Raw genomic sequence first — 114,612 nt, forward strand, 5'->3', positions numbered from 1 at the left:
TGGACCTTAGACTTTAAACGTTGAACTAGTTCACGTCTCCCACCAACACCGCCGCTTCGTGTAGCAGTTCAGTGGCGCGGATTTCGTCGGTGAAGGCTTCGATGGTGGCGTCTACTACGTCGAGGGCTACGGGTTGGGCGGGGGTTTGGCTATCGGCCATGAAGCCCGCCAACGCCCGACCCATATACAGCAAATGCAGCGCCGACAGCAGGGTGGGTAGGCGTTGGCCGTGGCGAGTTTGTGGGTCTTCAGCGGACATAGCCTCTTTTTAAACCTATAATGTTTCAGAAACCTTATAGGTTTCCTGCGTACAAACTGGCTACGGTAGCTGCGCTAGAATTAGTACATTGCCCTATGAATTTATTCGTCTACGGCACGCTACGCACCGCCATCAGCAACCCCATGGCGCAATTGCTCCGGCAGCATGGCCAACTACTGGGGCACGGCTGGGTACTGGGGCGGCTGTTTAACCTGGGCTGGTACCCCGGCGCAACCTACGAAGCCGGCAGCGCTTACCGCGTCTGGGGCGACGTGTTTCAACTCACCGACGAAACTATCCTGACCCAACTAGACGATTACGAGGGCATCAAACACCATCCCGACGACGAATACGCCCGCCGTGAAGTGCCCGTTCACATGGCCGATGAGATCATGCCCTGCCAGATGTACGTTTTCCTGAAAGCCAACGGCCAGCAGACCCTGATCGAATCGGGTAATTTTCTGGAGAAATGAGGGGAGCAGGGAGCTAAGAGCAGAGAGGCGCGAGTAGAGAGTTAAGAGGCAAGAAAGTGCCTGCGCCAGCCGCTCTCGCCTCTCTGCTCCCTGCTCTTAGCTCGTATGCATTTGCGCGCCCGGCTGCATCTACACGGAAACAAACTTCTGTGTACTCATGGCTAATTTCGACGACCTTATTTTTGAACACCGCAACAAAGCCTACGGGGCCTATGACTTGCGGAAAACATACCGCTCCACGCTGGGCCGCGCCCTGGTGCTGGGTAGCGTGCTGTTTTTGGGTGTCCTCCAAATTCCCTCCCTCTACGCCCTGGTGAAGCCCGACCAAGCGGCGTTTATGGATGAAATCACGTTGGCGGACGTCAAGATGGAAACCCCGCCCGAAGAAAAAATAGTGGTGCCGCCTAAAGAAGAAATAGCCCCCACGGTGACTATGGTAAAGAATCTGCCGCCCGAAGTGGTAACCGAAGCCCCCGACGATGTACTCCCACCCACGATAGAGGAACTGAAAGTGGCCACCTCCGGCCCCGTCACGCAGGAAGGCGACACCGACATCGAAGTCATCGCCCCACCCGAATCGGCGGCCCCCACGGCGGTCGAGAAGGCCATTGAGAAGCCTGAGGTGCGCGACGACTCGCCCTTCACGGTTGTCGAACAGCAACCCGAATTTCCGGGGGGCATTTCGGCGCTGGCGGCGTATCTGCAAAAGAACCTGCGTTATCCCAGCAGTGCCAGCAGCGCGGGGGTATCAGGCAAAGTGTACCTCAACTTCATTGTCAACTCAGACGGGAGCCTGGTCGACGTGGAGGTAGTGAAAGGCATTGGCTTTGGCTGCGACGATGAGGCCCTGCGGGTGGTGAAAGCCATGCCCCGCTGGAAAGCCGGGCGGCAGTCGGGCCGGGCGGTGCGCGTGAAATTTACCCTGCCCGTGGTTTTTCAACTGGATCAGTAGCGTTGTAAAATTTTGTTACCAGCGTGACCGATACAGTAAGGCTAGTCATCATATATGATAATGACTACCTACTGGGATTTCGATGAGAAACGTTTGTTGGCTGGTCCCATTGCTGTTGACCACATTGGGCGGCTGTGGTGGGTCGAATGGGCAAAAACCGACCGACACGGCCCCCACGGCCCCTACTGCCATTCGGTTCAACGGGCAGTCGTATGAGTTATACTGGCACGGCAAACCTTACTATATCAAAGGGGCGGGTGGGGTAAGCCACCTGGCCCAACTAAAAGCCTGCGGTGGCAATTCGGTGCGGGTTTGGGACGACATCGACGCCGGGCGAATCCTGGACGAAGCACAGCAACTGGGTCTGACGGTTATGTTGGGCCTGTGGGTGGAGCGCGAAATGGAAGGCTTTGATTATGACAATCAGCCCGCCGTGGAGCGGCAATACCAGCGCATTCGGAAAACAGTACTCAAATACCGTCACCATCCGGCTCTGCTGATGTGGTGCGTGGGCAACGAGTGGGCGCAGGAGGCTGATAATTTCAAGGTATACGACGAAGTAAACCGCCTCTCGACCATGGTTCATTCACTGGATAATAACCACCCGGTTAGCACCGCCATCTCGTCAGACAGCGAGCGGGCGGTGCGGCTGGTGAGTCAGCGGTGTCCCAACATCGACATCCTGTCGGTCAACTCCTACGCCCTTACGGCCCAGCTGACGCAGTTTTTGGACAAAGGCGGCTGGAAAAAGCCGTACCTGATCTCGGAATATGGTGCTCCCGGCTACTGGGAAACGACTCTGGCACCCTGGGGCGCGCCCGACGAGCCTACCAGCGAACAAAAGGCCAAATCGGTGCGTAATTTCTACCACGCCTACGTCGGTTCGTACCCTCCCAACTGCCTGGGCGCATACCTGTTCTATTGGGGTACCAAGCAGGAAGAAACCCATACTTGGTTCAGCGTTTTCGATGACGAAGGTCGCGAATCGCCGCTGGTAGGGGTGATGCAGGAGCTTTGGTCGCGGAAAAAACCAGCCAACCTGGCGCCGGTCGTCACGAATTTGCTCATCGACGGAAAGGCCATTGCCCACCAGTCGTTTGCCACGCTGCCGCCCCTGCACCGGGCTGAGTTCGTTGTCAGCGATCCCGAACTTGATTCGCTGTCGTATTACTGGGAAATAAAGCCGCGTGCGCAGTCCGGCACTGACTATGTGGGGGTTCCCCGCCCACCCATCGACGGCCTGCTCGACCGTACCGACTCGCCCACGGTGCAGTTTCGCCTGCCCAGCAAACCGGGTGCGTACCGCCTGTTCGCCAACGCTTACGACGGCCATCACCACGTAGCCACGGCCAATTTTTCGTTTGAAGTAAAGAAGTAAAGCGAGGGTCCGTCTACTCTGCTGCCGTCATCATGGCCGCATGATGGCGGTCAAATGCGGCTCGTTGGCCGAAGACAACACCGCGAATTTCGGGGTACCGCTCCCGCATCAGGTCAATGGCCTCGGTGGTCCAGCGTTGCGCCGTAGGGGCATCTGTTGCCGACATAAGCTGCGTAATCAGGATCGGCTTCTGGCGAATACTGTAGTCGGGATGGGTACGGACGGTGGTATGAAGTGGCTGAAACAGGGCCGCAAATGAATGGCTTTTCCAATCGGCATCAACCACCGGGTTATCTACAACGTCGAAACCCAGCCAGTCTACAACCGAGTCGCCGGGGTAGTGCGCTACCAACGTGGCGGGCCGGGTGGGGCACCAGACCCAGATGATATTGGTGGCCTGCTGCTGACGGCAAAACGACACGACATACTGCCATGTTTTGTCGAAAAGGGCCAGATCACGGCCGTCAGTTAGCCCCCAAGGTCGCGCCGGATCGTCGAAGTGGGGCATAAAACTCACCAGTAGCGGACTGGCATACTCTTTTGCCGACTGGGCAAATTCGGTGAGTGCCTCGTCGCGTTCGCCGCGCAGGATGCTCCGCAGAAAGGCCCGCGTGGCCCCGGTCGAGTCGGCACCCAGCCCGGTTGGTTCAATAAATAAAAGCGGGAATTTGGTAGCCGACGGTCCACTTTTCCGACCCGGAATGGGCGACCCGGCCTCGGCGGGCCAGGCCAGGTGGAAGGGTACCACCAGGGTGTCGGCCCGGCGGCTGGCGGGTGAACTGCCGTCAGGCAGGTAGCCAAGGTAGAACGGTTGCGTGGTGGCAAAGCGAAGGTGCCTGGGCAGGTGGTCGGTGCGCTTGTTGTAAGTAAACAGGCCCATGCCCACGGTGAGCACCAGCACTCCGGCAAAGAGCGGCAACGCCCACCGCCGCAGCCAATAGTAAATGCTGTACCGAAACCGCCACGCCACCAGCCGCATCGACCAGAAAAAATCGGGTCGCCAGGCACCAATCCGGCCTATAAACCGACCAATGGCAAGCAGCGCAACCTCCTGGCCAATGACAACGTTAATGCTCATAATCAGCACGTTAACCAAGCCAAACCCAATCATGAGCTGCGAGTAGACGTTGTTAAGCGTAAACCGGCCGTACCAGTACAAACTAAAGCCGATGGCCCCCAGCGTGAGCAAAATCATGAGCAGGTTTGGCAAAACAAGCACCAGGTTGTTGCGGGGTTTGTCGTCTTTCGGCGTCGGGATGTAAGGCACTTTCACCCGGAAAATGGTGTAGACCAGGCCCAGCAAATATACCCACCATGTGCCACTGGCCAGCACCCCACCCACCAGGTGGAAGCCCGCTTCGTGCCGTTCCACCAGCCACCGCTGCGCATATTGCCGCACCAGAAACGCCGTTAGGAAAATGGGCATGTAGGCCGTGGCAAACACTAGCAGGTCGAGTTGCAGGGGCAGCCGCATCAAGACCAGCGAGAGAATAGGAATCAGAATATCAATCAGTTGCACAGTGCCCAGCAGGTAGTAGAGCGGCAAGGTACCGTAGTGCAGTTTTTGTCGCCACGTCAGCCCACCAAACACGCGGGGGTAGGTGGTCACGAGCAATTCAAACGTGCCCCGCGCCCACTTCAGCTGCTGCTTGTAATAGGCTGATAACGTGGCCGGTACCAACCCATACGATAGCGGCAGCGGCACGTAGGCCGAGGTCCACCCCCTGGCATGGAGCCGCATGGCCGTGTGCATATCTTCCGACAACCCGTTGGCGTGGCCGCCAATGCTGTCCAGGGCTTCGCGCCGGAACGTGCAGTTGGCACCGATAGCCTGGGCGGTGCCGTATTGGCCCATGCAGGTCATCATGGGGCCGTAGAAACTGTAGGTCTGCTCGGTGGCACCAAAGGCTACTACGCTCTCTTTACGGTTGTAATAAGCCTGCGCACACTGCACAAAGCCCACTTTCGGGTTTTCAAAGTAGGGCAGTACGTGGTCCAGAAAATCGGGTACGGGTACGTGGTCGGGGTCGATGACGAGGCAGATCTCGCCAGTGGCCTGTTGCAGGGCGTTGTTGATGTTGCCCGCTTTGGCGTCGGTTTTGTCGGTGCGGGTCACGTGCCGCACACCCATGTCGGCGCACACCTGCCGCAGGTAGGGATCGTCGGCTTCGTCGCAGAGGTAGGTAGTGTGGGGGTAGGTGATGGCCTGTATGGCGCGTAACGTATTGACAACCATGTCATACGGTTCGCCGGGGCAGTAGGTCGTCAGCACGTCTACGGTCCAGTCGCGGGTAACGGCGGGCCGAACGGGGGGCTTCACCTGCCAATAGTGGTACCATTCATGAAGCAACCGGAGCGACTTAAACAGCACCGAGATGGTGAGCAGGGCAAATAGCCAGGAGTACCCCCGGTTCTGCGGCTGGAAATACACCCACAGAAACACCGACATAAACAACAACCCCATGACAATCAGTACCCTTACGGGCCACTGGTCACGGGGTTTCGATGAAAAGTTGTACGCCTCGTTAGGCGAGGATTCAGTAAACGAGGGCCATTTCATGGATAGACTAAAAAGGTGAGGCTGCCTTTTTTAGACTTTAGAAACCTCGAACGGTCAACACGATTAGGCGAAATGTTTAATAGCGATAAAACGTGTGGCCAGCTACAATAGCGGCAATAGATACAAGCAAGCTAAGTCTGCCAAACTAGACGTTAAAACTCGACAGGCTACAAACTGAGCTAAATTTTAATATCAAAGCGGCCATCGGTAATGCGGATTGTATCGCAGCCAGGCTGAACTAATGTGAATGAAAAGCGACCAGATACCACAGAATCATATCGTGTCAGGATTATTTTTCCGTCGATAACCTGTTTTCCAGGTTGACCGCTATAGTAGTAAAAATCCCAGCATTTTTTAGGTAGACTTTCATCTCGGTAATGTACGTCCGAAGTTGAATCAACGCCTATTCGATATGAACCAACAGTGGTTATACCAGATTTGAAAAACAAAATATGCTTTTCGCCCTGATTAATTTGTGCATACACAGAGAGGTTAGTGGTTTTACCATCAGGATTAAGTCCCAGTTCTACTTCCAGATTTTTGGGTTTTCCGAAGCCCACAGCTGGAACATGTCCGCCTGGTAACCATACCTTTCCATTGACCAAACAGCCAAAAGTATCTTTTCCTGTCGTTGTTTCAGAGGGAAGTTCTGGCGGAACTTCATGGTGGCAGCCCAAAAGCTGACAACCAATAGTTAGCCAGATAACGAGAAATACAGACCTGTTCATAACATGAGTTTTATTACAGGACCTTTACGGTGCTAAGAAGGTTGGAATAGCTATATCTTATTATTGGTAAAACTCGTTTACCGTCAGCTTAAATTGGTTGTTTTGAAGTGTTCAGCTATACTTTATCTGACAAGAATTTTGTTAAAACCTCATCGCATAATACTGGCAACGGAAATCCTGTCCAAATTCGTGAATTTGTTTCTGGTAAAGTGGTGTAAAGCCGTTGCGTTCATAAAAGCGCATCAGGGCGGGGCGGGTGGCATCGGTCTCCAGTTGAATCTCGTGGATGCCCCGCTCCAGGCATGTTTCTTTACAGAAATCGAGTATGGGCTGGAATAGATTCTGGCCCGCAAAAGACCGACGTATGGCCAATTTATGAATAATGCCTGCGGTATTGGCTGGTAAGTCGGGGTAATAGATCGGGGATTCCCATTGCAAAATAAACGCCCCCGCCGGTTCGGGGCTTCGGGATGTCGAACCGGCATCGTCCTGGTGGGCGTACATGACGTAGCAGTTGTGGCGGGTGTAGCGGTCAAAGAGGTTGTCGGCCGTCAGTGTGCCTGGTTCCCACAGCACTTGCCCGCCATCGACAAGCCATTGCGCCACTTCCCGTACGATGTGCAGGAACACCTCAGGCTGGTCATTTCGGAAGGTATAAGTCATTGTTGCTCATCAACGGCCCTTGGTCAGTGGGCCGAACTTGGTACCGAAGAAATCATTGGCGTTCCAGACGGGGCGGGTGTCGGCCTGGGCGGTGAGGTAGCCAATCAGGAATTGAAGTTGTACGTGTCGGGCTGCCGCGTTCCAGTCGAAGGGCTGATTCATATCGTCCTGCGGGGTGTGGTAGGTGGTGGCCCGCCAGTCGAGGTTGAGTTTGGTGCCGTCGCGGTCGTCGCCGGTGGTCGAGCCGCTTTTGATATAAATGGCCGGAATGCCCTGCCGCACGAAACTGAAATGGTCGGACCGCATAAACACGGACTGTTCAGGAATGGGGTCTTTAGCTATTTGTACGCCCACAAACTGCGCCGCCGCTTCCACGGCCCCCTTCATGCTCGAATGCTCGGAGCCGTAAGGCACAATATCGAGCAGGGGGTGGAAGAAAAACGGCATGTCGAGACACAAATTCGCCACGATGCTGGCCCTGGGCACGGTGGGGTTGGAGGCGAAATAGTCCGAGCCAAGCAGACCCATTTCTTCGCCCGTGACGGCCACAAACAAAATAGACCGGCGCGGGGCTTTGGGCAGCGACGCCAGCAGCCGGGCCGTTTCCAGGTTGATGGCCACCCCCGATGCGTTGTCGTGCGCCCCGTTGTTGATCGAATCGGGTTTGGCGGCGTCGGGGCGTCGGTCGGGCGTAATGCCGAGGTGGTCAAGGTGCGAGACGTAGACCACGTATTCGTCTTTCAGTTTCGGGTCCGAGCCGGGCAGCAGGCCCACAATGTTTTCGCCAATAAGTCCGTCTGTCAGCTCTGTTTGTGTTTTGGCGCGAAACGACACCATCAGCGGGAAAGCCTGCGCCTGCCCTAGATTGGCCGCTTTTCGGGCTTCATCAAACGATTTCGGAGCGCTATCGAACAGCAGCCGGGCGGTTGAATCACCGAGCGAGGCCAGTACCGCCAGTTGCGGAAACGTGCGTTGCACCTGCCCCCTGGCGTCAGTCCAGCGGTAGGTAGCCTGTCGGTTGCGCGGCGCGTTCGATTCGATCCTGGCGCGAACGTCGGTTGGCAGGCTGAACGTGATCATACCCACTGCCCCGCGTGCCGCCGCTACTTCGGCCTTCGCCGACCCTGAGTAGGCGCGTTGGTTAGACGGAAACGTAGCTGGTGCGCCGTTGAAACACGCCACGATCTTGCCCTGCACGTCAATTTTGGCGTAATCGTCGTAGCCCAGTTCGGGAGCCGACACGCCGAAGCCCACAAACACCACCGGGGCCGTTACCTCGCTAATGGGCCTGCCGAAGTTGGGACTAAGAAAGAAGTTTTTGCCATACGTCAACGCCTTTGCCTGTCCGTTGCGGATCATCACCAGCGAGCTAACTTCTTCGCGCACCTGTGCTTTCCGCAACGGCACCGCCTGCCGGAAGGTGCCGGTGGGGCTACCGGGCGTGGCTACACCGGGCTTAAACCCCAGCGTCTGAAACTGTTTTTCCACGTACTGCGCGGCCAGTTCGTAGCCCGGAGTGCCGGGTTTCCGGCCCGCCAGTTTATCGTCGGCCAGGTAGCGCATGTGGGCTTCGATAGCCTTGGGCCGCACGTTTTTGGCCACTTTCTGCGCCTCGGTCGGAATGGGTGACCTGGCTTGACCGGGTTGGGCAACAACAACTTGTTGAGCTAATTGTAAAATGCTGATTATCAGAAATGTAGTCGTAGATCTGGCGCACATGTGAGGCTATAATTACGCGGTTTGACTAGACGGTTGGATGACGAAGTAAGTTAGCGAAAACGCGTGATACTGCCTTTACTTAATTCGTAGCCAGCGCTCCTTCTTTCAGCGCGTAAGTGGACACCCGCAGGCTGGTGAGGCCGTAGCTTTTCAGCACGAAGTCGATAAGGCAAACAGCTACCACAATCATGTCGACGCGCAGTTCGATCATGCCGGGCAGGGCCAGGCGCTGAGCGCGGTTGCGGGTGGTGAGCAGTTCGTAGTAATGGTAAAACGAGGCCAGGGGCAGGTCAAACGCGGCCTGACCGGCAGGGGGCCACGCGCCGGTTTCTTCGTGGAAATACATATCGATCAGCGTGTCGAACGTGCCCGATGAACCTACCAGCACCGAGGGTGGGTATTGGTGTACGGCGTTGGTGAGGGGCAGGAGCTGCTCCTGCAAATAGCCGTGCAGCCGGGCCACGGCGGGCGGGGTGATGATCTCGGTTTCGGCCATGAACCGCTCCATAAGTCGCTGACCACCAATCTCGAAACTCTGTTTCCAGAACACTCGGTCGCGGTTGCCAAGAATGAATTCCACGCTACCCCCGCCAATGTCCATGACCAATGCCGTAGGGGCAGTCGCGTTTATAGCCGTCACCGAAACGGGGTCGAGCACACCCGATGCCCGCACCCCGGCGTAGATCAGCGCGGCTTCTTCGTCGCCGGAGATAACGCGGATAACGAGGCCCGTTTCCTGCCTGACGCGCTCCACGAATTCGGCCTGATTCTGCGCTACCCGGATGGCCGACGTGCCGTAAACGGCCACGCTGTCGGGGCTGATCTGATGCTCGTCGAGCACGGTGCGGTAGTAACGCAGCACGGTCAGGGCGCGGTCTATGGCGTCGGAGGTGATGATGCGCCGGGCAATCCCACCGCTGCCATTGGCCGAGCGACCAATTTTGGCGGGGCGACTATCGCGAAAAAGGGTTTTAACGGCCTGATTAGGTATTTTTTCGACAATAAGCAGGTGGAATGTGTTGGTGCCTAGGTCGATGACTGCTTGTTTCATGCTACTATTTCTGCTACTTTTGCAGTCCGTTTTGCAAAACACAAAAATACCGGTATTACATGATTATCATTAACGTAAAAGAAAACGAATCGATTGACAAAGCCCTGAAGCGGTTCAAGAAGAAATTCGAAAAGACAGGTGTGTTGCGTCAGCTGCGCTCACGTACTGCCTTCCAGAAGCCTTCGATCAGCCGTCGTAAGGATGTCATTCGGGCTGCCTACAAAGAACAAAAGTACGGCAACCACACCCAGCAGTAGTCGGTATTAACCGGCGCGCCCGCTTCGCAGAACCGGCGTTCATTAGCTCTGTTTACCCAGTTTGGCATCGAATTGACGTTGGCATTCGCCATCTTCACCGGTCCAACCCAGGTAGGTAAAGCCAATGAATGCCGGTTCTGATTTTTTACAGCATATCCGCTACGAGAAGCGCCTGAGCCACCACACGCTGGTAGCCTACGAAAACGATTTGCTTCAGTTTACGGAGTTCTTAGCAGAGCAGCACAGCGGCACTCCCCCCGAACAGGCCGATCATGTGCTGGTGCGTTCGTGGATCGTGCACCTGGTTGAAAGCGGCCTCGACAAGAGCACCGTGAACCGGAAAATTGCCACACTCCGGGCCTTTTTTGGTTTTCTCCTGCGCCGAAAAGTCATCACCATCGACCCGATGCAAAAGGTAGTGGCCCTGAAGATGAGTAAGAAGCTGCCCACTTTCGTGGAAGAGAAACCGATGGCTACCCTCCTCGACGACATCGACTTCCCCGATGATTTTATTGGCCTCCGCGACAAGCTCGTGCTGGAACTGCTCTATGGCACGGGCATCCGTCTGAGTGAACTGACGGGCCTGAAAACGAGCGACGTCAACCTCTACAACCGCACGATCATGGTGTTGGGCAAGCGCAACAAGCACCGCCTTGTGCCGCTTACGCCCCCGCTCGTCACGCTTATTGGCCAGTATCAGCACCAGAAAAGCCAGTTTTTCGACAATAAAGCCGATGATAGTGTGCTGATTGTCAGCGATAAAGGCATTGCGGCTTACCCGGTGCTGATTCAGCGGATCGTGAAAAAATACCTGACGCTGGTCACTACGCTCGAGAAAAAAAGCCCCCACGTGCTGCGCCACTCCTTCGCTACGCACCTGCTCAACCGTGGCGCTGACCTCAACGCCATTAAGGATCTGTTAGGCCACAGCAGCCTCGCCGCCACCCAGATCTACACCCACACGAGCCTCGCCAAACTGAAAGACGCCCACACGCAAGCGCACCCGAAGGGAGGAAAGAAAGAGTAGGGATGTAGGGATTTACGATGTACGAATTACGATTTTTGCTTACGCGCTAGTCTGCTCTACAGCAAACCCTGGCGGCAGCAAAAATCGTAAATCGTAATTCGTACATCGTAAATCCCTACTCGTTCACATTCTCAAACACCCTTCCCCCCGGTGCCGTCAATAAATGCACGTTATGATCTAGTAGAAAACGGCGGGGGCTGCGCTGGCCGGATTGGTAGAAATGGGTCAGGAGCGGTCCGGCGGTGGGTTCCCAAAGGCTCACGAGGGGTTCGGGGCCTCGGTGGTCACTGTCCCAGAAAGCGGTGGCAATGGCCGACGGGTTGCGGCCCATGAGCAATGCCGAAAGGGTAGGGGTGTCCAGGTTGGGCAGGTCGCAGGGGACCACGAGCCAGGCGGCGTTGGGGTAGGTCTGAAAGGCCGTTACTAATCCGCCCAGCGGGCCACTGTCGGGTTGATTGTCGAGCAGTAAATGGCTGTAAGTGAACTGGTTAAACTGCGATTGGTTTACCGACCAGTACACCCGTTCGCAGAGGGGGGCCAGCAGGTCGGTGAGGTGTTCGCGCTGGGGTTTTTGGTGATACACAATCCCCGATTTGTCGCGCCCCATGCGGCGGCTTTGCCCACCCATCAGCACCAGTCCATAGAGGGGTATGAGACGGCCCGACGCCAAATCAGCGTCAGGGTTCATGCCGAAAATCGCGTTTGCCGCCGGTCTTCTCCAGCAGCCGGGTTTCGCGAATGACAATGTCGTGCGACATGGCTTTGCACATGTCGTAGATGGTCAGCGCCGCCACCGATGCTCCCACCAGTGCCTCCATCTCCACGCCCGTTTTGCCCTCTGTAGATACCGTGCATTCGATGATCACTTCCTGTCCAACCGCCTGAATATTAAACGAACAGCCGTCTAGCCCCAGCGAGTGGCAGAGGGGAATAAGGTCGTCGGTGCGTTTGGCGGCCATAGTGCCGGCAATGCGGGCGGTCTGAAAAACGGGTCCTTTGCGCGTCTGAATATCGCCGCCGTCGAGGTGCTGTAGAATGGCGTCGCCAAGCACCACAATACTGCGGGCTTTGGCCGTGCGTTTCGAGACAGTCTTAGCCCCTACGTCAACCATAGCGGGGTTCCCTTCGGGTGTGAGGTGTGTAAGCATGGGGCAGTTAGCAGAAAGCAATGACTAAAATGCTGAGCAATCAATTATAGGACGCTAAGCTAATTGATAACTGCACTGATTGATAGGTTTGTTTTTTGAACAGCTTCGCGCTGGTGTGGCTGACGCGCGGCCCCGCGGCGGCGGACCGTCTCGACTGCGCTCGGGGTGACAACGAACTTGAATCAAGCTAGGATGCTCTCTTATTTGCCTGGTACGCCAGCCCGGTGTCACCCCGAGCGCAGTTGAGGGGCACGATGCGCGAAGTTATCCGAGCAACAAACCTATCAATCAGTGGAGCTAACTGCTCATTGATAACTGATAACTGTCCGCTCCGGCGTTACCTTTGCAAATAGACATTCGTCGCATAACCATGTTTAGTTTAGCTTCAATTCTTCGTCCGCATATCCTTAGCCTGACGCCCTATTCGTCGGCGCGGGATGAATACACGGGTACCGAGGGCGTCTTTCTCGACGCTAACGAAAATGCCCTGGGATCAACCACCAGCGCTGGTCGCTACAACCGCTACCCCGACCCCCACCAAACGGCCATAAAAACCCAATTAGCCCCAATAAAGGGCGTAACGAAAGAGCAGATCTTTCTTGGAAACGGCTCCGACGAACCCATCGACCTGCTCATCCGCGCCACCTGTCGGCCGGGTCAGGACAACATCGTGATTCTGCCGCCTACCTACGGAATGTATGAAGTATCGGGCAACCTGAACGACGTCGAGGTGCGCAAAGTACCGCTCACGGCTGAGTACCAGCTCAACCTGCCTGCGGTGCTGTCGGCCATTGATACCTATACGAAAGTGGTCTGGATCTGCTCACCCAACAACCCCACCGGTAACCTCATTGACCCCGCCGACATCCGGCAGGTGCTCGCCGCGGCCCAGTCGGCGCTGGTGGTGGTGGATGAAGCCTATATCGATTTCGCCGGGCCGGATTATGCCTCCTGGACCACGCAACTGGCCCAGTACCCCAACCTGGTGGTGCTGCAAACGTTCTCGAAAGCCTGGGGCCTGGCGGCGTTGCGGCTGGGTATGTGCTTTGCGTCGGTTGACATCATCCGGGTGCTGAACCTGATCAAGCCGCCTTACAACATCTCGGCACCCACGCAGGCATTAGCCCTGGACGCGCTGGATCACGTGGCCGAAAAAAAACAGATGGTGGCCGACACCCTGGCCGAGCGCTCCCGCCTGGCCGAAGGTCTACGCCGCCTGCCCACGGTGCAGCAGGTTTTCCCCAGCGATGCCAATTTCCTGCTCGTACGCTTCGACGACGCCAACGATATATTCAATCAATTAATTGATAGTCAAGTTATTGTGCGGAATCGGTCGGCGGTGACGCGTTGCGAAGGCTGCCTGCGCATATCGGTAGGTACGCCCGCCGAAAACGACCGACTGCTGGCTGTGCTGGAAAGCATTGCCGTTGGTGCCTGATAGTTACCACCCACTTTTTCCAACCGCTATATCGCTTCCATGCGTACCCATCATCTACCCATCATCGGGCTTTTGGCCATACTGCTGAGCCTGTCGCATACCGCCTCGGCGCAGTACACCAACTGGGCGTTTGGCTTCCGGCTGGGCGAACCGTCGGGGGTGAACATCCGCAAATATTTTGGCGATAATCATGCCTTCGACCTGAACATCGGTACCTACGGTGGCTTGTACGGCAACGTGCGTGATTACCGCTCGGGCAAGTACAAAACCGTGGGCCTGAGTGTGCAGGGGCACTATTTGTGGCACGACCGGCTATTTGCCAACGAGAATTTCCGGGGCTATTATGGCTTCGGTGGGCAGATCAACAGTCGCCGCTACTACCCCGACCGCTTTGCCGCCACCAACGATTACGAAAGCGGCCTGGGCCTTGGTGGCTCGGCGGTGGCAGGAGCTGAATACTTTGTGCCTGGTAAGCAATATTCCATCTTCGCCGAACTCGGCGTATACGCCGAAGTCCTCCCCGCCCCGCTGTTTCTTAACGTCAGCTCAGGCGTGGGTATTCGGTTTAACCTTTAATGATTTACGATGTACAAATTACGAGTTACGATTGTTGCTGACGCGTGGGTTTGCTGTAGATCAAACAGACGCCGCACCGGCGGACCGGTCAGCAATAAATCGTACATCGTAAGTCGTACATCGTAAATCCCTTCCTTTGTTCACCATCTACAGTGCGTCGGCGGGGTCGGGGAAAACGTATACCCTGACCAAAGAGTACCTCAAGCTGGCCCTTAGCGGGGGTAATACAGACGGTATGCCCGCGTCGGTGGGGGAGGCCAAGGGCTACACCGGCACCTATTTCCGGCATATTCTGGCCATCACGTTTACCAATGCGGCGGCGGCAGAACTGAAAAACCGGGTGCTGACCGAACTGGAAGCGATGGCCAAACCCGCCGAGCTGAAGGGCGACGGCACCGTCCGGTACAGCGACATGCTGGGGCACGTGGTGGCCGAACTGACGGGCCACCAACCCGGCACCGACGCCTTTGAGCCGGCTATGCTGCTGGTCAGAAACCGCGCCGAGACTTTGTTTCAAGCCATTTTGCATGGCTATTCTGACTTTGCCATCACCACCATCGACTCCTTCACGCAGCGGCTGGTCATGGCCTTTACGGATGAGTTGGGCCTGCCCTACGCCTTCGACGTCGAGATGGACACCGATCAGGTTTTGGAAGTAGCCGTCGATAACCTCATCGAACGGGTGGGCACGGAAGACATGGCCGAGATCACCGAGATCTTCCATCAGATCATGGCCGAGACCACCCGCGAAGGCCACAGCTGGCATCAGGTGGCCAAAACCCTGCAAGACTTCGGGCACGTGCTCACCTCCGACCAACACTATACTGCCGTGGGGCGGCTGGCCGAGCTGTCGGCTATGCAGATTCGAGCCATTCGGGGGCAGTTGCGCACCTTCCGCGAAACGGTGCATCAGCAGATGCAGGCCCACGCCCAAACGGCCCTGGGGCACATGGCGCGGGTGGGCGTGAACGTGGATGATTTTAAGCTGAAAAAAGGCGGTATCGCGGGGTATTTTGAGGCCGTAGCGGGCGGCGAAACAAGTAAAGAGGCCAACGCCACCAGCCTGAAAGCCATTGACAACGACGAGTGGTACGTGAAAACGATCCCGCTCGGTACCAAAGTGGCCATCGACGGCATCGCCGACGATTTGCGGGCGTGTTTCCGTGCCATTCAGGATGAGCAACAAGAGTCGGGGAAGTTGCTCACGCTGGTGAATGCCGTTGACCCGCAGTTGCAGAAAATGGCCCTGCTGCAACAGATTCGGGCCGAATTTGTGGAACTGCTCCGTAAGGATGGCCGCGTGCACATCTCCGAATTTAACCAGCGGATTAAGGCCATTGTGGAAAGCGAACCCGTCCCATTTTTGTACGAACGCCTCGGCAGCCGCTACAACCACATCCTCATCGACGAGTTTCAGGACACCTCGCGGCTGCAATTTGCCAACCTCATGCCGCTGATCGAAAACGCGCTGGGGGCAGGCCACACGAACCTCGTGGTGGGCGACGGCAAGCAGTCGATCTACCGCTGGCGGGGGGGCGACAAAGATCAGATCGTGGCCCTCCACCGTCGGCAACTCACGCAGCTACAACGCATTCACGGGGCCGAATCCTGGACCGCCGAACGGATCGGTACGCTCAACGGCACGATTCAGTCGCAAACGCTGGGGGTTAACTACCGGTCGGCGCGGCCGATTGTGGCGTTTAATAATAGCCTGTTTTCGTTTCTGGCCGACACATATTCCGCAGATAATGAGCACGTTGGCTTGGTCTATGACGCCCTCCGTGGCTTTGTGCAGGAACCCCGCCCCACCGCCCCCGATGATGCGCACATTCAGTTCGATTTCATCAGCAAAGACGACCTTGCCCTGCCCGCCACCGTAGATAGTGAGATGGTCCGGCTTACGCTGGCCTACATTGAGCAGGCCCGCGCCGAGGGCTACGCCTACAGCGATATGGCCGTGCTAACCCGCGAAAAAAAGGACGCCCAGGCGGTGGCCAACGAACTGAACCGGCAGCAGATTCCGCTGGTATCGGCCGATTCGCTGTCGCTGCAATTCTCCGACCCGATCCGGTTTTTGGTGGCCCTGCTGAACCTGGTTTGTCGCCCCGGTCAGCGGCCTCTGCGCTATGAGGTGCTGTATTTGTTTCATACGGTGGTGAAATTTGAAGTGCCCACCGACCACCAAACTGAAGCTATCCGGCTCGTGGCCGATTCGACCGACGAGGCGGGCGTGTTCGCTTACATGGCCACTGAAGGTTTTGCCGTTGACCCCACTGGTCTGGTGCAACTGAACGTGTATGAACTGACCGAACGGCTGGCCCACGGCTTCAAACTCTTTGGCCGCACCCATGATCAGCCGTTTTTGTTCCGGTTTCTGGACGAAATCATGACGTTTAACAACCGGCAGTCGGGCCACCTTGCCGACTTTTTAACCTACTGGGAAACCGCCCGCGTGAAGGTGGCCGTGAGCGAAAGTATCGCCACCGACGCCATCACGGTGCAGACCATCCATAAAGCCAAAGGACTACAATTTCCGGTGGTCATCGTGCCCTTCGCCGACTGGGGCGTTGACCCCAACACCCGTTCTACAATGTGGCTGAACCTCGACGATGTGCGGGCCGAACCGTTGCAAATTCCGTTGCCGGGCGGCGGGTCGCTGCGGTTGCCCACGGCGCAGGTGTCGGTGCGGCGCGACCTGGAAAACGGCCCTGATTCGGTCAGGGAGCAATATTTGTACGAAGCCGAGAATTTGTTTCTCGAAAACATGAACCTGCTCTACGTGGCTTTCACCCGCCCCGAAGACCGGCTCTACGTGCTGGCCGAACGCACCAAACCCCGCGCCAACGCCAAAGCCGACGACGACAAACCAACCACGGGCGGGCGGCGGACGGTGGCGCAGTGGCTGCAACAGTTCCTGGACCAAAGCCCCGCCGCCGCCCAAACCGGCTGTTGCTGGGAAGAGGGTCGCAATCAGTACATCTGGCAGCAGGGCATACCGAAGCAGGTGGTTTCTCAACGTGACGAGACAAAGCCTGGATCAGAACCTATTCATTTACAAGGGCTTATGAGCGGGTCGCGGGGGCAGAACATGCAGTTGCGCCGTCAGGCCGAGCGCGTGTTCGATACCCGCACGTTCGAGCGTACGCGGGAGCGCGAACGCAAACTCTGCGCCGCCCTGAGCTTGATCAAGGGCGCGGGATGCGTCGATAAATCGCTGCGGCAACTGGTGCGCGAAGGGGTGATCCGGGCCGTGGAAACCGACGAACTGCAACGGATGCTCTCGGCCATTGTGCGTCACCCCGCCCTGACCGATGTCTTTGGCTATGACCGCCGCATCGACACCGACCGGGGTATTCTGAGCAAGCGTCCTGTGCAGGGCGCGCCCCACCGAGTAGTGCATCGCCCCGACGGCCACGTGGTGCTGATCCAATATGGCAGCCCCGCCGAACAGACCGAATCGTGGCTGGTTACTTTTGTGGACCTATACCGCCAAATGGGCTACGATTCTGTTGAAGGCCGCGTAGTCTGGCTCGGCAACGAACCAACGGTCACGTTTTTATAAAAAGTGGTAAGTGATGAGTGGTTTTTTGTCATCCCGACAAAGGAGGGATCTACTTTCCTAATGCATACTGTGCTTGAAGGAAAGTAGATCCCTCCTTTGTCGGGATGACAAAAACTCTACACGCGCCAGCCACTCACCATTTACCACTCATCACTTACCACTCACTTTTATGCGCTTTATCTACAGTTTCATCTTCACAATCAACACAATACTGGCCGTTGCTCAAACGCCATCAGAGTCACCCTATACCCTGAAAACTGGACGCGAGGCGGTGCTACTGGGGGCGGGCGTGGCTTCGTACGGGGCGGCGTTTGTATTTAACAAAAAGCTCGATGCCTTCACGCCCGCCGAGGTGCAGCAGCTCAACGTGCTCAACATTACCCCCCACTTCGACCGGCGGGCCACGGCCAATTACTCTGCCAGTGCCGCCCGACTTAGCGACGTCACGCTTGTTGCCGACATAGCCCTTACGGGGGGCGTGATCCTGGCCTGTCGCCGACCAACGGTTGGTAGTGGGTTCTTTACGAGCGACTTATACACCGTCGGGGTGATGTATGTGGAGACCATGCTGCTGACCAATGGCATCAAAAGCACGGTGAAAGATGCCGTAGAGCGCACCCGTCCATTTGCCTATAATGCCGCCGCGCCGCTAGACGATAAGCTGGACAAAGATGCCCGGCGGTCGTTCTATTCGGGCCATGCCTCCAATGCCTTTGCTACGGCGGTGTTTGCGGCGGAAGTGTTCCGGCATTACTACCCCAACTCGAAGGCCAAACCCTGGATCTGGGTAGGGTCGCTGGGGTTGGCGGCGGGCACGTCATATTTGCGGTACGAGGCCGGGCAGCATTTTCCGAGTGATCTGCTGGTGGGTGCGGCTATGGGGTCACTGGCGGGCTGGGGTATTCCGAAACTGCACCAAAACCGCACGGGTAGCGCCCAATCGGTGTTGACGAACATGACGGCCATGCCCTGGAGCAACGGCCTCGCCAGCGGCGTATATTTGCGCACCCGTTTCTAAGACATGACCAAAATCTCCGATCATATCCGGCAGGCCAACGGCAAGCCCATTTTTTCTATTGAAGTAATCCCACCGCTGAAAGGTGATTCGCTCAAAAACCTGCTCGATAATATCGAGCCGCTGATGGAGTTTAAGCCGCCGTTTATCGACGTCACCTACCACCGCGAAGAGTACATCGAACAGCCCCAGCCCGACGGCACCATACGCAAGATTGTGACCCGCAAACGGCCCGGCACGGTGGGTATTTGTTCAGCCATTATGCACCGTTTCCAGGTCGATCCCGTCCCGCACGTGCTCTGTGGCGGCTTCTCGCGCGACGAGACCGAAGATTTCCTTATCGACCTCAACTACCTCGGCATCGACAATGTGCTGGTGCTGCGGGGCGATCCGGCCAAGCCGTTTAAAACATTCAAGGCTAAAGAAAATGGCTATGCCTACGCCTCAGAACTGGTAGAGCAAGTGGCTAATATGAACCAGGGCGTTTATCTGCACGAAGAAGATAAGCCCATGGCTCCCAGTGACTTCTGCGTGGGTGTGGCGGCCTATCCCGAAAAACATTTCGAGGCTGAAGACCACGACATCGACTTTGAGTACCTCCGCCAGAAGGTAGCCAAAGGGGCCGACTACATCGTGACGCAGATGTTTTTCGATAATGCCCGCTACTTCGATTTTGTGGCCCGCTGCCGTGCCCACGACATCCACATTCCTATTATTCCGGGTCTGAAACCAATCAGCACCCGCAAGCAACTGGAGATCCTGCCCCGTCTATTTCACCTCGACATGCCCGACGATCTGGTCAAAGCCGTGTCTGCCTGTGAGAACGACACCGATGCCCGGCAAGTGGGTATCGACTGGAGCATTCAGCAGTGCCGCGAACTCATTGCCGCCGGTGCGCCCGTGCTGCATTTCTACACCATGGGTAAGGCTGACAACGTCCAGAAAATAGCGCGGGAACTGTTTTAAGATCAACTTAGGTGTGCCTATTTTTGAGTTAAACTAAATCCTCAGCGACTATGCGCCCAATTTTATGTTTGATTGTTAGTCTGATTAGCTCTGTCAGTATAGCCCTCGCTCAAATTCCGGAGCCTTCGCCTGATATGGCTACGGTGGTTTTTTACCGTCCGCCTCAGTTTGCTCGGGCTGGTGTCAACTTCACCATCCGCGCTAATGGTGCGGAATTGTGCCGACTAAGCAACAAGCGTTACTTTATTCAGAAGTTAAAGCCCGGCCAAACGGAGTTCACGTCGGTAGCGGGTGGGCTAAACATACCCGACAAAGACGGGATCAGCATGAAGCTGGAAGCCAACAAAGTATATTACTTTCAAGGCGACGTGAAGGTGCGCTTTATGAGTGATAAATTGGTGCTGACCGAGGTAACAGAGTCAACAGCACAGAAAAAACTGCCTGAAATGAAGCCCGATAACTGTATGACAGCCAGCAATTAAGTTCAGGTTTAAGTAGTGTGGCCAGGTACAAATGAGCGATGCCATCACTTACAGTGATGGCATCGCTCATTTGTACCTGGCCACACTACTTAAACCTACGCCACCGTTTCTTGCTTTTTCTGCATACTCGCCAGGTGGTGAGTGGTGTGGTAATCGGAGAATAAGAGCATTTCCAGGCCGGTGACGGGGCCAATGAGGGGGTGTTTCCAAACGGTGTTGGTCGTAAGCTCCTCGTCTGATACACCCGCCAGTGTTGCCGCCACGGCGGCAACGGTTTGCTGCCAGGCGGCGCGTTGTTGGGTGAGCAACTTGGGGTCGCCGGGAGGGACGGGGTTGGCACCGGCGGGCAGCAGGGGCAGGGCCGCTTTGTATTGGGCTACCACCTCGTCATAGGTGCGCGAGGGACGGTCGGTAGTACGCCAGTTGGCGCGGGCGGGTTCACTATAGAGTTGGACAATGCCGTAGGTGGAACGCAGCAAGTGGGCAAACTCCTGCTCGATAGTCCACTTTTCGCCCTGTGGGGCCGTCCACGACGATTCAAGCGTAAGGTCGTTTAGCCATTCGGTGGCCAGATTGAGCTGATGGAGCAGGGCAGTACGGGGGTCAGACATACAGATAGAGTTGGTTTAGTGAAATGAGTGAGACGAACGTAGGTCTAAAAAGTTGTATATGCAACTTGGTGACTTATATTTGTCCTATGACCGACATTGATCGTTGCATTGCGGGCCGGATGCGGATGCTCTCACGGGTGGTGACGGGCCTCTACAACGAGACCTTTGCCGAAGAGGGTGTTACCCTGGCGCAGGCCACGTTGCTGATGTATATGTTCGTTGTGCCGGGCGTACGCCAGAGCGTATTATCGAAGCAACTGATGATTGAGAAATCGGCCATGAGCCGCGACCTGCAATTGCTGCAACGTAACGGATGGCTCACCGACTCGATCCGAAAAGGCCTGTTTTTAACCGACGAAGGACAGGCCCTGGCCAAGCGGTGCCACAAACGGTGGAAAGCCCTGAACGGTGCAGTCCGGGAACAACTTGGCACCGATGCCGTCGACGGGTTGGACCTACTGACAGAACGCATATTGGCATTAAGATAAATAGTCATTTCGTTGCGCTGTCATTCGCTACGCTGTCATTCGATAGTCATTCGTTGTAAAGGCAATATATGACTACCGAATAACAGCGTAGCGAGTGACCATTGAATGACTATCGGATGACAGCGCAGCGAATGACCAATGACCACTGAATGACCACTGTTATGAAACCTGCTTTTCTCACCACCACCCGTAAGGAATCGGGTAAGACATGGCGATTTCGGACCCTGATGAACTGGTACCCCATGTATTTCGGCACGGGGGGTAAAATCCTGTTCTGGTCCGGCGATTCGCGTGAGGTTCAGCTACGGTTGCGGCGCAATGTATGGAGCTATAATTACGTCGGTACCATCTTCGGCGGGAGCATGTTTGCGGCATCAGACCCGTTCTACATGCTCATGCTGCTTCAGATTTTAGGGCCTGCCTACGTGGTTTGGGACAAAGCCGCCACCATCCGGTTTCGCAAGCCGGGCCGTAAACCACTCTACACCAAGATACTGTTAACCAATGAGTTAATTGAGGGTGTCAGAGATGACGTAGCCGCCAATGGTCAAACAGAACGTGTATTGCCGCTGGAATGGGTCGATGCCGACGGGGTGGTTCATGCCCAACTGGAACGCACGCTCTACATTGCCGATAAAGCCCATTACGAACAAAGAAAGCAGGATCGCCAGTCGTCGCGGTTCGAGCGCAACCAATGACGCAGGAACACCACATGACCGTGCAGCGCACGGCGCGGTATTACACCATGGGCGAAGCGAAGCCGGGCCTGAAACGGGTCTGGCTGGTGCTGCATGGTTATGGCCAACTAGCCAAATATTTCATCCGCCGGTTCGACGTCGTGGCCGACGATGATACCCTGATTGTGGCTCCCGAAGCCCTTTCGCGGCTCTATACCGATGCCGAATATGGCAAGATTGGGGCCTCCTGGATCACCCGCGAAGACCGCGACAACGAGGTGGCCGATTATTTAGCTTACCTCAACAAGCTCTATGACGAGGTGTTGGCCCACCACGACCCGGCCACGTTGCACATCACGCTCATGGGCTTTTCGCAGGGTGCCGCCACCGCCTGCCGTTGGCTCAACGACGGCCACATCCGCGCCGACCGGCTTATGCTCTGGGCAGGCTTTTTCCCCCACGGCACCGCCGACGTGATTGCCCCCGACAAATTGGCCGGATTGGCGGTACAGTACGTGTATGGCGAAAAAGATGAGTTCATTGCCCAGCTACCCGACCCCGCCGCCTACCTCGCCAAGCTCCAGACCGACCTGCCCCATATGCAGATCATCCCTTTCGACGGCACCCACGTAGTAGATCGAGAGGTGTTAAAGGCCCTACTATAGACTCGGTTACTTCTTCGTTACCTCGTGCAAATCAAGCTGCTGAATGAGCGCATTCTTTTCGGGGGTGAGGGTGAAAAACACGTCGATAGTGCCGCGCTCACCTTCAATGAGGAAGTTGCCTCGCAGGTTATTTTCGGGCATCATTTCGCCTACGCGCACCACCCGCCCAATCTTGTCGAACAGCGTTTTCAGGGCTTTTTGCCGAAGGGACAGGGGTGTATCGGGAAAGAAGTTTTCGGCGAAAATGCCGCTTGTTTCGGCCCCGTTGAACGTGGGCAGCAGGCGCAGGAGTTCGGTTTGGCGTTGCTGCAAAATGGCCGAAATGGCCACGGGACGCGGTTTTAGGCCCGCCAGCGAAATCAGGGTATCCAACGCGGCGGTGTTCAGGCTGCGTGGTCCGGCGTAGGTGAGGCTGGCGCAGGCCACCACGCCAATGCCGTAGTCAGGCAGGATTTGCCACTCGCTGCCGTAGCCGGGCAGGCCCCCGCTATGCCCCACGCTCACGCGCCCTTCGCTGTCGCGGGTCCAACCCAGGCCGTAGGCGTAGCTGCCCGTTTGCGCCACCGTCCGGCCCGACGGGTATTTGAAGCTGGGGTTCAGTCCCCGAAAATTCCAGGGCTGCTGCATCTCACGCAGTGAACTACGTTTTACAGGGCCGGTGTCGGCACCAGACCGGGCGGGCCACGCGCTCAGGTGCAGGGCCATGTACTTGCCAAAATCATCAATGGTCGTAATCAACCCGCCCATTGCCCCCCACGACCCGTCGGCCAGGGGTACTTCGGGAAGCCACTGTTCTTCCTGCCAGCGGTAGCCCGTCACAAATCGGTTGGGGTCGGCCTTTCGGTAGTCCCAGATCGTGCTGTTCATGCCCAGCGGACCCAGAATGTGTTGCGTGATGTACTGCTGGTAAGGCATTTTCGACACATTGGTGATAATCCGTCCCAGCAGCGTGAAGCCCAGATTGGCATATTCGTAGGCCACGCCCGGCACGTTCGAGAGCGAGACGCCTCCTTTCAGGAATTTTGTCAGTTCGGCCTCAGAATCAGCCAGTTGGCGGTCGCCCCAGGGGTTGTCTTCGGGGAAGCCCGCCGCGTGGGTAAGCAGGTGCCGGATCGTGATGGCAGGGGCGTCGGTGGTGAGCGACGCCTGCGATTTAAGTTCGGGGACGTAGTTGGCGGCGGGGTCGTCGAGGCGGAGTTTGCCCTCGTCGCGCAGCTTCAAAATCGCCATTGCCGTTAGGCTCTTGGTCATCGACGCAATCCGAAACTGCGACTGCGCCGTAGCGGGGGCTTTGGACGTCAGGTTAATCACGCCCGCACCTGCCCCGAAAATGAGTTCTCCGTCTACGACCACGCCGAAGCCCAGCCCCGGAATGTGACGTTGCACGGCATAGTCGCGGTAGAGTTTTTCCACGACCGGCAGGGCCGCCCGTATTCGTGCCAGGCGGTCGGTTGTAGAGGTAGCAGGGGTGGGGGTAGGGGCGGGTAGCTGGGCGTGGGCGGCGATGGCTAGTCCCAGGACCAAAACGAGTAGCGAATGTTTCATGCTGCAATTAACGTATCGCGGACTTTATTCCGTAAGCAATGCGGACTAGGCGTCCCCGACTAAAGTCCGCGATACGTTAATTAATCTCGTAATAATAACCGAAGATGATACCCATCTCGTCTTCGCTGGTGAGACCGAAGCTGACGGTTTTGGCGGTGTTGTTGTTGTAGGTGATCTCGGAAATCAGCCCTTCGCCTTTGGCCAGTAAAATCGGTGTTTTGAAATTGATGATGTCGGGGTGTTCCCAGTCAGTGGCGGTGTATACCACTTCACCGTCGCGGGTGCCGCCCTTGATCTTGATCACAAACTTCTGGCCCAGCTTGTGCATGTGCGACGTGAGTGTGAGCACCTGCATGGTCTTGTCGGTCAGGAATGTCTTGGTAAACGTTTTGGTTGTGCCCGCCGGAATGGTCAGGCTGGTATTGCTCAGGTTCAGCGTCTTCACCACCTTCGTCACGGCCGCTTTGGGCGTGGTGTAAAAGTTCATATACGCCTCGCCCTTCGTCACACTCTTCGTCTTGTTCACATAGTGTACGTTCAGGTCCACCGTGGCATTGGCGGGGATAAGCAGGGCGGCACCCTCCGGAAATACATAGTCGTTCACCGCCGACTGGCTACCCGCCAGATACACGTGGTTCGACATCTGAAGCGCCGTGAGCAGGTTCAGCGTACCGTCGGGGTTGCGCAGATCGCGGATGTCGTTCATGGGTGGTGCCAGCGACTTGTTGTTGAAGTCGTAGGCCAGGAAATGGTGACTACCGGGGCGCATATTTACCGTAAACCGGTTCACGTAAATGTCTTCGGTATTGCCCACGGCCCGGCGCGTGAACAGCTCCCGCTCGAAGTTGGGGGCAATGTCGAACGTCTCTACTTTTAGCTGGAAGCCAGTGCCTTTGGCGGGGGCATTGGGGGGCGTAAACGCACCCGTAGCGGCTGTAGAGGGCGTTTTGTCGTCCAGCAACACCGGGTCAACGTAGTTGGTGGTAGGTAGGGCACCACCCTCGATCCAGCGGCGGACGAACTCGATTTGGCCCACGGTCAGCGGCGTATCACCCAGGGGCATGGTGTTGCCGTAGACCTTGCCGTTGTGGTGGCTGGCGTCGGGGTTGAGCTTGTGATAAAGCAGGCTTTCCAGCGAAGCAAAGGGCTTCACGCGCTTGTGCCCATCGGTCAATGAGAGGGCATTTTTCGGTGCCACGTTCACCAGGTTGTTAAACGCTACGCCCTTGGCCAGCACCAGGCCGTGCTGTTTGAAGGTGGCATCGGCTTCGGAGGCGTGGCACCCCGCCGTGGCGCAGGAGGGCGTCAGAATCCGGTCCTGCATTAGGGCAAATGTGTCGGTCGATGGCGAAACGGGATCAGCCGTTTGGCGCTGACAGGCGCCCATAAAGAAGGCAGCACCCAGTGCAGAGAAGAGTAGCGAACGGACGGTCATGGTAGTGTATCGACGTGATGCTCAGAAGCGAAGTGTGAAATGCTGTTTGGGCTGCTCGTGGCGGAAAAAGACCAGCCCAACGCCAAACAGATCGACGGTGACGCGGGTGGCGGGGTGGGCTTTAATCGCCGCCCAGGCCCGTTCCATGTCGTTCGACCAGTGAATATCGTCAAAAATAAACAGAGAATCGTTATGCGCTTTGGGCAGGCAAGTTTCGAAGTAGGCCAGCGTGGGTTCGTAGCGGTGGTTGGCGTCGAAAAAGACCAGGTCGAGGCGGGGAATATCCAGTAAACGGTGGGCGAGTGTTTCGTCGAGATTACCCACCACAATGTCAACCGGCTGAGTGTCAAGCTGAGCCAGGTGATGCCGGGCCAGGCTGGCAATGTTTGGGCACCCTTCAAACGAGATCAGCTCTCCCCCTGTTTCGGCCACGGCCTCAGCCAGGTAGGCAGTGGTGAGGCCCAGCGAGGTGCCCAGTTCCAGTACGGTTTGGGCGTTGGTGTGCTTGACCAGCCGGTAGAGCAGTTGTGCGTAGCGAGGTGGCTTCTGCGCCGACCGGGCCAGGCTGTCTACCGACCGCAGGTTGCCGTTGTGCCGACGCGAACCGGCCCCGTAATCAGTTACCTGGATGGTCTCTGTAGAACGAAGCAGGGTTTTTCGCAGCGCCTCGATAGCGGCCCAGTTGGGCGGTTTGGCCCGGTTACGGATGACCGTGGTGTAGAGCGAATAAACGAAAGGGGAATGCAGTCCGTGGGCGTTACCGGCCTGCCAGCAGTGGCGGAGATACGCGGCGATCAAGAATTAATTCAGCTGAAAAGGCACCACCAGCGTGAATTCGGGCACCTGAATACGAAACTGTTTGCCATCGATTAACCGCTCGACCAGGTAGGTGCCCACCATCTTGCCCATGCTGGCGTGGAGGTTGCAGCCCGACACGTATTCGTGGCGTTCGCCGGGTTCGAGCACCGGTTGCAGGCCCACTACGCCTTCGCCTTCTACCTCACGCACCAGCCCGTTGGCATCGTGGATGAACCAGTGGCGGCGCAGCACCTGAACGGTATGTTCACCGACGTTTTCGATGGCGATCCGGTAGGTAAACACATAATGCGCCTGCATGGGACTCGAATAGTCATGCTGGTATTCTGTTTTTACGCTCACCTTTACGCCTTCCGTAACTGCCGTGATCATGATTATAAATCGATTTTGACAACCTTGCAACGTAAAATAGGTTCATAAGATTGGTATTCCCATCGGAAGACTGCCAATTATTTTTACCCCATTTGCTATGAACGTCATCATCGCCGATTCCTGGAAACCTTACCTCCAACCTGAGTTCGATAAATCGTATTTTCCTAAGCTGGCCGAGTTTCTGCGGCAGGAATACACCACCCAGCGTGTCTACCCGCCGGGTAAGCTCATTTTCAATGCCTTCGACAAATGTTCGTTCGACGATGCGCGGGTGGTCATTCTGGGGCAGGACCCTTACCACGGCGAAGGGCAGGCCAACGGGCTGGCGTTTTCGGTGTCGGAAGGTATCACCAAGCCGCCCTCGCTCATCAATATTTTCAAGGAAATTCAGGACGACCTGGGCAAACCCGTACCCAAGTCGGGTAACCTGGAGCGCTGGGCCGAGCAGGGCGTGATGCTGCTGAATTCGACCCTCACGGTGCGGGCCGGGCAGGCGGGGTCGCACCAGGGCAAGGGCTGGGAAACCTTCACCGACGCGGTGATCAAACTGATGTCGGAGCAGAAAGAAAATGTGGTGTTCATGCTCTGGGGAGCCTACGCCCAGAAAAAAGGAGCCGTCATCGACGAATCGAAGCATCTGGTTCTGAAAGCCAAGCACCCCTCGCCCATGGCGGCGCAGTGGGGCGGCTGGTTCGGCAACAAACACTTCAGCCAGGCCAACGAGTACCTGGTCAGCAAAGGCTTACCACCGATTGAATGGTGAGGGGGGAATTTAACGTCTAATGTCCAAGGTCTAATGTTATGCTGCCGTAAGGCAACGTTAGACCTTGGACATTAGACGTTAAACTCGTTTTTTCGCAAGAATCGGGTTGATTGCCCCTCTGTAAACGGCGACTTTTGGGGGTATCAAATCAGACCGTTATGCAGACCGCTTCACCCTATACGTACGGGCAAATTGCCGGGGCTATCGAACACCTGTCGGCGCATTTTCAGGAGCAGCCGTCACTAGCCGAACTCGCCGACCGGGCCAACCTGAGCGAGTACCTCTTCCAGCGCCTTTTTTCGGAATGGGTGGGCGTTAGTCCGAAAAAGTTTGGCCAGTTTCTCACCCTCGACCATGCTAAAGCGCAACTCCGGGCGGGACAGTCGCTGCTGGCCACTGCCCACGATGCGGGCCTGTCGGGGACGGGGCGGCTGCACGATTTGTTTGTCACCATAGAGGGTGTCACGCCGGGACAGTACAAGCAGGCAGGAGCGGGGCTAACGCTCACCTACGGCACATTCGAGGGGCGGTTTGGCTCCTATGTGCTGGGTGCCATCGACGGTAAAGTGGCCGTACTCCAGTTCCTTGCCGACACCGATTCGCCTGAAGCCGTGGTGCGGCAGGTCTGGCCCTACGCCACCCTAAACCACGCCCCCGCCGCCCTACAACCGCTGGCCGATGCTGTCTTTGATCGATCCTCAACTGGCTCATTAACCGCAGCTTTATTGCCAATTTCGGTACTGATGCGCGGGTCGGCGTTTCAGTTGAAAGTATGGGAGGCGCTGCTGAAAATACCAGAGGGAGCACTGGTGAGTTACGACCAGATTGCCACGGCTATCGGGCAGCCGTCGGCCTCGCGGGCGGTGGGCACGGCCATTGGTCAAAACCCCATTGGCTACCTGATTCCGTGCCACCGGGTCATTAAAAAGACGGGTCTCTTCGGCGGCTACCGCTGGGGCATGGCCCGCAAACAGGCCATGTTGGGCTGGGAGGCGGCGCAATGTTTCGGGTAAAACGGTACCTTGCAGCCTGCCTATGACTACCCAACAAACCACCGTTTCGCTCGATCCCGAAAACTGGGACAACCTCCGTTCGCTCGGCCACCAGATGATCGACGATATGTTCGACTATTTGCAGACTATCGGCGAACAACCTGCCTGGAAACAGCCTTCCGACGATGTAAAAGCCCATTTCGCGCAGCCACTACCCCGCGTGGGTCAGCCTGAAGCGGCTATCTACGCTGAGTTTCTGCACTATATTCTACCCTATAATAACGGCAACGTGCATCCCCGTTTTTTCTCGTGGGTGCAGTCTACCGGTACCCCGTTTGGTATGCTGGCCGACATGCTGGCGTCGGGTATGAACCCCAACGTGACCATTGGCGATCACGCGGCCATGTATGTCGACAAGCAGGTGATTGATTGGTGCAAGGCGCTGATGAATTTCCCTGACACGGCCAGCGGTATGCTCGTGAGTGGTGGGTCGATGGCCAACCTGACGGGCCTGTTGGTGGCGCGGCATTCGGCAGATCGGGACCGGATCAGGCGGTATGGTGTACGAGGTACCGAGCGGCCATTAGTGATGTACGTGTCGACCGAAACGCACAGTTGCGTGCTGAAAGCCGTTGAAGTAATGGGCCTGGGCAGCGATGCCGTGCGAAAAGTGCCTGTCGATGCCCATTATCAGGTAGATATAAACGTGCTGAAAGCTATGATCGAGGCCGACCTGGCCGTCGGCATGCACCCGTTTTGCCTTGTGGGCAATGCTGGTACTGTCAACACCGGGGCCATTGACCCCCTCGATACCCTCGCCGATATCTGCCGGTAATACGGCATGTGGTTTCATGTCGACGGGGCGTTTGGGGCGCTGGCCAAGCTTGTGCCTGCCTACGCCGACGCCCTATTGGCCATTGAACGCGCCGACAGCGTAGCCTTCGATCTGCACAAGTGGCTGTCGATGCCCTATGAGGTGGGTTGCGTGCTAATCCGCGACGCCGACCTGCACCGGGGCACCTTTGCCATGACGCCCACCTACCTGTCGCGCCACGAGCGCGGGTTGGCCGGTGGCCCCGATTCGCTCAGCAACTACGGCATCGAGCTGTCACGGGGATTCAAGGCGCTGAAAGTATGGATGAGCTTCAAGGCGTTTGGCCTTGATCACCTCGGCGCGGTCATTGGTCAGAACATTGAGCAGGCTCAGTATCTGGTGCAACGTATTGACAATGAGGCGGAATTGGAACTGCTGGCTCCGGCACCTATGAACATTGTCTGCTACCGGTTTAACCCCCGCGATGGCCGCGATATGGACTCGCTCAATGCACTGAACAAGGAGATCCTGATGCAACTACACGAGCAGGGCATTGCCACGCCTTCCTACACGCTACTCAACGGCAACTACGCTATCCGCGTAGCCCACGTTAACCACCGCACCCGCCTGGGCGACCTGGACATGCTGGTAAACGAAACCATGCGCATTGGGCGGGAATTGGTAGGTTGAATAACCGTGAGTTATGGCTGCTGAATCAACGTACTCAGTATAACTAAAACGGCCCTCAACTTATGATGAGGGCCGTTTTTATTTAAAAAGATGTCCTGTTACTCGTACACCACACGGCTCAGAATGCTGCGGCCGAGGGTGACTTCGTCGGCGTATTCGAGGTCGCCGCCGATGGAAATACTCTCACTCATTTGTCGCTGTTGTAGCCACTGATGATGGCAATAAATTCGCTGACAATCTGAGATTTATACGGATTCCGTTCTTTCAGAATAAGCGAGACAGGGTACTTTTCTCCATCAGCATCACGAATGATATCATCATATTTGACAAAATCGTCTTTAACAAAATAATAAAACCAGTAATTGAATTTTCGTTGTCTGGTTAATTGGCGACCATCAGAAGAATCACAGATGTATATGGTGATTAACTCATCGCTTTGCTCATAAAAGTGGGTGAAGATAGCCGCTACTGTGTGTGACGTACGCTCATCAAAAACAGGATTCAAGCCTGTTGGGTTATCGGCTACTATGATAGAGAATTCATACACATAGGGGGCCAGCAAACTGTCTTCACCAAACAGATAAGGGGTGTGCGTAAATTTTATTTCGTAGACAACAAGCTTGGTTGTTTGGAACGTGTAGCTGTTCTGTGTGCCACTAACATAAGCAAACTCATAATTCATTCCTCAGGAATAATAATACCCTTCGCCGCGTTCCGTTCTCGTAATTCTTTCAATATCTTCTGGTATTCAGGTGTCTTGACCCTAGCTCTTGACTCTTCTTCCGACTGCTTTTTTTGCACCTTCCAGCGGGCAATTAATTTAGCTACATTAGCCTTACGCTCTTCCGGCGTAAGGTCTTGCTGATGAACTGGTTCCATGAGTTCTGCCATACCTAGTACAGTCAAAGTTAACGATTTCTGAATTCAACCAAAAAACGGCCCTCAACCTAAGCTGAGGGCCGTTTTTAATTGAAGCTTAGGCAATTACTCATATACCACCCGGCTGAGGATACTGCGGCCAAGGGTGACTTCGTCGGCGTATTCGAGGTCGCCGCCGATGGGGATACCGCGGGCGATGGTCGAGATGCGGAGGTTGAACGGGCGCAGTTTCTTTTGCAGGTAAAACGCCGTAGTGTCGCCCTCCATCGTGGGGCTAAGGGCCAAGATAATCTCTTTCACCGGCTCGTCGGCGTGGAGGTTATTGGCCAGCCGGTGAATAAGCGATTCGATGTGCAGATCGCTGGGGCCAATGCCTTCTACGGGCGAAATAATGCCTCCCAGCACGTGATAGAGGCCTTTATACTGGGCGGTGTTCTCCACAGCCAGCACATCGCGGGTGTCTTCTACCACGCAGATGATCGACCCGTCGCGGCGGGGGTTGGCGCAGATCGTGCAGAGGTCGTCGTCGGAGAGGTTATGGCAGCGCTGGCAGTATTTTACTTTCGTGCGCATGGCCGTCAGCGACTGGGCCAGCGTCTGGGTTTGTTCTTCATCGCGTTTCAGCAGGTGCAGCACCAGCCGCAGGGCGGTTTTCTTACCAATGCCCGGCAGCTTAGCCACCTCCGTCACCGCGTCTTCAATTAGCTTCGAGGGGAACTCCAAAGGATTTACGATTTACGAGCACTGATTTACGAATTACGAATTACGAATTACGATTTGTTGCTGACGCCAGCGTACTCATGCGCCAGCAAAAATCGTAATTCGTAATTCGTAATTCGTAAATCCATACTTCAGTTCATGACTTCCGCAGAGATGCCGCGGCGGCAGATCTCGTTGCGCAGGGGGACCAACTCCTCGAAACCGCCGTTTTTGACGGTACACTTGCCTTTGTAATGAATCAGGATCGTACACTGTTCGGCCTGTTCGGGGGTATGTTCGCAAACCTCCATCAGGGTGTCGATGACGTACTCGAAGGTGTTGACCTCGTCGTTGAAGACCACCAGGTTATACACCTCGGTCTCCACCACTTCGTCCAGTACCTCTACCTCGGGTTGAAAAAACGGCGTCATAACAGCGCGGCTAGTTGATTGATTATTGGCAAATTTATGGAAATTTGGCCAGTAAATGCCCGTTAAAATAACCCCATACAGGGCTTAAAAGTTGCCCTTTTTCAATGAATTCCACCATCGCACTGGTCATCCTGATCGCCTATTTTGCCATGCTTATCGGGGTGTCGTACTACACCTCACGCGGGGCCGACACCAACACGTTTTTCACCGCTAACCGGCAGTCGCCCTGGTACTTAGTGGCCTTCGCCATGATCGGCACGTCGCTCTCCGGCGTCACGTTTATCTCGGTGCCGGGGGCCGTGGGCGGGGTCTTCAAAGGCTTCGAGGGCTATAAGGGTTTCTTCTACTTCCAGGTGGTGCTGGGCTATATCGTGGGCTACTACGTCATTGCCACGGTGCTCATGCCGCTCTACTACCGCATGAACCTGATCTCGATCTATGGCTACCTCGAAAAACGGTTCGGCTTCTGGTCGTACAAGACGGGGGCGGGGTTCTTTTTGCTGGCCCGCACGGTGGGGTCGGCGGTGCGGCTGTATGTGGCGGCGGGGGTACTGCAACTCGCCATTTTCAACGACCTCGGTGTGCCGTTTGAAGTGTCGGTGGCCATCACGATCCTGCTCATCTGGCTCTATACGTTCAAGGGGGGCGTAAAAACGATCATCATCACCGACACCCTACAGACTACGTTTCTAGTCACGGCCGTGGCGCTCACCATTATTCTGATTGCCAGAGAGTTACATCTTGATTTTGGGCAGGTGAGTACGGCCATCAAAAACGGTCCGTACTCGCAGATCTTCTATTTCGACAATTTCAACGACCCGCGAAACTTCTTCAAGCAGTTTATTTCGGGGGCGTTTATTGCCATTGTCATGACCGGCCTGGATCAGGACCTGATGCAGAAAAACCTGACCTGTAAAAACATCGGCGAGGCCCAGAAAAACATGTTTTGGTTTACCATCACGCTCACCGTAGTCAACTTCATGTTTCTCTGCCTGGGTGCGTTGCTCTACCTCTACGCCAACACCGAAGGCATCGCCATTCCCAAGAAAACGGACGACCTCTACCCGCTGCTGGCGCTTACTCACTTTGGCCCCGTGGTAGGCATCACCTTTTTGCTGGGTATCACCGCCGCCACCTACGCCTCGTCCGATTCGGCCCTGACGGCCCTGACCACCTCGTTTTGTATTGATTTCATGAACGTGGAAAATAAGCCGGAGGTGGAACGGGCGCGGATCAAACACCGCGTACACATTGGCTTCTCAGTCTTGTTTTGGGTAGTGATCGTCATCTTCAAACGCCTTAGTAGCGGCGACGTCATCACGGCGGTGTTCGACCTGGCAGGTTATACCTACGGCCCACTGTTGGGCCTGTACGCGTTCGGGTTGTTCAACCGCCGCCCCGTCCGCGACCGGTGGGTACCGCTGGTGTGTGTGCTGTCGCCGTTATTTACCTACTGGGTCAACAGCCATTCGCAGCAGTGGTTCAACGGCTACGTATTTAGCTTTGAACGCCTGTTGCTCAACGGGTTGTTTACCTACGTGGGCCTGTGGGCGTTGTCGCGTCCGGCAGTGAAAGGAGAGGCCGCCGTGGGGCAGTATAGTAAGGTTGCTTAACTTTTTAGAGAGTGCCCCGTTAGTTACACGCTGGCAACCCCTGGTGGTTGTCAGCGACAACATGATTCATACCCGATTACTGATTATAGGCCTGGTGCTGCTCTGCACGGCTTCGGCCTGGGGGCAGCAACAGCGCAACCGCACGAAACGTACGCCCAGCCCCTACCGGCGGGCCTACCAGAAAGGAGTGTTTGTGGCACCCGACTCTACCTCGCCGCAGGTGCCGTTTGTGCATTTTCCGTATCCGCTGGGCAAGGGTATCAACCGGGCTACGCTGGGTGTGACCTTCACTACCTCCCCCCGCGACATTACCGAACAAACCCAGATCAACGTGCCGGCGGGTGATCTGATCGTTTTGCGGGGGCTGACCAAAAATCTGGCGCTAACGGGTCAGTTGAAGTTTCAGTTTGTCCAGAACAACCTTATGGTGGGTTTGCGCCGTACGTTCCCCATCAAAGGCCGTTTCTACGGGTCGGTGGGAGCGGGCCTGGGCGGTTGGGTTGGGGTGCTGAAACTGGCCGATTTCAATACCACCGGTTTTGGCACCATGGCCAATGTCGACGCCGCCGTTGGGTTCCGGTCGTCGCGTGATCTGCTGGTTACGTTTCGGCTCGAAACCGACCTGGGTTTGTTTAACCGAACGGCTGTGGGGCAGACCGTTTCCGACGACCGACGTATTCTGAACAACGGCTATGGGGCTACAGTCACGCTGGAACAAGCCTTTTTCGGTCGTCGCCATGCGGCCATCGGTTTTCGAGCGTTATATACCAACTTCAACTGGCAGTTCTGGTCGCTCTACGACACGTTCGACCGGAATATTTTTTACCCGGAAGTGTTCATGGGCTTCTTTCTATGAACCCACTACGACCAACCAGCGCTATGAGATCTGTTCCTGTTCGTTTTTTACCCCTGCTGATGCTGGTGGCTTCGGCCGCTTATATAGGTGAAGGGTGCCGTACCAAGTATGAAGAAGCCGTTGTTATTCCGCAGAACCTGAATGCCGGGCTGAATGTAGCTGGCGCCAAACTGCTCTTCAGTCAGACTCGCAAGGCCTGCGAGGGGGTGTATTCAGTCTCGGACGGGGCCGATGTATTTGGTAGTGAGATTGCTGGTAAATGGAGCTATGTGGTGAAAAATGGCACCGATACCACCTACCATTTCTCGCTGTTCTGCGAACCCAGGGCCACTTATTTCGTGCTGGAGGGCCGACAGGTGGCCGACTCGATCATTTTTATTGGCTACTGGCGGCGATTGGTCAACGCCGATGTGGGCACGGCGCGGTTTGTGGTGCAGCGCGCTAGTGGCGCAAAAGCCCTGCTGGCACCCGACTGTTGTCAGGACCTGAAACCCGGCGACGTGGTGCTGAATGGTCTGTATGGCAATGGTGAGGGCGAACGAAAGTACCCGCTCACGTTGTCGTTCAACCGCAAGTTGAACCCTACGCCGTTTCAGATCATTGCCCACCGTAGCGGCGGACGAACCTCCGATCTCCTGCCCGCCTCCGAAAATTCGGTCGAGATCATTAGGCTGGCGCCTGAACTGGGGGCCACGGGCGTAGAATTCGACATCCGGCAAACCAAAGACGGTGTACCGATTCTGTACCATGATGACCAACTCAACCTACGCCAGACCCAAAAAAGTGGCCTTATTGGGCCTGTAGAGAATTACACGTATAAACAGCTTTCCTCGTTGGTACGGCTCGTAAACGGCGAACAGATACCGACGCTGGAAGAAGGCCTGACCGCCGTGATTGATGACACCCCCCTGCAAACAGTGTGGATGGATAGTAAACTGATTCAGGATATGCCCCTGATTCGGGAGATCCAGAAGAAGTACATTGCCAAAGCGGCTGCTCAGGGGCGGAAGGTGAGTATCTACATTGGCCTACCCACCGAGACCACCTTAAACCAGTTTGAGGCCCTCGACGACCACCTGACGACACCTTCGCTGTGCGAATTAGACACGTCTATTGCCCGCCGTATCAACGCCCAGGTTTGGGCACCCCGGTTCACCCTCGGCGACCCCGTAGAATCGGCCAAGGTGATGCGGGCGGCTGGTCTAAAAGTCTTTGTCTGGACCCTCGATGTGCCCGATTTCATTCGTCAGTTTATTGACAAGGGGTCGCTGGACGGCATCCTCACCAACTATTCGCCCGTTGTTGCGTATTACCATTATGTACAGAAGCCATAATATGAGTACCTGGCGCGTTGGCTTGCTGGCATGTTATCTGGTAACGGGCCTCACTATCAACGCAGTGGCTCAGGACATTGCGCCACCAAAATCCACCACGGCGGCCACACCAAGCAGGCAGCAGGCCATAAAAAATAGGGCCAGGCTCCGGCAGCGAAGTGGATACAAGCGCCTACAGTCGCAGGCCCCGACCCCTCGCAGCCCGGGGTTTACTAAAGCCGGACAACTGCGTCGGCTTAGTCCAGACCAGCTATGGGATGTTCAGCCCGACTCGACCCGGCCAAACCGGGGGCCGTTTCGGCTGCTGGTCTACACCGGTTTGGGGGCTTCGTATTATTCTGCTCCGCTAAATAGCCCAGTGGCGCTGGAGAACAAACAGCAACTGCGTTGGTCTATACCATTCTCGCTGCGCGTGATGTGGCAAACCGACCACCGAATGCGGCTGGGTATCGAAACCGGCTACGTAAGCATGTACAGCTACAAAGGCACCCGCAACGGCGAACTGGCCAACGTGCGGGTGTCTACCACGCCCATTCTGGCCGTCTTCTCGATGTCGGTGGTGAAACGGTTTGCCCTCTATGCAGGCACCGGACCGTACCGAATCAACTCAAATCTGGAGTATGACGGCAACACGCGGGGTACTACCTACAGCCTGGGCTGGATGGTGGCTGGTACCTACACGCAGCCGCTGGGCAGAAACATTGGCCTTGCCGCTGAGTTAAAATGGTACGATGCCACTCAAACCAAAGACGCCTGCTTCATTGCCCAGGCCACGCTGGTGTGGCGGGCGTTGACGTGGTAAAAAGGATTTTGGATTGGGGATTTGGGATTTCGGATTGGTTGCTGCGGTCCGACGTCTCGGCGCGAGTGGGCTAAAGCAAGTGTACTCTGGCGTCAGCAACCAATCCGAAATCCGCAATCCCCAATCCCAAATCAAATGTTTCCTCTTCTCGCTTTCCTCGCTGATACTCAAGCTCCTATGTGGATTGAGGCGTTGTTTTTGAAACAGCGCGATAACGTGAAAGCCACGCAGTCGATCTTCCGCGAAATCCTCAAACGTCACCCCGAAACGCTCTATTGGCTCGGTGACGTGGTGGTGCTGGGCTATAAAAATGCCGCCTGGCCCATGGTCGACACGTTCCTGGCCAACTGCGAGGAAGCGGGCATCGACGTGAAGGCTATCATGGGCAACCACGACGTAATGGGCCGACCCAAAAAAGGACAGCGCAATTTCCAGAAACGCTTTCCCGACCACGTGCCTACGGGCTACGCCCACGTGACCGATGGCGTGGGGGTGATTCTGCTGAACTCGAATTTCAGCACCCTGACACTGGATGAACAGAAACAGCAGCAGGCCTTCTACGAAAAACAACTCCACGATTATGACAACGACCCGGCCATTCGGGTGGTGATCGTGACCACGCACTACGCCCCATTCTCAAACAGCCGACTGGTGGGGTCAAGCAAGCCGGTGCAGCAGCGGTTTGTGCCGCCGTACCAGGCCTCGAAAAAAGCGAAGCTCTTCATTACGGGCCACGCCCACGCCTTTGAAAAGTTTGAAGTGGGCGGGAAGGTATTTCTGGTTATTGGCGGGGGCGGTGGCCTGAAGCAGCCCTTGCACACTAATCCATATAAATTTGAAGACCGCGCCCTGGATTATAAACCCATGTTTCACTACCTCACCGTCTACCGCGAGGCCGACGACCTCCACGTCTGCTCGCACCGCCTCACCGACGACCACAAAGGCTTTGAGGACGGCTATGGGTTTGTGATCTGAGTATCCGCCGTTGACTCAGAATCCGGTTGTCTGCACTGTGTGCTGTTGTCTACAATAGTATCTTGTGTCGTAGACGCGTTTACCCCAGCACTTTATGCTACTGAAGCCGTTTTTAGCTTACGCCATGCTCACGTGTTGTGTGCTGTCGGTGGTCATTGGTGGGCTGTTGTGGTCCCGGAAACAGGCCAATCAACACGCCAACAAGCTGTTGGCTTCGCTGTTGTTTATCTATGCCTACATCTACTTCGTCACGGTCCTCATCACCGACGGGGGCATCGTATACGTACCGCATCTGTTCCGTACGGCGGCCCCGCTCAACTACCTCATTGGTCCGCTGATCTTTCTCTACGTGCGGGCATCGCTGCTGTCGGCCACCCGCCCCCATTATCGCCGCTACGCCTGGCTATTTCTTCCGGCGCTGCTCAACATCATCGAATTCATTCCTTTCTACGCCCAGTCGGCGACGTATAAACTAGACCGGTTACAGTCGTTGGCGACGGTGCATAATTCACTGTTCACGATCCGGGAGGGCCTGTTACCACCCCAGTTTCACCTGATCGGCTACAGCCTGTCTAGCCTGATTTACTCGCTGTTGGCAGCGCGGTTGTGGTGGCGGTACCGGCGGCAGGAGGGGCAGAACCCGCACAGCAACCCCGTGTTTGCCAACTGGCTGAGTACGTTTGTGCTGGTCCACGTAAGCGTCAACCTCGTTTGGGTGATCGAGATGCCGTTTGTTCGGTACATAGGCTTCGGCAACCTGACCATGAACATCACCTATACCATTGCCCAGCTAACGATCTGCCTCTACATTCTTCGTCGGCCCGCCCTGCTCTACGGGGCCTACACCCTCAGCCGCCCCGAACCGGCCCGTACTCCCATCGAGCCACCCACCATCATTCCCGCCGACCGCTCGGTGATTCAGGACCAGGACCTGATGGCCTCGGCAGACCCCGCCGAACTGGAGCGGGATATTCAGGACAAGTTGCGGCAGCTGGAGCAGTACATGGCCAGTCAGCAACCTTACCTGCAACCCCGGCTGTCGCTGGCCGATGTATCGGTGGCGACCAGGATTCCGCCCTATCTACTGTCGGCGATGCTGAACCGGGTGCTGGGCCTCGATTTTCGCGACTACGTCAACGCCCACCGGGTACGTCATTTATGCCAGTTGCTGGAAGGTAACAAGTACGCCCACCTCACGCTGGAAGGCATCAGCACGCAGGCCGGTTTCTCCTCAAAAACCACATTTTACCGCGCCTTTCAGAAGCATACGGGCGTGACCCCGGCTCAGTATTTACTCAACAGCGACCTGTCGAATAATTAATGAAAAAGGCCTCTGTAGGCTGTATTTGAGGTTTCAAGTGTCATATTCCTGATTTGGTACTTACCCGTGCCGACAGCGCTCGCCTTCCTGGCGGTGATCGTGTTGTTTTGTTGTCAGATCAACACGACGTATGAAAAAGCAATGCATGCACATTGGGAAAGCGATGCTTTCCCTGCTGATTCTCCTGGCCACGCTCTCCGCTCAGGCCCAGGTACGTTTCTACACCGACCCGCTTTTTCGGGGAAAATCGGCCAGCTTTGAGACTTCCGAGTACAATACGCTGGGGCTGGGTATGGCTGGTAATGTGTCGTCGGTGGTAATCCCGAACGGCTACGAAGTAACTATCTACGATCAGCCCAATCTGCGCGGCAACTCGCTCCGGCTCACCAACAACGTACCCTTGTTCCGCATTTGGAATGACCGCATCCAGTCGGCCCGCGTGTCGCGCATTGGTGGGCCACATCCGCCTACACCGCCCACATTACCACCCACGCTGCCCCCGGTTTCGGGTACCGACCAGGTACGTATCTTCGATGGCCGACGCTATAGCGGCACCGACAAAGACGTAACCGCTGGCAACCACGCCCGGCTCGGCCCCTGGACCAATCGTCCCTCGTCGGTGCAGGTGCCGCGTGGGTACGTCGTGGTGCTCTTCGACCAGCCCAATTTCCGGGGTACGTCGCTTCGGCTGGCGCAGAACACAGAATCCCTGGCCGATTTTGGCTGGGACAACCGGGTGCAGTCCATGCAGGTCATGCAAAGCGGGCAACCCCAACCCGTTCGTCCCCAACCCGTCCCGGTCACGAGGCCGTTACCGTCGCAACGGGTTAATTAATAACAAGCGCGCACCGCATTGGTTATCAGTACATTATCTACTTACTACTTCGTCATGAAAACTGTTTTCTCCGCCATGCAGGCCATCGGCCTGGGTGTGCTATTGGGCCTGAGCGTAACCACCGTATCGATCGCCCAATCGCTACAACCCGGCTTCGATAAGGCCGAATACATGGAATTGCTGAAAGTATCGGCTCGCTTCGGCGACTCTGCCTATGTGGCCACGTTCCCTATCCCGATGCGATACCAGTTCGCGTATCGGTCACCGGTGGTGGGCCTGGATAACGTGTGGGATCTGTGGACTTCGGCTTCAACCGGCACGGCGGTGATCAGCCTGCGCGGCACTACGGCCAACAGTGTGAGTTGGCTGGGCAATTTCTACGCCGCGATGGTGCCCGCTCAGGGCGAGTTACAACTATCGAAAACGGAGGTATTCCCCTATCACCTGGCCGATAACCCACGGGCGGCGGTGCACGTGGGGTGGCTGGTGAGCACCGCCTTTCTGGCCAAAGACATCCTGCCCAAAATTGACTCCTGCTACCGGAAGGGCATTAAAAACATGCTCATCATGGGCCACAGTCAGGGTGGGGCCATCGGCTACCTGCTCACGGCGCACTTGTATAACCTGCAAAAGCAGGGCAAACTGCCCGCCGATATTCGGTTCAAGACCTATTGCAGCGCGGGACCCAAACCGGGTAATCTGTATTTCGCCTACGAATACGAGGCCATGACGCAGGGCGGCTGGGCCTACAACGTGGTGAACGCCGCCGATTGGGTGCCGGAGGTGCCGTTCTCGATTCAGACGGTCAATGACATGAACGTGACCAACCCCTTTGCCGGGGCCGACGCGACGATCAAAAAGCAGCCTTTCTTCAAGCGGCTTGTGCTTCGATATGTCTATAATGGCCTGAGCAAACCGGCTATCAAGGCGCAGGAGAACTACCAGAAGTACCTTGGCAACGTGGCCTCGCGGACGGTAAAGAAGAACCTGAAGGGGTACGTGGCCCCGGAGTACTACAACAGCAACCACTACGTCAGAACGGGGGCCACGGTGGTCTTGCTAGCCGATTCGGCCTATTACCGCCGCTTCCCCGACAGCCGCGAGAAGATTTTCGCTCACCATTTCCACATGCCTTACCTGTATCTGGTATCGAACCTGGAATTACCCCGCAACGCCACGACTAGCTCAACAACCCCCGCCCCACCCACCGCCCCCCTGACCGGCACCTGGGAACTAGATTATTTGGCTGGTCCTGGTACAGATGTCGCCAGCCTGTACCCCGACAAAAAACCATCGCTCACCTTCGACGCCGATAATAAGCGCGTAGCCGGTACATCGGGTTGCAATTCGTTCAACGCCCCCCTGACGCTGACCGGCGGCGACTTCCGCTTCCCGGAGGCCTTCGCCATGACCCGCATGGCCTGCCCCGGCAACGGCGAACAAACGTTTCTGAACACGATGAAGCGCATCAACCGCTACAGCGTCAACGGCAATACGCTCACGCTGCTTACCGGCGATATCGCCGTGATGCGGTTCATGAGGAAGTAACCGATTCCGCTCATTATCAACGTTTTAACTGACTATGCACTTATGAAAACATCCCTGATCGCCCTTGCCACCATTTTGACTGGCTTTTACTGGATCGGTTGCCAAAACCGTCAGACCACAACTGAAACAACGACCGACTCTATCGCTACCGGTACATCGGGAATGGACAACCCAACGACTTCCTGCTACGCCTACAGCTCTGCCGCCGACACCATGCGGATGACATTGAACCGGACGGGAAACGAAGTTACCGGTGACCTGCTGTATAAGCTGTCGGGCAAGGACCGCAACACCGGCACCATTACCGGCACGATGCACGGTGATACCCTCCGGGCCGAGTACAGTTTCCACTCTGAAGGCGTCGAGTCGATGCGGGAAGTGGCGTTTTTGGTCAATGGTGATAAGCTGACGGAGGGTTATGGCCCCGTGACTGAAAAAAACGGTAAGATGATGTTCACTCCCGGTGCCAGCCAGACCTTCGACAGTAAAATGGCCCTGGTGAAAGTGGCATGTACAGAGTAGAGTAGGATACTACGCCGAAACATCCCAATCAACAACGATTATGAAACACACTACACCATTAGTTTTTCTTCTTAGTATGCTGGCTGCCAGCGCAATAGCTCAGTCATCTGCCGATATTCCGGTGGGGAGACGAATCTTTCTGAACAGCGTATTGGGTATTTCGGCACCCGGCTTTTCGGACCTGAACGCCTCGCTGAGCAAAGCCGGTTTTCTGCCCTTGTCGGGCGTGTATTTTGCGCGGGGGGCCGGGCTGATGACGGTCTTTCCGAAGGCGCGGCTCGCAACGATTGTGAATTTCTCATCCTACACCGGCACCGCCACCGACGCCACCCGGAGTAGCTGGGCGCGGGGCACCACGGCGGGGGCTTCGCTGGGGGTCCTGGCCCGCAACACCGACCGTGTGCAGATAATCCCCTACGCGGGGCTGGCCTACTCATGGTTTGGTACGCGTCTGGCGAAAACGGCCCCGGTTAGCACGGCGTTCGATGGCTACATCAACGGCCCGACCAATCAGCAGTACATTGGTAATGAGCAATTTATGGGTAACGTTGGCCTGCACGTCGGTAAGCCGGGTATCGGGCGCGGGGCACTGGCGCAGAAAATCTTGGTCGGTCTGCGGGCGGGCTATATGTTTCCGCTGGCGCAACCCACGTGGCAAACCAATGGCGTAACCCTCAGCGGTGGGCCTTCGGCCAACACGGGCGGTACGTACCTGCACCTGGTCATCGGCAGTTCGTTATGAATCGGTCCGGTATCTACCTGCTATTGGGCGGGCTGCTGTTGGCCTTCGCCGCCGAGGCGCAGACTGATTCAGTTGAGCGTCGGCCCGGTATTTACTTTCCGCAGGCCCCCAAACCGGGGCAGTGGCGGCGGTCGATGGGCGTGACGTTTACGGTGGCCCCGCCGGAGTTGACCGAAGAACTTCGCATCAGCATTCCCGCCGCCGATTTCAATATTCAGCGCGGGCTGGGTCGCCACCTATACCTGGTGGGACGGGTGCAAAGTCAGTTGGTGCAGAGCAGCGGCACCATCGGCATTCGGTACGCGCTGCCCCTGTCGAAGCGGTTTTTCGTGTCCGTCGGCGACGATATGAACGGCTGGTACGGCTTTCTGAAAATCAAGAATGTGTTCGACAGCTACGCCGTGGGGCTGCAAAATTACCCCAACGTGTCGATTGGTTTTCGGCCCGCGTCGGACCTGCAATACACGCTGAAAGCGGAGGCGATTCTGGATCTGTACTACCGGTCGGCGGCGGGCGGACTGGACGTTGAGCAGCGGGGCAGTTCGCGCAACGGCTACGCGTTTACGTTCGTGCTGGAGCAGCCGTATTACCACAAACGCCACGTTTCGGTGGGCATCCGGGCGGCCTACACCCGGTTCAACTGGCAGTTCTGGGCACTCTACAGCACGTTTGACAAGCGGCTGTTTTACCCCGAACTCCTCTTCAACTTTATCCACTAATGCGATCCTTACTCCTGATTCTGGCTGGTTTGCTGCTGCTCGCCATCGGGTGCCGCCCCGTTTATGAGGCACCCATCCCGTATGATTTCAGCAATAAACCCGGTAGCGGCCAATTCAGCCCGGCCATCCGCCGCAGCATGGAGGGCGTGTATGCCGTGTCGGGTGGCGGCGGGCCGTTTGGTCGTCAGGTAGCCCTAAAATGGTCTTACATCAACGACGGGGCCGATAGCGTTCACGCGCTAACGATCCTGACGGGGGTTGATGCCGGTTTTTTCAACCTCGAAATCAACCAGACCGCCGACAGCCTGAGCCTGACGGGTTTCTGGCGGAAGCTGGTCAATCAGGGCACGGGACAGGCCGCGTTGTCGCTGCTTCGGAAGCGGCGGGGGCAGGTGGTTCCCTACAAAGGCCCGGCCTTGGCGGGCGACACGCTGATGCTGCGGGGTACGTTCGATACGGGTACGTCCTCGCCCCGCCAACCATTGACGTTAACGTACCTGCGCCCGCTGAACCCCAAGCCGTTCGAGGTGATTGCGCACCGGGGCGGCGGACGTACCGCCGATCTGTTGGGCGTATCGGAAAACACGCTGGCGATCCTGCAGCGGGCGGCGCGGTTCGGGGCCACGGGCGTTGAAATCGACGTTCGCTATACCAAAGACAGCGTCCCGGTCCTGTACCACGATAACCGCTTGAACCAGCGGCTCATCCAGAAAAACGGCCTCAGCGGCGGCATCAGCGACTACACCTACGAGCAGGTACAGACCTCGTTCCGGCTGCTCTACGGCGAACAGATTCCCACGCTGGAACAGGCCCTGCGAACCATTGTAGACAATACTGACCTCCGCTTTGTCTGGATCGACTCTAAGTTTACTGGTTCAATGGTTCGGGTGCAGACGTTGCAACAACGCTTCGCCGAACGTGCCCGGCTGCGGGGGCGGCGGCTGCAAATCGTGATTGGTTTGCCCGGCACCGAGGCGGTCGAGGCGTACCGGGCGTTGCCCAACAAGGCCAACACGCCCATCCTTTGCGAACTGGAACCGGCCCTCGCCCGCGAACTAGGAGCCGCCGTCTGGGCACCCCGCTGGACACTGGGACCACAAACCGACGAGGTGAAAGCGATGCAGGCCGAAGGTCGCCGCGTGTTCGTCTGGACGCTGGACGACCTGCTGTTTCTGGAAAAATTCAGTAACCAGGCCAACCTCAACGGCATCCTGTCCAACTACGCCCCGGCGGTTGCTTACTATCACTACACGGCGCAATAGATCTATGAACACCAAACTCAAGATCGCCTGCCTGCTGAGCTTGCTCCTGCTGGAACTGCCGGGCTGGGCGCAGTTTTCGCCCCCGACGGATACCACGGGCGGCAAACGGGGTGCGTACCACGTCGTGCTGACGGTGGGCGGGGGCGGCTCCGTGTACCGCTCTGCTATCGGCATTCCCCCCGCCTGGCAGAATACCGAGGCCAACTACGCCGGTACGTCGTTTACGGTACGCGCCCTGTGGCATCCCGATCACCGATTCCGAACGGGGCTCGAAACGGGGCTGACGACGTTCTATTCCTACAAAGGCACCATTAATGGCGAGGCGGCTTCGGTCAGGGTATCAGCCATACCGATTTTGCTGATCTACCAGATGCCGCTGGCCTGGCACACAGGTACCGAGCGCAGTTTGTTGCGGCGCGTAGCTGTGACGGCAGGGCTGGGGGCGTACCTGATCCGGTCGCAGCTTACCTACAAAGGGACTGTCAACTCGCAGGAAATCAGTGCGGGCTGGCTGGGCGGCGTTTCCTACACGCAACCGCTCACCAACAGCCTGCGCCTCGCCGCCGAGGTACGTTGGCTGAACCCCACCGCTACCCGCGAATCTGATTTTGCCGTTCAGGCGCAGGTACTTTGGCGCGTGCTGTCGTGGTAACTGCTTCACTATCAACGTATGAAACATCAACTACTGCCCTTTCTAATCGGGTTCGCCACGTACCTGACCTGCCCGGTCGCCTGGTCGCAAACCAGCCCATTGTTCGAGAAAAAGACGGGCTTTTCCTCCCTGACCGAACGGTGGGAACTGGACTCGACCTCGCGCCGGGGTACGTTCCTGCTGACGCCCTACAAGCCCATGTACGTGACCGCCGGGCGGTGGTCGAACGACCCCAACGGGCAACCGGTAAGCGAAAACCCCGACTACAGTTACCCCATTGATATCCCGCTGGGGCGGTATGAGGCCCGTTTTCAGTTGAGTCTGAAGGTAAAAGTGCTTCAGGGCATCTTCGGCAAAAACGGCGATCTGTGGGTGGGTTACACCCAGAAATCGCATTGGCAGGTTTATAATACGACCTTCTCGCGCCCCTTCCGCGAAACAAACTACGAGCCGGAACTGATGCTCAACTTCGCCACCAACTTTTCGGTGTTAGGCTTACGTACCCGGATGTTGGGCGTTGCCCTTACGCACCAGTCTAACGGGCGGGCCATACCCCTGTCGCGAAGCTGGAACCGGGTCATTTTCCAGGCCGGTTTTGACCGGGGCAACTGGACGGTGCTGCTGCGCCCCTGGCTGCGACTACCCGACAGCGAGGATGAAAACCCGGCCATCGTCGACAATATTGGCCGAGGTGACGCCACGGTGATCTACCATACCGGACGGCATCTGTTTTCGGTGCTGGGAAGCCATTCGTTGCGGGGCGGGGCCAACAGCCGGGGACAAGTCCAGTTCGACTGGACGTTTCCTGTCACGTGTAATCTACGCGGCGACCTTCAAATCCTACACGGCTACGGAGAAACCCTCATCGACTATAACCACAGTCAAACCACCATCGGCGTGGCCGTTTCGCTTGTTAACTGGTTGTAGATGAGGCTATCTTAAGCACCCTAGGGCTATGCCCCAGGCAGATGATGCAATCCCTTCAGGGTTGAGTAATAAGTCAACCGCCCACCATAGCCCTGAAAGGGCGTTATCAGTACTACGGGGCAACGCCCTGGGCTACCTCCCGCTTCACCTTCGACTGGGTGTAGTACTCGATCAGGTCGGCTACCAGGCCTGTCCAGCCGGTTTGGTGGTTGGCGCCCAGGCCGCTACCATTGTCGCCGTTGAAGTACTCGTAGAAGAGAAGCAGGTCCTTGAAATTGGGGTCAGGCGTGAAGCGGTTGAGGGCACCCATGGCCGGAATCTGACCCGTAGCATCTACGCGGAAGAGGCTTATGAGGCGTTCGGCCACCAGCAGCGCGGCTTCTTTAATGCTCATCACCTGCCCCGAATGCGTGGGGTATTCCACCTCATAATCGTCGCCGTAGTACTGGTAAAACTTCAACAGCGAATCGACCAGCAAAAAGTTCAGCGGAAACCAGATCGGCCCGCGCCAGTTAGAATTCCCCCCAAAAATGCTCGTTTCCGACTCAGCAGGCACGTAACGCACCCGCAGCAGTTCGCCGTTCATATACAGTTCGTAGGGCTGCTTCTCGTGGAATTTCGATAGTGCCCGGATGCCGTAGTCTGAGAGAAACTCGGCCTCGTCGAACATGCGGCGCATGAGCATTTTCATCCGGTGGCCGCGCAGCAGACTCAGCAGGTGGGTAGAGCCTTTGCCCGGCTCGTGCCAGCGGCTCACCAGCGACGCCAGGTCGGGGCGGTTAGTGAGCACCCACTCCAGCCGCCGCCGGAAGTCGGGCAGTTTCGAGAGTAACTCATCGTCGATCACCTCCACCGCAAATAGGGGAATTAGCCCCACCATCGACCGGATTTTCAGCAGCCGCGCCTGTTTGTCAGGCGTGTGGAGGATGTCGTAGTAGAACTGATCTTCTTCGTCCCAGAGGCTAATATGCTGTTTGCCCAGGTTGTTCATGGCCGAAGCGATGTGCAGGAAGTGCTCGAAAAACTTGCTGGCCATGTCCTGATACGACGGACGCACCAGCGATATTTCGCAGGCAATGCGCAGCATATTGAGCGTATACATGGCCATCCAGCCCGTGCCGTCGGCCTGCTCAATGCGCCCGCCCATGGGCAGTGGCTGACTCCGGTCGAACACCCCAATGTTGTCGAGGCCCAGGAAGCCCCCGCCGAAGATGTTGTTGCCCTCTACGTCTTTGCGGTTCACCCACCAAGTGAAGTTCAGCAGCAGTTTGTGGAAGACCCGCTCCAGAAACGCCACGTCGCCCACGCCGTTGGCCTGCTTGTCGATCTCATACACTTTCCAGGTAGCCCAGGCATGCACGGGCGGGTTCACGTCCGAAAAATTCCACTCATAGGCCGGGATCTGCCCGTTGGGGTGCATGTAGTATTCGCGCAGGGTCACGGCCAGTTGCCGCTTGGCAAAGTGTGGGTCGATGCGGGCGAGCGTGAGCGTATGAAAGGCCAGGTCCCAGGCCGCAAACCAGGGGTATTCCCACTTGTCGGGCATGCTCAGGATGTTGGCCGTGTACATATGCCGCCATGTTTCGTTGCGGGCATACACGCGCCCCTGAAACGGTACGGGCATTTTTGGGTCGCCCTTGAGCCACTCGTTGACGTTGTAGTAGTAGAACTGCTTGTTCCAGAGCATGCCCGCGTAGGCCTGCCGCTGAATGTTCACCAGGTCGGCACCGGCGTTGGGGCCGTGGTGGGCGTTGTGCTGAATCTGTCCGTAAAACGCATCTGCTTCGGCCAGACGCTGGGCAAAAATGGCATCAAAATCCACAAAGGGACTGGGTGCGCTGGGCTGGGTAAGCTGCGTTTGGTCGCTAAACCGCAGCCGAATTTGGGTACTGCCCCCGGCAGGCACTGTTCGCGTATACCGCGCAGCCGCTTTAGTGCCAATGCGGTTGGGGTTTACGTATTCGGGTCGCCCCGTGATGACGTAATTGTTGATCGCGTCTTTGGGATAGGGCGTGCTATTAGGCCTGCCGTAGAGACGTTCGGTGTTGGTTTCGTTTTCGCAGAACAGCAGTTCGTCGGCACCCTCGCAGTAGAGTTTGTACTTGCCCAGTTGCCGGTGGTTTACCTCGATCTGGTTGGTCGAGATGCCCGTGAGCATTGGCCGAACGCTATATTGCTCGTAGCCCCACGACCAGGTGTTTCTGAACCAGATGGTGGGCAGCAACGTCAGCGGGGCGGCCACGTCACTGCGATTATGGGCCGTCACGGTCACCAGCCAGTCATTTTGGTCGGCTTTGGCGTATTCGATATAGATGTCGAAGTACTCGTTCTGGTCGAAAATACCCGTGTCGTGCAACTCATATTCCGGCTCCTGACGGCTCCGGCGCATGGTTTCGATTACCAACTTGTTATAGGGGAATTCCTGCTGCGGGTACTTATACAGCATCTTCATGTACGAATGCGTCGGGGTGCTGTCGAGGTAATAATACAGTTCTTTCACGTCCTCGCCGTGGTTGCCTTCGGGACCGGTAAGTCCGAAAAAACGCTCTTTCAGGATGTTGTCTTTGTGATTCCAGAAGGCCAGCGCAAAGCAGATATGCCCTTTGTTATCGGCGATGCCGCCAATGCCTTCTTCGCCCCAGCGGTAGGCGCGGGAGCGGGCCATCTCGTGGCTGACGTGGTTCCAGGCATCGCCGTAGGCACTGTAGTCTTCGCGGACGGTGCCCCAGGCGCGATCGGACAAATAGGGTCCCCATTTTTTCCAGCCTTTATTATCGGCCCGGTCATAAATCCGCAACTTCTCAGCGTCTGCCTGCATATCGTGTCAATAGGATTCGTAAACGGATGATGAAGCGCAAATCCATTTCCAAAAATACAGGCTGTAGCACGATTCATGGACATTTCCTCAAAAAGTGCAGCAAAATGGCCTGTAAATCAAGGGTTAACTTACTTTGAGGTAACGGGTGGGGGTCGGGGCTGGTTTTGGTAGCGCGAAGCCACACCACGGCGCGAAGCTACGCTTGCCTCTAGTGAACATCACTTCAACTCGTTCGATAATGAATATGGAAAATCACCCGCCTGGGTGCCGCGCTGTTTGTTGGGCATGGCGCTCATGTCAACGTCGAGGGTAGCGCCCTGCATGAGGGCGGTGTGGCTCAGCCAGTTTTTTGAATACGGTTTGCCGTTTATTTTCAGGCCGTTGACGTAGCGGTTTTGGGTGCTGTTTTTGGGTGCGTTGATCACCACTTTCCTGCCGTTTTCGAGCGTCATAATCACTTTGCCAAACAGTGGTGCGCCCAACACGTATTGGTCCGTGGCAGGGCAGACGGGGTAGAAGCCCATTGCCGAAAACACGTACCAGGCCGAGGTTTGGCCGTTGTCTTCGTCGCCGCAGTAGCCGTCGGGGGTGGGCAGGTAGAGGCGGTTCATTACTTCGCGGAGCCAATACTGCGTTTTCCAGGGTTCACCGGCATAGTTGTAGAGGTAAATCATGTGCTGAATGGGCTGGTTGCCGTGGGCGTACTGACCCATGTTGGCAATCTGCATTTCGCGGATTTCGTGGATCACGCTGCCGTAGTAGCTGTCATCGAAAACGGGGGGCAGAATAAACACCGAATCGAGCTTGTTGGTGAAGGCCTTTGGTCCGCCCATGAGGCCAATCAGCCCCTGCACGTCGTGGAACACCGACCAGGTGTAGTGCCAGCTGTTGCCCTCGGTGAAGGCGTCGCCCCATTTGAAGGGGTTGAATGGGGTCTGGAAGGAACCGTCTTTGTTCTTGCCGCGCATCAGTCCGGTCTGTTTGTCGAACAGGTTGCGGTAGTTCTGGCTGCGTTTGGCAAACAGGTCGATCTCGGCTTTAGGGCGGTTCAGCTTTTTCGCCAACTGGTAGATCGTGAAGTCGTCATAGGCGTATTCCAGCGTCCGGGCGGCGTTTTCGTTGATCTTCACGTCATACGGCACGTACCCCAGTTCGTTGTAATAGGTGGCCCCGCGCCGACCTACGGCATCGAGTGGACCCTCGTTATTACTGTTTTTGACCAGGGCTTCATACAACGCATTGATGTCGTAATTCTTGCCACCTTTCAAATACGCATCCGACACCACCGACGCCGAATTGGAGCCAACCATCACGTTGCGCAGGCCGGGACTACCCCATTCGGGCAACCAGCCGCCTTCTTTGTAGGCATTGGCCAGGCCCTCCTGCATGTGGGCACTGAGGGTGGGATACAACAGGTTCAAAAACGGAAACAGCGACCGGAACGTATCCCAGAAACCAGTGTCGGTAAACATGTAGCCGGGCCGTACCTCGCCGTTGTAAGGGCTGTAATGCATCACGTTCCCGGCGGCGTCCATCTCGTAGAATTTACGCGGAAACAGCAGCGCCCGGTACATACACGAGTAGAAGGTGCGGTACTGATCGGGGGTGCCGCCTTCTACCTGAATACGCCCCAGCACAGTGTTCCAGGCCGTTTTTGCTTTTTGCTTCACCGTCTCGAATTCATCCTTGCCGATCTCGTTCAGGTTCAGTTCGGCCTGTTCGGGACTGATGAATGAAGAAGCTACCCGTGCGTGGACTACTTCGCCTTTGCGCGTTTGGAAACCCACTACGGCCCCCGCCTGATCGGCCTGAATTTCAAGCAGGTCATTGGCCCATTTGCCGTTCTGCCACACCGCGTGCCGGGCAAAGGGTTTGTCGAACACGAGCACGAAGTAATTCTTGAAATTGGCCGGTACGCCGCCGCTGTTTTTGGTGGTGTAGCCCACAATTTTGCGTTCGCCGGGGATAATGCGGACGTACGAGCCTTTGTTCAGGGCGTCGATGACCACCTGCGCACTGTCGGTTTTGGGGAACGTGAACCGGAACGACGCCGCCCGCTCGGTGGGGGCAATTTCGGTGGTCACGTCATGGTCGGCGAGGTAGACGGAATAATAATACGGCTTGGCTACTTCGGCTTTGTGCGAAAACCAACTGGCGCGCTGCTCTTCCACAAAACGGGCCCTGCCGGTCATGGGCATGATCGAAAACTGACCGTAGTCATTCATCCAGGGCGAGGGCTGGTGGGTTTGTTTGAACCCCCTGATCTTGTCGGCGGCGTAGGTATAGGCCCATCCGTCGCCCATGCGGCCGGTTTGGGGCATCCAGAAATTCATACCCCAGGGCAGGGCCACGGCAGGGTAGGTGTTGCCGTTGGAGAGGCTGGGCTTCGAGTCGGTGCCCATCAGCGGGTTAACCCATTCCACGGGGTCGGCAGCGGGACGGGCGGGTGGGGTCTGGGCGGTGGCAGCGAGAGCAGTCAGCAACAAAAACGACGTACAGAATTGGCGCATGATGGCTTGAGTAAAAGGAACGCCAAGATACGCCACCCGTGCGTGGCTGTTCTGCCCCATTGCTCCCGGTTTGGCTCCAACACTGCGTTACTTATTCTGTGGTGACCCTAGGTCTAAAACAGTAGCCTACCCGGCTGGTTAGCTATAGACAACCAATATGACTATGATCGACTACCTGTTCGGTGACTTACTCCACGACGATAAAACCCTCACTGCTTTCCAGATTGTGGCGCGGGCCCTGCTGGTGGCTGTCGTTGCCCTGCTTTGCGTCCGCGTTACGGGGCGGCGCGCCTACGGCCTGAAAACGCCGTTAGACAACGTTATAACGTTCCTGCTGGGTGCCACTCTCAGCCGCGCCATCGTTGGCGACGGGGGATTTGTAGGCATCGTGGCGGGGTCATTGACCCTGGCCTGCCTGCATCGACTTATCGCTTACGTTAGCTGCCGGAGCGATGGCTTCCGCAATTTCATTAACGGCAAAAGTCAGATACTCTATGAACAGGGTATTTTTCAGGATACCAATTTGAAAAAGAGCCTGGTAGCCCCTAAAGAACTGGAGGGCGTCGTACGCAAAGAAACTAACCTCGACTCGCTGGACCTGATTCAGAAAGCCACCATGGAGCCAAGCGGTGAGGTGAGCATTGTGCTGAAAGACGGCTACAGCCTGCCAAACCGCGCATAGGCCTGTTGCTCAAGGCTTTCGCGGTGGTCGGGATGGGCTATATTGATGAGCAGCCGCGCCCGCTGCCGCAGGTTCTGGCCGTATAAATCGGCGATGCCGTATTCCGTCACGACGTAGTGGACGTGGGCGCGGGTAGTGGTCACGCCCGCCCCTTCTTTCAACAACGGCACGATCTTACTCAGTCCTTTGCTGGTAGTAGAGGGCAACGCAATAATGGGTTTGCCTCCTTCGGAGAGGGATGCCCCCCGCACAAAATCCATCTGCCCACCCACGCCCGAATACTGCATCGTGCCAATGGTGTCGGCGCACACCTGCCCGGTCATGTCGATCTCGATGGCGCTGTTGATAGCCGTCACTTTCGGATTTCGGCGAATGATGGCCGTGTCGTTGGTGTAGCTTGCCTGCTTCATAGCCACGGCGGGGTTGTCGTCGATGAAGTCATACACCCGCTGACTGCCCATCACAAAACTCGACACGATGCGGTAAGGAAGCACGGTCTTGTATTCGCCGGTGATCACGCCGCGCTCGACCAGGTCGATGATGCCGTCGGTAAACATTTCGGTGTGAATACCCAGCCCCTTGTGGTGAATCAGTTCGGCCAGGGTAGCGTTGGGAATGCCGCCAATACCTAGTTGCAGCGTGGCCCCATCCTCCACCAGCGAGGCTACGTATTGCCCTATTTTACGGTCGGTGGCGTCGATCTCGGCGGGTTTTACTTCATACATTGGCTCGTCGACTTCCACCGCTGCGTGCAGCATCGACACCGGAATGAGTCCGTCGCCGTGGGTGCGGGGCACGCGCGGGTTCACCTGGGCAATGACGTATTTGGCCGCCCGGATAGCCGACAGCGACACATCTACCGACGGCCCCAGCGAACAATACCCGTGCGCGTCGGGCGGCGACACCTGGATCAGCGCTACATCGACGGGCAGGATTTTTCGGCTAAACAGCAGGGGCACTTCGCTCAGAAACACGGGTACGTAGTCGCCGATGCCCTGCGCCAGCGACCGCCGCATATTGGCCCCAATAAAGAACGAGTTGGGCCGGAAGCTGTCCTGGTGTTGCGGTTCAAGATAGGGTAGGGGGCCTTCGGTGTGGATGTGGCAGATCTCCACGTCGCGGAGCCGGTCGGCCTGCGCTACCATTGCCCGGATGAGCACGTGCGGCGTCTGGGCTACGCTGTGAATAAACACCCGGTTGCCTGATTGTATGGCCGAAACCGCCAGTTCGGGTGTGGTGTAGGGGAGGGGCATGGGGGAAGGGATTATGTCTAATTGTTTAACGTTCGACGTCTAAAGTTGGCTGGCGCAGGAGTACGCTTGCGCCAGCCAACTTTAGACCCGCAGCGGCGGACCGCTTAGTCGTTAGACGTTAAACCTTAGACTGTCATTCCCTCGAAAAGCGGCGCGTAGTCGTCTGAGAGGGTAACCTGAATTTTGTGCAGCTCGCCGGGCGTGACCAGCTGACGGAAGACCTGCATAAACTGGTGGGTGAACTGTTTTCCCTGTTCAGGATCAACACCGAGTTGGTCAGCTACGCGGTCATAAAACTCGGTGAGCTTAAAGCGCTCCCCCTGATCGCGTTCCTCGGCGGGAATCTCGCGGATTATGTCGAGCAGGGGAGCAGGCAGTTGCGCACCCATATTGTCGGCGGCGTTGCCAGCAAGGTGGTGAGTAAGGGTGTGCAGAAATGCCCGCGTGATGTCGAGCACTTCCGACTCGGTAGTCACGCCAAGTTTGGCTTTGGCCTCGTGGATGAATTCTGGGTACTGCATAATGTTGATAGATCAAAAGGATTGTGCTCTATCAACCGCAGAAGCCGGTTTGTGTTTGCCAAAAAAGGTCACTGTTTCATGGGTAGCCAGACATGGAAGGTAGAACCCTGGCCGGGGGTACTGTCTACGGTTATACGGCCCTGGTGGTTTTCTACAATCTTTTTACAGATGGCCAGCCCAATGCCCGTGCCCCCAAATCGGGCACCGTGCAACCGCTGAAAAATGCCAAAAATCTTGTCCTGGTATGCCGTATCGAACCCAATGCCATTGTCACGCACGTCGATCCGCACGTAGCGGGCGGGTGGTAATCCCGCTGCCAGGGCGGCCTGTTTGTTCATGTCGTGTTGCGTGATCTGAATAACGGGGGGGCGGTCGGTGCTGAATTTCATGGCGTTGCTGATCAGGTTCTGAAACAACTGATGTAACTGCCCCGTGTTGGCCGGTAAGGTAGGCAGGGGGCTAACCTCAATGGAGGCCCCCCGCTCGCGGATGGTCACGTCGAGGTCGTCAACTAACTGTGCCAACACGGCGTTTAGGTCGGTTTCGGCAAAAATGGTATACTGGTTCGATAGCTTCGACAGGTTCAGTACGTCATCGACGAGTGCCTGCATGCGGCCCGTTGCGGTAATCATTCGCTGGAAATAGTCTCGCTCGGTTTCGTCCAGTTTCGTGTCGGCCGTTGACTGGAGAATGGTACCGAAGGCCTGAATCTTCCGCAAGGGTTCTTTTAAATCGTGCGAGGCCACGGAGGCAAACTGCATGAGGTCGAAGTTTGAGCTTTCCAGGTTTTTGTTGGCCTGTTGCAGTTCGGCGGTGCGCACGTTTACGCGTTGTTCCAGTTCTTCAGCCAGCAGGCGGTAGCGGGCTTCCGATGCCTCCAGGGCCTGCCGGGCCTGCATGGTTTGGGTTACTTCGGTAGCCACCACCATTACGCGCCGGATGGTGCCGTCGGCTTCCAGCATCGGTTTATACACAAAGTCGAAGTAGACCGTTTCGCGTTGTCCATTCCGATCCAGTTGCGCAGGCAGGCCATTGCCTACAAACGGCACGCCTGTGGTTCGTACGCCATCGAGCAGTTCTTCAAATCCCTGCCCGGCCACTTCGGGCAGAGCCTCGAACAATTTCTGGCCCAGTACCTGGTTGGGGGTGCGGCCCCAGAGTTCACAAACCGCTGGGTTAGCAAATTCAATGATATAACCGGGGCCGTCAAATACCCCCACCCCCAGCGGTGTCTGGGTAAACACAGCGTGTAATAATTGCTGATCATGGTCGGCTCGCTGTCGGGCCAACACCTGATCTGTTACCTCCTGACTAACGGAAAAAATGCCTATGATACCCCCCAAATCGTCTTTGATGGGCTGGAAGGTGAACTTGTGGAAGGTAAGTTCCTGCCGCCCGTTCCAGTTTAGGGCTATACCCCGGCCGTCGGCAATGTAGGGTTGGCCGGTGGTGAATACCCCGTCGAGGATTGAGCCAAAACCCTGGCTGGCTAATTCAGGGAAGGCACTAAGAAATGGTTTGCCAATCAATTCGTTAGCCGTTCGTCCGGCATCGTTGCAATAGCTTGGATTAGCCAGCGTAATCAGGTGAGTAGGGCCTTCGTAGATGGCTATCGACAAGGGAGCCTGATTGAATAGTGTGGTCAACTGCAAAGGAACACCATTGATGTTGATCGACGATAAATTCATAAAACCGTAAAAGACAGGGTAGACGATTCGGTGAAAATAAACAGTTTACAACTAGTAGCACAACTCAAATCTGGATAACTTCGTAAGCAATTATCCGTACTTGACAAAACCAATGCTCTCTTTATTACTCATCGAAGACGACCAGGACGACATCGACCTCCTGCGCTACGCACTTGGGCGGGAGGCCGTTCAAACTGTTTTTACCATTGTGATGCAGGGCGATGAAGCGCTACCCACGCTGAAACAAACACAAACCGGGCCTGACCTCATTGTCATGGACCTGAATATTCCCATCATTCACGGGCGCGACGTGCTGGCGCAAATTCGGCAGCAGCCAGTTTACAATGGCATCCCGATTTTGGTGCTCACCACGTCGTCGGTCGACGAACGGAACGTGTGCCTCTCGTTGGGTGCCAATGCGTTCGTGACCAAACCCACCAGTATCGAGGGTTTCCAGAACCTGGTAGGTACCATCCGCCAGTTGGCGCAGGCATAAAAAAAGGGAGTTTACCGTCAGCAGTAAACTCCCTCTTACTAGACTTTCTTTACGCCAGTCGATTGATGCAGTTGAGGTCTTCGAAGGCTACTTTTAGCCGGGCCGACATGCTTTCTTCGCCTTTGCGGAGCCACACGCGGGGATCGTAATATTTCTTGTTGGGCGAATCGGGGCCTTCGGGGTTGCCGAGTTGACTTTGCAGATAGCCTTCTTTGGCTTTGTAGTAGCCCAGAATGCCTTCCCAGGTCGACCACTGCATGTCGGTGTCGATGTTCATCTTGATGGCCCCGTACTGGATAGCCTCCCGAATCTCTTCACGGCTTGACCCCGACCCACCGTGAAACACAAAGTTTACCGGCAACGGACCCGTACCAAATTTCTCCTGGATATAGTCCTGCGAATTTTTGAGAATGATGGGTGAGAGCTTCACGTTGCCGGGCTTGTATACGCCGTGTACGTTACCAAAAGCGGCCGCGATGGTGAAGTTGGGCGAAATCTTACGCAGGTGCTCGTAGGCATAGGCTACCTCCGAGGGCTGCGTATATAGTTTAGAGTCATCGACGTCAGAATTATCAACGCCGTCTTCTTCGCCACCCGTCACGCCAAGTTCAATTTCCAGCGTCATGCCCATCTTGGCCATCCGCTCGAAGTATTTACACGAAATTTCGATGTTTTCTTCAATTGGCTCTTCCGACAGGTCGAGCATGTGCGACGAGTAGAGGGGCTTGCCGGTCTGGTCGAAATGTTTTTCCGAAGCCGTCAGCAGCCCGTCGATCCAGGGCAGGAGTTTCTTGGCGCAGTGGTCGGTGTGCAGAATAACGGGTACGCCATAGAGTTCGGCGATGTTGTGGATGTGCAACGCTCCCGACACCGACCCCGCGATGGCTGCTTTCTGCCCGTCGTTGGCCAGTGATTTGCCCGCGTAGAAAATGCCGCCGCCGTTCGAGAACTGGATGATCACCGGCGAGTTGACCGCCTTGGCCGTTTCCAGCACTGCGTTCACCGAGTTGGTACCTACCACGTTGACCGCTGGCAGGGCGTAATCATTTTCATTGGCATGACGGAAAATCTCGGAAACGCCTTCGCCCGTGACAACGCCGGGGGCAAAACGAACAGCTACATCGCTCATAAAAACTGAAGAATTGAATTTTGATTAGAAAAAGTAGAAGATGCCTTAGCTTCTTTGACCATGCAAGCCTAAAACACCGCAAAGTACAATTTTTGCCCCAAACGATGGGGGTTCGCTAAGATGCGCTTTAGCAATCAGCGAGGAGTCTTTATCTTAACGTTGCCTATATTGATGCCATCGCATCAAGCGATGGCATCAATGAATCGCTAGCCTTATACCCTTGCTAACTATGCGACATCTACTCTGGTTTCTCATTCCACTTGTTTCCATGAGCCAGCAAACTCTGGGTCAAGCTACATATCCCGTTGTGCCAGATGAGGACTACGAGGTGTATGCCATTGTTGGTAACTACTTCTCTCGCTGCGATGATCCAAAGTCGGCACACTTGCGTAACGAGACCTGGTTGGTTAACACACTCACCGAACGTTATCCAACTCATGGATTTTGGTTTAAATTCGACGAAACTCCAAAACAACTGGCTTGGCGTTTTCCAGAGAAAGATCCATTTTACAAGAAACCAGCTTGGTGGTCCTTTCTAGCATCAATAGATGGCAGTCAGTTTTCCGAAAATGAACTGACGAAACTGCCCGCTTTCATCTGTCGAAAACCAGTTCGCTGGACAAACGAACAGATGGACTATTACTTCAAGGATGAAAATTCTCGATTACGCGGGTATGAGGCAATTCGTAAAGACTTCCCCAGCTTTGGGGCTTTTATCCATTTTTCGCGGGTGGCTTTCTCTTCCGATGATACAAAAGCCGTCTGTTATTTCTCAGAGACAAGCGATAGCTTAGCTGGTGCTGGCTATTTAGTATTCCTGGAAAAGAAGAACGGTAAATGGGGAGTGATCGACTACACAATGCTTTGGATTTCATAACAACCAGCAACACCTTGAAAACGCTCTTTTACTGTCCGTTTTGGGGCATGGAATCCCTTGGGCTGGCCGAGGCAGCCAAGCGTGTGAAAGCCGCTGGCTACGATGGCATGGAAGTGGCCGTAGGTCTTGATAAACAGGCCGAAGCCGTGCAAATCATGCAGGATAATGGCCTCCGCCTGATCCTGATGGCCTTTGGCGGCGGGGCCAGTTTCCCCGAACACAAAGCCAAATTCCGCGCCGATCTGGAAGCCACGGCCAAGCACAAGCCGCAGTTCGTCAACGTGCATACCGGCCACGACTATTTCACCTACGAACAAAACTGCGAACTGATTCAGGTGGCCATGGACGTGCAGAAAGCCAGCGGCGTAACCATCCTGCACGAGACCCACCGCGGGCGGTTTTCGTACTCGGCCCCGGCCATGCAGCATTACCTGGTCACGTTCCCCAACCTGCGCCTCACCGGCGACTTTTCGCACTGGGTCAACGTGTCGGAGTCGTACCTCGCCGACCAGGCCGACAACATGAGCCGCGCCCTGCAACGCACCGACCATATCCACTGCCGGGTAGGCCACCCCGAAGGTCCGCAGGTGAACGACCCCCGCGCTCCCGAATGGAAAGGGGCACTGGAAACCCACGCCAAATGGTGGGACATTATTCGGCAACGAATGCTCACCGCAGGTGCCCCCGAACTCACCGTTACCTGCGAGTTTGGCCCCGCCCCCGGCTACCTGCCCACACTCCCCTACACCAACCAACCCGTGGTGAGTCAGTGGGATGTGAACGTGTTTATGATGCAGTTTTTAAAACAACGATGGAAGGCGTAGGGAGTTTGTGGTTGGTGGTTTGTAGTTGGCTTCGCTAGCTAGGCCCCTCGACTGCGCTCGGGGTGACACCGGGCTGGCGTACCAGGCAAGTAGAGCAATCTCAAAGAGTTGATTCAAGTTTGTTGTCACCCCGAGCGCAGTCGAGGGGCCTAGCTAGCGAAGCCAACTACAAACCACCAACCACAAACTCCCTACGCCTTCCTTCACCAATATGAACAGACGATCTTTTCTTCTCTCAACAACAGCGGCCAGCACAGCCTTTGCGCTGGCTGCTAAGGCCAATCCGGTTGCGCCGCTGCCCAACGCGCTACCGCGCTGGCGTGGGTTCAACCTGCTCGAAAAATTTATAGCAGGAGGCAGTGGTCCCGAGCCAGAGGGGCCTTTTAAAGAACGCGACTTCGATTGGATCGCCAGGTGGGGGTTCAACTTCATCCGGTTGCCGATGTCGTACCGATGCTGGGCTTCCGGCGACCCCAGCACCTGGATGAACTTGAATGAAGTCAAGCTTAAAGACGTGGACCAGGCCGTTGCGTGGGGGAAAAAACATGGCCTGCACGTCAACCTGAACCTGCATCGCATTCCGGGCTACTGCGTGAACCCACCCGCTGAACCCCTCAGCCTCTGGACCGACGACCGGGCATTGGAAGCCGCCGTGTTTCACTGGAAACACCTGGCTCAACGCTACAAGGGCCGTCCCAACACCGAAGTTAGTTTTGATTTAATCAACGAACCCGCCAACGTCGACGAGGCTAGCTACACGCGGGTGGTGAAGGCCCTTGTAGCCGGTATTCATGCCGTTGACCCTCAGCGACTCATCATCGCCGACGGCCTACAGTACGGTACGCAGCCGGTGCCGTCGCTGGCGGGGGTGGTGGGCGGCCAAAGCACGCGGGGCTACCTGCCCATGTCGGTGAGCCATTATAAGGCGTCGTGGGTAAACATTAAAGACTGGCAAGCGCCCGCCTGGCCCATGGCCTGGATGGGAGCGACATGGGATTCAGACATGCTCAAAAAGGTCAATATTGAACCCTGGCAGGCCCTGCAACGCAAGGGCGTGGGAGTGCACGTGGGCGAATGGGGCTGTTTCAACAAAACTCCGCACGACGTGGCGCTAGCCTGGATGGAATCGAACTTAAAGCTTTGGCAGGAAGCGGGCTGGGGCTGGTCGCTCTGGAATTTCAGGGGCAGCTTCGGCATCCTCAATAGCGACCGCCCCGACGTAAACTACAAAAATCACCAGGGCCAACAACTCGACGCCGACATGCTGGCTCTGCTGCGGAGGTATTAGGGGAGGGGAATGTACAATGTACAATGAATAATGTACAATGGCTTCGCGCTCTGAAGTGTAATGCGCGAAGCCATTGTACATTATTCATTGTACATTGTACATTTAAAATCTTACTTTATCTGCACATTCCCCATCTCGGTTTGGGGGCGCAACAGGTGCACGTCGAGCATGGCGAGGGGGCGGGCGAGGTACTCGCGGATGAGCGTACGGAGGGAGTAGCCGTCGGGGACGTCTTGCGCGGCGAAGGCCACGGCGCTGATGCCCTCGTAATTGCTGATGTAGAGAGCGCGGGCGTTGTGAAAATTCTGCGAGATGATGGTGATGTGGTGCTGCTTAAACACCTCTTTGCACCGCAGCACCGAGTCAAACGTACGGTAGCCGGCGTAGTCGGGAATCATCACGTCGGAGGGAACGCCAAGTTTGAGCAGGGCATTTTGCATATCGACCGGCTCGTTATAAAACTCCGAATCGTTGTTGCCGCTCAGGATCAGGTACTTTACTTTGCCTTCTTTCCAGAGGCGGGCGGTAGCCTCCATGCGGTAGCGGAAAAAGAGATTGTCTTTGCCGCCTTTCACGTATTTGCTCGTGCCCAAAACAAGCCCCACGTCGTTGGCGGGTAGTCTATGCACGTCGAAATAAATCTGGCTTTTGGTGCTTTGCACCACCCACAGGTTGCAGCAGAGCACTACCAGCACCCCGCCAAATACCACCGCCAGCACCCGCTTGACCATACGCTTGCCCTCGCGCAGCGTGAGGCGGCGCGACAATCGGCGGCGGGCAGCCACCCGGTCGGCGGGGCGAGCAGTGGTCATAACTAAAGTTTAAAGTTTAATGTCTAAAGGTCAAAGTTCAATCTGATCTACACGAGGTCTTTAAACTTTAGACATTAAACTTTAAACATTGAACCAGTTTTAAAATATGCCCAACTGCCCGCCATCGTCGCTGACGGTTTCGGCTTCGGGTTCATTTATTGGTGATGCTACCGATGGAAGAACGGTTGGTGCGGCACCTACTTTCGGGGCCAGCAATTTGGCTTCTTTCACCTTGGCATAAGGCAATTTACTGCCCAGCGCCTTCCAGCCGCGCACGTCGATGAAACCGGCTGGTTCCAGCACCATCTTTTCCACCGGCCCGCGCTCTTTCACCATATACTGCAATTCGATGCGCGGAGTTGCGTCGGCCGAGACGGCGAAGAGTTTCGAGCCTTTGGTTTCGCCAATGAAGCTAAACTTCTTGTCGACAGACGTCGTCTCGATTTTAAACCGTTTCACGTAATTCAGCTTCAGCCCGGCCTCGTAGTAGAGAGCCGAGATCACCGTTTCAGGATCGAACTTCTGAAGAATCGCCACGTCGTTGGGTTCGTAGCGGTTGGTGATGTCGAAACTTGTCAGCTCATATTCGCCCGTTTTGTAGACCACCAAGATCGTGTCTTTGGCGTCGAAATTACCCAGCAGGCGGCCCCGCTCGTCGCGGTTGAGGCGACCGAGGTGATCGTCGTACCAGATGTCTACGCCGCCCAAGGTAGAGGCCCCGGCGGTTTTCTGCGTGATTTTGCGGACGTTGTATTTGGTCAGAATGTTGCCCTGCGCCGACCGGTTTTTGATGCCGATAGTGGCAAAATCGAAGTCGAACTGCTTCAGTTTGGCCGTGCTTTGCGCCGTCAGGTTTACCGTAACAACCTCAGCCTCACCGTTATCGTTGGCCGAAAAGTACAGAATCTTCGACTTGGGGTTGCCCATCGTGAGGTCATACTCGCGGTCGCGCGTGACAGCCGTGACAGGGAACCGCTTGGCCATGGAAATACCCGATTTGGCATCCTGGTAGATGAGATTGTAGACCCTGCGTTCGTCGTTTTTCTTGAACACCGACACGTAGATGATGTCTTTGCCCACAAACGTCTTCTCCTGAATCTTGCTCACCAGGCATTTGCCATCGCGCCGGAACACGATCACGTCGTCGATGTCGGAGCAGTCCGACACAAACTCGTCTTTTTTCAGACCATAGCCAATAAACCCACCTTCGCGGTCCACATACAACTTCTGGTTGGCGGCGGCCACTACGTTGGCGGCAATGGTGTTGAACGCCCTGATTTCGGTGCGGCGTTCGCGGCCTTTGCCATGCTTCTTTTGCAGATCTTTGAAATAGGCAATGGCGTAACGCGTAAGGTTGGCCAGATTATCTTCTACCTCGGCCAGTTCCAGTTCCAGGCGCTTCACCAGTTCGTCGGCCTTGAAGCCGTCGTACTTGGAAATCCGCTTGATCCGAATCTCGGTGAGGCGGATGAGGTCGTCCTGGGTGATGGCGCGGTAGAAAAGTTTCTTGTGCGGCTTCAGGCCTTTGTCAATTGTTTCTAAAACCGCCTCAAACGTTTCGCACTCTTCAATTTTTCGGTAAATGCGGTTTTCGATGAAAATCTTCTCCAGCGAGGCGTAGAGTTGCTTTTCCATCAGTTCACCCCGCCGAATCTCGAGTTCCTGCTTCAGCAGCGCCACCGTTTGGTCGGTGTTGTAGCGCAGAATCTCCGACACGCTCACGAAGTGGGGCTTGTCTTTGATGATGACGCAGGCGTTGGGCGAAATGCTTACCTCGCAGTCCGTGAAGGCATAGAGCGCATCAATCGTCACGTCAGGCGACACGCCGGGGGTGAGGTGCACCACGATCTCGACATCTTTCGAGGTAAGGTCCTCTACCTTCTTGATCTTGATCTTCCCGTCGTCGTTGGCTTTAATGATCGACTCTTTCACCGACGTGGTGGTGGTGCCAAAGGGAATATCGCGGATCACGAGCGTTTTTTTGTCCAGCTCTTCGATCTTGGCACGTACCCGCACTTTGCCACCCCGGTGACCGTCGTTGTAATTGCTTACGTCGATGAGGCCACCCGTCTGGAAATCGGGGTAGAGGGTTACGGGCTTGTCTTTCAGCAACTGAATCGACGCATCGATCAACTCGTTGAAGTTGTGGGGCAATATCTTCGTGGAGAGGCCCACGGCAATACCTTCAACCCCCATGGCCAGCAGCAACGGGAACTTCACGGGCAGAGTTACCGGCTCACGCTTGCGCCCGTCATACGAGAGTTGCCACTCGGTGGTGTCATTGTTGAATACTACGTCGCCCCCGAACTTGGAAAGGCGTACTTCGATATAACGCGGCGCGGCGGCTCCGTCGCCGGTGAGGATGTCACCCCAGTTGCCCTGCGTGTCGAAGACCAGGTTTTTCTGGCCGATGTTGACCATAGCCTCGTTGATGGAAGCATCGCCATGAGGATGGTACTGCATCGTTTGCCCGATCACGTTGGCCACTTTGTTGAAGCGGCCGTCGTCCATTTCTTTCAGGGCATGGAGGATGCGGCGCTGCACGGGTTTTAGCCCGTCTTCAATGGCCGGTACCGCCCGCTCCAGAATGACGTAGGAGGCGTAGTCGAGGAAGTACGTTTGATAGAGGCCCGACACCACGGTCTGATCATGGAGCAGCTCATCGGTCGGTTCATTAATAGGTGTTGTTTGGTCAGCAGATTCCTGATTGTCGTCTGTCATCTTGCAAAAAATACGCGTTAACTAGTCAATAAATGGGGGTGGGAAAATAGGTCATTGCCGCCTGAGCTGCAACCCCTAAAGATACACAAAAACGGCGAAATAAACACGTGGAAGGGATTTACGATGTACGATTTACGAATTACGATTTGTTGCTGACGCACTTGGGCTAAAGCGAGCGTACTCCTGCGTCAGCCCAAATCGTAATTCGTTAATCGTACATCGTAAATCCTATAGGCCTACTATGAAATGGGCATTGTTTTTGTGTTCTTTGCTACACCGTACCGACTACCTACCGACCTATGAAAAATCCCTACGTGGCCCTGCTGCGTACGGCCTGGCACTACGCCCGACAGCAGCGCGGGCGCTACCTCGTTGTATACCTGCTCTTCATCGGTGCCAACCTGGTGGGGGCGTCGCACCCGTTGCTCTTTGGTTGGTTTATTGACCACCTCCAGCATAGTCCGGCCACGGTATTGACCACCACGGTATGGTATGGCGGCTGCTTTCTATGTCTTAAAATGCTGGAGTGGGCCTTCCACGGCCCGGCCCGGATTTTGGAGCGGCAACTGGCCTTTGACGTGAGCCGCAACTTTATGGATGAGTTGTATCACCAGACCCTGCACCTGCCGCTGGGGTGGCACAAAACGCACCACAGTGGGGCTACCATCAACCGGATTAACAAGGCCTACAATGCGCTGAAAAGTTTCTTCGAAAACGGTTTTACCTACCTGCATGTGGTGGCCAAATTTACCTTTTCGTTTGGCGCCATGCTCTATTTCGCCCCGCTCTACGGCTGCGTGGGGCTGGTGCTGGGGAGCTTTACGGTTTGGGTCATTCGGCGGTTCGACAAGCCGTTTGTGGCCGCCCTGGAAGAAACCAACGAACGGCAGCACGACCTGTCATCGGCGCTCTACGACAGCCTGTCGAACATCATTACGGTGCTCACCCTGCGGCTGGAAGGGCAGATGCAGCAACGCCTGACGGGCAAGCTGGGAGCCATTGAGCCGCCATTCCGTCGCGAAATCAGGATCAACGAATGGAAGTGGTTTGTGGCCTCTATGCTTATCGCGGTTATCTACGTCATCATCACCACGGGCTACATCCACCAGCATTACGTACCCGGCACAGTCTTCTATGTGGGTGGGTTGGTGACGCTGCTGGGCTACGTAAATCAGTTCACCAGCGTATTTAACGACGTGGCCTGGCAGTACACCCAGCTTGTTCAGTACAACACCGACGTGCAGACCGCCCGCCGCATCGGCGAGGCCTACGGCAAATACCGTCAACCCGAAGCGGCCACCCTACCCACGGCCTGGCAGACGCTTTCTGTTAATAATCTTTACTACGAACATCCCGCCATCCCTGGTCTGATGGGGAGGCAACCGGCATCGCTCAAAAACCTGTCTGTTACGCTGCAACGGGGAAAGCGCGTGGCGCTTATTGGCGAAAGTGGATCAGGCAAGAGCACGCTGCTGACCTTGCTGCGTGGCCTCAACAACCCCCTCGACGGTGTGACCTGGACCGTTGACGGCGAAACCCGCACCGACTGGGCTACCATTGGCGGCACGGTAACGCTGTTCCCGCAGGAGCCGGAGATTTTCGAGAACACCGCCCGCTATAACATCACCCTGGGTTTGCCTTTCGCCGATGCGGACGTGGCTCAGGTCTGCGACATGGCCCGCTTTGCCGATGTGGCGGCCTATTTGCCCGACGGCCTGGATACGCTCATTCAGGAAAAGGGCGTGAACCTGTCGGGTGGGCAAAAGCAGCGGCTGGCCCTGGCGCGGGGGTTGCTGGCGGCCCGGCAAAGTGAGATCATCCTGCTCGACGAACCCACCAGCAGCGTAGACCCCAAAACCGAATACCTCATCTACCACGCCCTGCTGGCCACCTTCACCAATAAAGCCGTGGTTTCCTCCCTCCACCGCCTGCACCTGCTGCCCCTCTTCGACTACATCTACATCCTCGACAACGGCCGTATCGCCGACGAAGGTACCTTCGCCGACCTCCGTCAGCGCAGCACCATCTTCCGGGAGATGTGGCGGCATCAATCCGATGCATTGAATCGGATAACTAGCGTGGAGGTGTGAGGGAAGTGGTAAGTTTGACTTATGATCAACACTGAATCCCTCGTAAATCGTTTTCTGCGCTATGTGCAGATCGACACGCAATCGGACCCGCAATCGACGGCGGGGCCGACTACTGAAAAACAAAAAGATCTGGGCCGACTGCTGGTTTCGGAACTCCACGAATTGGGCATCACCGATGCCGAACTGGACGATTTTGGCTATGTCTACGCCACCATTCCGGCCAACGTTCTGGACGAAGGCGACCCGGATCTGCCCACGCTGCAACCGCCCACTATCTGCTTCTGCGCCCATATGGACACCTCGCCCGACGTGACGGGGGCGGGCGTGAAGCCTATTATTCACCACGCCTGGGACGGCAGCGATATTCAACTGCCAGACAGGGAAAGTGCTGCCGATGCGCCCATTGTCATCCGCCGCGCCGACCACCCCGATCTGAACCAGCAGGTGGGCAACGACATCATTACGGCCAGCGGCACCACCTTGCTCGGGGCCGATAATAAATCAGGTATTGCCGCCATCATGGCCGCTGCCGAATACCTGATGACTAACCCGGAAGTGCCCCACGGGCGCATACGGCTACTGTTTACCCCCGATGAAGAGGTGGGGCGCGGCACGGCCAACCTCGACATGAAACGCCTCGATGCGCATTTCGGCTACACCATCGACGGCGAATCATTGGGTACGCTGGAAGACGAAACGTTTTCGGCCGACGGGGTGAAAATCGTGATTCAGGGCGTAAGTACGCACCCCGGTTTTGCCAAAGGCAAACTGGAAAATGCCCTGAAAATTGCGGGCGATATCCTGGCCGGATTGCCGCAAAAATGCCTCTCGCCCGAAACGACGGAAGGCAAAGAAGGCTTTGTACACCCCACCCACATAGAGGGTAATCAGGACCGCGTAACGCTGAATTTTATTGTCCGTGATTTCACCACCGAAGGGCTACACGCGCACGAGACGTTGCTGCAAAACCTGCTCAACAGCGTTCTCCGCGACTACCCCAACTCAACTGCCACGTTTTCGGTAACGGAGCAGTACCGCAATATGAAAGAAGTGCTGGACCGTCACCCCGCTGTGGTCGATAAGGCTCTGGAAGCCATACGCCGGGCGGGCCTGACACCCAACCGCCGCAGTATCCGGGGCGGCACCGATGGGTCGCGGCTGTCATTTATGGGTTTGCCCTGCCCCAACATCTTTGCTGGTGAACATGCCTTCCATTCGCGGCAGGAGTGGGTGTCGGTTCAGGATATGCAAAAAGCCGCTGAAGTGGTGGTGCATCTGGCGCAGATTTGGGCCGAATAGGCACCATAATCGAATGGTCTGTTGGGTTTAAGATTTTTTTAATGCCACATATAGCAGATTTGTGATTGAGTACAAATACTTTTGCACTGCTTCTCACGAAGCTATGTCTAACCAACTCCAATTGGTTAGATGAAATGGTGTGGATATAGTCGGAAAGCTATTCAGGAGTCCTGGGTAGCTTTTTTTGTGCCTGCGCGTTGCGTTACAAGGGGTATAACCAGCCTCCTATCCTGTATTTGACCGCTTTAAGTAAATCTATTTGGCTTATTCTGATTTCAACGCCAACTTATGCGGCATATCACCCGTAAACGTACGTCCATGAACCAAATCCATAAGCCATTGCTCTTAATTGCCGATGATGATGATGATGACCGTGTGCTGATTGAGCAGGCATTGAAGCAAACCGCGTTCAATGGTCAGATACGTTTTGTGGAAGATGGCGAACAGTTGATTCAGTACCTTAAAGATTGCCAGTCTGATTCGCCTGATGCCCCCCAACGGCCCACCTTACTGCTCGTAGACTTGAATATGCCCGTAGTGAATGGGATTGAAGCCCTGACTTATATTAAATCGGTGCCGGGTCTGAGGCAGCTGCCGGTGGTGATGCTCACTACCTCTTCGGCCGAAACCGATATTTCAACCTGCTACAATTTAGGCGCTTCCTCATTCGTTATAAAACCGATTACCTTTACAAAATTGGTAGAGTTGATGGATTCACTTCGGACCTATTGGTTGGGTACTGTACAGTTACCCCGGTAAGCCAGCAACGCCACTAAACATGACTTACGATCGGGCAGTTTACTACTGCTTTTTGTATAAAGATCCTTTACAAAGGGAAGGTTGAATAGCAGAGTGTGGTGCCGCACTGCACAGCAGCGAACGGACCCATTCTGTAATGGTGTGGATAGAAGCGGAAAGCCGACGGAGTTTCTCCGCCGGCTTTTTTGTTGGAACGCTTATATTTCCACTAAATCTATAATAAAACTAGGATTAAGATTGGTTAATCAGGAAACTAAGCTGCATTCGCCGCTGTTTCTGCCTCAACTGCAACTATTTCCGACTCTATGACGCTGCTTAGCAAGACCTTGTTCTGCCTTCTGCTCTGCCTGATTGCCATATCAACCGGCCAATCGACCGATAGCAACGCCGACCGAATTCTGGGCCGTTGGTTGTTTCCCAAGAAACAAACCTGTGTTGAAATTTACCGTGAGAATGGACTTTATTTTGGCCGTATGGCGCAGATCAGTGGCAGTTGCCAGGCGAGCTATGGCAACATCAGCAACAAAGTAGTACTGACTAACCTGTCCTACACGGACAACAGCTGGTCAGGAGGCACCATGATTCATCCGTCGTCGGGTATGAAATTCAGTGTGGAGATGCACATGAGTAACCCCAACACGCTGGTAGCTACAGTGTATAAGGGCATGAAAATGTTCAGCAAAGAACTGGTTCTGACCCGGCAGCAGCCGACCAGTTAGCCAAGAGCCAGGAGGTAAGAAACGAGAGCCAAGAAAAAAGACGGTGCCCGACAGTTGGACATCGTCTTTTTTCTTGGCTCTTGTTTCTTACCTCCTGGCTCTTACTTCTCAGAGTAGATCCGTAATGCGCCGACCGTCGCGGCCGGTGAAGGCATTTTGAAATTCGCGTCGTAGGGCAAGCACCCGGCGGCGGGGATGGGTTGAAATATATACCGCCCGCATTTTCAGCAGAAAGCCAACCAGCAGATACCCAAAAAACGAAGCAATCAAGATCAGCAGCGACAGGGTATTGGACATGTTGCCGTGCAGAAACAAAAACAGGATTGTATTCAGCAACGACACACTACACAGTACAGCGGTAGCTCCCGCGTGCGAGAGGCCATTATCGAGCAGGATGTGGTGCATGTGGTTGCGGTCGGCAGAGAACGGCGAACGGCCATTTAGGATGCGAACCATAAACACACGCAGCGTATCGAAGATGGGTACGATCAGCACAACCATAGCAATGATGGGGGCATCGAAAAAGCTGCGGGGATCAAAACGGTAGGTGGTATTGAGGTTCACGAACCGCACGGCGAAGAAGGCCAGGAAAAACCCGATCAGTAGTGAGCCTGTGTTGCCCATGAAAATCTTGCTGGTGTGCGAGAAATTGAACCGCAGAAACCCCACAAGCCCGCCCGCTAGTGCAAAGGCCATAGTAGCCATGGCGTAGTGTTCCGAGAGCAAAAACCAGCTGCCAAACGTGATGCTGGCAATGGTGGCAATACCGCCGGCCAGCCCGTCGATACCGTCGATGAGGTTAATGGCGTTGGTTAGCGCAATAAATACAAAACAGGTTAACATGATGCTGACCACGTCGGTAATGTAGTGGAAGCCCATGATGCCATAGAGGTAATCCAGTTTCAGGTGGCCCAAGAAGATTAGACTGCTGGCGCTAAGGAGCTGAAAACCAATCTTTTTGTTCGGATCGATGCCCACCAGGTCATCTTTCATACCGATGAAAAACAGGATGGCCGCCCCCACAATAGACAGGTTGGTGCAGTACAGGTCGCGGGGGTCGTTGATGGGCCAGATAAAATAGCTGATGAGCACGGCCGCAAAAATGGCCACTCCGCCAAACGTGGGTGTAGGCACCGAATGCGACCGGCGCTCGCCCGGTTTTTCCATCAATGACTTCAATTCCGTGATTTTAATGACAACCGGAATAGATACCACGGCCACAAAACAAGCTACCAGAAAGGCCATCAATACCTGATAGAGGCCCTGCTGAAAGGCTGTTTCGGTAAGCTTTTGCTGGATGTAGGCTAGTAGTAGATCAGGGTTCATGCGATAGGTGAGTAATGCTCGGAACGGGTAACGAGGCTGTAGGTTAACAACTCCGGGGGGACAAAAATTGTATTTTTCGCTTGATTACCAAGCTCCATTGGCTAATCTTCAGGATTGGTTAGTGAACGGTCGGGTTGTCCACGGAAAAAATTGGGCCAGTTTACGTAGTGGTTTAAGCCATAGCGTCAGCCAATGAGGTTTCAACCCATTTAGTTGCCATGCCAGCCGGTCTTCACGATTAGCCCGCAGGCGATTACTGAGGCTGCTGTTACTGACCCCGCCCATCCGCATGACCACCACTACCTCCGGCAGGTAGGCCACCCGAATCTGATGTTTGTGAATAAACCGGAGCATCAGTTCATAGTCGGCTGCTGAATGTAAGCTAGTGGTGAATAAACCCAACGACCTGTAAAGCGCCGCCCGGACAAAAAAGGTTGGATGGGGGGGCATCCAGCCTTTCAGAAAAGCACCCGGCCGATAACTGCCCGCCTGCCAGTAGCGGGTAATCTGGTCTGGCTGTTCACGTTGGGCGTAGACCAGGTCACCATATACCGCATCAACGCCCGGCTGTTGAAACAGGGCCATAACCCGGCTGATGGTGTCGGAGTGGCGATAGAGGTCGTCGGCGTTCAGAATCCCGATCACCTCGCCGGTGGCTGCGGCAATTCCTTTGTTCATAGCGTCATATAGCCCCTGGTCTGGCTCTGATACAAACCGACTGATGCACTCCCCATAGCTGCGCACAATACTGGTGGTGCCATCTGTCGATGCCCCATCAATGATAATGTATTCGATGGGGGCGTACGACTGCCCCAGCACAGACTCAATGGCGTCCGCAATGGTATCGGCCCCGTTGTACACAACGGTAATGATGGAAATGGTCATGGAGTAATGGTGCGTTGCCGAACAGCCACCGCCGGATTACCCTGATAGATGGTATACGCAGCCAGGTCGCGGGTGGCTACCGAGCCTGCCGCGAGCACTGCGTGCGTATGTAGCCGTACGCCCGGACAGACCGTGGCGCGGGCACCTACCCAAGCCCCCGCTTCGAGCACAATAGAGCGCACCTGTAGGTCGAAGGTGGGCCGCTGGTAGTTGTGGTTGCCGGTCAAAAGCATGGCACCCTGCGACAGGCAAACGTTATTGTCTATGGTGACTGCGGCGAGGTTATCTATCCAGACCTGCTCGCCAATCCAGACGTGGTTGCCAATGGAGAGTAACCAGGGGTACTTGATGTTGACGGCTGGTTTGATAAGCACCCCTTGCCCTACGCGGGCACCAAACAGGCGTAGCAAGCTTACTTTCAGCCGGGCGGGCAATGGCGCATAGGAGTTGAACAACCAGGCATTTGTGAAATGCCAGAGCACAATTTTCCAGCGGGGGCCAGGCGTATACCACCGGTTGTCATAGGCCGATAAATCGGTCTGACCCTGTTGAACGGGCGTGGGTGTGGTCATTGGCTGGTGGCGGTTTTCGTTGCGTCCCGAACTCCAACTGTGAGGTCGCGTCCGTGTTCCTGTTTGAAATACGCAATGATAGCTTGCTTGTTGTGGCCGGTATGGTGATACACTTCCATCAGCTTGGCATCGACCAGAAAGCGGTACCAGAGGCCTTGCAGGAAATGCCAGACAAACCCCTTTCGCCCGTCGAGAAAACCAAACTGCCCGATATAGCGGAACAGGAAATAGATAATGGGCCGGGTGAAGAGTGGGAGCGAGGCGTATTTCTCTTTCAGGTACCGTTTGCGTTCTTCCTGCGTACCAAACAACCGGGGCGTTACCCGCACGGTTTCGTCGAAATTGTAACGGATATTGAGCAGGTCGATCACCTCGCGGGTGGCATAGTTATTGTGTTTTTGGGTCCACCAGGTCAGGTTGTTGAGGTTATGGTCTACCAGGTCGTGCGTAAACTCGACCGTTTTGGGCGGGGCGTCGGTGGTGCCGCCCAGCTTGATGTGTTCGTCCATCCAGGTTTGTTCGCAGATGCCCTGCCCCTGCCGCCACAGCCGCAGCAGCCAGATGGGGTAATAGCCCCCGTGCCGAATCCAGCGGTCTAGAAACATGACGCGCCGTTTCACATATATGCCCGTAACGTCGGCATCGAGGGTGGGCAGGCGGTGGTTTATTTCCTCGGCAAGGTTGGGCAGGATGTACTCGTCGGCATCCATCCGCATCAGCCAGGTGGTCTTGAACGGCGTGTGGTTGATGCCGTAATTAAACTGCACGGCGTAGGTAGTCCAGGGGTTTTGCACCACTACGGCCCCCATAGCCTGCGCAATCTCGACGGTACGATCAGTAGAGAAGGAGTCAACGATAAAGACCTGCGAGGTAACAGAACGCAGACTGGTTAAGCAGCGGGCAATGTGCTTTTCTTCGTTGTGGGTGAGTATTATTACGGACAAGCCGCTCATACGCGAGAAATTGGCGAGTGCAATTTTATCGAAAATCCGGCACTTTATGAAGCAAAACCCCCATTTGCCTACCGTACAGTAAAGCACTGCGGCACTCAGGTAATCAAATGATACATGGTTACGGGTGCTTTGCTATCTTTAAAAATATACCACTGTAACTATTTGTATGATGACTACATTACCACGCCACCAACTGCGTTGGCTGATCCCTGGGTTGACACTTACCGGTTTCTTACTTGTCAGGTCACTAAGTCATTTCTGGCTGGGTAGCCACAGCCTTCAGCAAGTATTTCTATTGTTGACGGGGTTAACGGTGATAGGGTTGCTTTGGGCGCTCTTTTTGTTTTGGTGGCAGGCTGATCTGGCCCTGCGCCGGGGTCTGGCACTCACCTTTGGGCTAGGGCTGGCGGTGCGGCTGATCCTGGTGGCCATCACCCCCATGAGCAGTCATTTTGCCGACACCTGCCTCACGATGGAGTCGGGTAGCGTAATTAGCCACGACATTCGTACCTATGACCCGACCAACCAGCCTGCCCTGCGAGCACAGCTTCGCGACGATGACTACGCTTATCTGCCCCCCATTGCCAGTATCCCCGCCGACTGGAATTTCCATACGTCGACCCACCTGCCGTTGAGTCTGCTACTCTACGGCGTGTTTGACGTCTGGTGGCCTACTACGCTGGCGTTCAGGCTGAGCTTCTCGGTGCTTGACACCCTGCTGGGCTGCTTTGCCTACTGGTGGCTCTGGCTCATGTTGCTACCTCTGCGCCCGGGCGAGGTGCCTACGGGCTGGCTGGCCTACCTACGCCGGGGGCTGGCCGGACGCACCATTGAGTTTTATGTGCTGGGTTTAGTCATCCTCTCGCCGGTGCTACTAAAAGCCGGTACCGTAATTCTGGAAACCAAGGGTACCTGTAGTCTGCTCATGGTGGCATCGTTGTGCTTCTTCCACCAAAGAGCTGCGCGGCTCCGCCTCCTGGTGAGTCCGGCGCTGCTGGGCATGTCAATTGCTTACATGGGCGTGGGTGTTTTTTTGGTGCCTTACTTTGCCGGGTGGCTGCTACTGCGGCAAGCCCGGTTGGGACCATTAGTCAGCTGGCCATCGGCAAAGGCCCTGGGTGAGGCAGCTCAGTTTGGGGCCGTCACTGCCTTGTGTGCAGGAATCTGGTTTGTACCGTTCGTACCCGACATCCTGCTGATGATTAAAGCGAGGCTGGCGTTTAGTACTACCTACGTGTTGTTTGCATCGCCCTGGAAACCGGTAATGGCCCTACTGCCAGTGCACTGGACCTTGGTGAAACAGCTGTTTAGCGTCCTGTTTCTGGGAACGGCCGTTATTGGATTTCTGCGGGGGCGGCTATCTGTCAGCCTGTTTACGGCCAGCCTGTTTCTTTATTTCCTGACGGTGTCGGTTACCGACGGCAGCATGGATCGGGTGTATATGGGCCTGCTGCTGGTTATGCTACTGACCGTTGGCGAACACCGCCGCGCTGTTTACTCGCTCGTGATGATCTGTGGGGTTGGCGGCCTGCTCACGCTGTTAGTGGGGGTAGTCATTTACATCATGAAGCAGTATTTCCACCGGGGTTATGGCCTCGAATTCAGCCTGGTAGATGGGTATATCAACGCGGTTTTTTGTCTGGTATTCCTGTGGTTGCTCCTTCGCAATACGTTCGGCGAACGGCCCCCTGTTGCGCTGTCTACGCTGACCGAAGATCAACTGCGTGGCGTGGCCTGAACCACCGCTGCGCTTTGTATCAGCGGCTTAGCCATGAAGTTACGGGCATCGTGGTGTATTTTTGTTGGAAAACAGCTCCGATTGGCTGTTATGCTGTCCGTACCGTCCACGTCAATGAAGCTTCTATACATCGGTGTTTTTTACGTGTCCATGCTTTCTCCCGTTTTTGGACAGCCGCTGGCTTCATTTCAGACTCTACCCTACGAACGGCAACTCTACGCCCGCGACGGTACCAGCCGCGCCACGGTGCTCATTGAAGGCAGCGTGACAGACCCGGCCATTGTGCGAGTGGCCTGCTTTATGACCCGGGCAGGGAAACCGGACCAACAGCAGCGGGTTACAATCTCAGACACACGCACCTTCCGATTTGACCCGACCATTCGGGCCGAGCGGGCCGAATATGGCGTTAGCCTGTATGCCTACCGCGCCACGGGCGATTCGGTACTGCTGGCCGAACGCAAGCGCCTGCTCTGTGGCGACGTGTTTGTGATCTATGGGCAATCGAACGCCATTGGCCTCGGTGGCCTTGACCAGAGCAGCATCAATGACCAGTATATGCGGCAGTGTGGCTATGCCTATGGTGCTACCGACATCCCCAGCGCCATGCAGTGGTACCCCGCCAACCAACCCTATGGGGCGGTGGGGGCGTTTGGCCTCTACATGGCCGAGGCCATCATGGCCGTAACCAACATTCCCATTTGCCTCATCAATGGCGCTGAGGGAGGGGCTAGTGCCAATCAACTCAATGACCGTAACGCCAACAGCCCCACTGACCTCACCACGTTCTACGGCCGAATGCTCTACCGCACCCGCTGGGCGGGCTATCAGGGGCAGGTGAAAGCCATTTTCTTTAAGCAGGGTGAAGCCGAAGCAGGCTCGTCGGCACTAGGCTATCAGAGCAGTTTCGACCGGCTTTACCAGAACCTGCGGAAAGACTATGGCACCGCCCCGCGTATGTACGTGAGTCAGATTAATATCATGGCCCGGGGGCAGGACAACGCAGGCGAACTGCGTGATTTTCAACGACGTCTGAAACAGATATACCCTAGTGGGCTGGAAAACATTGCTACGGTAGGTACCCAGGGTTACGACGGCATCCATTACAGTTTAGAAGGTAATGCGCAAATTGCCCGCGAACAGGCCCGGCAGGTGCTGCGCGATCTGTACGGGCAGGCAGACACGATTCAGGTCAACTCGCCGAATGTTCGTAAGGTGATTCAAAACAGCCAACATGACACGCTGACGCTTGTTTTCGAGCCAGAAATGCAACTGGTCTGGACCGCCGACTCGGTGCAGGACCACGGCAATGGCCGCTACGCCCGGCTGCTGGCCGACGTATTTTACCCGGACAACCAAACCGGCCGCATCAGCACCGGCCGGGCCGTGGGTAACCGGGTTCAGCTTGTGCTTCGTCAGCCAGGACCTGTGCAGACGCTTACTTACCTCCCGCCTTTCTTTTCTGACGCCAAAAACGGGTTCTACGACGGCCCGGTGCTGAAAAATACACGGGGGATGCGGGCATTTAGTTTTGACAAAGTGGCCGTGGTTCGGGCGTTGCCCGCCATTACAAACCTGAGCCTGCTGTCCAACACCGCCACTCGTGAGATTAGCCTGTCCTGGACAGGATCGACAACCGCTGCCACCGAGGTGGTGCTGGAACGGGCCACCGCTGGTGTAACGCCCTTTGTGCCCATTGCCACCCTGCCCGCCAGTTCCACTACTTACCGCGAAAAGCCCCCAGCCAGTGCCCTGGGGCAATATCAGTACCGGCTGCGGTTAGTAAGCCCGGTGTCGGAGTCAGAGCTGAGCAACGTGGTAGCGGGCCAATTGCCGGTTATCTGTTCGCTGTCGGTCAGTCTGGGGAGCAGCAGTACTTTGGCCATTGGTGCTACGGCATCAATCTCGGCTACGGTGACGGGGGCTTTGCCTGCTACCGACGGCGTATTGCTGCGATGGGCCGGGGAAGGGGTTGCCGGAAATCAAACTAACCCGTTGGCTATTAGTGGCCTTTTACCATCATCGACCAACGTTTACACGGTCACGGCCATGCAGGGGGTGTGTTCGGCAACGGCCACGACCACGGTTACGGTGCAAACGCCCTGTGCGCTGTCGGTGGCCATTGCGGGTGCTCAGCTCATTCCGTTTGGGGAGACACTCTCGCTGTCGGCGGTGGTGACGGGTACTCAGCTGGGCATGGGACCACTTACAGCCCGGTGGAGTGGTCCGGCGGGGTATACGGCTACGGGCACTACGTTAACACAGACTGCCCTCACGCCAAACCTGAGCGGCCCCTATAGCCTTACCGTAGAACAGGGTCGTTGCCTGGCTACCGCCACAGCCGCCGTAGTCATTGAACAACCCCTTGCCATGGAAACCCCCGCCGACACGATTCGGGTGGGGCCAAATCCGTTGCGGGTGGGGCAACCCCTATGGCTCCTGCTGCCCCGGGGCACCGCCACAACGCCCTTGCAACTGACCATCTGGACCCTGACCGGGCAACGCGTGTTAACCAGCACGGTACTACCCACTACCCAGACCGAACTCCCCACTGCTAGTCTTCGTCCTGGCCTCTACCTGCTCAATATTGCCAGCACCACCCACCTGCTCTGGCAACGACTTTTGGTAGAATAGGCTAAAATCAGATGGCCTGGATATGGGCAACCTACTCTTTTCTTTAGTATCGCTAGATAATACCCAGCACTTCGGGATTTTCCTGTCGCCGGAGACACACAGCCATGTAGAGCGGGTGACTAATTGGTTTGCTTTCGCCGATTGAGCAGACTCACGATGATTAGGCTGAACAGACCAAGAAACAGGATTCGTAACCAGTTGACGTCAACCAAAGCTGAGCCCAAAGCCAGCTTCTGATACAAATTGTTGGCTACTTCATAGAGGTAACTGCCAAGGGCAATACCCACGCCTGCCCATATCGTATTCTTGTTCATGCCTGTAAACTAGGTTTAAAAGGTGTGAATGTTTGCTTAAAGCTGAAGGATATACTTATTCAATGTGCCGTCGACCGCAGCGGCAGACCGCCCGATTACCAGTAAGAGACAGTTTCGCCTTCTTTCACCTGTTCCGGCGGCCCGGTGTAAACGTACAATTGATCTCCTGTTCTTAGCTACGTTGGGCACTTCAACATGGTGTACACAGGTAATTCCTGTTACGCGTAATCGCCAACAAACAGAGCTAAGAGGTTTATCTTTTGCTTAAGATTACGCCTTCCGATTGGCTAGCTCCTGTTTGATCTGCCGGAGGGTATTGATATTGACCAGCAGAATAGGCAACAGGGCGAAAGGAACAGTTAGAAGAGAAGTAAAACCCTGTGTGACAGTTTGATAGAGGGTGATGGCAAGCAGTACGGATAGGACGCCAATAAATAAACCGGTTACGAATTTGATCGACTTCTGCTGTTTAAGCAGCTCTTCCCGGCTCATGTCTTGTAGTTTTTTGCTGTTCATATACTCGATAAAATAAGTAGATTAACAGGCCCCCGCCCTGCGGAGCTTTGAGCATGGGCTTCACTGATCTTTCTCAAAAAATAGATGCACATATAGGGCTGAATCAGACATTGTTGATGTTGTGGAGGCTAGGCGGTAGCCCTGCGCCGCATAGTGCTCCAGTTTGGTCTGAATCTCATCTTTCGACCTGCTGGCGAGGTTTTCAGCGTTGCGTTTAGCGTTCATAGATAATTCTGAGAAGTAGACTAACGCCTCCACTTTGTATTGTTTCATGAGTTGAACTCAGTTTTGTGATGATTCAGGTACGTCGCTGAACGACCACAAATTAGTTAATTCTAGTGATTGCTGGCACGTACATAAGTCCGCCGCCCGACACAAACACTGTCGCCGGAAAGCCAACCCACGCAGCGCGAACACAACTGATTAAGCTAACTGCAAGGAAGCAACGGGGAATGTATCTTCCTGCAAAGTCCCTGTTGCATCAAACCATTGACATTTAACTTGTTCTTTATCCTCCACCAGAGTCTTCAGTATAGAACCGGCTCCGTATTTCGTTCCGTAGCCCGTGACGGTCATTAGAGGACTGCCTGATTTAAGTTTGACTACGCTACCAATTGAGATTTGTTCCATTGTGTTATTTTTTCACCGAGCCTGAAGCCCGAAACTGACCTTTCGGAGCGGTTGGCCTATCGCCAGGACCTTGCCCCATAAACCCAACTCCCACAGGGGCTGATGGTGAGCAAGATACTTGAAACAAACGAACGTACCCACACCTTTACACCCCTGTTTCGTTGGGCATCCCAACTTAACCTCACAGGAGTTTATCCTGTCAGCGGAAACCTGCCCCACGAGTGACCCGCAAAAGCCGAGGCGGGACAAAGCGCGGAGCCACGATGCGCGAAGCCGCCGAGCGCGAAGTCAGGTACGTTCCTTATCAACTTCGGTATATCGCAGGTACGCTGTCCCGCTCAAAACCTGCCTTACCACCAAGTTTGGCTTGTCAAAAGTTGCCGTCGCTCAGGTATGTTTACCAAGTCCTTTCAAAACTATAATTCATAAAGAGGCATGCTAAACTTAATAACTATCTCATCTTTTGAATAAACTTCAGTGCTAAATTTTGTTTGCTTGCTCTGTAGATATGAGTTTGTAAAACCATTAGCATTTCTCTCTGATGATGGTTGCAGACGTATTAAGCCTTCTACAACAGATTTTAAAGTGTAACCAGTGGCGGGTACAACTACGTCGATAGGAATTATATTTGTAATTTCGAAGCTTACTCTTTTGTAATCAAAAGGAGAAATTAAATAATTGTATCCAAATGAAAAGATATTGAGCGGCATAGTTAAATCGAAGGCACTACAAAATTCCCCATTACAATAATTCTGTTGAATCAAATTAATTTTGCCAACCTTTATCGTTTCGAGTAGAAAATTAATGTTAGATTCTTTGCCACTAAACTCAAAAAAACGATATAGGGATGTTTTTTTATAATCAACATTTGTTATCCAATTGCTTATAAAACTCGATCCAGTAGTAGGCACGGAAAATGTGTAAGAGTATACATTCGCTGTTTGTAAAATATTCTGCGTGGGAGTTCCCTCCCTGATTTCGTATAAATCCGGCATATTTATAGTGACATAACCTTGTGTTGGAGCGTTCGACTTTATATTAACATTTATCATTATAACTGAAACTATATTGCCAGTTTTTATTTTGAGGGTGATAGTAAATATGCCGCCTCTTTTGAAACTATGCTTTACTTCTGCAATACCAGTAACTTTTGTTGGAGGTGTGTTATCGCCAAAGTCCCATTCAAATTGCGTATCGGAGGTGGGTTTATATGTAGACCCGCCAACTTTGAAAACATAATCAGTATCAACTTGACCTTGTTGATTAATAGGTGCTCCTGTAGAGCTAGATATACTCAATTCTTCAGAATTAATCGTAAACCATTTGAAATCTGCCCATTTAAACTCCCCATCCAATGAATATTTGGTTTTGCGATATACCCCAAGAGTGTTAGTACCGGCTGGAAGTTCATAAAAACGGATTCCATCTGCACTAAGACCATAAGGGTTTTGCTTACTTCTTTCTGGAATTTTGTTCCCTTTCGTATCAACCAGAGAAAAGTCAACATTTTGGTCATCTACTTTATTGCTAATGCCGATCACATTAAAACTAGTAGCTACAGCCATTCCATCTACTAATTTTTGCTTGCCATTTGCGGTTGATATTTCATATTCATTGACGAATGAATTGATAGGGTATAGCGTCCGGTTGTTCACAGAAGTCCAATAATTATCGAGTTCTGTTTTGTTAATGAATACTGGTGATAACCAAGCAAATTGGTCGAACTTCTTTATTTTTGTAGCCAGTAAACCTGAATCATAATTTTTAAAACCTGAACTTCTATCGAAGGATAAAGTGCGCGTAGTACCAGGAAAATTAGGGTCTGCGATTAACAAATCTGTTTTTGTTTTTCCTGTCACAACTACAGTCACAATTACATTACTTGTTTTATCGTATAAACCTAATAATTGAGGGTCTTTTTGAGCATTTAAAAGCCAATTATAGGAAATATTATAGAAAGTCAATATATCATAAGAATTCTTTTGAAAATTGTTAGGGAAATATTCTTGATAGGGAAATAGCTTATCACCTTCCCGTAGAACTTCTACTTTGGATGCAAAAGTTAAGCCTAATGCATTGTCCATCCATAATATATCTTTATCATTGCCAATTGATGCTGGTAGAAGATATTTACCTAATTGATCATTACCAAACAATTGTTTACCTGTTTTACTCTTGATGTTAGTGAAATAGTAGTAAGCTCCAATAGCCATCCCATTTGGAATACCTTTAGGGCTGTATTCTGTTCCATAGTTGGCGAACTCCCAATCATCAACAGTTGGCGTAAAAGTTGAATTGAATGTAAGCTGATCTAACTTATCTTGAGAAACTGAGGTGACAATAATATTCAAACCGGGTGTGACAGTAATTCGGCCATTTTTAAAGCTTTTAATTGTGCTGAGTTGATTGGTTTGGATAACAATTCTATTCTTTTCTAACAAAACAGTAGGTAAAAGTTCTAAAGATTCGTCGGCATTAAATGCGAAGGCCGATGCAAAATGACCTTCTGGAAGTTGTATAGGAATTGAAATAGTAATTAATTTATTAGATATATCAGTGATATTATCTTCAATGTGAATTAAAGAAGAAACAGGATTGAAGTACTCACCGAACGTATGATTTAGTATGGAGGAGACAGCTATTTTAATAGTATTGTTTTTGGAGTAACTTCCAGTGGGAATATCTATCTTTAAACCATCGGCCTTTGTTCCACTACCAGAAACATTGATAGTACCTCCAGTTGAAGGAATTTCTTTAGTAATTAGTTCTTTGAGCGGTTCGCTAATCATCGCTCCAAGTTTTATAGGAGGTTCTGGCGGAGTCGGTTGTTCTTGTTTTTTACAGGTGATAACTCCGAATAATACTACAATAAAAGAGCAAATTTTGAGTAATTTTACTTGTGAGAGTTTCATAAAGTCAATTGTTTAGGGTTGCTCCAATCCTATATGTCGTTACAAACTTCGCCAAGGTTGATTTCGCTTGAAATACCCCGAAAGGGGTATATTTACGCTTATCCGTTGCTTGATCCGTGCGAAGCCCCGAACGCGGAGCCTGTAACGCGAAGCTAGGTACGTTCCTGTCGCTCAAGTTAGGCTTGTCGAACGACGCTGCCACACCAAAACGGCCCATGTCGACGAGTTTGGCTTGTCAAACGCTGCCGCCGACGCACTCAGGTACGTTGCCTCGACTCGTGTTTGGCTTGTCGCAGGAAACTGTGAAATGAAAGCAAAGAACGCTGGTAATGAACTACTTAGCCTGTCAACCGAAGCCGCCTTGAAAGCAAATACATGGCCGAGGCCCAACGACCGCAGGGGTTGATGGCGACGTAGGAGCCTTTACATCCCTGCCCGGTTGGGCTGTCCGCGTTGACTTTGCGGCCTGCTGCCTGTCCCCCGACAGCTACCCCACGCAGAGCGCACACAACGCAATGACAAATCGTATTTTACGCTTTACTTACTCGTTCCTTAAACGAGTTTTTCCAAAATTCCCCTCTAAAGCTCTCTGCTATTTCTCTGAAAGACATATAGGAAAACTGTTGTTGAAGGCAAATAATTAACGTGGCAACTAACCATTCCGTTAGAATGAGATTTGTAGTTTTAAAAAAATTAACAACCTCAGGCAGAGTAAATTCTACAAATTCTACTTTGGATATTTCGTAGCTACCATCTTTAGCAATATTCCGTATGGATGCTTCTATTTGATTGCTATCAAGACTTACATATGCCATCCCAATAATTTCATAATGGCATAATGAAGGCATGAATCCAACAGCAAAAAATTTTACATCACCTATAATTTCATTTTCCGTAATTCCTAATTCTTGAAGAATTCCGTGCTTAGCAACTTTCTTTGCCTGAATAGTTCTGTTAATGTCAAAATCGACTATTTCTTCGTTTAAGTGTTCGCATACAGATATACTGTACATCCCACTTGATGAAGCAACATTTTGAGCATTTCGTTTACTAATAATGGCTTGATTATCCTTGGTAATAATTAAGATATTAACACCTAAAGCATGAATGAGATTGAAATTGTTAGGTGACAATTCATAAGGATTGTCGATGATTTGATCATAATATTTTGCTTTAACTGTTTGGCCGTCCGGCAAAATTGTGTTTAAATTTTTTGTTATCAATGAATTATAAAAACTTGACCGTAATGTACGAACAATACACACGTTATGTTCTCCAGTTGCTTCGTCCCTTTTAAAGTGTAAAGATTTTATACCAAAAGGTTTTAAGTCTTGGAAAATAGGTCGCTCACCCTTTCTTTCTCGCTCTTCATTTTGATGCTTTATATCTTGAGAAAGTTTCTGTAGGTCGTCTGGTAGATGTACATACTCATCAGAATGTTGAATATTAACTCTGTAATCTGAGTCTATTCCATCTAATAATCTACAATCTTCTAAAACAATATCACCAATAGAAAATTTCTTGTCCGGTTGCTCAACTTTAGATGGAAGTAGTTTTCTAATTTTCCCTCTGGTGAAGCGTCCAGCCCATTCAACTTTATTATCGACGTATTTTTGAAAGAGGGATGTAAAAAGAACTCCTATTAATGCTCCGAATATTGCTCCTCCTACAAATTCCATTTTAAAAGAACGTTAAAATTTACAACAAGATATGATACATTTTTTGACTCATTCAATCGGAATGTCTCCTATGTCGCACACGATATGCAAATCCAAAGCCTACAATCAGGGACATTTAGCCTGTCAGCCCGCAATCCGCCGAACAAGCAAAAACCTAATTTCTGAGACGTGCAATCTGTCGCCAAGAACCCAGAAATGAAAGCAAAAGACTCAACCTCTGCGGCCTGCAACCTGTCGACCGCAACCCGGAAATGCAGACACTTGATGGACGGGCCACCCAACAACTCCAAGGGCTGATGTGCCCCCAAGATCAGTCAGGAAACGCGACACCACCACGGGCTTTTTCACCCTTGGATCGTTGGGTGCAGTCACGCAGCACTTCGAGTGGCACCTGTCGCAGGTAACACGACCCCGCAGAGCGAACGCTTACTCACTCAACCAGTAGTGAGTCGCCGACTTTGGGCTGCTGCTCATGAGAAATGCCCTGCACAAGATACTGAAACATGTGCGCTTGTTCCTGTTTGAGCACCTCTATATCTGCTTCACTACGCTTAGCTAAACTGGCCCTTGATAGCGTCATATAGTTGATTAGTTCATTATCAAAAAACCGGTGCTTGTCCACCAAATGGGTGAACATCACCCGGCTTTTAACTGTCCAGCATTGCCCGATTAGTTCTGATTTTAGCACCGTCCCTTCGGCAAGTCCTTGGTGGACATGTTGGAGTGTAATTATACTCCCTCTGCCGGTTATGGTAAAACTTTGGTCAACGACGACAACCCGATTCATCAGCTTTATGATCTTAATGACAGAGACATTCTCCTGTCGCCCGCTACACTGAGCACCAGACAAACCACTCACTGTCAACTATTTGCACACAGGTACGTTACTCACATGGTGGACCACCCAACACTCGCGGGGGTGATGGGGAGCGAAGCGAGCCTTTACACCCCCGCCTGAGTTGGGATGACCCCGCTTGGCTCCGCAGGCGCGCCCCTTGTCGACCGAAAAGGCAGCAGCGCGGAGCGAAGCACAAAGCACTTACGAAATCTGCTCTATCTGGTTGAAAGATTCACTGCTGAGATCATTGTTTTGTATAGAAGGAGTTCCCTGAATATAATCTTCCATCATCAGATAATTTCAATCTAAATTCTTTTGGAGGTTCTGGCGGGGTAGGTGGTAACGGAATACCGTTCTTATCAAATCCTCCATCTTTAGATGGGACCAAAGGTGAAATGTGAACAATTGAATTGTCTTTTGTGTCAAGTTCGTATTCTCCCGAAGCTTTAGATTCAATTGTACCGGATTTAGGTTCAAAATACTTCAAATTATAAACTTTCTCGTTGACTTTGGTAATCTCAAATCTATATGGGTCGTCTGAGGAAACCCAAATACCTGAATAATCAGGGGCTTTTTGACAGCTACTAACCAAAGTAGCTAACAGAATAATAATGAAAAAAATTCTCATAATATTTATATTTAAGGTTTCACTTACGCAGCTAAACTCTCTAATAATAGACTCTCCTGTCAACTATACTTACGGGGGCGTGCGCACTGTCAACAGAGCAACGAATTTTGAAGCCCTCAAATTTTCTCACTCAGGCGTACAAAATGTCAGCCGAACCCGCCTAACGCACCAAAGCCGCCCAATCAGGCGTTTGCATTGTCAACGGAAAGCCGGACCTGGAAACCTCAAAACTTGCCCCACTCAGGCGTGCAAAGTGTCGACCAAAAGCCGGACTACGCACCGCCGAACAGCCCCTGAGCCGTGCAACCTGTCGCACGCCCGATGGAACACGCACAAGCCCATGCTTGGACGGGTCACCCAACAAGTTAAAGTACGCAAGGTTGCGGAACTACATTGGATTAACTATCAATGCGCTATAGTTCTGTGATCTGATTTTAGCGTCACAATTGAGCGAACGTGTTGACAAGATCAGAAATGCTATTTTTACTTCCAACTATCTTTATTAAACGTAGTGTGAAACAGAAACAGGTACTTGCTGCCGCCGACCGGGTTTGGGATATTGAGGGCTATCCCAACTATTTCCTTGACGCGCAGGGTCGGCTCTACCGGTTCAATGCACGGGGCGAGATAATCGCTCTAAAACGGGCGGTCAAGCGATACACAGTCGGGTACGTGCTGAAAAGCCGTTTTTTTAGTCTGTCGCAACTGCGCCCAATGCTTCGGAAACACGTAGCGATCAACCCGTTATATGTCATCTAACGGGCTTTTGACGGTGCTGATTCACTCGTATAGTTAATTTCCCGATGGTTTTTGTACGGCGTTGAGGATGGCCGTCAGCGTATGCCCAAACCCATCGAGCCGTTCGTTTATCGCGGCCTGACCAGCCTCCAACTTAGCTTGCCCGGCTTCTAGAGCGGCCTGTCCGGCAACAAGTTTAGCGATCTGTTCTCGCTGGTCAGCCTGACCGCGCAGGAGGAAATTGATATCGTCGCTTTGGTGACTGGTGGTCTCGATGAGGGTGGCGATACCGGTATTGACGCGGCGAAGTTGCGCGGTGTGGAGATCTAATTGGGCGGCGAACTCACCGATTACAGGTTCAAGTTGGTCAAGGCGTTTATCAGGTGTCATTCCGTAGGTGTTTGTCCAAAGATATTGACGCTTGCTCTTAATTACAATTCATCCAGAGGGCTTTTGAAGGTGCTGATTTTGTCGGCGGTGACGTGGGTGTAGCGCATGGTGGTCAGGATGCTCTCGTGGCCCAGTAGCTGCTGGATATTTCTGATGTCCATGCCCGATTCCAGCAAATGCGTGGCGAATGAATGCCGCAGGGAATGAATACCGCCGCGTTTGGTCAGTTTTGCATAGCGCGTAACATCGCTGTAGACGAGTTGAATGGTCCGGGTAGCGAGGGGTTCACCAGTCTCTACGTTTTCAAACAAATAGGTTTGCGGGGTATGAACCACCACATATGCATCAAGAACGGCTTCTAGTTTGTCGGTGAGCATGACCACGCGGTCTTTTTGCCCTTTGCCGCCCCGTACTATAATCAGCCGCCGGACGCGGTCAATGTCGGTAAGGCGGAGGTGGGCCACTTCACTCAGGCGCAGGCCGGTGGCGTAGACGAGCTTGAACAGCGTCCGGTATTTCAGGCTGGTGGTAGCGGCGAAAATAGCCTTTACTTCGACCACGCTGTAGACGGTGGGGAGCTTGGTGGGCAGGCGTGGATACTGAATGTCGTAATACGTTTTATCGCGGCCAAGTACTTTCTCCTGATAGAATTTCCAGCCGTTGATGTGGACATTGATGGTGGACGGGCTGAGGCGTTTTTTCTGGATCAGGAAGAGCAGGTATGTCTGAAAAGCGGCCTTATCGAGCGTATCGAGGGGTTTTGGCTCGGCATACCGGATCAGCGCGATCAGGGCCTGCCGATAGTTTTTAAGCGTTTTACGGCTGTAGTTCAGCCGTACCAGCGTCTCGCAAAGGGCCACAATAACGGGGTGGCTGTTGAACGCGCTGTCGGGCGGGGCCGGTCCGGCGTTCCGGTAGCGGAACGGCCTGGGTTTGGGCGGCGGCACATGGGCGGGCGGCCAGGGCGGATTGGTAGCCTGTTCCAGTTGGATGGGGGTGGCGTCGGGTTTGTAAAGCCGCACCACGGCCTCGTCAAACCGGCAGTAGTCTTTGCCGAATAGCCGCCCGATCTGCATGATGCTCTCGCGGGTATTGGGCACGGTCCAGCAGCGGCGGCTGTAGCTCCAGCGGCGGCCAGGTACGTTGCCAATGAGGTCGTTACCAACGGGGTCGGTCGGGAAAGTAACAGTGAGCAGGGCGGGGTCGCGGTGGTCCAGGGAAATGGTGAGCATGTATTATAAAAGCAAGAAGTGAGAGGCAAGAAACAAGAAAATGGAATAGCCCACTACGTCTTATTTCTTGCCTCTCATTTCTTGCTTCTTACTCACTTACAACTCAAACGTGATGCCCTGCGCCAGGGGCATGGTGGTGCCGTAGTTGAGGGTGTTGGTCTGGCGGCGCATGTAGGCTTTCCAGGCGTCGGAACCCGACTCGCGGCCACCACCGGTTTCTTTTTCGCCGCCAAACGCCCCACCAATTTCAGCTCCCGACGTGCCGATGTTCACGTTGGCAATGCCACAGTCGGACCCGGCCACGCACAAAAACTGCTCGGCTTCGCGGAGGTTGAGCGTGAAAATCGCCGATGACAACCCCTGAGGTACGCCGTTTTGCAGGGCAATGGCCTCGTCAATCGTTCTGTACGACATGACGTAGAGGATAGGAGCGAAGGTTTCGCGCTGCACCACGGGCCACTCGTTACGCGCTTCGGCCACGCAGGGTTTTACGTAACAGCCTGACTCATAACCAGTTCCGTCCAGCACACCCGGCTCGACAATGAAGGTACCACCTGCCGCCCGGATCTCGGTTATGGCTTTCTGGTAGTTGGTCACCGCCTCTTTATCAATCAGCGGGCCGACGTGGATACCCATTTCCAGCGGGTCGCCGATGTGGAGCTGGGCGTAGGCGCGGGCCAGGCGGGTGCGTAGTTCGGGCAGGATGCTCTCGTGCACAATCAGTCGGCGGGTGGTGGTGCAGCGTTGCCCGGCGGTGCCCACCGCGCCGAAGACAATGGCCGGAATGGCAATGTCGAGGTCGGCGTGGGGCGAGACGATGATGGCGTTGTTGCCGCCCAGTTCGAGCAGGCTGCGGCCCATGCGTTCGGCCACGGCTACGCCCACGGCCTTGCCCATACGGGTGCTGCCCGTGGCCGACACCAGCGCCACGCGGGGGTCACGCGCCAGCCATTCGCCCGCGTCGCGCCCGCCCGTTACGAGGCACGAGACGCCTTCGGGCACGTCGTTGTTGCGCAGCACGTCCTGGATAATCTGCTGACAGGCGAGGGCCGTCAGCGGTGTTTTTTCGGAGGGCTTCCAGATGCATACGTCGCCGCAGACGAAGGCGAGCATGGCGTTCCACGACCAAACGGCCACGGGGAAATTGAACGCCGATATGATGCCAACCACACCCAGCGGGTGGTACTGCTCATACATGCGGTGGGCGGGGCGCTCAGAGTGCATGGTGAGGCCGTAGAGCTGCCGCGACTGACCCACGGCGAAGTCGCAGATGTCGATGATCTCCTGCACTTCGCCGAGGCCTTCTTGCAGCGATTTGCCCATTTCGTAGCTCACCAGGCGGCCCAGGTCGTTTTTATATAGCCGAAACTGGTCGCCCATCTGCCGGACGATGTCGCCGCGTTTGGGGGCGGGCACAAGCCGCCACTGCAAAAATGCCGCCTGCGCGGTCTCGACCACGCGGTCATAATCGGCGCGGGTGCTGGCATAGACGCGAGCAATAAACTTGCCATCGACAGGCGAATACGAGTCGATGGTCTTATCAGACGAATGCCAGAACTGCTGCCCGGTGCTGGTGCCGGGCTTAGAGCTTTGCTGAGGAACGGGGAGGATGTTTTCCATGAATTTGGGGGAGGAGGGGGAGGAGAGGGACCAAGGGGAAGGAAGGGATTGCCTTCTCACAGGTAATTACACTGGCGAAGCAATCCCTTCCTTCCCCTTAGTCCCTCTCCTCCCCCTCCTCCCTCTTATGATAATCGATCTTTAAAACTGTCATAACCATATTCCCGCACCAGTTCGAACGATCCGTCTTCTTTGTGGATGCCGATGGCGGGGAGGCCGACGCCGTTGAAGGTGGTGGTTTTCACCATGGTGTAGTGGATCATGTCTTCAAACACGATGCGGTCGCCCACCTTCAGCGGTTCGTCGAAGGAATAGTCGCCCATGAAATCGCCGGCGAGGCAGGTCATGCCGCCGAGGCGGTAGGTGGGTTTGCCCGCTACAGGTTCCTGGTAGGCATCGCGGATGATGGGCTTATAGGGCATCTCCAGTGTGTCGGGCATGTGGGCGGCAAACGACGTATCGAGCACGGCCACGTCAATGCCCTGACTATCAAATACATCGAGCACCGTGCTGACTAGCACGCCCGTCTGCCACGCAATGGCCGAACCGGGTTCCATGATGATGTCTACGTTGTATTTTTCGCGGAATGCTTTCAACAGGCCAATCAAGTGGTTGGTATCATAACCTTCGCGGGTCATGAGGTGGCCGCCGCCCATGTTCACCCATTTGGCCTGGTGTAGCAGATCGCCGAAGCGTTCTTCGAGGGCCTCCAGAGTACGCTCCAGCGTATACGAATCGTTTTCGCAGAGGGTATGGAAATGCAGTCCCTCCAGCCCTTCCGGCAACGTGTCGGGCAATTTGTCCCGCGTCACCCCCAGCCGCGACCCCGGCACGCAGGGGTTGTACATGTCCGTGGCCACCTCCGAATACTGCGGATTTACGCGGATACCGAAAGAAGGGGAGGAAGGAGAAGGGGGAAGAAAGGGAGGAGGGGGAAGAAGAGGTTTGTTTGAAACCCTTTCCTCCCTCTCTTCCCCCTTCTCCTTCCTCCCCTTAAACCTCTCCCACTGACTCCACGAGTTGAACGTGACGTGGCTGCTGCGGGCCAGGATTTCGTCGAACTCATCGTCGCGGTAGGCGGGGACGTAGGCGTGGGCGGGTACGTTCATGTACTCGTTCACGAGCTTGATTTCGTTGAGGCTGCTGGCCGTGGCACCGCTCAGGTATTCGCGCACAAGCGGGAAGGCGCTGAACATGGAAAAGCCTTTCAGGGCCAGAATAATGGTTACCTCCGCTTCGCGCTGAACGGCGTCAATCAGTTCCAGATTGCGGCGTAGTTTGGCCTCGTCGAGCACAAAGCAGGGCGAGGGCACGGCATAGATATCAAACGAGCGCGTTTGAGGCGCGGTCTGTGGCGTTGTCATGGGGCAAAGATAAGGAGTAGCAGTGGGCAGTGGCTTGCGCGTAAGAACTACTCTTGCGTAGCCCTGCCTTCTGCCACTGCCCACTGCTACTCCTTATCTTTGCCCCATGACCATAGCGCCACTGGATTTGATTTTGCTGCTGGGTTCGTTGCAGGGGTCTATCCTGGCTACGCTGCTGTGGTTCAGTCCCAAAGGCCGTGGGTTGTCGAACCGGTTGCTGGCGGCGTTGATTGGGCTGATGGCGCTCATGAGCCTGGCCGTGGGTATGCCCATTAGGCAGCACTGGATGAATTTCGCGCTGGAAATGCTGCCCTTCATCATGGCCATGCCAATAGGACCACTAATTTATTTTTATACGAAGTCTGTACTTGACCCAACGTTTCAGTTAGGCCTGGCTGAACGACGGCAGTTTTACCCGGTGGTGCTCGACTGGGGTAGTCGGCTGATTGGCTGGGTCTTCGTGGGCGGGGTGTTGCTGGGCTTCTTCCGGCAGGAGCAGGGACCAGCCTTTGGGGCCATCATGGACGAGTACAACACCTACATCGATATTCCTCGCTGGATCTCTGTAATGACTTATCTGCTGATTACCAGGCGGTTTCTGAGTGAATTCCAGCCAGTAGCGGCTGATAATCAGCAGTCAGCTTGGCGGTGGCTGCGTCAGTTCGTGAACGTCTTTCTAGTTTTTCAGGCTATCTGGCTGGTGCATCTGGTGCCCTACATTGTACCCAGCCTGCGGGGACCGTTGCTCGATACCTTCGGCTGGTATCCAATCTATATACCCATCACGTTTCTCATTTACTGGCTGGGTCTGAAAGGTTATTTCTACGCTCGCACTAACCGCGACGACCTGCCCCGCCGGAAGCCCGCCACCACTTATGTACCTGACGAGATCGTTGGGAAAACCATTGCTGCGCTGACCTACGCCATGCAAACCGACGCGCTGTATCTCGACCCCGAACTGACTGTAGAGAAGGTGGGGCGGCACGTGCAGCTACCACCAAAGACGATTTCGTTTGTGCTGAATCAGCATTGCCAGAAAAGCTTCAATGCGTTTGTGAACGAGTACCGGATTGAGGCCGTCAAACAACGCCTGACTGACCGAGCCAGCAAACACCTGACGCTGACGGGCATTGCCTTCGAGTGTGGGTTCAATTCGCAGGCCACTTTCCAGCGGGCATTCCGGCAGGCCACGGGTAGGTCGCCGAAAGAGTACGTGGAGCAACAAACAACATCCTGAAAAACAACGCTCAAATCCAGATTTGAGTAGCCGGGTACGTTGTTTATGGTCTGTTTTGGCCAAAAAACGACGTGTTATGAAACAGTCATTGTTGGCAGTGATCTGCCTGCTGAGCCAGCTGCCAGCCTTCCGGGTTCAGGCTCAGCCCGCCAGAACAATTGCCGAAAAAGCGGATGAATACCTGACGGCATCGGCCAGTCTGCACCGGTTCAACGGGACGGTGCTTATTGCCCAAAAAGGCACGGTACTGCTACAGAAAGGGTACGGCTGGCGGAACCAGTCGACCAAAACGCCGAACGATACGGGTAGCATCTATCAGCTTGGCTCCATCACCAAAACGTTTACGGGGGCAGCCATCATGCAGCTACAGGCCGAAGGCAAACTGGCCATCACCGACAAGCTGAGCCAATACCTGCCCGATTACCCCAACGGCAACCAGATTTCGCTGAATGACCTGTTCGCCCATACGTCCGGCATTTACGACTACAAAAACTTTCTCTACACGAAAGACGGCCCGGATAAAGTGGATTTCACGCGCCCTGTTTCCAAAGACAGGATCGTCGCGATGTTCAGTAGCCAACCGACCACGAGCAAACCGGGTGGTAAAGAACACTACACCAACTCGGGCTATTTTCTGCTGGGTTTGGTGATCGAGAAAGTAACGGGCAAGCCGTTTGAAGCGGTGATTCGGGAGCAGTTCATCAATCCGTTGCACCTCACCCAAACCGGCTTCGATTTTGTTAACCTGCACCGTCTGGGAAAAACCACGCCCTACACCCTTCAGGGCGACTCCGTCCGGGTGCTTGTTACCCCTATCGACTCTACAGCGGGCTACGCGGCGGGAGGTATGTTCAGCACCGTGGGTGATTTGTACCGCTGGACGCAGGCCTTACAAGCGGAACGAGTACTGAACCCGGCAGACTGGAAACAGACGCTGACACCCATTGGCAAAACTAACTGGGGCTACGGCTGGGGCGTAAACACATTCAAGACAACGAACGATCTGGTTTTTCAGAATGGTAACCTGCCCGGCTTCGCTACGTACCTGATGCTGTTTCCAAAGACGGACATGGTAATTATCGCACTGGCCAACACCGACGATGCCGCCGACCTCACATCGCTCGAGCCGATTGTTAGAGACCTCGTTTTCATCAGTGCCGACATGCCCTACCAAATCCCTAAAAATAGAAAAGCTATCACGCTGAATGAGAGTATCTTGCGTCAGTATATCGGAAAATACCAGCTAGACAAGAAACGCATCCTGGCTATTACGTTCGAGAATGAAAAGTTGTTTCTGCAAGTGACGGGGCAGGGCAAACTGGAGATTTTTCCGGAAACTGAAACCGACTTTTTCCTCAGCGTCGTCGACGCCCAGCTGACCTTCTACAAAAACGAATCCGGGCAGGTCACGCACGTAGTGATCCACCAAAACGGCGACACGGTAGCGAAGAGGCAGTAAGTCAGTATGCAGTGCTCTGGCGTCAGCAACACTGCATACTGACTTACTGTAGAATTGCATACTGTCAGAAGTACTTCACCAGCCAGCCCATGAGCTTTTGCACCCGGTTGGTGTAGGGGGGGAAGAGGAATTTCATGGTGCCGAAGTCGCGGCGGAGCACGCCCCGGCGGTGCGAGAGTTCCTGGAAACCGAAGTAACCGTGGTAGCTGCCGATGCCGCTGTTGTTGACCCCGCCAAAGGGAAGTTCGGCGTGGGTGAAGTGAATCAGCGCGTCGTTCACCACCGTATTGCCCGACGAGGTGCGGTTCATGACATAGTCAATGTTTTTCTGCTTGCGGCTGTGCAGGTACAGGGCCAGGGGCTTCTCGCGGCTGTTGATGTGGCGGAGGGCTTCGTCCAGGTTTTTCACGCTCACTACGGGCAGGAGGGGGCCGAAGATCTCGTCCTGCATGATCGTCATCTCGTCGGTGACGCCGTCGATCATGGTGGGTTCAACGTAATTGTCGTCGGCGTTGACGCGGCCACCCATGCGCACGGTGGCTCCTTTGGCTACGGCGTCTTCGATCAGGCCTTTCACACGCTGGAAGTGGCGTGGGTTTACAATCCGGGCGTAGCTCTCAGAGGCGGCGCGGGCGGCGGCATCGGCCCCGTACATGCGGTCGACGGCGTTTTTGACTTCGTTAATCAGCGGGATCTTCACCGACTCGTGCACCAGCAGGTAATCGGGCGCAATGCAGGTTTGGCCGTTGTTGAAGAATTTTGCCCACGCCAAAATCTCCGCCGCTTTCACGATGTTGGCCGTCTCATCGACCACAAACGGCGATTTGCCACCCAGTTCCAGCGTCACGGAAGCCAGGTGTTTGGCGGCGGCGGTCATCACGATCTTGCCCAGAGCGGGGCTGCCCGTAAAGAAAATATGGTTAAACGGCAGGTCGAGCATGGTCTGCGCCGTGTTGGCATCGCCTTCAAAGAGTACCACCTCGTCGGGCGAAAACAGGTCGGCAATCATCTGTTTCATCACAGCCGACGTGTGGGGTGTCAGCTCTGAGGGTTTCAGCATACACACGTTGCCCGCTGCAATGGCCGTAGCCAGCGGGCCAATCAGCAAATCAAACGGGTAATTCCAGGGGGCAATAATCAGCACTACACCCTTAGGTTCGTATTTGAGGTAGCCGCTAGTGCCCACCATAGACAGGGGCGTGGGGACGCGCTGCGGCCGCATCCAGGTCTTGAGGTGCTTAATCATGTACCGCAGTTCGCTCATGAGGCCCACCATTTCGCCCAGGTCTACCTCTGCTGATGGCTTCCGAAAATCGGCATACATGGCCTCATAGAGTTTGTCTTTGTTGGTTTCAATCCACGTCTTGATGCGTTTGATTCGCTCAATACGTTCGGCGGCGGTGGTAAGGGCCATGGCCTGTGCGCCCTGCCGGAGGCGGTCGAAGGCGATGGTAATCTGGCGTTTCTGGTCTATCTGAGGGTCCTGCGCGATCATAGGGATAAGCTATTTTTTAGGAAAAATACGAAAAAAGAAAGGGAAGAGTCTCAGATGGCAAGGGATAAGGGGAACGCAGATGACACGGATTGAGCCGGTCCGCCGGTGCGGGATAGACACGGATTTTTTTGGACAGGATTATCAGGATGGCAGGATGAACAGGATTTCTCTTCTGCTTCGGCAGATTAGAGAACCTAAACAAAAAATCTTATTCATCCTGCCATCCTGATAATCCTGTCCAAAAAAATCCGTGTCTATCCGCGTTCCCTTATCCCTTGCTTGAAACGAAAAAATCAGTTGTTTTACTAAAAATTTTGTCAGAACATATTCCCGACCATGACGCTCGTCAGCACCAACATCAAATACCTTCGAAAACTCAATGGCTTAACGCAGGAGCAGTTTTCGCAGCGCATCGGCATCAAACGGTCGCTGTTGGGGGCGTATGAAGAGGCCCGCGCCAACCCCAACTGGAACACGCTAATCACAATTGCTAAACTCTTCAACACCTCCGTCGATCAGCTGCTGAAACAGGACCTCCGCAAGATCCGCGAAACGCCCGACCTGAGTTTACCCATGGGCAAGGCGGGGTCTATACCCCGCGCCTCCAACACCCCGCCGCCTATTTTCAGCGATGATGCCGACGACGAGGAAGTCGACTTCACCACCGCCCCACTCATCAGCGACCCTGTGATGCCCGGCGTAGGCCCCGAACCGCAGCCGTTGGCCAACGTCCTGGAGAAATATTACCGCCCCCCCGGCGAGCAGCGCCCCACCGAACGCACCGAGGTACGGGAATCGCGCCCAGCCCAAACGGGACCCACGCCGGTAGAACGCAGCCCTACCATGACCGGCAGCAGCACCGTAGTAGACCGGGGCGTACCCATTCAGCGACCGCCGTTGGTAGATGAACCCATCCCAACTAACCGGGGCAATATGCCGCCGCAACAACCTGCCTTCACGGCCAGCTACGGTACTGAACCCGTGCCTGCGTTCAATAATCATTATTCCAACCCGCCCCAGGGTACCCAGTCAGCACCCAGCCCGGCCGTGCAGGACCAGTCGGCGCAGACAATCCATTATGTGCAGCGGGGGCAGTATGACGAGTATCAGCACCGTTTCCAGCAGCCCGATTACCTCACGCGCCTACCTACCATGCGCCTGCCCATGCTGCCCACAGGCCAGTACCGCGCCTTCGAGGCCGATGGCGATTTTTTGTTCCCCGGCGCGTGGCTCATCGGCCAGTTTGTGCGTAACTGGTTCGACATCACCGACGGGCAGTTTTATGTGTTGCTGATTCAGCACCAGGGCATTCTGGCGCGGCGGGTACTGAACCAGGTGAAAAACAAAGGCACGCTGCTCCTCACCGCCGACCGCCCCAACGTGCCCAGCCGCGAGGTGGCCCTCAAAGACGTACTGGAAGTCTGGGACGTGAAAGCCTTCGTAAGCCAGCAACTCCCCCCGCCCGCCCCCAACTACGACCGCATCCGCCAGCTCGCCGACGAACTACGTTTTGAAGTAGACAGGTTGAAATGATTTACGATGTACGAATTACGATGTACGATTTATGGCTGACGCTCGAATACTCCTGCGTCAGCCATAAATCGTACATCGTAATTCGTACATCGTAAATTTTTTCGTACTTTTGCGGCTCTTTAAACAAATCTTGTAAACAAAAAGCTGTCTGACGATGTATTTACCATCTGAAAAAAAACAGGAAATTTTCGCCACTCAGGGTGCCCAGAAGACTCCGGGGGACACTGGTTCGGCAGAATCTCAGATCGCGTTGTTTACGTACCGGATCAATCATTTGACTGAGCACCTCAAAGCGCACAAGCATGATTACAGCACCCGTCAGGGCCTGCTGAAACTGGTAGGTAAGCGGCGTCGCATGTTGGATTACCTCCAGCGTAAAGACATTGCCCGCTACCGGGCCGTACTCGCAGCCCTTGGCATCCGTAAGTAAGCGGGCCAGCTGCACCAGACAGGGAACTCATTACCGGGTTCCCTGTTTTCTTATTACCCCCTTTTGATTGGCTCGAAAGCCAGGCTAACGTAACGACGAACAGGGTGACTTTTGCCCCTGTTCAAACTCTTAACTCTAAATCGAAGCCCTTGTGGGCGTACCCTCAGCCAGGGTCTATTTGTGTGCCACTGGCCGAGTATCATCAGCGGTGCTTCTTTTTGTGGTGAAAGCGGTAGGAGTAGGGTAGACCGATGTTTTTAAAGCTGTTGTAGCGAGAATCAAAACCAGTAGTATGTTTCAAATCACCACGCAAACTGTTGCGCTGCCCGATGGTCGGGAGATCACCATCGAAACCGGAAAATTAGCCCGTCAGGCTGATGGAGCCGTTGTTGTCCGCCTCGGCGACACCATGCTGTTGGCCACCGTTGTGGCCAGCAAAGATGCCCGCGAAGGCATTGATTTTCTGCCCCTGTCGGTCGATTATCAGGAAAAATTCGCGTCTGCCGGTAAAATCCCCGGTAGCTTCCAGCGCCGCGAAGGTCGGCTGTCAGATTATGAGATCCTGATCTCACGCCTGGTAGACCGCGCGTTGCGCCCCACCTTCCCCGAAGATTTTCACGGCGACACTCAGGTCATGATTACTATGATCTCGGCTGACCCCGAAGTGCAGCCTGACCAACTCGCCGCCCTGGCCGCTTCGGCTGCCCTGGCTGTATCGGACATCCCTTTCAACGGGCCGATTTCGGAAGTGCGCGTGGCTAAAATCGACGGTCAGTACAAAATTAACCCGCTCACCTCTGAACTCGAAAACGCTACCCTTGACCTGATCGTGGCCGCCAACGCCAACGACATCAACATGGTGGAAGGTGAGATGAAAGAGTGTTCGGAAGAAGAAGTAGTGGAGGCCCTGAAAATAGCCCACGATGCCATCAAGCTTCAGTGCGCTGCCCAGAAAGAACTCGAAGCCAAAGTAGGTAAGACCGAAAAGCGGACCTACAACCACGAGTCGCACGACGAAGACCTGCGCAAAGCCGTTCACGCCGCTACGTATGATAAGGTGTATGAAGTGGCACTGAAAGGTCAGGCAAGCAAAAAAGCCCGTTCTGAAGGCTTCAAGGCCGTTCGTGAAGAATACATTGCCTCATTGCCCGAAGGCACGGACGTAAACACCGGTCTGATCAAGACCTATTTCAGCGACGTGGTGTGGGAAGCCTCACGGAACCTGGTGCTCAACGAGCGCTACCGTCTGGACAGCCGCAAACTCGACGAGATCCGGCCCATTCAGTGCGAGGTAGACTACCTACCCCGCGCTCACGGCTCGGCGGTATTTACCCGTGGCGAAACGCAGTCGATGACTACCGTGACCCTGGGTACCAAATTGGATGAGCAGATCGTGGATCAGGCGTTGCAGCAGGGCTACAACAAATTCCTCCTGCATTACAACTTCCCCGGCTTCTCAACGGGTGAGGTGAAACCCAACCGGGGTGCCTCACGCCGCGAAATTGGCCACGGTAACCTGGCCCACCGCGCCCTGAAAGGCATGCTGCCCGAAGGTCAGGACAACCCGTACACTATTCGTATCGTATCTGACATTCTGGAGTCGAACGGGTCATCATCGATGGCCACGGTATGCGCCGGTACGCTGGCCCTGATGGATGCCGGTATCAAAATCAAAGCTCCCGTGGCCGGTATTGCCATGGGCCTGATCTCTGACGAAGCCACCGGCAAGTACGCCGTGTTGTCGGACATCCTGGGTGATGAAGATCACCTGGGCGACATGGACTTCAAGGTGACGGGTACCGAAAAGGGTATCACCGCCGTGCAGATGGACATGAAGGTAAATGGCCTTTCGTACGAAATCCTGACCGAAGCCCTGAATCAGGCTAAGGCGGGTCGGTTGCACATCCTGGGTGAAATGATGAAGGGTCTGTCGGCGGTGAAGCCCGACCTGAAGCCGTTTGCTCCCCGTGCCCACGTCATCAAGATTGCCCAGGATCAGATCGGCTCAGTAATCGGACCCGGTGGCAAGGTAGTACAGGAAATTCAGCGCGAATCGGGGGCTACGGTCAACATCGAAGAGCGCGACGGTGCTGGGTTTGTCAGCATCTATGCGACCAACAAGGAGAGCATGGACAAGGCCGTTAGCCGCGTAAAAGGCATCACGGCCACCGCCGAAGTAGGTGAAATCTACGACGGCAAAGTGAAGACCATTCAGCCGTTTGGTGCCTTTGTGGAATTCCTGCCGGGTAAAGACGGTCTGCTGCACATTTCAGAAGTGAAATGGGAGCGCCTCGAAACCATGGACGGTGTGTTCCAGGTAGGTGAAACCGTGCGGGTGAAACTGGTCGAAATCGACAAAAAGACGGGCAAATATCGTTTATCTCGTAAGGCATTGCTGCCCCGCCCGGAGAACAATACCAAGGCGTAACTTGTTGAAAATATAGGTAGTAAGTGGACTGTAGGTGCATTTACTACCTATGTACCCCATCCTCAGCATATCATGAGACAGCTAAAAATTTCAAAACAGATTACCAACCGCGAAAGTCAGTCGCTGGATAAGTACCTCCAGGAGATTGGTAAGGTTGACCTGCTGACGCCCGACGAGGAGGTTACGCTGGCCCAGAAGATCCGGGAAGGCGACCAACTCTCGCTGGAGCGGCTCACCAAGGCCAACCTACGCTTTGTGGTGTCTGTTGCCAAGCAATACCAAAACCAGGGCTTGTCGCTGGGCGATTTGATCAATGAGGGTAACCTGGGTCTGATCAAAGCCGCGCAGCGTTTCGACGAAACCCGTGGTTTCAAGTTTATTTCTTACGCCGTTTGGTGGATTCGCCAGTCTATTTTGCAGGCCCTGGCCGAGCAATCTCGGATTGTACGCCTGCCCCTGAACCGGGTAGGCTCGCTGAACAAGATTTCGAAGACGTTCTCCGATCTGGAGCAGAAGTTTGAGCGGGAGCCGTCGCCGGAAGAACTTGCTGCGGTGCTCGATATTTCGCCCGCCGAAGTGGTGGATACGCTGAAGATTTCGGGTCGTCACGTGTCGATGGATGCGCCGTTTGTGCAAGGTGAAGAAAACAGCCTGCTCGACGTGCTCGAAAACGACGGCGAAGACAAGCCTGATTCGGGCCTCATCAACGACTCGTTGCGCAAAGAAGTACAACGCGCGCTCTCGACGCTCACCCAACGCGAGGCCGACGTGATCACGCTCTATTTTGGCCTCAACGGCGAACACGCTATGACGCTCGAAGAAATCGGTGAGAAGTTCAACCTCACCCGCGAGCGTGTGCGTCAGATCAAGGAGAAAGCCATCCGCCGCCTACGCCACACTTCGCGCTCGAAGGCGTTGAAGACGTATTTGGGATAAGACCAAACCTATAAGGTTTCCAAAACCTTATAGGTTTATTGCATATTGCGAAAAAGCCCCATCCACTGTTGGATGGGGCTTTTTTATGTGCCAGCTCGGACTCATTGCAACGTGACGGAGCGGCTTTCCTGCACGGGTTTGGTCGCGATCTTAATCTCCCGGATGATAGTATCAAGTCCATTGGAGACTCGCAGCGTATAGGCATTATCGGTGAGGTGGCTTAGGTCCAGACTTACACGGAGCACGTCCTCATCGGCGCGGAGGGTCTGGTCAAAGTAGAGCGTACCGTTGCGGTCCATGAGTTGCACGTAGACTAAGCCGCCCAGTTGTTTATCGACGTTGAGGCGGAGCTTAGTACCGTTGGCGGCCAGGTAAGCACCCACGTCGAAGCGAACCAGCTTGGTTAGGCGACCCCGTCGGCTTTCCTGCTGAATGGGGTCTTTGGGGAGTGTGTGGAGGCTGGAAACCAGCAGGAGAGAGCAGAGAAGCGCATGCATAGTCGTTGGTTGGTTTGAGGTATGTACTACGGGCGAGATGTTCGCCAGCCTTCACCGCAAAGACGACTGAGGGGGGGATTTGTTGCACGGCTGGGATGAACGGTTTGTTAACGATGCAAGTGGATTTTGGTCATTGGTTTCGATCAAAGCGTTCCAGCACGAGGGGGAAGATGACGAGTTCGCCGTAGAGGGCACCCGCAATGGCAATAGCCGTGAGCAGGCCCCACAACTGCACGGTTTTCAGTGAGCCGAATACCATGAGTATATAACCCGAAAAGAGCACGATGGCCGTGAGCACAATGGCTGGCCCTACGTGGGTGATGGTGGTCAGCCGGGCGGCGGCGGGCGACTGACCGGCGTGACGGTTTTGTTGGTAGGCGTAGATGAAGTGGACCGAATCGTCGACGCAGAAGCTGAGCACAATGGCACCAATGCTGGCCGTGGCGGTGTCGAGATAGATGCCCAGCCAGCCCATGGCCCCCAGCATCACCAGCACAGGAAACAGGTTGGGAATTACCGTCAGTGCCGCCAGTTTTACGTTGCGGATAAAGAGCCAGACCAGCACGAAGATCAGCCCAAAGGATAGCAGCAGGCTGCTGACCTGCGAGGTGGTGACGTAGTTAACAATGCCAGCATACATGGGCTGATAACCAGCCGGTTTCACCGTGGCCACCCGCCCCAGCGTGGTGTCGGAAATGCGCATGAGGGTGTCCATTTTGGTACTCAGCGCTCCGGCCGATAGCATGGTCCCGGAGATCGTGATGCGCCCGGTATGCGAGGGTTCGTGGATGAATTTTTGGGCAAGCTGTGGGTACTGGCTGGTCAGCTGGCGATGCGCCTGTTTTAGGGCCGCCGGGCTTTGCAATAACCGCCTGCTTTTGTCTTTGTAGACCGCCTCCAGCCCACCCACATACAGCGACTGAAAGCCGAACACCTGTCCTACGCCCGGCAGCGTCTGAGCCGAATCGGCAAAGGCACGGGCGGCCTGCACCACCGCCACGCTGTAGAGCGGCCGACCTTCTTTAGGTTCCACCAGCAGTTCCAGCGGCATATAGGGTCCCCAGGCGGCTTCCATACGCGTATGGTCCTGCACCACGGGGTGGTTTTGGGGAAAATAACCCAGCGTGTAGGTGTCTGTTTGGAGGAAGGTAATGCCCAGAGCAAAAATGCCCATCAATCCCAGTGATAAGCTGCTAAACAAGCCTTTTCGGGTTAACACCAGGGTCAGCAGTTGGGCCAGTTTGTCGCCGGTGAGGGTGGTGATTTTGCGCGATGGCTGAGTGTAGGGCAGCAGCAACACGCCGAGCAGGTAGGTGAAAAACAGGCAGAGCAGAATGCCGATGGCGGCAAACAAACCGAAGTTTTTCAGGATAGCCATGGGGCTGGTTTCCAGGGCCAGAAACCCGGCAGCGGTAGTAAACATGGTGAACAGGCAGGGCTTAAATACGCGTTGCAGGGCCTCCAGGGTGCTATCTAATGGGCTAAGACCCGCTTTGGTAAGCTGGTTGCGCTCGTTGATGACGTGTATGGCATCCATTACGCCCAGCAAGACAATAATAACCGGTAACAGTACCGTCATGAGGTTGATCCGGTAGCCAAACGCCCCGTAGATACCCAAGGTGAGGTAGGTAGACAGGGCCACGATGCCGACGGTATAGCCCAGGAGCAGGGGCTGGCGGTAGATCCACCAGAACAAGAGCAACATGAGCAGGTAGCCCAGGCTCAGAAAAAGGCCGAAATCGTGCTGCGAGAGGGCGTTCAATCCGGCATAGATGATGCCCACCCCACCAAAATAAACCTGTTTCTGAGGTAGCTGCCGGTGTACGGTGGCCTTGATTCTGTCCAGGATGCTACCGCGCCGACTGTCGAAATCGGGCTGGTTTTTCAGCACGACCAGGAAGCGGGCGGTTTTGTAGTCGGCAGCGAAAAGTTGCCCCCGGAGGGTAGGCTGGTAGGTCAGCAACGCCCGCACGTCGGCGGGTGGGGTGTCGGGGGTTAGCAGGGGCGTGAGGGCGGGGCCGAGCAGGTTGCGGGTGGGCAGGCTGGCATTGCCCGGCCCAATCACGCTTTCGACGTCGGGGATAGCTTCCAGTGCAGCAGACAGGCCAGTGAACGCGTTGAAGTAGGACGGCGAGAGGAGGGTATGTTCGTCGCGGACCATCACGATCACCACTTCATCGTTGCCAAACCGCTGCTGAAAATCATGGTAAGCCACTAGGTTGGGATCTCCTTCCAGAAACCAGACCGTCAGGCTGTTATCGACCACAAGCGCCGTTTTCACCCCCGGCCACAACCACGCCCCGGCCACGAGCGTCAGTAGTAAGAGTACGTAACGGATTTTGTAGAACGTGATCATGTAGGTCAAGATAATTGTATTTTTCGAGCCTATGCGCGTAGCCAACCTGCTTGCTTACCTCAACGAACGGTTTCCGGTGGTGAACATGGCCCTGTTTGGGGTGTTGTTTATGACCGTCTATTCGGTAGCCTGTTTTTTCTACCCCGCCTTGGCCGCAAGCCCCATTGGCTGGCGTGAGGGGTGGGGCATCGTGGCCGTGATCTCGTTTTTTTTCCGGCTGCGCGTATTTGACGAGCAAAAAGACTACGCCCTCGACGCCATCAACCACCCCCACCGGGTGTTGCAGTCGGGGCGGGTTAGCCTGCGGCAGCTGGTGGCTATAGCGTGGGTGGGTGCCCTGCTCGAACTGGCGTGGTCGGTGCTGATGGGCCTGCCCACGGTGCTGGCCTGGGCCGTGGCGGTGGGGTATAGCCTGCTGATGCGCTACGAATTTTTTGCCCCCCACTACCTGAAAAAACGGCTCGTGCTCTATGCCTTCACCCACATGCTTATCATGCCCGCCATCATTGGTTGGGTGTGGGCGGCCTACGTGCCAAGTCAGGTGTTTACCTACCCGTTTTTTCTGCTGGCCCTGCTGAGTTTATTGGGTGGGTTTTCCTTTGAAATAGCCCGGAAACTACACGCCCCCGATGCCGAAAAAGCAGGTATCGATTCGTACTCCAAAGCCATAGGGTATGCCGCCGCCATTGGTGCGGTGTTGCTGCTCCTGCTGGTGAGCCTGGGGGTGCAATATGCCTTGCTAACGGCCCTGGAGGCTACGTGGCCCTCTTTTTTGCTCATCGGCCTGCTGTTTGTGACCACGTTGGTTGTCTATTTCCTGGCCCTGCGCACCCCGCGCGAACGGCTGCTGAAGCGGGCCGAATTGCTGGTGTCGCTAGCCATGCTGGTTAGCTATCTGGCCATCATTGGTGTTAGCTATCTTGGCCGATGATCGTATCGGGTAAGGTATCAGCGAACGTGACCGTGGGCGGCAAGGCTGCGGGGCTATTTCGGTTGCAGCAGACGGCTGTTACGGTGCCGCCGTTTGTGGTCATTGCTGCCGAAACGTTCGACCCGGTGCTACGTAATTTTCCTGCCAGTGTACCCGCCGCCGCCGCACGAAAACAGGCGTTACTGGCCTTCAGTCTACCCCTTGCCGATCAAACTGCCCTGGAGAAGACGCTGGCCAACTGGGGTTTTCCGGCGCAGGCCGTGGTGGTGCGGTCGTCGATTGCCGATGAAGACAGCGAAGCCAACGCGTTTCCCGGCTTGATGGACTCCTTTCTGAACCTAACCACCCTGCCCGACATCTATGCGGCCATTGCGCACTGCGCCGCGAGTGCCTATTCCGAGCGGGCGGTGGCCTACCGGCAGCAGAAAAACCTGACCATGGCGGCCCGCCCGGCGGTGATTATTCAGCAGCAGGTGGTGCCAGTGGTCAGCGGCGTGTTGTTTACCACCTTCCCCGACTACCCCCAGGAAATGGCCGCTCACGTCACGCCCGGTTTTGGGCAGGGCCTCATGGACGGCAGCCTCGACGCCGACGAATTTTATTGGCTAAAACAGTCAGGCAAACTGCACCGCCACACACTAAACAACAAGACACAGCAACTTGCCACTGGCGCAGGATCGGGCCTGGAACTGGTGCCCGTTCCGGCAGAAAAGCAGACGGTTAGTAGTCTCACAAACAGTCAGTTGGATGAAGTGTTTCGGCTTGGCGTAGCTCTGGAACAGGCGTTTGGGCGGCCTCAGGACGTGGAGTTTGTGGTAACCGATGCGGCGCTTTTTGTGGTGCAGTCGCGGCCCATTACGCAGCCCATTCCTGAGGTGATTGTCTATGATAACGCCAATATTCAGGAGAGCTACTGCGGGGTAACCACGCCGCTGACGTTCAGTTTTGCCAGCCGCGCCTATGCCACCGTCTACCGCCAAACGATGCAGACGCTGGGGCTGTCGGCGGAAAAAATACGGGCGCATGAGGGGGTGGTGACCAACCTGCTGGGGCTGGTGAAAGGCCGGATCTATTACCAGATCAACAACTGGTACCGGGGCCTGCAACTGCTGCCGTCGTTCAGCCAGAATAAGGCCGACATGGAGCGGATGATGGGGCTGGATGAGCCGGTCGATTTTGTGCAGGATACCCGCAAAACCACCCGTGAAAAAGTGCAGCTCCTGCCCGGTCTGGTGGCTAATCTGGCGCGGCTGCTGTGGGCTTTTTCGCAACTGGGCCAACGAGTACCGGCCTTCCATGCGCACTTTATCGGCCACTTCCGCCGCTTCTACGAACTGGACCTTTCGAGCCTGACCGGCACGGCGTTGCTGGAACAGAAGGCCTTGTTAGACAAGGCGTTACTGGGAAGTTGGACCACGCCGATCATCAACGATTTCTACGTGATGATGACCAACGGCCGGGTGGTGCGTGACCTGAAAAAAGCGGGTATCGCCACGCCCGACGAGTTTCTGAGCCGCTACCTGTCGGGCGATAAACAGCTGGAGAGTACGCAGCCGGTGAAGGCCATGCAACGGCTGGCCATGCAGGCCCGGCAGCAACCAGCCCTGCGGCAGCTAATTCTGGCCATGCCCGACACCCTGACCGATCAGGTGCGCACCCACTTTCCGGCGTTTCATCAGGCCGTAAGTGGGTTCATAGACCACTATGGCGACCGGACCGTGGGCGAGTTGAAGCTGGAAACCATCACCATGCGGCTGGCCCCCGCCGTGTTTTACCAGTACCTCCGCAACTACCTGACCGCCGATGAGGCGGCGGAACCGCTGACCGGCACAACTACCTTGCACAGCAGCGCAAAGGACGAACTGACGGCTTTGCTGAGCCACCAGTCGGGGTTGTTTCGGCGGCGGGTTTGGGGTAATCTGGGCCGGTTGCAGCGGGCCATCCGGTACCGCGAAGCCCTGCGGCTGGAGCGTACCCGCCTCTTTGGCATGTACCGTGCGCTATACCTGTCGCTGGGCAACTGGCTGGTGCAACAACAGGCGCTGACCACCGCCAGAGACGTTTTTTACCTGACCGAAACCGAAATCATCAACGCTGTAGTGGTAACTGACACCGCCAGCTTACGGGATCTTGTTGCCAGCCGACGGGCCGAGTTTGCGCAGTACGAAACCGAAGACGTACCAAGCCGGGTCACGGTGCCATCGCCGCCGGTTAGTTCTCAACCCGTTGTGAATCAGGCTGGTAAACTGCAAGGCACAGGCTGCGTGGCGGGCGTGGTGACGGGGCCGGTCATTGTCATCACCGACCCCCGCGATAACCTCGACGTGACGGGCAAGATTGTTTGTGCGCTACGTACCGACCCTGGTTGGGCGGTGCTGTTTCCCACCTGCCGGGCGGTGCTGATCGAGAAGGGTTCGTCATTGTCGCATTCGGTCATCCTGCTGCGCGAACTGGGTTTGCCCACCATTATCAACATTCCCGGACTGACCAAAACCCTCCACAGCGGTCAGGAAGTAACCCTCGACGGTCGCACTGGCGAGATAACCCGGCTGCCCCATGCCCATTGACCGAATTCCGTTTCAGGGCATTCTGCCCCCCTCGTTTTTCGACGTACCCAGCTACGCGCCTGTTGCCGAAAGCCCGGCCACGGTGGCGCAATTGGTGGCGATGGAGGCCGACCGTAACGAGACGATCCTGTATACCGACCACGCCACGTTCCGCCTCGTTGGCATCTTCCCGGCCCTTTCCGACGAGGCCTATTTTGGGTTTTGGGAAACGGCCAATGATCTGGCCATCAATCAGCAGGCCTTTGCCTGTCTCGAAGCCGATGCCCGGCAGCGGGGCCGGGTGGCGGTGGTGGGGCCGTTGCATTTCAGCACGTTCCATGCCTATCGGCTGCGGCTAAACGAGCCTTCGTGGGGGCAGTTTGACCGGGAGCCTGCCAACCCAAGCTATTACCCCGTGCTGTTGCAGCAACTTGGTTATCAGGCACGAAGTCGATTTGAGAGTCGCCTGGTACGGAAAGAAAATATACCCCTGGCCTACGACCAGAAGAAGCAACTGCTCGACGCGCTGACCCATATTCCTTTCGACGTAATTCCGTTGAACCCCGACACCTGGCAGCACTGTGAGGGCGAATTGTATGAACTGGTGCATCATGTGTTTAGCGCCAATCCGGCCTACCGGCCTATTTCGCAGGCACAATTTGAACTCCTTTATAATCGTCAGTTTGCCGAAAAACTTTGCCCCCATTCGTCGGTGCTGTTTCGTGACCGGCTGTCTGGGTGTCTGGTGGCGCTGAGTTTCTGCCAACCCAACTGCCAGTCGCTCCTGTTTGCACCGGGCGAGGTACCCCAGTTCGGGCGTGATTTTCCCCGACTAGGCCGGAAGCAGCTACTGGTGAAATCGGTGGGGGTACATCCGGCTTTCCGGCAGCAGGGGCTAATGTCGTTTCTGGGTGCCTATGGCATGGTGCATTTCCAGGAACTATATGACGACGTGATTTTTTGCCTTATGCGGGCTGACAATTTCTCGCTCCACTTTTCCGACACCCTTCCCCACGAAACCGCCCACTACGCCCTGTTCGAGAAGCCCTTTTCCAGCATATCGAAATAGCTGTTCACCACGCGGGGCAGAAACGGATAGGGGCTCACCGAATGCGCCATCATGTACATACCAAGCCGGTGCAGTCCAAAGTCGAAAGCGGCCAGGTCGAATCCGCGTTTAAACGCTTGCTCATCAGCATACAGGCCCGTGAGTTGATGCAGGGCGTTGCGGTAATGGTCCAGGTAGACCGGGCGCAGGTGATACCGGTCGGTATCCAGCACGAAGCATAGCAGTTCTACCACGTCATACTGCGGCACATGGTAGGTGGCCAGTTCCCAGTCATACACGCAAAAAACCGATGCCCCGTTAACCGACTTAAAGCAGGTGTTTCTTGGGTTTAAATCATTGTGAACCAGTGCTTTAGCTAGCTGTTCTAGCTCGTGCCAATAATCGGGGATGGACCGGATAATCGCGTTGAGCCGGGCTACACGGGCGGGCGTATAGAGGGCCGGTGCCTGTTGCGCTGCGTTGTCGAGCAGGGCCGTCCACAACGGCGTTAGGCGGGTCATGTAAGCCCGGCTGGGGGCATCGTCCCAATAGGTCGGATCAATGGGGAGTGGCCTATTCAGGTGGTCGGCGTGCCAGACCGCCAACTGATCGAGCGCCTGCCGGATGTGCCCGTCGGTCCAGGTGTGCGGGGCCAGTACCGAGTTCATCAGGGCCACATCGTCGAGGTATTCCATCAGAATGACATACGTACCCTGCTCAGGATCAGCTAGTAAGCCAAAAATGTCGGGCTGAAGGCTCGACGGTAATTTACCATACACTTCCAGTTCGCGCTGGTCGGTGTGTAGAAAACCCGTAAGATCTTTGTACGTTGGGTACACCTCGGCCAGTGTACCCCCGCAGGCTCCGGCCAGCCCGTTGAGCATGGCCACGATGGCACTGCCGGGCGGCTTAATTTTCAGCACCATACGCCGGGTTTGCCGCACCCCGCCCGACCGGAACGTTACGGCCAGCCCCAGGTGCCCGATTATGGTGTCGGACAGCCCGGCAGTGAGCGCGGCCAGAATACTAGCCGAGTTGTCGATGGCCAAAGGCCGCACGTCAAACACCCGGATGTCGTTTTTGGGGGCATGCTGCCGCATCAGGCGTTCTACAAAAGCCGGGTTGAGGTAATCGGACTGCGTCATTCAGGTTGGGGAGATGGCGGTTCCGCCGACCCGTCGGACCGGTCCGGGGTGCGGGCTACTACGCGCCGATTCAGGAAATAAAAACAGGTTGTATCTGGTTGTAAATGGGTCGCAACCGGTACGTCAGTCCAGCCATCTTCGGCCAGGAAAGCGCCCTGTTCCTGCAGTAGATTCCAAAAAACGAACCGCAGTTGGAAGTGACCTTGTTCGTGCAGCAGTTGGCACACCCGTCGAAATTCGGCCTGACTCGTATACTCGAAAATATTGGATAAACTGGCTTTGGTCACCCGGTTGCCTTTGGCCGAAAGCAGGTAGTCAATGGCCTCCCCCTCAACGATGGTCAGCCGGTCGAGTTGCAACCGGAGCAGGGTAAAATTGGCCGATTGGTAGCAGGCGGGCAGGATAGATTCGGGCAGGTGCTCCGGGCCGAAAAAGAAGAAACGAAAAAAGAAATTATCCCGCACCAGGCTGGTTTCTACCTGCTGGCACAAGCGCCGGTAAAAGGCCTCCCCACCCGATTCCTGGGCGTATTTGAATAACGACGGGCTGCGCCCTTTGCTCAGATTGGCGGCATCGAAATAGGCAATGAACCGCTGCTGAAACGTGCCGCCGTGCAGGTGTTGGACAAAGAAATCCCACTGTTCGACTACGTTGCCGAACCGGATAAGCTGCCATAGCTGCTGTTGCAGGGCGGCAGGCAGGGTGGCGAAAAAACCGGTAATGTAGGCCTCCAGCTTTCCCGCCAGCAGCATACCGCCGGGGTTGACTTCGAAGAACGAACGCCAGTAGCCTTGCCAGTCGGCGGGGAGCGTGGGAGCCACCTGCCCGAAGGTTTGGGCCACCTTGTCGGGGCCGTCGAAGCCCATCAGCGTCCTGAAAACGCCGTATTCGTGGTGGAGAATCAGGTGCGTTTTGAACGAGAGCAGGGCGTTTTGCACCGGGTTCAGGTCAATGGCAATCACCTGCCGCGGGCTTTTCAGCAATGTATTCAGCACGTTGCACCCCGCCGACGTAATAACCAGTACCCGGTCGTGGGGTTGAATGGCGAGGCTGCTGTATAGCGATGGGTGATCTTCCCAAACCAGCGAATACCGCAGGCGGTCGAGCGCCACGTTATAAAACTCAGAGTGCATAGGGGATGGCAAAAGCGAAGACCAACGGTGTCAGCATGGCCCATGGTTGCCCTACGTTAGCTGATCGTAACGAATTTTGGACAGGTGGCGGGCATCAACTGGCAGCGTTGACCGGAAATATAGGTGGTTAATCAACGTTTCAGGAAACGTAGTTGCTAATGCTACTGAAAGGTCCTGTTGGCTGGCATTGCCCTGCACATAGACCGTAAATCCCTGTTCGGTAGCGCGGGCGGCCACGCGCTCCACTCCGGCCACCTGCGTCAGCACGTGCTCGATCTGGTAATGTTGCACCCCTTGGTGCAGCCGCTCGTTGCCCCTGCGACCCGTCAGAAACAGCTGGTCGGCTTCGTCCAGATACCCGAAGTCGCCGGTCATAAACCAGTCGTTACCGGGTGTGGCCACGTGCGGACCTTTCACGGCAATTTCGCCAACGGCATAGGTCTTCCCACCGGGCAAGAGTAGCGTACCTATAGGGTGAATGGCCACCTGGAGTGAGGGGTGAACCGTGCCTACGGCGTAGCCCCGGCGCGGGGCCAGGGGTTCGGTGCCCAGCTGCCGAATAGCAATCGGTTCGGCCTCCGACGACCCGTAGATGACGTAGATGGCCGCGTTGACGAAATAGGTTTTTATGGCCCCCGCCAACCCCTCCGGCACCGGCGAACCGCCAATGCCTAACGCCCGCACCTGCGGAAATTGGGTGGGGTGCAGGTGCAGGTATTGCAGCAGTTGCTGGAAATAATACACATTGCCGGTCAGGGTCTGAACGCCTTGATCGACAAGCTGTTGCACAATGCGTTCAGGAGCTATACCGGCCAGCCGAAAGCCCGGCAGGGCGGGCAGAATGCTCAGCGTTCCCAGGGCCAGATTGTGCAGGAGAATGTTGAGAAACAGGGGGAAGTCGCGTTGCCCGGCCCAGGGTGGAAAGGCTTCTGTGAGTGCCTGGTGCTGGGCCAGCAACACCCGATGACTCCGCCGAATAGCCTTTGCCACCCCCGTAGAGCCGGAACTGTGCGAAATCAGGGCTGGTTGGTCAGGGTCAACGGCCTGTGGTGGGAGCGGGGCTGCCGGTGGTAACGAGTTGATATCCAGGGCAATGTTTCTGATACCGATCAGCCGACCCAGCCATGAAAGCGGCGCTGGCAGCGGCCGTTTGGTCAGCAGCACGGTCACGTCGCCCCGGAGCAATAGCCGCAATAAGGCCCACCGCGCCGCCGCTGGGGGCAACACTAGAATGGCTCCGAGCGCCATACTAGCCAGCAACGTGCCGATCAGATCGAACGATACGGGCAGCGCCAGCACGACCTGTTGGCCGGGTTGTACCCGTTGTCGCACCAGTTCGGCCCGGATAGCCGCCACCGAGGTTAAGATAGCCCGACCCGTGTAGGCCATGTCTGCCAGACCGGGGCGGGTAGTATCTGGCCAGCAAATTAAGTCATCATCAAGGTGTTGCTGAAGCCGCTCATGGATGAGTGCGTAATAATTGCTGACCATACAAGCGCGGAGTAACCGTCAGACGCCAAACCCGTCGCCGAGTTTGAAGATGGCTTTAAGGCACTGGGCAGTCAGGGCGGCATCTTCCAGGGCGTTATGAAAACTGTCTTCGCGCTCGAACCCGAAGTGGGCGGCAATGGCCGTGAGGCTTAGGCCTTTGGGCGTAGGTTTGCCGTTTTTGCGTAGAATGCGGAACACAAAATAGCTGAGCGTGTGCAGGTCTACAAGGGTGCGAGAAAAGGGCCATTTCATCTTCTCGTTAAGGTAGGCTTCCTTCAAAAAGTTGATGTCATGCATGACGCTTTGTCCGCAGAGGACCACATCGCGCAGAAATGGCGTCTTGTCTACCTGGTTGGGTGGCACACGGATGTTGAGCTGTTCGCAGATCCAGGTTTCCAGGGCGGGCAGCACGTCGTAGATCATCGGTGCATCGTCGAGGTCGGCCAGAGAAAGGTTATGGACCTTTTCGGCAGAAGCGGTAAAGGCTTCGGCGTTTTCGGGATAGACGTTGGTGAGGTACTGCCCTTTCTCGACCCAATCGTCGTCGAAAAGCACGGCACCAAGTTGGATAATCTCGTTGTAGCCTGGGTCGGGGCCAGACATTTCAAGGTCAAGTACTAAAAATGGCATAACAGAATGTTGGATGTCTGTACAAAAATACATCCTGCGCTGCCGCTATGCGAACTAATCTGGCCGCGTATCGCTTCATTTGTATGTACAAGTATAATCTACTATTAACCGTCCATTCATCATGCATTACGTCGTCACCGGTTCATTGGGCAACACCGGCAAGCCCATTACAGAAGGACTACTGAAAGTGGGTCATACCGTGACCGTCATCACGAGCAAAGCCCAGAACAAGGCAAAAATTGAGGCGCTGGGTGCCACGGCAGCCGTAGGCGACGTGGAAAACGCTGCCTTTGTTACGGAAGCCTTCGCCAACGCCGATGCCGTATACCTGATGATACCGCCAAAATGGGGTGTAACCAACTGGCGGGGGTATCAGAACGAGGTAGCCGATAACTATGTCGCCGCCATCAACGCCAACGACATCCGGTTTGTGGTCATGCTTAGCAGCGTGGGGGCGCACCTGCCGCAGGGCGTTGGCCCCGTAACGGGTCTGTATGACCTGGAACAGAAGCTAAAAACCCTAGAGGGGCTGAACGTGAAGGTGTTACGGCCGTCGTATTTCATGCAGAACCTCTATAATATGGCGGGCATGGTGAAAGGTATGGGTATTATGGGCAGTAACTTTGGTGATGACAAACTCGTGCTGGTGCATACCGACGACATTGCCGCTGCCGCCCTCCAGGAACTACTGAACCTCGATTTCACGGGCACGCAGATCCGCTACATTGCCGGTGACGAAAAAACGGGTGCCGAAATCGCCAAAACGCTGGGCGAAGCCATTGGCAAACCCGAAACGCCCTGGGTCGTTTTCTCCGACGAGCAAAACACGCAGGGTATGCTACAAGCTGGGCTGAATGAGGAGATGGCGAAAAACTACACCGAAATGGGTGCCGCCCTCCGCGACGGCACCATGCAGGCCGACTATATGGAAAACCGCCCCACGCTGAGCAAAACCAAGCTCGAAGACTTCGCCAAAAACGACTTTACCGCGGCGTATCAGGGGTGAATAGATTGATTTAAAGGAACAATTTAGATAGGGTAGCTCAGGCCCCCTGGGCCTGAGCTACCCTATCTAAATTTAAGCCCACGCACAAAAAAGTAAAATCCTCTAACCCATACTGCCTACCCATAAGGGGAATCGACATGAGCCAGGGGAGCTTGCCTGTGTACTTTACTATACTGCCACCGTCTTCTTCACATCGACCGCATTCAGCCCTTTGGGGGTATTCGTGGTCGAGAACGTCACTTTGTCCTGCTCGTTGAGCGGCTCGGTGAGGGCGTTGACGTGGACGAAAATGCTTTCCTGCGATTGCAGATCCCGGATGAAGCCGTAGCCTTTCGAGGCATTGAAGAAGGTAACCACACCATTGCGAACCAGGTCTTCGGCTGGTACGTCAGATTGTTTGGGCACACCAATCTGGATACTAGCCTCGTTGACGGGGCGTATCCGGCGGGGATCAGGAGGAGTAGCCGAGATGTTGCCGTTTTCATCAACGTAGGCCATCATCTGGTCGAGAGACTGACCTTTCTGGGCGTTGGCCTTCCGGTCTTCTTTCTTCTCCTGCTTATCTTTCCGCTTCTTTTGTCTTAACTTTTCTTTCTCTTTTTTACTGAACGTCTCCATAGTGTGCGTTTAATCTCGCGGGCATTCCGGGCATAAGTGGCCTGGTTTTAAGGCGAGGATGATGCCCTGTCAACAGTGAATGGTTTGATTATAGGTAACTGTGAATCAGGCCATCAATTAATCAACCGCAGATTGACCAAATAAGTTGGTTCGTGGTGGGTGTTTAGCCCGAATAATTGGACAATACCAGTATGCTTCCTCATTTCACCACCATCAACGAGTTTCTGGAGGCAGCCGGGTTTGCCGGGCGCACCCAAAATCCGTATTTCTACATGGTGCGCCTAGAAGAAACGTACCCTCATGTGCGGTCAGTGATGCCTCCTTTTCGGAAAGATTTTTATTTGGTAGCGCTTGTTCACAACCCCGGTGCTAAGTCAGCCTTCCAGATAGACGGAGCCGAGCGAGCGCAACTAGCTGACTATCTAGTGTTTCAGTCGCCGGGGCATGTGCTGGCCTGGCAGCGGCAACCGGGCATGAGCGGGTATCTGGTTTATTTTAAAGCAGAGTGCTTCACGTTTCTGCGCTCGGTGCTGGCCGACGAGTTCCCGTTTTTCGACCTGCTGCACACCAATTTTTTTCAGATCACACCAGCCCTTTTCACCGACCTGTCGGCCGATTTCGACGGGCTGTTACGGGAGCAGAACGGTACTCATCTCTTTAGCGAACAGGTGCTGTATGCCAAGCTGCTGGCGGTACTTTACCGGTGCCGGGTGGCCTACCAGACTTTCCAGGAAAGTCAGTTGAATCAGTCGGCGGCTACATTGCTCACCACACGGTTTGTGAGTCTGGTGCAAGCCAATTACCTCAGCTACCGCACTGTAGAAGCCTATGCTAGCTTGTTGGCCGTCACGCCCAATCACCTCAACGACTCGGTACGCAAAGCCACCGGCCGAAACGCCTACCGCTTCATCACCGACAAACTAACGCAGGAAGCGCAAAGCCTGATCCGGTTTACGGCGGCCGACATCAGTGAGATTGCCTATCAGCTGAATTTCTCTGGGCCGGCCCATTTCTCTAAGTTTTTTAAAAAGCACACGGGCCAAACACCCGGCGATTTTCGACGTGAGGTTGAATCAGTGAAATAGACAAGTGCCTCCGTGATTGGGAGTAACCGCCTGGCTGCTGGCCGCTGCACCTTTGTGCCGTTTAAAACGAACTAATTAAACAGACATATACCATGCACATTGCCGTATTAGGGACCGGAATGGTGGGCGAAGCTATTGCCACCCGATTGCTCGAAGTGGGCCATACCGTCGTGATGGGATCACGTTCGGCCACTAATGAAAAAGCCGCCGCCTGGGTTGAAAAAGCGGGTACTGGTGCCAGTCAGGGCGCTTTCGCCGATGCTATAGCCGCCGCCGAACTGATTATGCTGGCCACCAAAGGCGAAACCGGTATTGAGGCCATTGGCACCGCACCAGCGACCTCTGTTGTCGGAAAAACGATCATCGACATCTCCAACCCGCTCGATTTCTCGCAGGGTATGCCGCCAACGCTCTCGACGGTAAACGATGATTCATTTGGCGAGAAGCTACAACGCGCTTTTCCCGATGCCCACGTGGTGAAAACACTCAACACGATGTGGTGTGGCCTCATGGTAAACCCAACTATGCTGGCCGGTGGTGAGCATACCGTATTTATGAGCGGTAACGATGCCGATGCCAAAACGCAGGCCAGGGGTATTCTGACCCAGTTTGGCTGGCCAGAAGACTCGATCCTAGATCTGGGCGATATCACCACCGCACGGGGTACCGAAATGCTGCTGCCCCTTTGGCTGCGTATCTACGGCGCGCTGGGCATCGGTGCCTTCAACATCAGGGTAGTGAAACCATGAAATTAGCCCTGATTACGGGAGCCAACGCAGGAATTGGGCTGGCTACGGCCAAAGCACTCACTGCACAGGGCTATGGCTTGATACTGCTATGCCGTTCTGCAGAAAAAGGGAAAGCCGCCGTGGCTGAGATCAAGGCTGATACGCCAGATGCCTCTGTCGATCTGGTCG

At 55.1% G+C, this 114,612-nt stretch carries 104 protein-coding genes and 2 pseudogenes (1 of these 106 only partly in view); 56 read left to right on the forward strand and 50 right to left on the reverse strand.

What is annotated here, in order from left to right; translation table 11 throughout:
- Positions 1-25: 25 nt before the first annotated feature.
- A complete protein-coding gene (locus tag J2I48_RS21930) occupies positions 26-259 on the reverse strand; it encodes a hypothetical protein (protein WP_207337650.1) in 234 nt (77 codons plus the stop codon).
- Positions 260-354: 95 nt separating this feature from the next.
- Here J2I48_RS21930 and J2I48_RS21935 point away from each other — a divergent pair, with 95 nt between their 5' ends.
- From J2I48_RS21935 to J2I48_RS21945, 3 genes are all read left to right on the forward strand, one after another.
- Positions 355-732 (forward strand): gamma-glutamylcyclotransferase family protein, encoded by a 378-nt coding sequence (locus tag J2I48_RS21935; RefSeq protein WP_207337651.1) that lies wholly within the window; start codon positions 355-357, stop codon positions 730-732.
- A 157-nt stretch (positions 733-889) separates the two neighbouring features.
- Complete coding sequence (locus tag J2I48_RS21940) at positions 890-1,684, forward strand: energy transducer TonB (protein ID WP_207337652.1); 795 nt, start codon at positions 890-892, stop codon at positions 1,682-1,684.
- 82 nt (positions 1,685-1,766) lie between these two features.
- Entirely contained in the window at positions 1,767-3,062 is a 1,296-nt protein-coding gene (locus J2I48_RS21945; protein ID WP_207337653.1) for a glycoside hydrolase family 2 TIM barrel-domain containing protein, read from the forward strand.
- A 13-nt stretch (positions 3,063-3,075) separates the two neighbouring features.
- Here J2I48_RS21945 and J2I48_RS21950 read toward each other — a convergent pair whose 3' ends face one another.
- The 5 genes from J2I48_RS21950 to J2I48_RS21970 all read right to left on the reverse strand — a co-directional run bounded on the left by J2I48_RS21950 (position 3,076) and on the right by J2I48_RS21970 (position 9,783).
- Positions 3,076-5,622, reverse strand: coding sequence for a glycosyltransferase (locus J2I48_RS21950; protein WP_207337654.1), 2,547 nt, complete (start codon positions 5,620-5,622; stop codon positions 3,076-3,078).
- A 179-nt stretch (positions 5,623-5,801) separates the two neighbouring features.
- Positions 5,802-6,350 carry a Riean_0653 family protein gene (locus J2I48_RS21955; protein WP_207337655.1) on the reverse strand — a complete coding sequence of 183 codons (549 nt, stop codon included), beginning with the start codon at positions 6,348-6,350 and terminating at the stop codon, positions 5,802-5,804.
- Positions 6,351-6,491: 141 nt separating this feature from the next.
- Positions 6,492-7,013, reverse strand: a complete 522-nt coding sequence (locus tag J2I48_RS21960) for a GNAT family N-acetyltransferase (RefSeq protein WP_207337656.1) — start codon at positions 7,011-7,013, stop codon at positions 6,492-6,494.
- A 9-nt stretch (positions 7,014-7,022) separates the two neighbouring features.
- The gene (locus J2I48_RS21965) at positions 7,023-8,732 is read right to left on the reverse strand and encodes a M28 family metallopeptidase (protein WP_207337657.1); all 1,710 of its coding nucleotides are present in this window, start codon (positions 8,730-8,732) and stop codon (positions 7,023-7,025) included.
- A gap of 79 nt (positions 8,733-8,811) precedes the next feature.
- Positions 8,812-9,783, reverse strand: a complete 972-nt coding sequence (locus J2I48_RS21970; RefSeq protein WP_207337658.1) for a Ppx/GppA phosphatase family protein — start codon at positions 9,781-9,783, stop codon at positions 8,812-8,814.
- Between the two features lie 59 nt (positions 9,784-9,842).
- Here J2I48_RS21970 and rpsU point away from each other — a divergent pair, with 59 nt between their 5' ends.
- Both rpsU and J2I48_RS21980 read left to right on the forward strand, forming a co-directional pair.
- Entirely contained in the window at positions 9,843-10,040 is a 198-nt protein-coding gene (rpsU, locus tag J2I48_RS21975) for a 30S ribosomal protein S21 (RefSeq protein WP_207337659.1), read from the forward strand.
- A gap of 124 nt (positions 10,041-10,164) precedes the next feature.
- The gene (locus J2I48_RS21980; RefSeq protein WP_207337660.1) at positions 10,165-11,067 is read left to right on the forward strand and encodes a tyrosine-type recombinase/integrase; all 903 of its coding nucleotides are present in this window, start codon (positions 10,165-10,167) and stop codon (positions 11,065-11,067) included.
- Positions 11,068-11,182: 115 nt separating this feature from the next.
- On the opposite strand, the gene mobA is transcribed toward J2I48_RS21980, so the two are convergent.
- Complete coding sequence (mobA, locus tag J2I48_RS21985) at positions 11,183-11,755, reverse strand: molybdenum cofactor guanylyltransferase (protein WP_207337661.1); 573 nt, start codon at positions 11,753-11,755, stop codon at positions 11,183-11,185.
- Positions 11,745-12,215 (reverse strand): cyclic pyranopterin monophosphate synthase MoaC, encoded by a 471-nt coding sequence (moaC, locus tag J2I48_RS21990; protein WP_207337662.1) that lies wholly within the window; start codon positions 12,213-12,215, stop codon positions 11,745-11,747. Before moaC ends, mobA begins: the two co-directional genes overlap by 11 nt.
- Positions 12,216-12,585: 370 nt before the next feature.
- Between moaC and hisC the strand changes: the two genes are divergently transcribed.
- The 6 genes from hisC to J2I48_RS22020 all read left to right on the forward strand — a co-directional run bounded on the left by hisC (position 12,586) and on the right by J2I48_RS22020 (position 20,254).
- Complete coding sequence (gene hisC / locus J2I48_RS21995; protein ID WP_207337663.1) at positions 12,586-13,653, forward strand: histidinol-phosphate transaminase; 1,068 nt, start codon at positions 12,586-12,588, stop codon at positions 13,651-13,653.
- Positions 13,654-13,692: 39 nt separating this feature from the next.
- Complete coding sequence (locus J2I48_RS22000; protein ID WP_207337664.1) at positions 13,693-14,229, forward strand: hypothetical protein; 537 nt, start codon at positions 13,693-13,695, stop codon at positions 14,227-14,229.
- 136 nt (positions 14,230-14,365) lie between these two features.
- A complete protein-coding gene (locus J2I48_RS22005) occupies positions 14,366-17,791 on the forward strand; it encodes a UvrD-helicase domain-containing protein (RefSeq protein ID WP_207337665.1) in 3,426 nt (1,141 codons plus the stop codon).
- Between the two features lie 169 nt (positions 17,792-17,960).
- Complete coding sequence (locus J2I48_RS22010; RefSeq protein WP_207337666.1) at positions 17,961-18,809, forward strand: phosphatase PAP2 family protein; 849 nt, start codon at positions 17,961-17,963, stop codon at positions 18,807-18,809.
- A 3-nt stretch (positions 18,810-18,812) separates the two neighbouring features.
- Positions 18,813-19,772 carry a methylenetetrahydrofolate reductase [NAD(P)H] gene (gene metF / locus J2I48_RS22015; RefSeq protein ID WP_207337667.1) on the forward strand — a complete coding sequence of 320 codons (960 nt, stop codon included), beginning with the start codon at positions 18,813-18,815 and terminating at the stop codon, positions 19,770-19,772.
- A gap of 50 nt (positions 19,773-19,822) precedes the next feature.
- Positions 19,823-20,254, forward strand: a complete 432-nt coding sequence (locus J2I48_RS22020; RefSeq protein WP_207337668.1) for a DUF2846 domain-containing protein — start codon at positions 19,823-19,825, stop codon at positions 20,252-20,254.
- A 95-nt stretch (positions 20,255-20,349) separates the two neighbouring features.
- On the opposite strand, the gene J2I48_RS22025 is transcribed toward J2I48_RS22020, so the two are convergent.
- The gene (locus J2I48_RS22025) at positions 20,350-20,865 is read right to left on the reverse strand and encodes a DinB family protein (protein ID WP_207337669.1); all 516 of its coding nucleotides are present in this window, start codon (positions 20,863-20,865) and stop codon (positions 20,350-20,352) included.
- A gap of 86 nt (positions 20,866-20,951) precedes the next feature.
- On the opposite strand from J2I48_RS22025, the gene J2I48_RS22030 reads away from it, so the two are divergent.
- The 3 genes from J2I48_RS22030 to J2I48_RS22040 all read left to right on the forward strand — a co-directional run bounded on the left by J2I48_RS22030 (position 20,952) and on the right by J2I48_RS22040 (position 22,695).
- Entirely contained in the window at positions 20,952-21,353 is a 402-nt protein-coding gene (locus tag J2I48_RS22030; RefSeq protein ID WP_207337670.1) for a MarR family winged helix-turn-helix transcriptional regulator, read from the forward strand.
- Positions 21,354-21,514: 161 nt separating this feature from the next.
- Positions 21,515-22,051, forward strand: a complete 537-nt coding sequence (locus J2I48_RS22035; protein ID WP_207337671.1) for a DUF4442 domain-containing protein — start codon at positions 21,515-21,517, stop codon at positions 22,049-22,051.
- Positions 22,048-22,695, forward strand: a complete 648-nt coding sequence (locus tag J2I48_RS22040; RefSeq protein ID WP_207337672.1) for an alpha/beta hydrolase — start codon at positions 22,048-22,050, stop codon at positions 22,693-22,695. Before J2I48_RS22035 ends, J2I48_RS22040 begins: the two co-directional genes overlap by 4 nt.
- Positions 22,696-22,701: 6 nt before the next feature.
- Here J2I48_RS22040 and J2I48_RS22045 read toward each other — a convergent pair whose 3' ends face one another.
- From J2I48_RS22045 to apaG, 4 genes are all read right to left on the reverse strand, one after another.
- Complete coding sequence (locus tag J2I48_RS22045; RefSeq protein ID WP_207337673.1) at positions 22,702-24,240, reverse strand: serine hydrolase domain-containing protein; 1,539 nt, start codon at positions 24,238-24,240, stop codon at positions 22,702-22,704.
- Positions 24,241-24,316: 76 nt separating this feature from the next.
- Complete coding sequence (locus tag J2I48_RS22050) at positions 24,317-25,675, reverse strand: monooxygenase (protein ID WP_207337674.1); 1,359 nt, start codon at positions 25,673-25,675, stop codon at positions 24,317-24,319.
- Between the two features lie 21 nt (positions 25,676-25,696).
- The gene (locus J2I48_RS22055; RefSeq protein WP_207337675.1) at positions 25,697-26,473 is read right to left on the reverse strand and encodes an O-methyltransferase; all 777 of its coding nucleotides are present in this window, start codon (positions 26,471-26,473) and stop codon (positions 25,697-25,699) included.
- 3 nt (positions 26,474-26,476) lie between these two features.
- Complete coding sequence (gene apaG, locus J2I48_RS22060; protein WP_207337676.1) at positions 26,477-26,863, reverse strand: Co2+/Mg2+ efflux facilitator ApaG/CorD; 387 nt, start codon at positions 26,861-26,863, stop codon at positions 26,477-26,479.
- A gap of 97 nt (positions 26,864-26,960) precedes the next feature.
- Between apaG and ung the strand changes: the two genes are divergently transcribed.
- From ung to J2I48_RS28370, 3 genes and pseudogenes are all read left to right on the forward strand, one after another.
- Positions 26,961-27,626, forward strand: a complete 666-nt coding sequence (ung, locus tag J2I48_RS22065) for a uracil-DNA glycosylase (protein ID WP_207337677.1) — start codon at positions 26,961-26,963, stop codon at positions 27,624-27,626.
- A gap of 158 nt (positions 27,627-27,784) precedes the next feature.
- The gene (locus J2I48_RS22070; protein WP_207337678.1) at positions 27,785-28,639 is read left to right on the forward strand and encodes a methylated-DNA--[protein]-cysteine S-methyltransferase; all 855 of its coding nucleotides are present in this window, start codon (positions 27,785-27,787) and stop codon (positions 28,637-28,639) included.
- 106 nt (positions 28,640-28,745) lie between these two features.
- Positions 28,746-30,122, forward strand: a pseudogene (locus J2I48_RS28370) (pyridoxal phosphate-dependent decarboxylase family protein).
- 98 nt (positions 30,123-30,220) lie between these two features.
- Here J2I48_RS28370 and J2I48_RS22085 read toward each other — a convergent pair.
- The 5 genes and pseudogenes from J2I48_RS22085 to J2I48_RS22105 all read right to left on the reverse strand — a co-directional run.
- Positions 30,221-30,298 (reverse strand): annotated as a pseudogene (locus J2I48_RS22085) (recombination mediator RecR); the annotation flags it as partial.
- Between the two features lie 11 nt (positions 30,299-30,309).
- Positions 30,310-30,804, reverse strand: a complete 495-nt coding sequence (locus J2I48_RS22090; RefSeq protein WP_207337681.1) for a DUF6169 family protein — start codon at positions 30,802-30,804, stop codon at positions 30,310-30,312.
- Entirely contained in the window at positions 30,801-31,013 is a 213-nt protein-coding gene (locus J2I48_RS22095) for a hypothetical protein (protein WP_207337682.1), read from the reverse strand. The genes J2I48_RS22090 and J2I48_RS22095 overlap by 4 nt, the downstream gene beginning before the upstream one ends.
- Positions 31,014-31,106: 93 nt before the next feature.
- Positions 31,107-31,724 (reverse strand): recombination mediator RecR, encoded by a 618-nt coding sequence (gene recR, locus J2I48_RS22100; protein WP_207337683.1) that lies wholly within the window; start codon positions 31,722-31,724, stop codon positions 31,107-31,109.
- 128 nt (positions 31,725-31,852) lie between these two features.
- Positions 31,853-32,131: an ATP-dependent Clp protease adaptor ClpS gene (locus J2I48_RS22105; RefSeq protein WP_207337684.1), complete on the reverse strand. Its 279-nt coding sequence runs from the start codon at positions 32,129-32,131 to the stop codon at positions 31,853-31,855.
- Between the two features lie 104 nt (positions 32,132-32,235).
- On the opposite strand from J2I48_RS22105, the gene J2I48_RS22110 reads away from it, so the two are divergent.
- From J2I48_RS22110 to J2I48_RS22175, 14 genes are all read left to right on the forward strand, one after another.
- On the forward strand, positions 32,236-33,744 hold the full coding sequence (locus J2I48_RS22110; protein ID WP_207337685.1) for a sodium:solute symporter: 1,509 nt from the start codon (positions 32,236-32,238) through the stop codon (positions 33,742-33,744).
- A gap of 61 nt (positions 33,745-33,805) precedes the next feature.
- Positions 33,806-34,600: a hypothetical protein gene (locus J2I48_RS22115; protein ID WP_207337686.1), complete on the forward strand. Its 795-nt coding sequence runs from the start codon at positions 33,806-33,808 to the stop codon at positions 34,598-34,600.
- 23 nt (positions 34,601-34,623) lie between these two features.
- On the forward strand, positions 34,624-35,934 hold the full coding sequence (locus J2I48_RS22120) for a glycerophosphodiester phosphodiesterase (protein ID WP_207337687.1): 1,311 nt from the start codon (positions 34,624-34,626) through the stop codon (positions 35,932-35,934).
- A gap of 1 nt (position 35,935) precedes the next feature.
- The gene (locus J2I48_RS22125; protein ID WP_207337688.1) at positions 35,936-36,736 is read left to right on the forward strand and encodes a hypothetical protein; all 801 of its coding nucleotides are present in this window, start codon (positions 35,936-35,938) and stop codon (positions 36,734-36,736) included.
- A gap of 135 nt (positions 36,737-36,871) precedes the next feature.
- Positions 36,872-37,711: a metallophosphoesterase family protein gene (locus J2I48_RS22130; protein WP_207337689.1), complete on the forward strand. Its 840-nt coding sequence runs from the start codon at positions 36,872-36,874 to the stop codon at positions 37,709-37,711.
- 124 nt (positions 37,712-37,835) lie between these two features.
- Positions 37,836-39,032, forward strand: coding sequence for a helix-turn-helix transcriptional regulator (locus tag J2I48_RS22135; protein WP_207337690.1), 1,197 nt, complete (start codon positions 37,836-37,838; stop codon positions 39,030-39,032).
- Between the two features lie 130 nt (positions 39,033-39,162).
- Positions 39,163-39,867 (forward strand): beta/gamma crystallin-related protein, encoded by a 705-nt coding sequence (locus tag J2I48_RS22140; RefSeq protein ID WP_207337691.1) that lies wholly within the window; start codon positions 39,163-39,165, stop codon positions 39,865-39,867.
- A 54-nt stretch (positions 39,868-39,921) separates the two neighbouring features.
- The gene (locus J2I48_RS22145) at positions 39,922-41,415 is read left to right on the forward strand and encodes an META domain-containing protein (RefSeq protein ID WP_229376660.1); all 1,494 of its coding nucleotides are present in this window, start codon (positions 39,922-39,924) and stop codon (positions 41,413-41,415) included.
- A gap of 42 nt (positions 41,416-41,457) precedes the next feature.
- On the forward strand, positions 41,458-41,937 hold the full coding sequence (locus J2I48_RS22150) for a hypothetical protein (RefSeq protein WP_207337692.1): 480 nt from the start codon (positions 41,458-41,460) through the stop codon (positions 41,935-41,937).
- A gap of 40 nt (positions 41,938-41,977) precedes the next feature.
- Positions 41,978-42,679, forward strand: coding sequence for a hypothetical protein (locus J2I48_RS22155; protein WP_207337693.1), 702 nt, complete (start codon positions 41,978-41,980; stop codon positions 42,677-42,679).
- Positions 42,676-43,398, forward strand: a complete 723-nt coding sequence (locus J2I48_RS22160) for a hypothetical protein (protein WP_207337694.1) — start codon at positions 42,676-42,678, stop codon at positions 43,396-43,398. Before J2I48_RS22155 ends, J2I48_RS22160 begins: the two co-directional genes overlap by 4 nt.
- On the forward strand, positions 43,398-44,660 hold the full coding sequence (locus J2I48_RS22165; protein ID WP_207337695.1) for a glycerophosphodiester phosphodiesterase: 1,263 nt from the start codon (positions 43,398-43,400) through the stop codon (positions 44,658-44,660). Before J2I48_RS22160 ends, J2I48_RS22165 begins: the two co-directional genes overlap by 1 nt.
- Positions 44,661-44,664: 4 nt before the next feature.
- Complete coding sequence (locus J2I48_RS22170; protein WP_207337696.1) at positions 44,665-45,312, forward strand: hypothetical protein; 648 nt, start codon at positions 44,665-44,667, stop codon at positions 45,310-45,312.
- An 18-nt stretch (positions 45,313-45,330) separates the two neighbouring features.
- Entirely contained in the window at positions 45,331-46,239 is a 909-nt protein-coding gene (locus tag J2I48_RS22175; RefSeq protein ID WP_207337697.1) for a phospholipase A, read from the forward strand.
- Between the two features lie 112 nt (positions 46,240-46,351).
- Here the strand turns inward: J2I48_RS22175 and J2I48_RS22180 are convergent, their stop codons facing one another.
- Positions 46,352-49,057, reverse strand: coding sequence for an MGH1-like glycoside hydrolase domain-containing protein (locus J2I48_RS22180; protein WP_207337698.1), 2,706 nt, complete (start codon positions 49,055-49,057; stop codon positions 46,352-46,354).
- A gap of 218 nt (positions 49,058-49,275) precedes the next feature.
- Positions 49,276-51,567, reverse strand: coding sequence for a GH92 family glycosyl hydrolase (locus J2I48_RS22185; RefSeq protein ID WP_207337699.1), 2,292 nt, complete (start codon positions 51,565-51,567; stop codon positions 49,276-49,278).
- 163 nt (positions 51,568-51,730) lie between these two features.
- Between J2I48_RS22185 and J2I48_RS22190 the strand changes: the two genes are divergently transcribed.
- A complete protein-coding gene (locus tag J2I48_RS22190) occupies positions 51,731-52,249 on the forward strand; it encodes a YetF domain-containing protein (RefSeq protein ID WP_207337700.1) in 519 nt (172 codons plus the stop codon).
- Here the strand turns inward: J2I48_RS22190 and J2I48_RS22195 are convergent.
- The 3 genes from J2I48_RS22195 to J2I48_RS22205 all read right to left on the reverse strand — a co-directional run bounded on the left by J2I48_RS22195 (position 52,225) and on the right by J2I48_RS22205 (position 55,711).
- Positions 52,225-53,502 carry an acetyl-CoA hydrolase/transferase family protein gene (locus J2I48_RS22195; protein ID WP_207337701.1) on the reverse strand — a complete coding sequence of 426 codons (1,278 nt, stop codon included), beginning with the start codon at positions 53,500-53,502 and terminating at the stop codon, positions 52,225-52,227. The genes J2I48_RS22190 and J2I48_RS22195 overlap by 25 nt on opposite strands.
- A gap of 125 nt (positions 53,503-53,627) precedes the next feature.
- Entirely contained in the window at positions 53,628-54,023 is a 396-nt protein-coding gene (locus tag J2I48_RS22200; protein WP_207337702.1) for a DUF2267 domain-containing protein, read from the reverse strand.
- 68 nt (positions 54,024-54,091) lie between these two features.
- Positions 54,092-55,711: a PAS domain-containing sensor histidine kinase gene (locus J2I48_RS22205; protein WP_207337703.1), complete on the reverse strand. Its 1,620-nt coding sequence runs from the start codon at positions 55,709-55,711 to the stop codon at positions 54,092-54,094.
- A gap of 112 nt (positions 55,712-55,823) precedes the next feature.
- On the opposite strand from J2I48_RS22205, the gene J2I48_RS22210 reads away from it, so the two are divergent.
- Positions 55,824-56,207: a response regulator gene (locus J2I48_RS22210; RefSeq protein WP_207337704.1), complete on the forward strand. Its 384-nt coding sequence runs from the start codon at positions 55,824-55,826 to the stop codon at positions 56,205-56,207.
- 49 nt (positions 56,208-56,256) lie between these two features.
- Here the strand turns inward: J2I48_RS22210 and fbaA are convergent, their stop codons facing one another.
- Positions 56,257-57,336, reverse strand: coding sequence for a class II fructose-bisphosphate aldolase (gene fbaA / locus J2I48_RS22215; RefSeq protein WP_207337705.1), 1,080 nt, complete (start codon positions 57,334-57,336; stop codon positions 56,257-56,259).
- 268 nt (positions 57,337-57,604) lie between these two features.
- On the opposite strand from fbaA, the gene J2I48_RS22220 reads away from it, so the two are divergent.
- From J2I48_RS22220 to J2I48_RS22230, 3 genes are all read left to right on the forward strand, one after another.
- Complete coding sequence (locus J2I48_RS22220) at positions 57,605-58,213, forward strand: hypothetical protein (protein ID WP_207337706.1); 609 nt, start codon at positions 57,605-57,607, stop codon at positions 58,211-58,213.
- A gap of 14 nt (positions 58,214-58,227) precedes the next feature.
- Positions 58,228-59,037: a sugar phosphate isomerase/epimerase family protein gene (locus J2I48_RS22225; protein ID WP_229376662.1), complete on the forward strand. Its 810-nt coding sequence runs from the start codon at positions 58,228-58,230 to the stop codon at positions 59,035-59,037.
- A 211-nt stretch (positions 59,038-59,248) separates the two neighbouring features.
- Positions 59,249-60,325 (forward strand): glycoside hydrolase family 5 protein, encoded by a 1,077-nt coding sequence (locus J2I48_RS22230; protein WP_207337707.1) that lies wholly within the window; start codon positions 59,249-59,251, stop codon positions 60,323-60,325.
- 110 nt (positions 60,326-60,435) lie between these two features.
- Here J2I48_RS22230 and J2I48_RS22235 read toward each other — a convergent pair whose 3' ends face one another.
- Both J2I48_RS22235 and J2I48_RS22240 read right to left on the reverse strand, forming a co-directional pair.
- A complete protein-coding gene (locus J2I48_RS22235) occupies positions 60,436-61,056 on the reverse strand; it encodes a SanA/YdcF family protein (RefSeq protein ID WP_374758169.1) in 621 nt (206 codons plus the stop codon).
- Between the two features lie 180 nt (positions 61,057-61,236).
- Entirely contained in the window at positions 61,237-63,858 is a 2,622-nt protein-coding gene (locus J2I48_RS22240) for a DNA gyrase/topoisomerase IV subunit A (RefSeq protein ID WP_207337709.1), read from the reverse strand.
- Between the two features lie 299 nt (positions 63,859-64,157).
- Here J2I48_RS22240 and J2I48_RS22245 point away from each other — a divergent pair, with 299 nt between their 5' ends.
- The 4 genes from J2I48_RS22245 (at position 64,158) to J2I48_RS22260 (ending at position 68,725) form a co-directional block, all read left to right on the forward strand.
- Positions 64,158-65,948 carry an ABC transporter ATP-binding protein gene (locus J2I48_RS22245; protein ID WP_207337710.1) on the forward strand — a complete coding sequence of 597 codons (1,791 nt, stop codon included), beginning with the start codon at positions 64,158-64,160 and terminating at the stop codon, positions 65,946-65,948.
- Positions 65,949-65,969: 21 nt separating this feature from the next.
- Positions 65,970-67,247, forward strand: a complete 1,278-nt coding sequence (gene pepT / locus J2I48_RS22250; protein WP_207337711.1) for a peptidase T — start codon at positions 65,970-65,972, stop codon at positions 67,245-67,247.
- Between the two features lie 288 nt (positions 67,248-67,535).
- Positions 67,536-68,006: a response regulator gene (locus J2I48_RS22255; protein WP_229376664.1), complete on the forward strand. Its 471-nt coding sequence runs from the start codon at positions 67,536-67,538 to the stop codon at positions 68,004-68,006.
- Between the two features lie 305 nt (positions 68,007-68,311).
- Entirely contained in the window at positions 68,312-68,725 is a 414-nt protein-coding gene (locus J2I48_RS22260; protein ID WP_207337712.1) for a DUF2147 domain-containing protein, read from the forward strand.
- Between the two features lie 108 nt (positions 68,726-68,833).
- Here the strand turns inward: J2I48_RS22260 and J2I48_RS22265 are convergent, their stop codons facing one another.
- The 4 genes from J2I48_RS22265 to J2I48_RS22280 all read right to left on the reverse strand — a co-directional run bounded on the left by J2I48_RS22265 (position 68,834) and on the right by J2I48_RS22280 (position 72,461).
- Positions 68,834-70,051 (reverse strand): glycosyltransferase family 4 protein, encoded by a 1,218-nt coding sequence (locus tag J2I48_RS22265; RefSeq protein WP_207337713.1) that lies wholly within the window; start codon positions 70,049-70,051, stop codon positions 68,834-68,836.
- A gap of 108 nt (positions 70,052-70,159) precedes the next feature.
- The gene (locus tag J2I48_RS22270; RefSeq protein ID WP_207337714.1) at positions 70,160-70,936 is read right to left on the reverse strand and encodes a glycosyltransferase family 2 protein; all 777 of its coding nucleotides are present in this window, start codon (positions 70,934-70,936) and stop codon (positions 70,160-70,162) included.
- Positions 70,933-71,508 carry a WcaF family extracellular polysaccharide biosynthesis acetyltransferase gene (locus J2I48_RS22275; RefSeq protein WP_207337715.1) on the reverse strand — a complete coding sequence of 192 codons (576 nt, stop codon included), beginning with the start codon at positions 71,506-71,508 and terminating at the stop codon, positions 70,933-70,935. Before J2I48_RS22275 ends, J2I48_RS22270 begins: the two co-directional genes overlap by 4 nt.
- Positions 71,505-72,461 (reverse strand): glycosyltransferase family 2 protein, encoded by a 957-nt coding sequence (locus J2I48_RS22280; RefSeq protein ID WP_207337716.1) that lies wholly within the window; start codon positions 72,459-72,461, stop codon positions 71,505-71,507. Before J2I48_RS22280 ends, J2I48_RS22275 begins: the two co-directional genes overlap by 4 nt.
- Positions 72,462-72,627: 166 nt before the next feature.
- On the opposite strand from J2I48_RS22280, the gene J2I48_RS22285 reads away from it, so the two are divergent.
- The gene (locus J2I48_RS22285; RefSeq protein ID WP_207337717.1) at positions 72,628-74,199 is read left to right on the forward strand and encodes a hypothetical protein; all 1,572 of its coding nucleotides are present in this window, start codon (positions 72,628-72,630) and stop codon (positions 74,197-74,199) included.
- A gap of 114 nt (positions 74,200-74,313) precedes the next feature.
- Entirely contained in the window at positions 74,314-76,830 is a 2,517-nt protein-coding gene (locus tag J2I48_RS22290; protein WP_207337718.1) for a sialate O-acetylesterase, read from the forward strand.
- 119 nt (positions 76,831-76,949) lie between these two features.
- On the opposite strand, the gene J2I48_RS22295 is transcribed toward J2I48_RS22290, so the two are convergent.
- The 8 genes from J2I48_RS22295 to J2I48_RS22330 form a co-directional block, all read right to left on the reverse strand.
- Positions 76,950-77,144 (reverse strand): hypothetical protein, encoded by a 195-nt coding sequence (locus J2I48_RS22295; RefSeq protein WP_207337719.1) that lies wholly within the window; start codon positions 77,142-77,144, stop codon positions 76,950-76,952.
- Between the two features lie 270 nt (positions 77,145-77,414).
- On the reverse strand, positions 77,415-77,660 hold the full coding sequence (locus tag J2I48_RS22300) for a redox-active disulfide protein 2 (RefSeq protein ID WP_207337720.1): 246 nt from the start codon (positions 77,658-77,660) through the stop codon (positions 77,415-77,417).
- Between the two features lie 60 nt (positions 77,661-77,720).
- Entirely contained in the window at positions 77,721-77,885 is a 165-nt protein-coding gene (locus tag J2I48_RS22305; RefSeq protein WP_229376673.1) for a DUF4177 domain-containing protein, read from the reverse strand.
- Between the two features lie 198 nt (positions 77,886-78,083).
- Complete coding sequence (locus J2I48_RS22310; protein WP_207337722.1) at positions 78,084-78,290, reverse strand: YodC family protein; 207 nt, start codon at positions 78,288-78,290, stop codon at positions 78,084-78,086.
- Positions 78,291-78,706: 416 nt separating this feature from the next.
- Complete coding sequence (locus tag J2I48_RS22315; RefSeq protein ID WP_207337723.1) at positions 78,707-81,202, reverse strand: PKD domain-containing protein; 2,496 nt, start codon at positions 81,200-81,202, stop codon at positions 78,707-78,709.
- Positions 81,203-81,732: 530 nt separating this feature from the next.
- Positions 81,733-82,881 (reverse strand): hypothetical protein, encoded by a 1,149-nt coding sequence (locus tag J2I48_RS22320; protein WP_207337724.1) that lies wholly within the window; start codon positions 82,879-82,881, stop codon positions 81,733-81,735.
- Positions 82,882-83,311: 430 nt separating this feature from the next.
- Entirely contained in the window at positions 83,312-83,668 is a 357-nt protein-coding gene (locus J2I48_RS22325) for a hypothetical protein (RefSeq protein ID WP_207337725.1), read from the reverse strand.
- Between the two features lie 295 nt (positions 83,669-83,963).
- The gene (locus J2I48_RS22330) at positions 83,964-84,347 is read right to left on the reverse strand and encodes a hypothetical protein (RefSeq protein ID WP_207337726.1); all 384 of its coding nucleotides are present in this window, start codon (positions 84,345-84,347) and stop codon (positions 83,964-83,966) included.
- Positions 84,348-84,860: 513 nt separating this feature from the next.
- Here J2I48_RS22330 and J2I48_RS22335 point away from each other — a divergent pair.
- Complete coding sequence (locus J2I48_RS22335) at positions 84,861-85,106, forward strand: hypothetical protein (protein ID WP_207337727.1); 246 nt, start codon at positions 84,861-84,863, stop codon at positions 85,104-85,106.
- Between the two features lie 33 nt (positions 85,107-85,139).
- On the opposite strand, the gene J2I48_RS22340 is transcribed toward J2I48_RS22335, so the two are convergent.
- The 4 genes from J2I48_RS22340 to nspC form a co-directional block, all read right to left on the reverse strand.
- Complete coding sequence (locus J2I48_RS22340) at positions 85,140-85,475, reverse strand: hypothetical protein (protein WP_207337728.1); 336 nt, start codon at positions 85,473-85,475, stop codon at positions 85,140-85,142.
- Between the two features lie 41 nt (positions 85,476-85,516).
- Positions 85,517-86,707: a tyrosine-type recombinase/integrase gene (locus tag J2I48_RS22345; RefSeq protein WP_207337729.1), complete on the reverse strand. Its 1,191-nt coding sequence runs from the start codon at positions 86,705-86,707 to the stop codon at positions 85,517-85,519.
- Between the two features lie 96 nt (positions 86,708-86,803).
- Positions 86,804-88,327 (reverse strand): L-piperidine-6-carboxylate dehydrogenase, encoded by a 1,524-nt coding sequence (amaB, locus tag J2I48_RS22350; protein WP_207337730.1) that lies wholly within the window; start codon positions 88,325-88,327, stop codon positions 86,804-86,806.
- Between the two features lie 125 nt (positions 88,328-88,452).
- The gene (gene nspC, locus J2I48_RS22355) at positions 88,453-89,691 is read right to left on the reverse strand and encodes a carboxynorspermidine decarboxylase (RefSeq protein ID WP_207337731.1); all 1,239 of its coding nucleotides are present in this window, start codon (positions 89,689-89,691) and stop codon (positions 88,453-88,455) included.
- 106 nt (positions 89,692-89,797) lie between these two features.
- Between nspC and J2I48_RS22360 the strand changes: the two genes are divergently transcribed.
- Together J2I48_RS22360 and J2I48_RS22365 are read left to right on the forward strand one after the other, a co-directional pair.
- Positions 89,798-90,928: a helix-turn-helix domain-containing protein gene (locus J2I48_RS22360; protein ID WP_207337732.1), complete on the forward strand. Its 1,131-nt coding sequence runs from the start codon at positions 89,798-89,800 to the stop codon at positions 90,926-90,928.
- 76 nt (positions 90,929-91,004) lie between these two features.
- Entirely contained in the window at positions 91,005-92,387 is a 1,383-nt protein-coding gene (locus tag J2I48_RS22365) for a serine hydrolase (RefSeq protein ID WP_207337733.1), read from the forward strand.
- A 64-nt stretch (positions 92,388-92,451) separates the two neighbouring features.
- Here J2I48_RS22365 and J2I48_RS22370 read toward each other — a convergent pair whose 3' ends face one another.
- On the reverse strand, positions 92,452-93,882 hold the full coding sequence (locus tag J2I48_RS22370; protein WP_207337734.1) for an aldehyde dehydrogenase family protein: 1,431 nt from the start codon (positions 93,880-93,882) through the stop codon (positions 92,452-92,454).
- A 336-nt stretch (positions 93,883-94,218) separates the two neighbouring features.
- Between J2I48_RS22370 and J2I48_RS22375 the strand changes: the two genes are divergently transcribed.
- The 4 genes from J2I48_RS22375 (at position 94,219) to J2I48_RS22390 (ending at position 99,209) form a co-directional block, all read left to right on the forward strand.
- Complete coding sequence (locus J2I48_RS22375; RefSeq protein ID WP_207337735.1) at positions 94,219-95,415, forward strand: helix-turn-helix transcriptional regulator; 1,197 nt, start codon at positions 94,219-94,221, stop codon at positions 95,413-95,415.
- 154 nt (positions 95,416-95,569) lie between these two features.
- Positions 95,570-95,845 (forward strand): 30S ribosomal protein S15, encoded by a 276-nt coding sequence (gene rpsO, locus J2I48_RS22380; protein WP_207337736.1) that lies wholly within the window; start codon positions 95,570-95,572, stop codon positions 95,843-95,845.
- 292 nt (positions 95,846-96,137) lie between these two features.
- Positions 96,138-98,273 carry a polyribonucleotide nucleotidyltransferase gene (gene pnp / locus J2I48_RS22385; protein ID WP_207337737.1) on the forward strand — a complete coding sequence of 712 codons (2,136 nt, stop codon included), beginning with the start codon at positions 96,138-96,140 and terminating at the stop codon, positions 98,271-98,273.
- A gap of 72 nt (positions 98,274-98,345) precedes the next feature.
- Complete coding sequence (locus J2I48_RS22390) at positions 98,346-99,209, forward strand: sigma-70 family RNA polymerase sigma factor (protein ID WP_015331426.1); 864 nt, start codon at positions 98,346-98,348, stop codon at positions 99,207-99,209.
- 101 nt (positions 99,210-99,310) lie between these two features.
- Here J2I48_RS22390 and J2I48_RS22395 read toward each other — a convergent pair whose 3' ends face one another.
- Together J2I48_RS22395 and J2I48_RS22400 are read right to left on the reverse strand one after the other, a co-directional pair.
- Positions 99,311-99,706 (reverse strand): hypothetical protein, encoded by a 396-nt coding sequence (locus J2I48_RS22395; RefSeq protein ID WP_207337738.1) that lies wholly within the window; start codon positions 99,704-99,706, stop codon positions 99,311-99,313.
- A gap of 130 nt (positions 99,707-99,836) precedes the next feature.
- Complete coding sequence (locus J2I48_RS22400; RefSeq protein ID WP_207337739.1) at positions 99,837-102,062, reverse strand: efflux RND transporter permease subunit; 2,226 nt, start codon at positions 102,060-102,062, stop codon at positions 99,837-99,839.
- Between the two features lie 31 nt (positions 102,063-102,093).
- Between J2I48_RS22400 and J2I48_RS22405 the strand changes: the two genes are divergently transcribed.
- The 3 genes from J2I48_RS22405 to J2I48_RS22415 are packed head-to-tail and all read left to right on the forward strand — an operon-like array spanning position 102,094 to position 106,608.
- On the forward strand, positions 102,094-102,993 hold the full coding sequence (locus J2I48_RS22405) for a UbiA family prenyltransferase (RefSeq protein WP_207337740.1): 900 nt from the start codon (positions 102,094-102,096) through the stop codon (positions 102,991-102,993).
- Complete coding sequence (locus tag J2I48_RS22410; RefSeq protein ID WP_207337741.1) at positions 102,990-105,560, forward strand: PEP/pyruvate-binding domain-containing protein; 2,571 nt, start codon at positions 102,990-102,992, stop codon at positions 105,558-105,560. The genes J2I48_RS22405 and J2I48_RS22410 overlap by 4 nt, the downstream gene beginning before the upstream one ends.
- Positions 105,550-106,608: a hypothetical protein gene (locus J2I48_RS22415; protein WP_207337742.1), complete on the forward strand. Its 1,059-nt coding sequence runs from the start codon at positions 105,550-105,552 to the stop codon at positions 106,606-106,608. Before J2I48_RS22410 ends, J2I48_RS22415 begins: the two co-directional genes overlap by 11 nt.
- Here J2I48_RS22415 and J2I48_RS22420 read toward each other — a convergent pair.
- The 4 genes from J2I48_RS22420 to J2I48_RS22435 are packed head-to-tail and all read right to left on the reverse strand — an operon-like array spanning position 106,566 to position 110,986.
- The gene (locus tag J2I48_RS22420; protein WP_207337743.1) at positions 106,566-107,732 is read right to left on the reverse strand and encodes an aminoglycoside phosphotransferase family protein; all 1,167 of its coding nucleotides are present in this window, start codon (positions 107,730-107,732) and stop codon (positions 106,566-106,568) included. The two genes, J2I48_RS22415 and J2I48_RS22420, sit on opposite strands and share 43 nt — an antisense overlap.
- Positions 107,729-108,865: a DUF3419 family protein gene (locus J2I48_RS22425; protein ID WP_207337744.1), complete on the reverse strand. Its 1,137-nt coding sequence runs from the start codon at positions 108,863-108,865 to the stop codon at positions 107,729-107,731. Before J2I48_RS22425 ends, J2I48_RS22420 begins: the two co-directional genes overlap by 4 nt.
- A gap of 51 nt (positions 108,866-108,916) precedes the next feature.
- Positions 108,917-110,356, reverse strand: a complete 1,440-nt coding sequence (locus tag J2I48_RS22430; protein ID WP_207337745.1) for an AMP-binding protein — start codon at positions 110,354-110,356, stop codon at positions 108,917-108,919.
- An 18-nt stretch (positions 110,357-110,374) separates the two neighbouring features.
- Complete coding sequence (locus J2I48_RS22435; protein WP_207337746.1) at positions 110,375-110,986, reverse strand: 3'-5' exonuclease; 612 nt, start codon at positions 110,984-110,986, stop codon at positions 110,375-110,377.
- 121 nt (positions 110,987-111,107) lie between these two features.
- Here J2I48_RS22435 and J2I48_RS22440 point away from each other — a divergent pair, with 121 nt between their 5' ends.
- The gene (locus J2I48_RS22440) at positions 111,108-111,992 is read left to right on the forward strand and encodes an NAD(P)H-binding protein (RefSeq protein ID WP_207337747.1); all 885 of its coding nucleotides are present in this window, start codon (positions 111,108-111,110) and stop codon (positions 111,990-111,992) included.
- Positions 111,993-112,160: 168 nt separating this feature from the next.
- On the opposite strand, the gene J2I48_RS22445 is transcribed toward J2I48_RS22440, so the two are convergent.
- Entirely contained in the window at positions 112,161-112,610 is a 450-nt protein-coding gene (locus J2I48_RS22445; protein ID WP_207337748.1) for a cold-shock protein, read from the reverse strand.
- A gap of 191 nt (positions 112,611-112,801) precedes the next feature.
- Between J2I48_RS22445 and J2I48_RS22450 the strand changes: the two genes are divergently transcribed.
- The 3 genes from J2I48_RS22450 to J2I48_RS22460 all read left to right on the forward strand — a co-directional run.
- Positions 112,802-113,695 carry a helix-turn-helix domain-containing protein gene (locus J2I48_RS22450; protein ID WP_207337749.1) on the forward strand — a complete coding sequence of 298 codons (894 nt, stop codon included), beginning with the start codon at positions 112,802-112,804 and terminating at the stop codon, positions 113,693-113,695.
- Between the two features lie 92 nt (positions 113,696-113,787).
- Complete coding sequence (locus tag J2I48_RS22455) at positions 113,788-114,444, forward strand: NADPH-dependent F420 reductase (RefSeq protein ID WP_207337750.1); 657 nt, start codon at positions 113,788-113,790, stop codon at positions 114,442-114,444.
- Positions 114,441-114,612, forward strand: partial view of an SDR family NAD(P)-dependent oxidoreductase gene (locus J2I48_RS22460; protein WP_207337751.1) — the start only. Its footprint extends 656 nt past the window's final position; only the first 172 of its 828 coding nucleotides appear in the window; the start codon lies at positions 114,441-114,443; its stop codon lies off the right edge, out of view. The genes J2I48_RS22455 and J2I48_RS22460 overlap by 4 nt, the downstream gene beginning before the upstream one ends.

Source organism: Fibrella aquatilis (genome assembly GCF_017353255.1).
Classification (GTDB): Bacteria; Bacteroidota; Bacteroidia; order Cytophagales; family Spirosomataceae; genus Fibrella; species Fibrella aquatilis.

What these genes read in the sequence shown, in the direction of transcription:
- J2I48_RS21930 (WP_207337650.1), bottom strand. Translation starts at nt 259, where the DNA reads ATGTCCGCTGAAGACCCACAAACTCGCCACGGCCAACGCCTACCCACC.
- J2I48_RS21935 (WP_207337651.1), top strand. Translation starts at nt 355, where the DNA reads ATGAATTTATTCGTCTACGGCACGCTACGCACCGCCATCAGCAACCCC.
- J2I48_RS21940 (WP_207337652.1), top strand. Translation starts at nt 890, where the DNA reads ATGGCTAATTTCGACGACCTTATTTTTGAACACCGCAACAAAGCCTAC.
- J2I48_RS21945 (WP_207337653.1), top strand. Translation starts at nt 1,767, where the DNA reads ATGAGAAACGTTTGTTGGCTGGTCCCATTGCTGTTGACCACATTGGGC.
- J2I48_RS21950 (WP_207337654.1), bottom strand. Translation starts at nt 5,622, where the DNA reads ATGAAATGGCCCTCGTTTACTGAATCCTCGCCTAACGAGGCGTACAAC.
- J2I48_RS21955 (WP_207337655.1), bottom strand. Translation starts at nt 6,350, where the DNA reads ATGAACAGGTCTGTATTTCTCGTTATCTGGCTAACTATTGGTTGTCAG.
- J2I48_RS21960 (WP_207337656.1), bottom strand. Translation starts at nt 7,013, where the DNA reads ATGACTTATACCTTCCGAAATGACCAGCCTGAGGTGTTCCTGCACATC.
- J2I48_RS21965 (WP_207337657.1), bottom strand. Translation starts at nt 8,732, where the DNA reads ATGTGCGCCAGATCTACGACTACATTTCTGATAATCAGCATTTTACAA.
- J2I48_RS21970 (WP_207337658.1), bottom strand. Translation starts at nt 9,783, where the DNA reads ATGAAACAAGCAGTCATCGACCTAGGCACCAACACATTCCACCTGCTT.
- rpsU (WP_207337659.1), top strand. Translation starts at nt 9,843, where the DNA reads ATGATTATCATTAACGTAAAAGAAAACGAATCGATTGACAAAGCCCTG.
- J2I48_RS21980 (WP_207337660.1), top strand. Translation starts at nt 10,165, where the DNA reads ATGAATGCCGGTTCTGATTTTTTACAGCATATCCGCTACGAGAAGCGC.
- mobA (WP_207337661.1), bottom strand. Translation starts at nt 11,755, where the DNA reads ATGAACCCTGACGCTGATTTGGCGTCGGGCCGTCTCATACCCCTCTAT.
- moaC (WP_207337662.1), bottom strand. Translation starts at nt 12,215, where the DNA reads ATGCTTACACACCTCACACCCGAAGGGAACCCCGCTATGGTTGACGTA.
- hisC (WP_207337663.1), top strand. Translation starts at nt 12,586, where the DNA reads ATGTTTAGTTTAGCTTCAATTCTTCGTCCGCATATCCTTAGCCTGACG.
- J2I48_RS22000 (WP_207337664.1), top strand. Translation starts at nt 13,693, where the DNA reads ATGCGTACCCATCATCTACCCATCATCGGGCTTTTGGCCATACTGCTG.
- J2I48_RS22010 (WP_207337666.1), top strand. Translation starts at nt 17,961, where the DNA reads ATGCGCTTTATCTACAGTTTCATCTTCACAATCAACACAATACTGGCC.
- metF (WP_207337667.1), top strand. Translation starts at nt 18,813, where the DNA reads ATGACCAAAATCTCCGATCATATCCGGCAGGCCAACGGCAAGCCCATT.
- J2I48_RS22020 (WP_207337668.1), top strand. Translation starts at nt 19,823, where the DNA reads ATGCGCCCAATTTTATGTTTGATTGTTAGTCTGATTAGCTCTGTCAGT.
- J2I48_RS22025 (WP_207337669.1), bottom strand. Translation starts at nt 20,865, where the DNA reads ATGTCTGACCCCCGTACTGCCCTGCTCCATCAGCTCAATCTGGCCACC.
- J2I48_RS22030 (WP_207337670.1), top strand. Translation starts at nt 20,952, where the DNA reads ATGACCGACATTGATCGTTGCATTGCGGGCCGGATGCGGATGCTCTCA.
- J2I48_RS22035 (WP_207337671.1), top strand. Translation starts at nt 21,515, where the DNA reads ATGAAACCTGCTTTTCTCACCACCACCCGTAAGGAATCGGGTAAGACA.
- J2I48_RS22040 (WP_207337672.1), top strand. Translation starts at nt 22,048, where the DNA reads ATGACGCAGGAACACCACATGACCGTGCAGCGCACGGCGCGGTATTAC.
- J2I48_RS22045 (WP_207337673.1), bottom strand. Translation starts at nt 24,240, where the DNA reads ATGAAACATTCGCTACTCGTTTTGGTCCTGGGACTAGCCATCGCCGCC.
- J2I48_RS22050 (WP_207337674.1), bottom strand. Translation starts at nt 25,675, where the DNA reads ATGACCGTCCGTTCGCTACTCTTCTCTGCACTGGGTGCTGCCTTCTTT.
- apaG (WP_207337676.1), bottom strand. Translation starts at nt 26,863, where the DNA reads ATGATCACGGCAGTTACGGAAGGCGTAAAGGTGAGCGTAAAAACAGAA.
- ung (WP_207337677.1), top strand. Translation starts at nt 26,961, where the DNA reads ATGAACGTCATCATCGCCGATTCCTGGAAACCTTACCTCCAACCTGAG.
- J2I48_RS22070 (WP_207337678.1), top strand. Translation starts at nt 27,785, where the DNA reads ATGCAGACCGCTTCACCCTATACGTACGGGCAAATTGCCGGGGCTATC.
- J2I48_RS22090 (WP_207337681.1), bottom strand. Translation starts at nt 30,804, where the DNA reads ATGAATTATGAGTTTGCTTATGTTAGTGGCACACAGAACAGCTACACG.
- J2I48_RS22095 (WP_207337682.1), bottom strand. Translation starts at nt 31,013, where the DNA reads ATGGCAGAACTCATGGAACCAGTTCATCAGCAAGACCTTACGCCGGAA.
- J2I48_RS22105 (WP_207337684.1), bottom strand. Translation starts at nt 32,131, where the DNA reads ATGACGCCGTTTTTTCAACCCGAGGTAGAGGTACTGGACGAAGTGGTG.
- J2I48_RS22110 (WP_207337685.1), top strand. Translation starts at nt 32,236, where the DNA reads ATGAATTCCACCATCGCACTGGTCATCCTGATCGCCTATTTTGCCATG.
- J2I48_RS22115 (WP_207337686.1), top strand. Translation starts at nt 33,806, where the DNA reads ATGATTCATACCCGATTACTGATTATAGGCCTGGTGCTGCTCTGCACG.
- J2I48_RS22120 (WP_207337687.1), top strand. Translation starts at nt 34,624, where the DNA reads ATGAGATCTGTTCCTGTTCGTTTTTTACCCCTGCTGATGCTGGTGGCT.
- J2I48_RS22125 (WP_207337688.1), top strand. Translation starts at nt 35,936, where the DNA reads ATGAGTACCTGGCGCGTTGGCTTGCTGGCATGTTATCTGGTAACGGGC.
- J2I48_RS22130 (WP_207337689.1), top strand. Translation starts at nt 36,872, where the DNA reads ATGTTTCCTCTTCTCGCTTTCCTCGCTGATACTCAAGCTCCTATGTGG.
- J2I48_RS22135 (WP_207337690.1), top strand. Translation starts at nt 37,836, where the DNA reads ATGCTCACGTGTTGTGTGCTGTCGGTGGTCATTGGTGGGCTGTTGTGG.
- J2I48_RS22140 (WP_207337691.1), top strand. Translation starts at nt 39,163, where the DNA reads ATGAAAAAGCAATGCATGCACATTGGGAAAGCGATGCTTTCCCTGCTG.
- J2I48_RS22145 (WP_229376660.1), top strand. Translation starts at nt 39,922, where the DNA reads ATGAAAACTGTTTTCTCCGCCATGCAGGCCATCGGCCTGGGTGTGCTA.
- J2I48_RS22150 (WP_207337692.1), top strand. Translation starts at nt 41,458, where the DNA reads ATGAAAACATCCCTGATCGCCCTTGCCACCATTTTGACTGGCTTTTAC.
- J2I48_RS22155 (WP_207337693.1), top strand. Translation starts at nt 41,978, where the DNA reads ATGAAACACACTACACCATTAGTTTTTCTTCTTAGTATGCTGGCTGCC.
- J2I48_RS22160 (WP_207337694.1), top strand. Translation starts at nt 42,676, where the DNA reads ATGAATCGGTCCGGTATCTACCTGCTATTGGGCGGGCTGCTGTTGGCC.
- J2I48_RS22165 (WP_207337695.1), top strand. Translation starts at nt 43,398, where the DNA reads ATGCGATCCTTACTCCTGATTCTGGCTGGTTTGCTGCTGCTCGCCATC.
- J2I48_RS22170 (WP_207337696.1), top strand. Translation starts at nt 44,665, where the DNA reads ATGAACACCAAACTCAAGATCGCCTGCCTGCTGAGCTTGCTCCTGCTG.
- J2I48_RS22175 (WP_207337697.1), top strand. Translation starts at nt 45,331, where the DNA reads ATGAAACATCAACTACTGCCCTTTCTAATCGGGTTCGCCACGTACCTG.
- J2I48_RS22180 (WP_207337698.1), bottom strand. Translation starts at nt 49,057, where the DNA reads ATGCAGGCAGACGCTGAGAAGTTGCGGATTTATGACCGGGCCGATAAT.
- J2I48_RS22185 (WP_207337699.1), bottom strand. Translation starts at nt 51,567, where the DNA reads ATGCGCCAATTCTGTACGTCGTTTTTGTTGCTGACTGCTCTCGCTGCC.
- J2I48_RS22190 (WP_207337700.1), top strand. Translation starts at nt 51,731, where the DNA reads ATGATCGACTACCTGTTCGGTGACTTACTCCACGACGATAAAACCCTC.
- J2I48_RS22195 (WP_207337701.1), bottom strand. Translation starts at nt 53,502, where the DNA reads ATGCCCCTCCCCTACACCACACCCGAACTGGCGGTTTCGGCCATACAA.
- J2I48_RS22200 (WP_207337702.1), bottom strand. Translation starts at nt 54,023, where the DNA reads ATGCAGTACCCAGAATTCATCCACGAGGCCAAAGCCAAACTTGGCGTG.
- J2I48_RS22205 (WP_207337703.1), bottom strand. Translation starts at nt 55,711, where the DNA reads ATGAATTTATCGTCGATCAACATCAATGGTGTTCCTTTGCAGTTGACC.
- J2I48_RS22210 (WP_207337704.1), top strand. Translation starts at nt 55,824, where the DNA reads ATGCTCTCTTTATTACTCATCGAAGACGACCAGGACGACATCGACCTC.
- fbaA (WP_207337705.1), bottom strand. Translation starts at nt 57,336, where the DNA reads ATGAGCGATGTAGCTGTTCGTTTTGCCCCCGGCGTTGTCACGGGCGAA.
- J2I48_RS22220 (WP_207337706.1), top strand. Translation starts at nt 57,605, where the DNA reads ATGAGCCAGCAAACTCTGGGTCAAGCTACATATCCCGTTGTGCCAGAT.
- J2I48_RS22230 (WP_207337707.1), top strand. Translation starts at nt 59,249, where the DNA reads ATGAACAGACGATCTTTTCTTCTCTCAACAACAGCGGCCAGCACAGCC.
- J2I48_RS22235 (WP_374758169.1), bottom strand. Translation starts at nt 61,056, where the DNA reads ATGGTCAAGCGGGTGCTGGCGGTGGTATTTGGCGGGGTGCTGGTAGTG.
- J2I48_RS22240 (WP_207337709.1), bottom strand. Translation starts at nt 63,858, where the DNA reads ATGACAGACGACAATCAGGAATCTGCTGACCAAACAACACCTATTAAT.
- J2I48_RS22245 (WP_207337710.1), top strand. Translation starts at nt 64,158, where the DNA reads ATGAAAAATCCCTACGTGGCCCTGCTGCGTACGGCCTGGCACTACGCC.
- pepT (WP_207337711.1), top strand. Translation starts at nt 65,970, where the DNA reads ATGATCAACACTGAATCCCTCGTAAATCGTTTTCTGCGCTATGTGCAG.
- J2I48_RS22255 (WP_229376664.1), top strand. Translation starts at nt 67,536, where the DNA reads ATGCGGCATATCACCCGTAAACGTACGTCCATGAACCAAATCCATAAG.
- J2I48_RS22260 (WP_207337712.1), top strand. Translation starts at nt 68,312, where the DNA reads ATGACGCTGCTTAGCAAGACCTTGTTCTGCCTTCTGCTCTGCCTGATT.
- J2I48_RS22265 (WP_207337713.1), bottom strand. Translation starts at nt 70,051, where the DNA reads ATGAACCCTGATCTACTACTAGCCTACATCCAGCAAAAGCTTACCGAA.
- J2I48_RS22270 (WP_207337714.1), bottom strand. Translation starts at nt 70,936, where the DNA reads ATGACCATTTCCATCATTACCGTTGTGTACAACGGGGCCGATACCATT.
- J2I48_RS22275 (WP_207337715.1), bottom strand. Translation starts at nt 71,508, where the DNA reads ATGACCACACCCACGCCCGTTCAACAGGGTCAGACCGATTTATCGGCC.
- J2I48_RS22280 (WP_207337716.1), bottom strand. Translation starts at nt 72,461, where the DNA reads ATGAGCGGCTTGTCCGTAATAATACTCACCCACAACGAAGAAAAGCAC.
- J2I48_RS22285 (WP_207337717.1), top strand. Translation starts at nt 72,628, where the DNA reads ATGATGACTACATTACCACGCCACCAACTGCGTTGGCTGATCCCTGGG.
- J2I48_RS22290 (WP_207337718.1), top strand. Translation starts at nt 74,314, where the DNA reads ATGAAGCTTCTATACATCGGTGTTTTTTACGTGTCCATGCTTTCTCCC.
- J2I48_RS22295 (WP_207337719.1), bottom strand. Translation starts at nt 77,144, where the DNA reads ATGAACAAGAATACGATATGGGCAGGCGTGGGTATTGCCCTTGGCAGT.
- J2I48_RS22300 (WP_207337720.1), bottom strand. Translation starts at nt 77,660, where the DNA reads ATGAACAGCAAAAAACTACAAGACATGAGCCGGGAAGAGCTGCTTAAA.
- J2I48_RS22305 (WP_229376673.1), bottom strand. Translation starts at nt 77,885, where the DNA reads ATGAACGCTAAACGCAACGCTGAAAACCTCGCCAGCAGGTCGAAAGAT.
- J2I48_RS22310 (WP_207337722.1), bottom strand. Translation starts at nt 78,290, where the DNA reads ATGGAACAAATCTCAATTGGTAGCGTAGTCAAACTTAAATCAGGCAGT.
- J2I48_RS22315 (WP_207337723.1), bottom strand. Translation starts at nt 81,202, where the DNA reads ATGAAACTCTCACAAGTAAAATTACTCAAAATTTGCTCTTTTATTGTA.
- J2I48_RS22320 (WP_207337724.1), bottom strand. Translation starts at nt 82,881, where the DNA reads ATGGAATTTGTAGGAGGAGCAATATTCGGAGCATTAATAGGAGTTCTT.
- J2I48_RS22325 (WP_207337725.1), bottom strand. Translation starts at nt 83,668, where the DNA reads ATGAATCGGGTTGTCGTCGTTGACCAAAGTTTTACCATAACCGGCAGA.
- J2I48_RS22330 (WP_207337726.1), bottom strand. Translation starts at nt 84,347, where the DNA reads ATGAGAATTTTTTTCATTATTATTCTGTTAGCTACTTTGGTTAGTAGC.
- J2I48_RS22340 (WP_207337728.1), bottom strand. Translation starts at nt 85,475, where the DNA reads ATGACACCTGATAAACGCCTTGACCAACTTGAACCTGTAATCGGTGAG.
- J2I48_RS22345 (WP_207337729.1), bottom strand. Translation starts at nt 86,707, where the DNA reads ATGCTCACCATTTCCCTGGACCACCGCGACCCCGCCCTGCTCACTGTT.
- amaB (WP_207337730.1), bottom strand. Translation starts at nt 88,327, where the DNA reads ATGGAAAACATCCTCCCCGTTCCTCAGCAAAGCTCTAAGCCCGGCACC.
- nspC (WP_207337731.1), bottom strand. Translation starts at nt 89,691, where the DNA reads ATGACAACGCCACAGACCGCGCCTCAAACGCGCTCGTTTGATATCTAT.
- J2I48_RS22360 (WP_207337732.1), top strand. Translation starts at nt 89,798, where the DNA reads ATGACCATAGCGCCACTGGATTTGATTTTGCTGCTGGGTTCGTTGCAG.
- J2I48_RS22365 (WP_207337733.1), top strand. Translation starts at nt 91,005, where the DNA reads ATGAAACAGTCATTGTTGGCAGTGATCTGCCTGCTGAGCCAGCTGCCA.
- J2I48_RS22370 (WP_207337734.1), bottom strand. Translation starts at nt 93,882, where the DNA reads ATGATCGCGCAGGACCCTCAGATAGACCAGAAACGCCAGATTACCATC.
- J2I48_RS22375 (WP_207337735.1), top strand. Translation starts at nt 94,219, where the DNA reads ATGACGCTCGTCAGCACCAACATCAAATACCTTCGAAAACTCAATGGC.
- rpsO (WP_207337736.1), top strand. Translation starts at nt 95,570, where the DNA reads ATGTATTTACCATCTGAAAAAAAACAGGAAATTTTCGCCACTCAGGGT.
- pnp (WP_207337737.1), top strand. Translation starts at nt 96,138, where the DNA reads ATGTTTCAAATCACCACGCAAACTGTTGCGCTGCCCGATGGTCGGGAG.
- J2I48_RS22390 (WP_015331426.1), top strand. Translation starts at nt 98,346, where the DNA reads ATGAGACAGCTAAAAATTTCAAAACAGATTACCAACCGCGAAAGTCAG.
- J2I48_RS22395 (WP_207337738.1), bottom strand. Translation starts at nt 99,706, where the DNA reads ATGCATGCGCTTCTCTGCTCTCTCCTGCTGGTTTCCAGCCTCCACACA.
- J2I48_RS22400 (WP_207337739.1), bottom strand. Translation starts at nt 102,062, where the DNA reads ATGATCACGTTCTACAAAATCCGTTACGTACTCTTACTACTGACGCTC.
- J2I48_RS22405 (WP_207337740.1), top strand. Translation starts at nt 102,094, where the DNA reads ATGCGCGTAGCCAACCTGCTTGCTTACCTCAACGAACGGTTTCCGGTG.
- J2I48_RS22410 (WP_207337741.1), top strand. Translation starts at nt 102,990, where the DNA reads ATGATCGTATCGGGTAAGGTATCAGCGAACGTGACCGTGGGCGGCAAG.
- J2I48_RS22415 (WP_207337742.1), top strand. Translation starts at nt 105,550, where the DNA reads ATGCCCATTGACCGAATTCCGTTTCAGGGCATTCTGCCCCCCTCGTTT.
- J2I48_RS22420 (WP_207337743.1), bottom strand. Translation starts at nt 107,732, where the DNA reads ATGACGCAGTCCGATTACCTCAACCCGGCTTTTGTAGAACGCCTGATG.
- J2I48_RS22425 (WP_207337744.1), bottom strand. Translation starts at nt 108,865, where the DNA reads ATGCACTCTGAGTTTTATAACGTGGCGCTCGACCGCCTGCGGTATTCG.
- J2I48_RS22430 (WP_207337745.1), bottom strand. Translation starts at nt 110,356, where the DNA reads ATGGTCAGCAATTATTACGCACTCATCCATGAGCGGCTTCAGCAACAC.
- J2I48_RS22435 (WP_207337746.1), bottom strand. Translation starts at nt 110,986, where the DNA reads ATGCCATTTTTAGTACTTGACCTTGAAATGTCTGGCCCCGACCCAGGC.
- J2I48_RS22440 (WP_207337747.1), top strand. Translation starts at nt 111,108, where the DNA reads ATGCATTACGTCGTCACCGGTTCATTGGGCAACACCGGCAAGCCCATT.
- J2I48_RS22445 (WP_207337748.1), bottom strand. Translation starts at nt 112,610, where the DNA reads ATGGAGACGTTCAGTAAAAAAGAGAAAGAAAAGTTAAGACAAAAGAAG.
- J2I48_RS22450 (WP_207337749.1), top strand. Translation starts at nt 112,802, where the DNA reads ATGCTTCCTCATTTCACCACCATCAACGAGTTTCTGGAGGCAGCCGGG.
- J2I48_RS22455 (WP_207337750.1), top strand. Translation starts at nt 113,788, where the DNA reads ATGCACATTGCCGTATTAGGGACCGGAATGGTGGGCGAAGCTATTGCC.